This window comes from Nocardia wallacei (assembly GCF_014466955.1).
GTDB lineage: Bacteria > Actinomycetota > Actinomycetes > Mycobacteriales > Mycobacteriaceae > Nocardia > Nocardia wallacei.
In genome coordinates, this window is sequence record NZ_AP023396.1 from 1,021,203 (window position 1) to 1,134,886 (window position 113,684).

Below are 113,684 nucleotides of genomic sequence, written 5' to 3' on the forward strand. Positions count from 1 at the left end.
CCAACATCAGGCCGAGCGAGATGCCTGCCGGCCGTGGCACATTCATCTCACGGTCGGGCGCGACGCTGGTCCAAACGGCATGGAGCCCAACGCAATGACCGGGGTGGTTCGCTCGCCGCGAGTCGTCGCGCTGCGCATGCCCGCGTCAGCAGTAGACAACCGCGCGGGCCGGATGGCAGGCTATCGTCGACTAGGGTCGCCGGTCGGCGCCGAACGTCGAGGTGAGAGGGGGAGGTGGACAAGACTGTCGACACCGCGTGTGAACAGTCCATGCGGTCGATTGCCGTACTCGATCGGGCCGCTTCGGCTTGCGAGAGCGTGACATTCGGAACCGGGGACGTCCCTTGTGCGTCCAACTTTGATGTAGGGAACTAGCCACCGTCACCGCGTGCCGCGGCGACCACATGAAGGAGCCATCCTATGGCATTCAACGCCAGTTCAGACCAGATAAGGACTTTCGTCAACAGCATGAAGGAAAAGCACCAGTTGATCATCACAGAGGTCAACGGTGCGCGTGCGGCCGCCGAGAGATTGGACGGTTCGTCGTTCAAAGGCGGCGCCGGCGCCGCATTCCAGGCGAGTTTCGCCCGCTTCCTGGAGGCTGCGACCAAAATGAACGACTCGCTTCTGCTGAACGCCGAGAACCTGGAGCAGGTCAAGAACAAGTTCGGCACAGTCGAAGAGGAGCAGCTGGGCAACCTGCAGCAGACTGGCGGCTTGCTCGACTTCAAGGCCTGACGCGCCTGCGACCACGTCACACGGCCCGGCCCACAACCTTTGAGGAGAAACAATGAGTGACTTTGGCGAACTCTCGTACGACTTCGGTGCCATCGACGACGGTGGCAGCGACATGAACGTGCGTGCTCAGTCGATCACCGCACATCTGGGGGATATGGAGAGGGAATTCCAGAACTTCATCAATGTGGCTTTCGGTGGTCAGGGCGCCGAGGCGTTCAACCAAGTTCAGACGAACTGGACCATGCAGTCGAACGAACTGATCGCGGCGCTGGGGCAGCTCAGTGTGCGTACCCTGGCGGCTGGCGAGGCCATGCAGGGCGCCGACGTCCTGGCCGCGAAGATCATCGCGGGCTGACACCGCACTGATTCGACAGCGACCGCCTGTGGCCGCACTCCTGGAAAGGAGTGCGGCCACAGTGCTTTTCGCCGAGGGCTACCAGCTGCTGTTGGCGAACAGAGCGTATTGCGCTGCGGCACGCTGCTGCGCATCCAGCAACTGTGAACTCGATACCTTGCCCACGAATCGGTCGTAACGCACCGTGCAGTTGTAGTTGCGTGCCGTGAACGACGAGGGTTGGAAGCCGACATTCTCCGAGCAGAACGTGTCCGGCATTTTCGGTGGTGAATCGACCAGGCGTTTACTCTTGCCCCGAAGGTAATCGGAGAGCGCCGCAGCGGATGCAAAATCTCGCGTACGCCACGCCACGGCGGCGTTGTTGTCGCTGGAGATTCCGTTCTGCACCACCCCGATCGCATCGACCCCGGTCTTCCGGAATATTTCCCGGGTAGCTTTCTTGTCGTCGACGAAATGTAGATACGCCCGGTCGGACAACCACATCTCCCCAGGTATTCCCACACCGAAGAGATCATTGGGGTGGAATGTCTTTCGAAAGATCCCGAACGGGTCGAACGGCAGGTGTAGCAGATCTCGTTTGGACACCGGCGGCAGTGTGTCGAGGAGTGGTAGTTGAGCGTCGTACACGCGCTCGGCGAGCGCGGCCAGATCGGATACCTCGCTGCGCGGCGTGCGGACGAAGATGCTCAGCACGTAAGAACCGCGCGCCATCCGCGTACCCATGGTTCTGATCCCGGGCCGCCAGTGCGACAGTGCCTTCGGATATTTGTTCAGTGCTACGGGTTGATTCTGATCCTTGGCGATGTCGAAATCCGCCGCTTCGAATTCCTGGGCGGCAGCGGCCGCCGCCTCGTCACTCGGAAATTGAAAGACCGAGATATTCACCGCGGTATCGCCTTCGACCGGACCGTTCTCGCTCCGGTCGCTGTTGGCGGTCTGCATGCCGTACAGCATGTCGTGCCTGGTCAGAACCGGCACGAAGTTCTCGGCGAATTTGATGCTTGTCGCGTCGGCGGGCGACAGCACCGGCGCAGCGCCGCCGTAGTCGAGTTTCGCGTCGATATCGGGGCCAGGCGCGATGACATCGGCCAGGCGCATGATCGCGATTTGTTTGCCATTCGTCAGATTGGGAGTGTAGTCGTACCTCAGTTCGGCGGGGTCGGTGTTGTAACTGCCGGTATCGAGGGTCCGTACATCTATCTCCGCAGGCTGCACTTTACCCGGGACAGTGCCGCAGGCGGCCGCTAGGAGCGACATCGCCGATGTGATAACGAGAGTCGCCAGTTTCTTCTTCATATGATTGCGCCTATTTGCTGGTGGCGAGAATGGCATACTGAGCCGACAGTCGCTGTTGGACATCCTGTAGTTGATTCGAGGCGACGGAGGCCATGAAGCGGCCGTAGTGCAGGTGGCACGTATACCGCAGATACCCCAGGCTCGGTCCCTTGTACTCGAAGCATCGTGCGTTCGGCAGCCCGACGGGAGTAGGCGCGTGGCGGAGGAACCTGGTGGACTGCGTGTTCTCCTCGAACAGCCGCCGGGCGGCGGTGGCGTCCTTCGTGCGAAACAGGTCGGCGCCATCGAGGGCCACCAGGTCTACCCCGGCCTGCGCGTAGTGTCGTCGCGACTCCTCCACATCTTCGGCGAATTGCAGCGCGCCGTGCACGTCGTAGGCACCGGGAATGTTCGTGAATCCATCACCCTCGGGCCGCCGCAATGAGCGGCTTCGCATGTTCTCGCGGTCGACGGGGATGGTCATCAGTTTGTCGGGCGGTGTCGGAACGAATTTCTCCAACGTCGGCAGCGTTGCCGCGATCGCCTTTTCGGTCACGGTGGCCAGTGGCCGGAAATCGGAAACTCCGAGTATTCGATTCTCGTGATGCTGAGCAATGGTTACGATGACGAACTTGCCGCTCGCCAGCCACGAGACCAGAGTTTGCCGAGTCGGCTGCCGCCGTGCCACCGCTTCGGGATACTTGTCGAGGGACGTGGGCTCCGCGTCCTCGTCGTAGAATCCGGCCTTGGACAGCTCGGTGGCGGCGGACCGGGCGGAGCTGTCGTCCGGAAAGATGAGGACCGAATTGACCAGCTCGTACGAGAGCGCCTGCTTTTTGTCGGAGCTCGCCGAGGTCGAGAACCCCGCGACGAAATTCGGCGCCGCCGTATTGAACTGCTTCTCGTCGAGCCATCGGAACATCGGGCTCAGGTGATACGCGTCGCTCACTTCCAGAAATGCGTGAACCAGGCCGGGCTCCCCGTATCGCAGCGCGGGATCGATCTCGATGGGCAACGGCAGGACGCCAGCGAGCCGTTCGGCCTCCATGAACCGGGCGACGGGCATTCCGCTCGGTGCGTCGAGTTTCCGAGGTGTGGTCGCATAGGGTCCCACGTCGAGCTTCGTGATGTCCACAGGCGGATCCGCCGTGGGCGCGGCCGACTGTTCCGAGCCACATGCCGTCGTGACAGCGGCCGTCAAACACACCGCGAGCAGGCCCTTGACGGTCCTGTGCATCGGTCCCTCCCCCTTCGAATTTGCTACTTGATCCGGTTCTGGAGCACCGGGAGCAGCTTGTCCAGCAATGTCTTCTCCGAGTTCGGAGTCCAATTCCGGATGGCTGAAACCACTGCGGGCTCGTCGATCGGCACCACGGTGGCCTTCGATCCGGAGATTTCATACGGCAGGCCGATGAGGCCCCCACCACCAGCTTTGTCGTCACTGCGTACGGTCAATATGTAGCTGTCCGCGGGCGCGTTCAGCCGCGGATAATTGGCCGGGGCCGGACGGGGTGAAGGCTCGTCACCGTTGCCGATGTAGCCCAGGTTGTACACGAAGCCCAGGCCCTCCAAGAACTTCGTCTGCGACGATCCGCCGAGGTAGATCCCGAAGTCTCGGTTGCTCGTCACGTCCACCATCGTCACCGTCTTCCCTTCGAACCCCGGGTTGGCCGCCCTGGCCTGCTCGACCGAGGTGATCGGGGCTGCGGCGGTGGCGGTGGTCGAGGTGGTCGGCGTAGTCCCGCCCCCACTTTGCGTGGCCCAGATGCCGATTCCCGCCGCCAGCGCGACCGCTACTGCCGCGCCGCCCGCACCGAGTAGCCACTTCTTGCGGGGGTTCGGGGGTGGGGTGAGGGTGGAGAAGTCGGTGTGGTGGGGGGCGGAGGTGGTGATTCGAGGGTCGGTGCGGGGTGCTCGGGTGTCGGGAACCTGGATGGGGTAGGTGGGGGAGGTGTTGGTGTGGATGGGGTTGTGGCCGGGGAGTAGGGAATTCGCGGCGGCGTCGGTGAATTCGCGGCAGCTGTTGAAGCGTTCGGCGGGGTTTTTCGCCATGGCCCGGGCGAAGACGTGGTCGACGGCCGGGGGGAGGTGTGGGTTGACGGCGGTGGCGCGGGGCGGCGGGTCGTAGAGGTGGCCCATCATGACCATCGCCGGTTGTGTTGCGGGGAACGGGTTCTGGCCCGTCAGCAGTTTGTAGAACGCGCACGCCAGGCTGTAGATGTCGCCGCGGTGGTCGACGGCCATGCCCTGCAGTTGTTCCGGCGGGGCGTAGGCGATGGTGGCGACGAAGCTGCCGGTCTGGGTGAGTTCGGTGGCGTCGTCGGTGGATTTGGCGACACCGAAATCGGTGAGCAGCACCCGCTCTTCCTCGTCGCCGCGGGAGAGCAGGAAGTTGGCGGGTTTCACGTCCCGGTGCAGCAGACCGCGGCGGTGCGCGTAGTCCAGGCCCTTGCCGACCTCGGTGACGATGCGCAGGGCGCGCAGCGGCGTCATGGCGTGCGGGTCGCGGGCGAGTTCGGCGGAGGCGTCGGTGCCCTCGACGTACTGCATCGCGATCCACAGCTGGCCGTTCTCCTCGCCGCGGTTGTAGACCGAGACGATGTTCGGATGGTCCAGTCCCGCAGCGAGATTGGCCTCGCGTTCGAAGCGGCCCCGGAACTCGCCGTTACTCGACAGTTCGCCACCGAGGATCTTGATGGCGTCCATCCGCGGCAGGCTCGGATGTTTGGCGAGATAGACGGTGCCCATGCCGCCCGCACCCAGCACACGCTCGATGCGGTATCCACCGACGATAGTGCCGGGACTCATCGCCATCTGTAACAAACTCCTGGTCGCACGGTGGGGCCGATCTCGCTCACGCGGAGCCTACTGCCCGCCGCGGGCACCGGTCGAGTCACGGCTGCCACTGGCTGTTGGCGAGCAGCGCGTATTGGGCGGCCGCGCGCTGCTGGGCGTCGAGCAGTTGGGCGGCGTTCAGAAAGCTCACGTACTGGCGGTAGGCGACGATGCAGGTGAAGCGTTTCACCCTGCTCTGCGCCGAGTTGCCGCTGCCGGTCCGGTTCTCCACGCAGGCGGAGTCGGGGACGTTCGGGGGCGGGTCGGCCTTGCGCGTCATGCCGCTGATGACGAGTGGCTCGGTCACGGCCTTCTTCGCCGACGCGGCGTCCTTGGCTCGCGCCAGCAGGGCCGCGTCGGTCATGGCGAACCGGTCGGCGCCGATCGCCTCGAAGGTCTTGCGGGCCTGCGCGCGGTCGGACATGTGGTGCAGCACGCCGCGGCGGCCGTAGATGCCGGGGTAGGCGCCGATTCCGGGCTTGTATACCTCGTCCGGATTCAGCGTCCGGCTCAGGATGTGGTCCTGGTCCCACGGAAGATGCAGCGCCTCTTCGTCCGACACCGGTTTCACCTGGTCCAGCAGCGGCAGCTGGGTATCGAACGCCTTCTCCGTCAGCGCGGTCAGCGCGGCCGGATCCGGTTTGGGAACGGTGACCACGACGCCCACCACGTACGGGCCCTGGGCGACGAACGACCGCGCGGTCGCCACACCCGGTCGCCAATGCGCGTGTGCCTTCGGATATTTCGCGAGGGTCAGCGGCTGGTTGCCCTCCTTGTTGGCGTCGAAGTCGGCGGCGTAGAACTCGTCGGCGGCGCGTTGCGCGGACTCGCCGTCGGGAAACTGCATGACCAGCAGATTGGCCGTGGACGCGTCCGGGGTGCCGCGGGAGACCGTCGGCCAGCCCGAGTCGAGGATGAAGGTGCTGCGGTCGGCGCCTTCGGACTTGAAGCCGTACATCATCTTGTTGCGCTTCGCGATCGCCTCGGCGACGTCCGGGCGCCCCACCAGCGAATCCATCGCGCCGCTGGTGAAACTCTGGGCGTCACTACCGAAGGTCATCCGCGGATCGACGTCCTCCGCGGTGGCGACGTAGTCGGCCAGGCGCATCGCGGCGACGTCGTCCATCTGGAAGAACGCGGGCCGGTAGTCCTCGTAGATATCGACCGGTTCGATCGGATAGGAGCCGACGTCGAGCTTGCGGATGTCGACCTCGCCGGGCAGCGCGGTCCCGGCGAGAGTGGCGTTGCAGCCGCTCAGCGTCGCCACCAGGCCGGCGGTGACCAGGGCGCTCGCGAGCAGCCGGACGCCGGTGCGGCTCAGTCTGGACATCGTGTTCGAGGCGGTCATCCGGCCTTCACCAACATCACGTATTGAGCGGAGATCCGCTGCTGGGCGTCGAGCAGCTGGGCGGCCCAGGTGAATGCGGCGTAGCGCCCCTGGGCGACCGAGCAGTAGTAGCGGACCGCCATCTTCTCTTTGCCGTGGTACTCCCGGCATTTGGCGGCGGGCAGATTCTTCGGGGCGGCCGCCCTGCGGAAGTTGCGCGTGGGATCGCCGAGTTCGTCGCGGACCTTCTGCGCGGCGGCGGCGTCGCGGGCCCGGAACAGCTGTGTGCCGTAGTCGGCGAACCGGTCCACCCCGTTCTCCTCGAAGAGCTGCTTGGACTCCGCCGGGTCGGAGCTGAAATGCAGCGCGGCGTGGGCGTCGTAGACGCCGGGCGGATTCAGCCAGGCCCCGAGCGCGTCCTCCTTGGGCCGGATCAGCGTGCGGCGCAGCATGTCGTCGCGATCGATGGGCTGCGACATGAGTTTGTCGCGCGGGGTCGGGGTGAACTTGGAGATCGCGGGGACGACGGTGTCGAGGCTCTTCTGCAACAGGGTCGTCAGCGCGGGCAGGTCCACCTTCTCCAGCCAGGCCTTGGCCTGATCGTAGATCCAGGTGTAGACCACGAAAGGCCCGGTGGCATACCAGGATCCGATCGACTGGACGGTGGGGTCCCAGTGCGCGTGCACGCCCGGATACTTCGGCAGGGTCACCGGCTGGTTCCGGTTGTTGTATCCGAAGTCGGTGCGCTCCAGCGCCGCCGCGGCGTCGGCGGCCTTCTGCGAATCGGGGAACAGCATGACCGTGTTGGCCAGCTCCATGCCCTGGTTGTACGGGTCGTTGCGGGCGTAGCTGGCGAATCCGCTGACGAAATCGGGGGCGTCCTCGTGAAACCTGCTGGTGTCGATCTTGATGATGTCGCTGAGCAGCGAATACTTGGGATCGACGAACACCAGCGCGGCCATCGGCGCGGGATGCACGAAGGCCGGGTCGACGTCGGAGGGCAGCGGGAGCAGGTTCCCGAACCGCTCGGCCTCGATCATGCGGGCCGCTTCGTCGTTCTTCGGCAGGCCCATGTCGTGCGGTTCCCCGCTGTAGGGCCCCAGATCGAGCTGTCCGATGTCCACGACGGGTTCGGCCGCGACCGCGTCGCCGCCACCCCCGTCCGAGCCGCAGCCGGCTGTCACCAATGAGGCAACCAGCAGTCCGGCCGCCAGGAGTCCCGTGGTCCTCCGCATGTATCCCCTCCGTCGGAACTCGGCCACCTCCACGGGTCACGATGGCCGATGCAGGCGCCGCGGTCGAGCGGTTGACAACATAGCACCTGCCAGGACATGCCGGGCACCATCGTTTTCGGGGCGAAGTGGCGCGCTCACCCGCCGACGGACAGGATGAGCTGGTGAAGTACATCCCGCGCGTGGCCCTGTTGCTGGGGATTCCCGCTCTGCTCTTCCTGGTCCCGTGGTGGCTGCTGGTCCACAGCACCGTGGACGGGCCGCTGTACTGGCTCGGCTCGGCGGTGTTCCTGCTCGGCTTCGTATTCCTGCCCACGGGAATGCTGCTCGGGCACGGGCCCCGGCAATCCGACGCGGCGGTCGTCGTGGGCGACACCCTGCTGGGGGTCGCCTGGGTGCTGTTCACCTGGTCGGTGATCGGCGCGGTGGTGCGGGCGGGTCTGGCCGTCGCGGGGGTGGAAGATCCGGCGCGCTCACGTGGTGTCGCGGTGGGTGTGATCGCGGTCTGTGCGGCGCTGATCGGCTGGGGGGTGGTGGAAGCGCGCCGGGTGCCGCGGGTGCGGACCGTGGAGGTGACCATTCCGCGGCTGGGCCGCGGGCTGGACGGCCTGCGGCTGGTGGTCGTCACCGACACGCACTTCGCCGCGCTGGACCGGCTGCGCTGGTCGCACCGCGTGGTCGAGGTCGTCAACGCGCAACGTCCCGATATCGCCTGTCACGCGGGCGATCTCGCCGACGGCTCGGTGCAGCGGCGGCGCGCGCAGGTGGAGCCGCTCGGCAAGGTCGATGCCGAGCTGGGCCGGTTCTACATCACCGGCAACCACGAGTACTTCGGCGACGCGCCCGGCTGGCTCGAGTACATGACCGGAATCGGCTGGCAGCCGCTGCGCAACAGCCACGAGGTCGTGGAGCGCGACGGGGATCGGCTGGTGATCGCGGGCATCGACGACCCGACGGGCATCGCGCTCGACGGGCACGGCCCGGACCTGCCCGCGGCGCTCGCGGGCGCCGATCCCGAGGTGCCGGTGGTACTACTGGCCCACCAGCCGAAGCAGATCGTGGACGCGGTGAAAGCCGGTGTGGCGCTGCAGATTTCGGGACATACGCACGGCGGGCAGATCTGGCCGTTCCGCTACCTGGTGCGTCTGGACCAGCCGGTGGTCGCGGGCCTGAGCCGCCACGGCGAGCACACCCAGCTCTACACCAGCCGCGGCACCGGGTTCTGGGGTCCGCCGCTGCGCGTGTTCGCACCGAGCGAGATCACGGTGCTGGTGCTGCGCGCGCCCGCTACTGCGGCGTGAGCCGGACGTCGCGCAAGAACTGCTCGCAGGTGCCGGCGATGGACTGCCAACCGTCCGAAGGGTATTGGCAGCCGACGCTGACCTGTAGTCCGGCGTCGACGAGCACATGCCAGCGGACGGTGGTGCCGTCGGGTGGGTACTCCTCGTAGGACAGGCTGGGCCGCCCACCGAAAACGGGGTCGCGTCGCAGGTCGCTGACCGTCCCCGGAGGGCGGCGCTGGATCTGGGCCTCCAGGGTGCGCGAGACGTCCTCGACGGTGGAGCCGGGTGTCAGCGCCTTCTGGGTGATCGTCATCCGTTGCCGCGCACCGTCGCCCGGATTCAGATCCAGCCGGGTGTCGGTGCGGGTGGCTACCCGCCAACCCTCGGGGACCTGCGCCTGCACCCGCCCGAAGGTCTGCGGGGTGGGTCGGCCGCTGGGCGGCACGGCTGCGGTGACCGGAGGCGACGGCGCGGTGCTGGTCCGCGCGGCTGCCGGTGCCGGATCATTCGATGACCGTGTCCCCGCCAGGACCGCCACGCCCACCGCGATGGCGATCGCGACCACCACGACAGCCGCCGCGGCCACCAGCACGGTGCGCCGGGAGCGGGGCGGCTGCGCGGCGTTGGCGTGCGCTCGCAGTGGCGCGTCCCGGTCCGGCAGCGGGGCTGCGAAACTCGGGCGGTGGGCCGCGATCGGCTGTCCGGGGTGCGCCGGGGGATGCGATGCACTCTGGATCAGGTCGGCGCCCGCGACCGGTCGCACATCGACCGGGAAACCGCACTGCCCGGCGATGGCCGCGCGCAATGCCTCCAGCTGTGCGGCGTCCGCGATGCCAACGGCCACAAGGTAATTCGGGGTCTGTCCGGCGAGCAGCCGGGCGACGACCGCGCCGATCGCCTCGGGCGGGTCGGCCAGGCCGACGGTCGGTTCGTGCTCGCAGGCATCGATCCAGGTGTCCGGGCCGGACCGGCCGACCAGGGTTGCCGTGGTGGACAGCGGATTCAGCTCCAGCACCGCGATGCGCTGATGCTGTGCGTTGCTCGCGCCGAGCGACGCGGCGCGCAAGGCCAGCGGCTCCACCGCCACGTCGGCGACCAAGCGGCCGGCGGCCGCCTCCACCGCGGCCCGGCGCCGCCGCCCCCACTCCGAGGGCGCGACCACGGTGAGCCGGTCGCACGGGCCGGGCAGGCGCAGATTGGTCAGCACCGCGCCGAACACCACCGCGAACGCGTCGGCCGCGGTGGGCAGGCTGGGGAAGGCGATCCGGTCCGCCTCGGCCAACCGGACCACCGACACCGCCGGATACTGCGGCCGCAGCGCTTCTCCCACAACGAAACTGGCGTTGTCACTGGCGGGCACGATCGACGGCGGGCCGTTCCAATGGGTGGCCTCGCTGCGCGCCCACAGCCGGGTATCGGTCAGTACGAGTTCGACGGTGGGCATCAGCGCGCCACCGGCCGAGCGGTCCGGGTCACCGACGAGATGCCGCGCGATGTGACAGCGATCGTCACGCCCTCCCCTTCCGTGTGGTTCACGCGGCATCCTACTTCAGCCCGGTGACACGGCAGCGGGAGCGGATCGGGTCAGTAGTTGTTCGCCAGCAGCGCGTAGGCGGCGGCCGTGCGGTACTTGACGTCTGCCTCGGTGTCGGCCACGACGACCTGGACGTATCGGCGGTACGGGATGTAACAGCGGTAGGCGGCCTCGCGCTGCCGGTCGCCTCTGCTGTTGAGTTCCAGGCATTTCGCGCCCGGCACGGTCGAGACGGCGGGCAGCGGATCGTATTGCGCGCCCGAGCCGGTGATCAGGCCGGTGATCAGGCGGGCGCCCGCGTCCGGATCGCGTACGCGCAGTACCGAACTGGTCTCGGCGACGGCCACGGCGTCCAGGCCGGTGTCGTCGACCAGGCGCTGCCGGGCGGACTCGTCGGCGGCGGTGTGCACGAAGGCCGGTGCGCCGAAGACGGCGAATCGGTCGGGGTCGGCCTTCTGGTCGCGGTCGCGGACCACCGCGCGGGCCAGCAGCCGGTCCGGGTCCAGCGGCAGGTCGTCGAGCTCGGTCTGCGGAGTCGGCCGGAACCGGTCCAGCGCGGGCACCTGCGCGTCGAGGGTCTTCTGGACCCAGGCGAGCAGGTCCGGCTCCTCCGGGTGCGGGCGCTCGATGAACAGCGAGATCACGAATTCCCGGTAGGCCATGAAGGTTCCGATGTTGGAGACGCCGGGCCGGTAGTGGATGAAGGCATCCGGGTACTTCGGCAGCGTGAGTTTGCGGTTCACCTCGGGCGCGACACCGAAGTCGGCGTCCTCGAGTTCCCGCGCGGCCAGGGCGGCGGTCTGCGCGTCCGGGAAACGCAGCACCAGATCGGTGATGGCGGTCGCGTCCGGGGCGGGCGCCTGAGCCCGGTCGGCGCCACCGGCCACGTACCCGACCACCATGCCGCGCCGGTCCAGTACCGGCTTGGAGACACCGGCGAGCAGGTGGTTGGTGGCGTTGGTGCTGTCGGGCACCACCCGGCCGCCCGCGCCGATCGTCAAGGACGGATCGATGCGAATGGTCGGGACGACGGCCTGCGACATCCGCATGCCCTCCAGCAGCGCGCCGTCCCCGGCGGAGTGCCGGCCGTAGTCGTGCCGGTCGACGGCGTACGGGCCGACATCGAGGGTGCGGACATCGAGTTCGGCCGCGACGGGCGTGCCCTGCGCGCCGCACCCGGCCAGCAGCGCCGCCAGCGCGACGACCGCGGCGACGATCGGTGCAGTTTTCCTGCGGCCCATGGATCAGCCCCCGTTCCTCCCGGTGCCTCGTTTCAAATTACCGGACCGGGGCCGGGCGGGGGTCCGGTGCGAAGGGTTTGCCTTAACCTGGTGCATGTGGTGAGGACCGCGCGTAGCTACCCCGGAGGCCGATTCCGTTGATGGATCGGCAGGTCGAGGTTGTCACCGGCAGCCACGTGGTGGTCCGGATCGCCGGTGCGGTGCTGCTCGTCGCGCATCGCGAGCCGGGGCGGGTGCGCGCCGATTCGCCGGCGATGCTGGCGGCCGAGGCACTGGCGCAGCTGGTTTCGGAGGCGTCCGAGCAGGCGCCGGGCGGGCCGGGTCGGCTGGTGGCGCGGGAGGCGACGCGCTGGCTGATCCGCGACGCCGAGCAGATCAGTCCGGACCGGCCGTTCGATCTGGGCATTCTGTCGCAGGCGGATACGGGCGGGCTGGCGATCTTCCTGCACGGGGCGGTGACCGCGGTGCTCGCGGGCGCGGGCGGGATCGAGCGGTATCGCGGCGTGGACGCGGCCTTCACGGTGGACCGGGTGGCCGCGCCGCCGGACCGGGCGGCGGCGCTGTTCATCGATGACGACGGCGGGCCGGTACCCGAGCTTCCGGAGCGTGGCATCGGCGCCCTGGTGGAAGGCGTCGCTCAGGCCGACGGCGCGATCGTGTGGTTCGAGAACGAGCGGACGCGGGCGCGGGATCGGGTGCGGCCCGACGCCGGGGCGCACCGGCGAGCGGAGGGGCCGCCGCCCACCTCGCCTATGGCCGCCGAGTCGCGGCCCGCGCCCGAGACGGTTCCGGAAGTCGAAGCGCGGGAACCAGTTTCGGGCGAGGGTGACCTGGCGGCGCGGCTCGCCGAGACGCAGCTCGGTCGCCCGGCGCCGGATCCGCGGGCGGCCGCGACGCCGCCGCACGGCGCGGCCGCCGAGCCGCCCGTGCCCCCGGCGCTGTCGGACCCGGAGCTGGAACGGCGCCTGGAGGCGACCACGCGGGCCACCTCGCTGACGGTGCGGGTGGTCGGATTCAAGTGTGCGCGAGCGCATCCCAGCGATCCGCGGTCGGCGTTCTGCACGGTGTGCGGCATGCCGGTGGATCAGACCCAGCCGCCGTCGGACGTGGTGCGGCCGCCGCTGGGCATGCTGGTGCTCGACGACGGCACGACCTTCCTGCTCGCCTCGGACGCGGTGATCGGGCGCGACCCGGAGAACTCCGACGCCGCCCGCCGCGGACTGATGCCGATGAAGATCGATGACGTCTCCGGCGGCATGTCCCGCGCGCATGCCGAGATCCGCCTGGTGAACTGGGATGTCATGGTCGTGGACCGCGGCTCCACCAACGGCACCCGCGCCCGCCTCCCCGGCTACCACGACTGGATCCGCCTCACCCCCAACCAGCCCATGGCCCTGACCCACGGCGCCGAAATCATGCTCGGCAACCGAGTCCTCCGCCTGGAGCCCGCCGCCCCACCCCCGTTCGGCTAGCGGGGGCGGCGGGCTGGTGTTGCGTTTTCCCTTCGGCTGGTTGTGTTGCGGGCTGGTGTTGCGCTTCCCTTTGGCTAGCTGTGTTGCGGGCTGGTATTGCGCGTTCCGTTCGGCTGGTTGTGTCGGTGGGGTGGTGTTGCGCTCGCTGTTCGTGGGTCAGTGGCCGGTGAAGTGGGGTGGGCGGCGTTCCAGTAGGGCGGTTACGGCCTCGTGGTGGTCGTCGGTCTGATGGGCTATGGCTTGGAGGGCGGCGGAGAGTTCGAGGAGGCTGTCCAGGCTTTGCCATTGGCCTTCGCGGAGTAGCTTCTTGGTCATGCGCAGGACCTGGGGTGGGTTGGCGGCGACGCGGGCGGCCAGGTGGCGGGCGCTGTCGAGGAGATCGTCCGGTTCGACGACCGCCGAGACCAGGCCCCAGTCCAGGGCGGTGGCCGCGTCGATCGCCTCGCCGGTGAACGCCATCTCGCTGGCGCGGGCCATGCCGACGGCACGGGGGAGCAGCCAGGCGCCACCGTCGCCGGGGATGATGCCGACCTTGGCGAAGCTCTCCGCGAAGGTCGCCGTGCGCGCGGCGATTCGCATGTCGCACATCAGGGCCAGATCGCAGCCGGCCCCGATCGCCGGGCCGTTCACCGCGGCGATGGTCGGAATCTCGCAGTGGTACAACGCCTTCGGGATGCGCTGGATACCGTGCCGGTAGCCCTGCCGCAGTTCGGCGGGGGAGCCGCCGAACATCCCGATCCGGTCGCGCATGTGCTTGACGTTGCCGCCGGAGGAGAACGCCGTGCCCGCGCCGGTCAGGATCGCCACTCGCACCGAGGGATCGGCGTTGACCGCGGCGATCGCCGCCTCCAGCGCGTCGACGGTCTCGGCCTCGGAGATCGGGTTGCGGGCCGCCGGGTTGTTGAGGGTCCACAGCACGACGTCGCCGGTGCGTTCGACCAGCACGGGCGGCGTCGACGCGGCATTGGCAAGCTCGCTCACGATCGGTTCTCCTCGGGTGCGATGACGATTCGGACATCCACCGGAACTATGCTCGTTCCCGCGGCGATGACCGGATTGAGGTCCAGTTCCGCGATCTCCGGATGTGCGGCGACCAGCTCACCGACACCGACGAGGAACCGGGCGAGCGCGGCCCGGTCGACCGCCGGCAGGTGCCGGTAGCCGTCGAGCATCCGGGAGGCGACGGTTTCCCGGATCATCTCGTGCGCCTCGAGTTCGGTGAACGGCGCGGCCCGGAAGGTGACATCCGCCAGCGCCTCGACCAGCACCCCGCCGCTGCCGAACGCGACGACGGGTCCGAAGATCGGGTCCCGGGTCGCCCCGACCAGCAACTCCACGCCGGGTGGCGCCATCGGCGTGACGATCATGCCGTCGATCCGCGCGTCCGGGACGGCGCGCCGTACCGAATCCATGATCCCGAGCGTCTGCGCCACGGCGTTCTCCGGCGTCACGTCGAGTCGCACGCCCCCGACCTCGGACTTGTGAATCACCTGCGGCGACACCACTTTCAGCGCGCACGGCAGATCGAAGCCGCGTACCGCGGTGGCGACCTCCTTGGGCGTGGCGGCGTAGGCCCACGGCCCGACGGTCGTTCCCGCGGCGGTGAGCAGGCGACGCGCGGTCGGTTCGTCGAGTACGCCGGACTGCGTGGTCACGGGCGAGGCGGCCGCGGGCAGGGCCAGCGTCGACCGGGCGTCGGCGGTCTCGCGACGCCGCGCGCGCCGATCCAACGCGGCCGTGATCCGCACCGCGTGGTCGATCGAGGAGAGCACGGGCACCCCGGCGGCGCGCAGGATGTCGTGATTGCCGATCGGGTCGCCCGCGTAGCAGCTCTGCACCACCAGCGGTGTGCCGTAAGCCTTCTGCGCGGCGAGCAGGCTGCGGGCGGTGTCGTTCTCGGCGGCTTCCAGCGACCGGTCGAACCGCGCGTGGTAGCCGCCGAACAGACCCACCACGAGGATCAGCCCGACCGCGGGATCGGCCATCATGAGTTCGGCCGCGCGGGCGAAGACGGTCGGGTCGGCATCGGTGGCGCCCGCGACATCGACGGGATCGACCACCGACGCCGCCGGTCCGAGCAGCGTCCGCAGTGCCGCCCGGGTTTCGTCGCTCAGCTCCGCCAGGTCGATGCCGCGCGCGGTGAGCGCGTCCACGGCCAGCGTCGCGTGCCCGCCGCCGTCGCTGAGCACGGCCACCCGGCGGCCCGGCAGCACCGGTGCGGTGGTCGCCAGCGCGCCCGCCACGACGGCCAGTTCGTCGGAGCGTTCCACCAGCTCGACCCCGGCCTGACCCAGCACCGCGGTGGCGACCGCATCCGATCCGGCGACGGAACCGGTGTGCGACAACGCGGTTCGCTGCCCGACCGCCGACCGCCCGCCGCGCAACATCACGACCGGCGCCTCGGGTGTGGTGCGGGCCGCCGCGACGAGAAAGGCGCGCCCGTCCACCAGGCCCTCGCTGTGCACCGCCACCGCGCCGCAGCCCGGCTGGGCGGCGAGTTCGGCGAGGCACTCGTCGTAGCGCACGTCGGACTGATTGCCCAGCCCGACATAGGCGTGCAGACCCGGTCCGCGTGCCGTCCGCACATCGTTGACCAGCGACAGCAGCATGTTTCCGCTCTGGGTGACCACCCCGATCGGACCGTGCGGAATATTCTGCAGCCCAACCAGATTGGCACCGCTGCCGACATTGGCGATGCCGGAGGTGTTCGGCCCGATAACCCGTATCCCGCTCTCGGCGATGGCGGCCGCCAACTCGGCCTCGAGCTCCGTCGCGCCGATCTCCCGGAAACCGTTGGCCAGCACCACCGCACCCGCGATACCGGCGGCCGCGCACTCCCGCAGCACCCGCGGGACGGCGGCGCCGGGCACCGCGATCAGGGCGACATCGATTCCGGGCGGCAGCCGGTCGACGCTCGCGACGGCCTCGAGCCCGCGAATCTCGCTCGCCCGGGGATTGACCGGATACACCGGATGCGCGTACCCGGACTCCTGTAGTGCGCGAATGGCCTGGTAGCCGCGCTTGGCCGGATCGGTGGAGGCGCCCACGATCGCGATGGAGCGCGGATCGAACAGCCGCTGTAGCGCGGTGCGTTCGGTGAGGGTGGTGGAAGGCTGTGTCACCGGCTGCTCACTTTCCCCGGAAGACCGGATCGCGGCGCTGCGCGAACGCCGCGACGCCCTCGGCCCAGTCCTCGGTGTCCATCAGTGCCAGCAACTCGCCCGGCTCGGTATCGAGGGCGGTGTCGAGCGAGTCGTCGCGGCGCAGCGCGGCCTTCATCCGCGCCAGCGCCAGCGGCGCCTTGGAAGCCAGCGAATCGGCGAGTGCCACAGCGGAATCCAGCAACGTCTCGGCGGGCACGGCGGTGTGCGCCAGCCCCCACTCGAAAGCCTGTGTGCCGGTGAACCGTTCGCCCAGGATCAGCAGGTCCGTGGCGCGCCGCAGCCCCACCAGGCGCGGCAGCCGGTGGGTGATACCCCCGCCGACGAAGGTGCCGATGCTCACCTCCGGGAATCCCATGCGCGCCTGCTCGGCGATGACGAGAAAGTCCGCGCTGACCGCCATCTCCGCGCCCGCGCCCAGCGCGTAGCCGTTGACGGCGGCCACGACCGGGGTGGCCATGGTCAGGATCTGGCGGCACACCTGCTGCCCGAGTTGCACGTAGTCTTCCCGCTCGGCGCGGGTGCGGGTGCCCGCGGCGTGTGCCTTCAGATCCGCGCCGACGCAGAACGCGCGCCCCGCGCCGGTCAGGATCACGCAGCGGACCTGCGGATCGTCGTCGGCGGTGACGAGGGCGTCGATCAGGTCGCGGTACAGCTCCGCGCTGACGGCGTTGAGCCGGTCGGGCCGGTTCAGGGTCAGCAACGCGATCCGGTCGCGGCGCGACACCAGCACGGGCGCCGGCTCGGTGGTTGCGGTCATGGCGGTGGTTCTCCTCTCGGGCGGATCAGCGCGCGGCGCCGACCACCGGTGTGGGGGTGAGCGGGATGCCCTGGGCCGGTGCGGCTTTCGAGCGCCTGCCGCGGCCGCGGCGCGAGGTGAGCCACCGGGCCAGCAGCGAGATCGCGAAGTTGGTGGCGATGTACATCACCGCGACCCCGACGTAGATCTGCATCGAATACTGGCTGCCGTAGTACTCGACCAGGGACCGCCCCTGCCGCAGCAGTTCGGCGTATCCGACGATGAACCCCAGCGAGGTGTCCTTGAGCAGGATCACCATCTGGCTCACCAGTACCGGCAGCATGGTCGGAATCGCCTGTGGCAAAAGGATTCTGCCGAGCACGACGGCGCGGTTCAGGCCCATCGCCTCGGCGGCCTCGGTCTGCCCCTTGTCGATGGCCAGGATGCCGCCGCGGAAGATTTCGCACAGCACCGAGGAGTTGTAGGCGACCAGCGCGAGCACCACGATCTGCAGCAGGCTCAATTCCAGTCCGAGACTGGGCAAACCGAGCGCCGCGAACAGCATGAGCAGCAGCAGCGGCACCCCGCGGAAGCCTTCGACCAGGGCGCCGGTGGCCAGCCGGAGCGGTCGGTGCGCCGACAGTCGCCCGACCGCCAGCAGCAGGCCGATCACCAGTGCGATCACCATGGCGAGCGCCGCGGCCTGCAGTGTCGCCCGATAGCCCTGCCAGAGCGCCTGGGGCACACCGGTTTCCGGGTCCAGCAGGATGGCCCAGCGCTTGCGCTCGAGCTGCCCGTGCGATCGCAGCCGCAGTGCGATCGCCACCACCGCGAGTGCGGTGAGGAGTCCGGCGGCGATGGTGATCCGGCGGTATCGGCGCAGTTCGGCCGGGCCGGGCTCGTCGTAGAGGAAGGAGGTGTTCATCGCGCGACCGCCAATCGGTGCTCGAGCCTGCGGAATCCGAACGCGGACCCGAGGGTGATGACCAGGTAGGCCACCGCGATCCACAGCAGCGCCGGGACGACGGCGGCCGGGTCGAGGAAATTGATCCGCTGACCCGACGCCGTCAGCTCCAGCACGCCGAAACCGGCGGCGATGGAGGTGTTCTTGACCAGCGCGATCCACACATTGGCCAGCGGTGGCACCACGGCCCGCACGGCCTGCGGCACGATGATGAACCGCATGTTCTCCAGAAACGACAGGCCCAGTGCCCGAGCCGCTTCGGCCTGCCCACGCCCGACGGTGTTCACGCCCGCGCGCACGGCCTCCGACACGAATGCCGCGGTGTAGCAGCCCAGCGCGACGATCGCGGCCGCCACATAACTCGGAATCGTCAGCCCGAGCTGCGGGAGCACGAAGACGATCAGGAAGAACGCGACGGTCAGCGGTGTGTTGCGGACGGTTTCGACATAGATCGCCCCGGCGCGTTGCAGGAACGGCACCGGCGATATCCGGGCGACACCGACCAGCAGCCCGACGACCGCGGCCAGCGCACCGCCGGCGACACTCAACAGCAGGGTGGTTCCGAACGCCTTCGACAGCAGCGCGGCGTTCTCGGTGAGTACGTGCATGTTCTTGGCCCTCAATAGCTTTCGAGATCCGGTGGCGGTGGCGCCGCGCCGAGGATGCGGCCGGCGGTGCGATCCCAGGCCGCCGACCAGGTGCCGTCGGCGAAGGCGGCGCGCAGCGCGTCGTCGATGAACCGCACGAGATCGCCCCGCCCCTTGGCGATTCCGATGCCGTACGGCTCCGCGGTGAAGGTGCCGGGCACCAGCTCGAAGGCGTCCGGGTCGAGGCTGCGCAGCCCGCCGAGGATGGTGTTGTCGGTGGTCATGGCGACCACCTGGCCGTTCTTCAGCGCCTCGGCGCATTTGCTGTAGGAGTCGAACAGGACGACGTGCGCGCCGGGCACCCGGTTGCGGACGTTGCTGGAGGATGCCGAGCCCTCCACGGCACAGACACCCTTGCCGGTCAGATCGTCGGGCCCGGAGATCTTCGCCGGGTTGCCCTTGCGGACCATGAACGACTGTCCCGCAATGTAATACGGCCCGGCGAAGTCGATGATGTCCTTGCGCTTGTCGGTGACGGTGTAGGTGGCGATGACGGCATCGACGCGGCCCTGCTGCAGGAAAGGTTCTCGGTTCGCGGATACGGTCTCGACCCAGTCGATCCGGTCGGCCGGGATACCCAGCTTGGCGGCGATGAGCTTGCCCATCTCGGCGTCGAAGCCTTCCGGACGTCCGGTGACGGGGTTCTTGAGCCCGAACAGCGGCTGGTCGAACTTGGTTCCGATGGTGATCCTGCCCTCGTCGTGCAGCTTGCGCATGGTCGATCCGGCGGGAAAGTCCACGTCGGTCGCCACCGGCGGGCCGGAATCGGACAGGTTGATCGGCGGCGCGCCGGAATCGCAAGCGGCGGTGAGGGTTACCGCGACGGTGCCGAGCACGGCGGCGGCGAGGCGGGAGAGTCGTCTCATGGCGAACTTCCTGACAGGTGGACTCAGTGCTGGAGGACGCGGGCGAGGAAGTCCTTGGCGCGGTCGCTGCGCGGGGCGGTGAAGAACTCGTCCGGCGTGGCTTGTTCGGCGATCACGCCGTCGGCGAGGAACAGCACGCGGTCGGCGCTGGCGCGCGCGAAACCCATCTCGTGGGTGACGACCACCATCGTCATCCCCTCGCTCGCCAGGTCGCGCATGACATCGAGCACCTCGCTGACCATTTCCGGGTCCAGGGCGCTGGTCGGCTCGTCGAACAGCATCACCTCCGGCTCCATCGCCAGGCCGCGGGCGATGGCGACCCGCTGTTGCTGGCCGCCCGACAGCTGGGGCGGGTACGCATCGGCCTTGTGCGCCAAGCCGACTCGCTCGAGCAGCGCCTTCGCCTTGGTCTCGGCAGCGGCGCGGGACAGCTTGCGGATGCGCGTCGGGGCGAAGGTGATGTTCTGCAGCACGGTCATGTGCGGGAACAAATTGAACGACTGGAACACCATGCCGATGTCGGCCCGCACCCTCTTCAGCGCCGCGCCCGAGGACGGCAGCGGTTCGCCGCGGAAGGTGATGTTGCCGCCGGTGATGGTCTCGAGCCGGTTGATGGTCCGGCACAGCGTCGACTTGCCGGAGCCGGACGGGCCGATCACCACCACGACCTCGCCCTTGGCGATGTCCAGATCGATGTCGCGTAGCACGGTGACGGTGCCGAAGGATTTGGTCACCCCGCGCATCGTGATCAGCGGGGTCGGGGGAGCGTGGCGCGGCGTGGCGGCCGCGTCGGTGGGCGAGGTCGTTGTCATGGGCTGGTCCCGTCGTGATCGGACGTTCGTGTGGGCCAGCTAACAACGTTCCGGCGAGTTATGCAAGTAGATTTGCAGAATTGACCTAATATGCAATTGGAGCTACCAAGCCGGGTGGATGCCTTCCGGCCCGAATCGAGGGAGCGAGGGAGAATGACGCCGTGACGGACCAACGGGCGGACGACGGGCCGCAGACGTTCGACGAGCTGGTCGCCGAGCTCCGGGCGCGGCACGACACGCTGTCGCAGGCGCATCGCAAGCTGTCCGAGCGGGTGATGGCCGACCCGGAGGCGGTCGCGTTCATGACGGTGTCGGAGCTGGCCGCCGCGGTCGGTGTCAACGAGGCGACAGTGGTGCGCTTCGCGAATGCGCTGGGGCTCAAGGGTTATCCGGGGCTGACCCGGCTCTGCCGGGAGCGGTTGCAGGAACAGGCGCAGCTGCTGCGGCGCTTCGACACGCTCGAGCGGCTGCCCGCGGACGGCGGCGGCCTGCTGAATCGCACCCTCGGATTCGACCAGGCGAACATCGCCCGCACCTTCGCGCGGATCGACGACGCGACGTGGGAGCAGGCGGTCGGACACCTGGCCGAGGCGCCGCGAGTGCACGTGATGGGTCTGCGCAAATGCCACGCACCGGCGTACCTGCTGGCCTACCTGCTGGGCATGGTGCGGGAGGAGGTGGCGCTGGTGACCGCGACGGCCGGCGCGCTGACCGACGATCTGCGCCGGGTGCGCGCGGGCGACTGCTTCGTGGCCCTGTCCATCCACCGCTACATGGCCGACACGGTGCGCGGCGCGGCGTGGGCGCGGTCGGTCGGCGCGCATGTCGTCGCGCTCACCGACAATCCGGGGTCGCCGCTGGCGGCCACCGCCGACGAGTGCTTCTTCGTCGACGCCGCGGGCCCGTCGGTGCTGCGATCGATGACCGCGTTCACCTCGCTCGTGCAGGCGCTCACCGCGGGCGTGGCGAAGTCGCACGGCCGCGAGGCGCGCGCCTCACTGCTGCAGGAGGAGCAGTTGCTCAGCGACTTCCACGTCTACACGAAGGATTTCACCGGATAGGGCCGGAGCCGCGCCGGTCCGACGACCGGTGGTGCGGGCGGCGTCCGGCGGGCAATGGCGGTTCCGCGCGCGGCGGCCGGGGCGGAATGGGCAGGGTCTGCGGCTCGTCGGTGATCAGGTAGGGCTCGCCGTGGTGGTGCACCGTGACCGGATCACCGTGCAGCAGCCGGTAAGTCGCGAAGTCGCCGCCGATGTCGACGTGAATTTTCCTGTCGCGCCACATGATTCGGAACGAGAGCCGGTTGAGTTGCGCGGGCAGCCGCGGCGCGAAGGTCAGTTCTCCGCCGCAGTCCCGCATCCCGCCGAAGCCGCCGACACAGCACAGCCAGGTGCCGGCGAGCGAGCCGAGGTGCAGGCCGTGACCGACGTTGTGGTGCAGATCGTGCAGATCGATCAGCGCGGTCTCGGCGAAGTAGTCGAAGGCCAGGTCCGGGTGCCCGACCTCGGCGGCGAGGATCGACTGGGGGCAGGCCGACAGCGAGGAGTCGCGCACGGTCAGGGCGTCGTAGTAGTCGAAGTTGCGGGCCTTCTGCTCGGGATCGAACGCGGTGGGGCACAGGTACATCGCCAGGGTCAGATCCGCCTGCTTGACCACCTGGCGGCGGTACAGGTCGAAGTAGGGGTAGTGCAGCAGCAGCGGATAGTGCTCGATCGGGGTCGCGTCGAAATCCCAGCGCGCGTAGCGGGTGAAGCCGTCGGATTGCTCGTGGACGCCGAGATCCTCGTTGTAGGGCACGAACATTCGGTCGGCGCACTCGGTCCAGGCGGTCAGCTCCGCATCCTCGATGCCCAGTCGCCGGGCGACGTCGGGGCGGCGACGGCACGCCTCGACGGCCGCCCGCAGATTCTGCCGCGCCATCAGATTCGTGTAGGCGTTGTTGTCGCCCAGCGCCGAATACTCGTCGGGTCCGGTCACACCGTCGATGCGGAAGTCGCCCGCCGAATTGTGGTGACCGAGGCTCTCCCACAACCGCGCGGTCTCGACCAGAAGCTCGACGCCGCAGTCGCTTTCGAACTGCTCGTCGCGGGTTGCGGACAGGTAGCGGACGGTGGCGTCGGCGATGTCGGCGTTGACGTGCACGGCCGCGGTGCCGCTGGGCCAATAGCCGGAGCCCTCCTCGCCGTTGATCGACCGCCACGGGAACATCGCACCGGTCTGGCCGAGTTCGCGGGCGCGCTGCCGGGCATGCTCCAGTGTGCTGTGCCGCCAGCGCAGCGCGTCGCCCGCGGCCATCGGGACGGTGTAGGTGAGGACCGGCAGCACGTAGATCTCGGTGTCCCAGAACGCGTGTCCGTCGTAACCGGCACCGGTGAGGCCCTTCGCCGGAATCGCCCGGGTCTCGCCGCGCGCGCCCGCCTGCAGGACGTGGAACAACGCGAACCGGATCGCTTGCTGCAGTTCGGGATCGCCGTCGATCTCGACGTCGGCGGTGTCCCAGAAGTTGTCCAGGTAGGCGCGCTGCCGAGCGCACAGGGTGTCCCAGCCGGTCTCCAGCCCGGCGGCCAGCGCGGCGTCCACCTGAGCGCGCAGGGCGGGCACGGACCGGCGGCTCGACCAGCCGTAGGCGATGTACTTCGTCAGGCGCAGCCGCTGTCCCTTCGGCACGTCGACCGCGATGGTCAACCGGGCCAGATCCTCCTCGGCGTGGATGGCGCAGCGCGGGGTGGCCGGCACCTCGATCTCGTGGTCCATGCCCGCCGCCATCCGCAGGCCGGACCGCCGGGTGTGATGGGCGAGGACCGCCGTGGTCTCGCGCACGGCGCAGAAATCGGCGACCAGCGGACGATCCAGCGCGGCGGCCAGCCGCGGGTCGTTGCCGGGCGGCGCGACCGTCTCGTTGGCCAGCAGGTCGGACTGGACCACCAGGTCGAGGTCGTCGTCGAGCGGTTCCACCTCGTAGCGGATGGCGGCGAGCGCGCGCTCGGCGAACGAGACCAGCCGTTCCGAGCGGATGCGCACCGAGCGGCCGGTCGGCGACGTCCACACCGTGTGCCGCCGCAGGGTGCCGCTGCGGAAGTCCAGTACGCGTTCGTGTTCCACGGCGCGGCCGTAGCGCAGATCGATCGGCTCGTCCTCGACCAGCAGCCGGATGATCTTTCCGTCGGTCACGTTCACCACGGTCTGGCCGTCCTCCGGATAGCCGTATCCGGCTTCGGCATAAGGTAATTGGCGCTTCTCGTAGAAGCCGTTGAGGTAGGTGCCGGGCGTGCCGACCGGCTCGCCCTCCTCGAGCGTGCCGCGTAGACCCAAGTGCCCGTTGGACAGTGCGAAGATGGATTCCATCCGCTCCAGCGCGTCGGGATCCAGTCCGCGGTACCGCAACTGCCACGGGTCGATCTCCACACCGTGCGACTGCGAACTCATCGCGCTCCTTCTCCCTCCGCCCGGTCGGCCGGGGTCAGCTCGGACAGGTCGGTGACCACCAGATCCGCTCCGGCGCGGCGCAATGCGGCGCCGTGCTTGTCGTCGCGCACCCGGTCGACACCCACCACGAAGCCGAATCCACCGGCGCGGGCGGCGGTGACTCCGGCGATGGCGTCTTCGAAAACCGCTGTGCGGGAGGGCGGCTCGTCTAACTCCGCGGCGCCCGCGAGAAATGCGTCGGGCGCCGGTTTGCCGGGCAGGCCCCGCCGCGCGATCTCCCGCCCATCGATCAGCGCATCGACGAACCGCGTGAAATCCGCCGCGGCCAGCACCGCGGTCGCGTTCGCCGAGGAGGTCACCACGCCCACCCGCAGACCGGCCGCGCGCACCGCCGTCAGATATCCGGCCGAGCCGGGGAAGACCCGCACCCCGTCCCGCTCGATGAGCGACAGCAGCAGGCGGTTCTTGTCGTTACCGATCCCGTTCACGGTCGCCAGCCCCGGCGGATCGTCCGGCTTACCCTCCGGCAGCGCCAGGGTGCGCGACTTCAGGAACTCCCGGACACCGTCGGCCCGCGACCGCCCGTCGACGTAGTTCAGGTAGTCCTCCTCGGTGAACGGCCGGAACCGCGCCCCGCACCGCGAGGCCAGCAGCCGGTCGAACACCGACTTCCACGCTCGCCGATGCACCGCCGCCGTATCGGTCAGCACCCCGTCCAGGTCGAACAACACCGCCGAAACGGATTCGGGCAGACCTACACCCACCACGGCCGATCACTCCCGGATGGCCGACCGGGGGCCGGGAGGTGCGCAGGTACGGGTGGCGGTTCGATGCGCGGTAGTAGTCATGTTCGGCGGCTACCCGGTAAATGATCTGCCACACGTCGGCCGGGAGGCGGTAACATGCTCGCCCACTGGCGCTTTCGCCCGCACGGCGGCGAGTGCCGGGCAGACTGTGGCCGCGCGTTCGCGGTGCCGGTTTGCGTCCTGGCGCACCGGGTATCGTGGTCGCTGGACGGGCTGGTCGCGGGCCGGATGGCCCGGGACCAGGTACTGACCGTCCCGATCCTCGCCTCAGCCGGTCGTTGCCACCCGGCCCGGCCGCGGCGCGAACCACGTGCTGTAGAACAGGGCCGCCAGGGCCGCGAACGAGCCGATCAGGGCGATGCCGGACGGTACCGGATACCGTGCCATGGCCTCTGCGGCGTAGCGGGTGCACAGCAGCAGCGCGGCGAACAACGCCACACCCAGCGTCACGACGGTGATCCGGGCCCGGTCCCACCCGCGATCCGGTTCGCGCAGGCCGGATTCGATGGTCAGGCACAGCGTCGCGCCGACGAGCAGGTCGATGCCGTAGTGCGCGCCGAAGCCGAGCGTCGCGGCCAGCGTGCAGACCAGCCAGAACACCCCGCCCCATCGCAGCCAGCGCGGGCCGCCGCGGGAGTGGATGAACAGCGACAGCGCCCACGCGGTGTGCAGCGACGGCATGCAATTGCGCGGGGTGACACCGTCGAAGGGCATCGCTTCGATCGAAGCGGGAAGCGGCGGAACGACATTCGGCCACACATCGGCGAGCGCCATGCCGTGCCCCTCCGGTCCGAACGCCAGCACCGGCCCGACCACCGGGAACACCACATACCAGATCGGCCCGATCAGTCCGATGGTGAGGAACGTGCGCACCAGGTAGTGCCGCGGCCACATCCCACTCGTGACCCCGCGCAACTGCCAGATCGCGACGACGATCGCGGCCACCGGCAGCTCGAAGTACACCCAGTGCAGGACGGCGGGAACCACCGGACCGGCCGCCGCCAGCGCCTGTCCGGCCAGCCACGACGGGTTGCCGAGGGCGCGGTCGGCCTGCTGCACGAAGGGATCGAGCACCTGCGGTGTCGCCCAGGCGGTGATGTCCAGCCAGATCTCGCTGACCTTGGTGGCGAGGATCAGCAGCGCGCCGAGGCCGATCGTCCGCAGCGCGGTGTGGCGGCGCTCGCCGCTCCAGCGCAGCGCGACGAGCACCGTCAACGCCGTCAGAACCAGTGTCGGGCCGTTGCCGACGGTGAACTTGTGGCCCTCCACCGCGCGCACGAGTACGAACAGCAGATCCACGCCCACGGCCGCCGCCACGGCGATCACACGTTCCCGCCACGCGACGCCGACCAGGGCGAGCAGGAATCCCGCCCACGGCGTCGTCGCCGACTTCGGGGTTCCGGCGTAGTCGCGCAGCAGACTGGTCAGCGGGCCCAGCGCGTGCAGGTGGGCCGCCATGAGCTCGCCGCCCACCAGCACCAGCACCGCCGCGGCGGCCAGCCCCCACAGCACCGCCGGACCGAATCGACGCGCCCGGAGCCGCGTGCTCGCCGATCCGATCGGCGCGGCCGAACTCCCATGCGCGTCGTCGAGAAGCATTCGGACATAGTAAACATCACATGAACAAGGGGTTTCGGCCCTGTAGGGCGCATCACATCGAGCGGGTCGTCACGACTCGAGGATCTCGCCGACACGTGGCTCGGGAGGATCGCGCTCGCGTCCACCGGGCGCGTCGATCCGGACGCTATGGTGACGGCGAGGTATCCGCTGGAACGGGCCGCGCAGGCATCGGAGTCCGATCGGCGGCCCGGCAACCTGAAAACGATGGTCGAGGTGGCGGAGCTATGGAGCTGAATCGGAATACCGTGTCGCGGTTGCCGGTCCTGGGACCGCGGTACGACCGCGGCGAGGTTCGGGCTGGCATCGCGCACTTCGGCGTCGGCGGGTTCCACCGCGCGCACCAGGCCATGTATGTGGACCGGTTGCTGTCGGCGGGCAAGGCGCGCGAGTGGGGCATCTGCGGTATCGGCGTGACACCGGCGGACCGCCGCATGCGCGATGTGCTGCGGACGCAGGACGGTCTGTACACGCTCGTGCTGGCGTATCCGGACGGCACTCGGGAGTCGCGGGTGATCGGTTCGATCATCGATTACCGTTACGCGCCGGACGATCCCGAGGCCGTGCTGGAGATCCTCGCCGATCCCGCGATCCGGATCATCTCGCTGACCATCACCGAGGGCGGCTACAACCTGCGCGACAGCGACGGCGAATTCGACTGCGACGCACCGGCCGTCCGCCGCGACCTCAGCGGGGAGCACCCACCGGCGACCGTATTCGGTTTGGTGACCGCGGCTCTGGCGCGTCGCCGCGAGCGTGGAGTCGCGGCGCCGACGATCGTGTCGTGCGACAACATCGAGGGCAACGGCCGGGTCGCCCGCCGCGCCTTCACGGGATACGCCGAGCGGGTCGATCCCGCACTGGCGCAATGGATCAGCGGCAATGTCGGGTTTCCCAACTCGATGGTGGATCGCATCACCCCGGTCACCACACCCGATGTGATCGAGCGGCTCGAGGCCGACACCGGCCTGCGCGACCAATGGCCCGTGATCGCGGAGCCGTTCGCGGCCTGGGTGCTCGAGGACGACTTCGCCGCGGGCCGCCCGCCGCTGGACCAAGCCGATGTGCAGCTGGTCGACGACGTCTACGCCTACGAGCTGATGAAGCTGCGCCTGCTCAACGCCGGCCACCAATGTCTGTGCTACTTCGCCTATCTCGCGGGCTACCGGTTGGTGCACGAGGCGGCGCAGGATCCGCTGTTCGCCGAATTCCTCGACCAGTACCTGGATTACGAGGCGATGCCGACCCTGCCGCGAGTTCCGGGTCTGACCACGTTCCGCGGCTCGCTGCTCGAACGGTTCGCCAACGCGCACGTGCGCGACACCGTGGCCCGGCTCTGCGCCGACTCGTCCGACCGCATCCCGAAGTGGTTGCTGCCGGTGGTCCGCGACAATCTCGCCGCCGGGCGGACCGTGCGGCTGGCCGCGGCGACCGTGGCGTGCTGGGCCCGCTACGCCGAGGGCGTCGACGAGCAGGGTGCGCCGATCGAGGTCGTGGACCGGCTCGCCGATTCGCTGGTCCCGCTCGCCCGTACGCAGCGCGAGAATCCGACGGCCTTCCTGGAGAATCGCGCGGTGTTCGGGGACCTGATCGACCAGCCGCGTTTCGTCGACGCCTACGTCAGTGCGCTGCGTTCTCTGCATCGCGTCGGTGCCCGCGCGACATTGGAAGCGGTGGTGAAGCCGGAATGACGGTGCGCGGGCACGGCTCAGTAGGCGTCCTCGCCCCGCCCACCCGGGTGCCGGTCCCGCCAGACCCAGAACACCGCACTCGCCAGTAGCGCCCAGGCCGCCAGCACCAGGAAGGGAAACAGGTGCTGGTGACCGGCGAAATAGACCGCGGTGTGCTGGGCATTGACCGAGGCGCCCGGCGGCAGCCAGCGCCCGATGCTGCCGAGCACGGAGGGCAGCAGCGGCCAGGACACCGCGCCGCCCGAGGACGGATTGCCCAGCAACACCATCAGGCCCCAGGTCGGGATCATCGCCCAGCGCCCGAACAGGGTGTTGAACATCGTGAAGATCATCCCGGAGGTGAACATGGTGAGCGCCAGGATGAACCACGACTCCAGCAACGGCAGCCGCAACGCGCCCAGCCACCAGTCCACCACCGCCGCGATGACGAACCCGCCCAGCGCCGAATACGCGGCGGTATAGGCGATCCGTTCCGCCGGATTCAACGCTCGCGCATGCACATTCAGCTGAATGGCGCCGACGAAGCCGATGATCACCGCCGCCAGCGTGATGTAGAAGATGGCGAGCCCGCGCGGGTCACCCGGCTGCAGCGGGTTGATATCGGTGATGGTCACCGGAACCCCCACCTGCCTGCCGACCTGGGACGCCGCACTCGAAATCACCTCGGCCACGGACGAACCCGAAGCACCCGCGACATCGACGGTCACCCGGTCGGCCTGCCGCACGTCCATGATCGCGAACACCCGCTGCGCCTCGACCACGTTCTTCGCCGCGCCCGGATCATCGAACCGGACCACATGCATCGCACCGTTCAACGCCTGATCCATGCCGGCGAGGTAAGCTGCGTCCCGACTCGACGCCGCATGATCGTTCTGCAGCACCGCGACCGGAATCCGGTGCGGAGTCGGATTGGCGAGAATGTAGGTATACGACCCCGCGAACAACCCCGCCGCGGCACCCAGAATGAACACCAGCACCGTCGCGGGCAGGAACGGGGACCGTCGGAACCGGTCCCACCAATCCCGCCACACGGCAACTCGGCCGCTACCCGCCTCACCCTGCGGACGACCTGCGTACTCGGTATCGCTCTCGGGCATATCGACACCCTAGAGTCGCCTCCCGCCGTCCACCGGCAACCTCCCATGTTCGGCCTGGCGGGGGTGGGGGTGGGAGAAATCGGGCATGTAACACTTCCGTGGTGTCTCGACTGCAAGTTGCTGTTCTCGCCTCCCACAACGGGTCGAATCTTCGTGCGCTCCATCAGGCCTCACTCGAGCCCGGCGCCCGCTTCGCCGTAGTCCTGGTGGTCAGCAACAACAGCGGTTCCGGAGCGCTCGCGTATGCCCGTGACGCCGATATCCCGGCCCTACACCTGTCCGACCGCACCCATCCGGGGCAGCTCGACGAGGCGATCCTCTCGGCCCTGACCGACCACTCCGCCGACCTGGTTGTCACCGCCGGCTACATGAAGAAGCTCGGTCCCCGGGTCCGCTCCGCCTACGCCTCCCGAATCATCAACATCCATCCCGCCCTGCTGCCTCGGCACGGCGGAAAAGGCATGTACGGCAAGGCTGTTCACGAATCCGTCCTGGTCGCCGAACACCAACTCCTTCCCACCGTCGTCGAGCGGATCGCCGCCCAGCGTGAGGCACTTGGGGCGGCAGAGCTGAGCGGGAGCGCGGCGATTCGCTGGCAGAATGGCGGAATCTTTTTCCGTCAAGCCAGTCAATGACCGTGCGGAGGCTGTATCCGCGGCCTGCGGTGCGCAGGAGAGGCCCAGGGACACCGGTGTTGTCGCGACGATTGTTCGTGAGCAACCTTGTGTGGTGATGCAGTAGATCGAACAACGCCGCCGCGGCGTGCCCGCGCCGACGACGTTCCCGGGGTGATCGCCTCGACCACGGCCAGCGCGTTGGTGAATCATGCAATTCCGCCTTCTACGTGATTGGGCTGCTGTCTAGGAGTGCCGGGCGAGAACAGCAAGAGCGTCATCGAGATCAGGCACCCGATAGCAAGGACCACGAGCAACAGGTTCGCGTTCGCAGTGGCGGTGTGCGTCGCGAGATGCGCACGATAGCGCAGGTGTATCACCAGATGCGCGACCGACCACACCGCGTACGAGCCCAATCCGCTGCGCACGGCCAGCGGACTCGCGGCCACGGCCGATGCCGCCAGTGGAATGGCCAGCGCCAGATTCATTGCCCCGTAATCGAGCAATAGGTGCGGGTTGTACCGCATGCCGAGATTGACCCAAGACAGGGAAAAGAACCATTCGGGCGCGGCCAGGATCACGACTCCCAAAACGGCGGAGGTGAGGGCGAAGGATAGTAGGCCCCCGCGCGCCATCCGGCCTCGCACGCCCGTCACCGTGACACCCGCTCACGCAGAAACTCCTCGAATGTGACTGTGCCTCGGCAATTATCGGGTACGAGATTCCAACCCTCCACGTAGCCATCTGCGATCCAGCCCGGCAGGTGTGGCGAGAGAATCGGCCGTCGCCGATGCACGACCGAGCGGTAGATTGCCGCCAGCTCGCGCTGAGGTTCCCCCGCCGAGCCAGCCATCCATAGAACGTCGACGACGCGATGCCCAGCACCCGCAATACGAGCTCGACCGAGTGCTGCGGGTGATCTTTCACGAACCGCACGATCACCTCCGGGTCTGGCCGGGCTCCGACGCGAAATACGCACTCGCATCACGCAATACGGCGTTCACGCGTTCGAGTTCAGCGACCCGCTTGCGTAGTTGCTTGTTCTCTTCGGCCATGTCGGTCGTCGGCCGATCGCTACGCTCGCCGGCGTCCGCTTCGGCCTGGCGGATCCAGTTCCGCAGAGCCTCGTGATGCACCCCCAGCTGCGCGGCCAGCTTCCGGATCGTCGGCTTGGGATCCGCATCCCGATACAACCTGACCGCCCGAGCCCTCAACTCGTCCGGATACTTCTTCGGTGCTGCCACTGATGAACTCCTTCCGGCCCCTATCGGACCACGTCAGAGCTCTCCGTGAAAGCGGGGGAACCTCACGCCGAGCCGGTATGTGCCTGATTCGCTGTTCCAATCTGGAGTCGTTCCCGTAGATCTTCCTTGCTTTCGAGTGGCATGATCAACTGGTACGCGTGGATGGGGAGCATGCATGGCACCGTCGGGTTCGGGACCAACGGATGAGCAACAGGCAGCTGTCGTGGCGTTCACCCGCGGTGACGACCTGGTGCTCCAGGCCGGTGCTGGCACCGGGAAGACGACCACGCTCCGGCTGCTAGCTGGCAGCACCGACCGGCGTGGTCTCTATATAGCTTTCAACAGGGCTGTCGCCGAGGAAGCCCGTCGCCGCTTTCCTCGAAACATTGCATGCCGGACTGCCCACTCCCTGGCGTATCAGGCGGTCGGGCGGCGATTCAAGGCGCGGTTGAATGCCCCGCGTGTTCCGTCGTGGAAGACGGGTATGGCGCTGGGGGTTCAGTATCCGGTGATGATCGGAGGCCGGCGGGTCAGCGAGCGCGCCCAGTCGTATCTCACCGTGCGTACGGTGCAGAGGTTCTGCTACTCCGCCGACGATGTCATAGGACCTCATCACGTGCCCCGGACTCGCGGGCTGGAGACTCCGGAAGGGCATGGTCGGCTCGCGGACGTGATCTTGCCCTTTGCCCATAAGGCGTGGGCTGACGTGCAGAATCCGGACGCTGGGGATGTCAGATTCGATCACGATCACTATCTGAAGATGTGGGCACTGGCCAAGCCGCAACTGGATTATGAGTTTCTTCTCCTCGACGAGGCGCAGGACACCAATCCTGTTGTGGACCAGGTCTTCAACGCCCAGCGCGGTGCTGCGCAGTTGGTCATGGTTGGTGACTCGGCGCAGGCCATCTATGGGTGGCGTGGCGCCCAGGATGTCATGTCCGGCTTTGACGGCATGCAGCTCGGACTCACGCAGTCCTTCCGTTTCGGGCCAGCTGTCGCCGAGGAAGCCAACCGATGGCTGACCGTCGTCGACGCCCCGATCCGGCTGACCGGAAACGACCAGATCTCCACCGAGATAGGCGAGGTCGAGCACCCGGACGCTGTACTTTGCCGCACGAATGTGGGAGCCATGCTTGAGGTGATGGACCAGCTCGCGGTAGGCAAGAAGGTCGCTCTTGTCGGGGGCGGCGACACGTTGCGGTCTCTCGCTCTGGCAGCGCGCGACCTGCAGGCTGGGCGCAACACCAACCATCCGGAGCTGTTCTTGTTCAGCACCTGGACCGAGTTGCAGGACTACGCAGCGAACGACCCGTCCGGACACGATCTGGCTCCGCTGGTGGAGCTGATCGATGACCACGGCATCGACGTCATTCTCGACTCCGTATCCCGCCTCAGTGGCGAGAGTGACGCGCAGGTGACGGTCTCGACCGCACACAAGGCCAAGGGTAGGGAATGGGATACCGTACGTATCGCCGACGACTTTCCTGAACCCGAGAACGAGGACGGATCTCGTCCCGCGTCCATCGCGGACACCGATGCGCGGTTGGCGTACGTCGCGGTCACTCGCGCGCGACGTGTCCTCGACCTCGGCGGCCTGGAATGGATCCGGCGCCACCCCGACGGGGTCCCTCAGCCGGTACGGCCTCCGATACCGGAAGTGCTTCCAGGAGAAGATCGCTCGTTCGGCTCTGGCTTGTTCGTCGACCTCGTACCCTCATCCTGCTGGTTCACCAACGTGCGGTCCTGCGTCGACCGCCGGGATTGGCAGAGACTGCGGCGGATGGTCAATGCTCGCGCCAACCATCAGTGCGAGGTCTGCGGCCGAGGCAAGGACAGATCAGTCGGGCGACTGCTGGAAGCTCACGAACGATGGTCCTACGACGACCACACCAGAGTGCAGAGCCTGCGGCGAATCATCCTGCTCTGCACCGATTGTCACCTGACCACACACTACGGTTTCGCTCAGATCAACGGCCTCGAATCCGAGGCGCTTCACCACTTGATACACGTAACCGGCATGGCCGCAGGACAAGCGCGTAGGCACGTTGCTGAGGCATTTAGACTGTGGGAGAAGCGATCACGGCACACCTGGACGCTCGACCTGAGTATTCTCACCGAAACGGGGGTTGCGGTGATGAAACCACCAGATGCTGACCAAAGGGCCCAGGTCGCCCTTGAAGAGATCGAAAGCAACTACGGCGCAACAGGTTCAGTGAGGGGCAGCGCTCGATGACCGACTGGCGGCCCACCCGTCGCGTATCGATGGAGGAGATCGAAGGCGCACGATCGCCTGCCGGGGGATGGTCTCGGGCCCAGCTCGCCGAGTGGGGGGTGCCGTGGCCGCCGCCCCCGGGATGGAAGAAGTCACTGGCGGCGGATTCCGGTCCGGGAAGCGTGGTAACCCAGCCGACGACCCCTACCGATAGTGGAGCTGGTACACGGGCATCCGTGGTCGAGATCTACACCGACGGTGCGTGTTCGGGAAATCCCGGGCCCGGAGGTTGGGGGTCGGTGCTGCGATGGGGCGGTCACATCCGCGAGATCAGCGGCGGCGAGCCGCACACGACGAACAACCGGATGGAACTCATGGCCGCCATCCGATCCTTGGAGCGGCTGACCCGCACGTCGGAAGTGCGCATTCATACCGACAGCACCTACGTGCGCGACGGCATAACCGAGTGGCTTCCTCGGTGGATCGCCAACGGCTGGCAGACACGCCGAAAGTCGCCGGTGAAGAACGAGGATCTGTGGCGGCGTCTAGCCGACGCTGCCGGTCAGCATCGGGTGACCTGGGAATGGGTGAAAGGGCACGCCGGCCATCCCGACAACGAACGCGCAGACCAGCTCGCCCGGGCGGCGGCCAGGCAGGTCCAGACCACACAGCCAACACCACCTGAAGCCGCGGCACCGGAGCCGGAATCGCTCACCGCTGAGGGCATGCTCGACTTCGACTCCACGCCAACAACTCTCGAAAGTACGGAGCCTCCACTGTGCCTCCATGAGTTGCGTGTCGGCGAATGCGACCTCTGCCGCCCCCGGCGGCCTGGGGTCCTCCCTCACGGCTGGAGGACGGAAGGAGGGACCGTCTATCACAATGACCGAACCTGCGACTGGCTGCGCAAGGGGCAACGCGATGCCGTCCGGAAGGGCAAGAATCTGCGCGAGGTCGTCGCCGTCGCGTGGGCGACCGTGAACCCTTCCGAGATCCAGCCCTGCGATTATTGCTGCACGTCGGAGTGGCTGCGCAGCCACCGAAGAGAGTAGCAGCCACGAGGGAGTGCGACTGCCTCGTTCGGACTTCGGCGTCGTGAGCACCGCGCCGGGTTGCGTCGGTCGAAGATCCTGCGATCAGTGCGTCTGGCACTCCGACGACTTCCAAGGCGGGATCCTTCTGCGGAGTGGTTCGACGGCCGTGCCTCAAACCGCACCCCCGACGAATTCGCTGCTGATCCCATGAGTCGTCTTCCAAGATCGCATCGGAGCGATCGGCATCCACAAGGTGCCGCGGGTCGAGTGGGCTTGCCCGATGGGCCAATCCTCGTTCCTCTGCGGAGCTGTAGCCAGGTCCGCAAGCTCGCCAACCTCAAATGCGTACTGTCAGTACGTACCTGATCAAGTTGCCACTCAGGGATCGGAGGCGCGGATGCCGATCAGCAGGTGTATGCAGCTAGAAGGCATCATGGTGGCCAGAAACGTCGACGACGACTATGACAGTCTCGCTGTTCAGTTGACAGACGACATCTGGCGCTATCCGTCGCGCGCTGCCAGGCTGATCTCATCAGCACGACGCCGCACCGACGCCTCGAGGGGACCATGCGTAACTCCAAGCGACCCATCCAACGCCGGCCCGAACGTCCGTCCACCGCGCTCGGGCTCGTCGGCACTGTCATCGACGCGGTCATCGATGGTCGGCTGGACTGGGTTAAGACTGCCCGTCTGCTGATCATTGTTGTCGCAGTGATCACCGTCGCCGCGGTGGCGCCAGTCGTAGTGCCGCTATGGTTGACGCGGTGAACTCTGCGGCGGCCGTACATCTCGGCAGGAGGATGACAGCGCACGAGCTAGCCGAAGCAATCGGCGTCGACACTGCGACGATCAGCAATTGGCATCGGCGAAACGTCGGATTTCCCAGCGGCCAAACCAAAGGTCGTACACGCACCTATGCGGTAGGTGAGTTGCTCCCCTGGCTCGATACGCGCAAGATTCCGAAGCGACAGTGCCAGCCTTCCGACCGACCTGGGGGAACCTACGGTGACCGACTGAGGCGCTCGTTGTCGGCCACGGCGTCCGAGGTCGTATTGCGCGCTGGTGCCGGGTTGGAACCGGGGGCGATGAGACAATTGAGCACGTTGTTTACCAGGTATTTTCCCGATGCGGAACGGTCTGATGCCCTCGACGCTGCACTTCTGCTGACCTTCACCTGGATTACCGCACCCGACGAGTGGACGGTGATCGAGTCGGCAGCTGGACGCGCCGACATAATCGCTCTCCAGATCGATCAAGTGTTCCGTCGGCTCGCGATAGATAACACAGCGTATGAGGTGATTAACCGGTTGAGTTCGGCGAACAGCGATTCGTTGATGCGGCTGGTCGGCTTCTGCGGTGGCCTCGGGGTTCAAGGATTCGAAGCGATCCTGACCTGGATCGCTCGAGACTTTGCTACAACGGCCAAGACTTATCGGACACCGCACGAGGTTTCGGAACTCATGGGGGCTTGTGCTGTGACAGCGGCGGCGCCGGTGAGGTCGGTGGCCGACCTGTACAGCAGGCATGGCGAACTCGTCCTGGCGGTGCCGACCGCGGCCGGCGCGAAGCCGCCAGTGGTGCACGCAACAACCAACGATGTCGACGCGGCGCGGCGAACCCGTATGCATATGGTCGTCCGCGGTCGGACAGGGACAGTTGAGGTGGCGCGCGGCGGCCCGCCGTGGCTCCGTCAGCGAACCGAAGTCTTCGACGCTGTGGTGATCAACCCGCCGTTCAAAGAATACTTGGGGACCGCCGCAACACGGGTCCGCTGGAAGTACGGGAGTCCGCCACCGGACAACACCAACCTGGCTTGGGTGCAGACGGCGCTGAACGCAACCTCTGCGCACGGACGGGCCGTAGTACTGATGCCCCTCTCCGAAGCCGACGGTCACATCGGGAGGAATGGCAACGACCCCCGCAAAGGACTGGTCGACAGTGGCGCACTCCGGGCTATTATTCGATTGTCGGGCGATCTATTCCCGGCTACGGCCGGCGAAACCACCGTGTGGGTACTGGAGCATCCACGTACCGATCGCACCGACCATACGATCACCTTCGTCGATGCGACTCGGCTCAAGCATAAGAAGAGCGAACGGTTTCGGCCACATCTGGTCGGGACAGCGGCGATTGCCGACATGATTCGGACGCCCGGCAGTCTCGCACCGAGCGAGACCAGAGAGTTAAGCGTCGAAGTTGGGAACAGCAGGGCCACTGGCCGGGTGGTGGCAGTGCCGGTACATGAGGTTGCGGCGCGCGGATATCTGCTCACACCGCACACTTATATCGGGCGGGTGGTCGAGAGGGGTGACGTACATCTGGAGCTGATCCAACGTGACTCCGACGCCGCAGCGAATGCTCGGAGGCGGCTGATCGAGCTACCACTTGGATCGATGACGACGGGACTTAGGGAACTCGACGTCACCGGCATGCCGCCGGGTTGGAAGACAGTGCGCCTAGGCGATGTCTGCGACATCAAAGTTGGGCCGTCCAACCTGAAGAACTCTCACATCACCGCTGGTGAGGACGCCGTGGTTCCGGTACTGCGGCCACGTAATCTCGATCCGCGTCGGATCGACATCGATAGGGTGGACCGGACCACGCACGCAGTGGCGCAACGGTTCGCCACTTCGCGGGTGCAGGTAGATGACCTTCTGCTCGTTCGAGTCGGCCAGGTGCAAACGGCAGCCATCGTCGGTCCAGAGCACAGCGGCTGTTTGATCGACTCCAATCTCACTCGGCTGCGAACGGACCCAGACACGATCGCGCCACGATTTCTGCTGGAGTTCCTGCTACGCGATACAAGTGTCGACCAGATTCGAGCTACCGCCACGGTCACAGTGGCTCCATCGATGAGCAGGGGCAAGCTCGCCGACTTCCGCATCGCGCTGCCACCCCTCGCGGAACAGGTCGCGATAGTGGACACTCTGGCGGAACATGAGCACCGGATAGCGGCACTGCGAGAAGCAACGCTGGCGGAGGAAAAGCTGCGAGGTTCACTGGCCGAGGGGCTAATGACAGGTTCGATCGGGTTGGTGGAATGAGAGCTATGCACCGATCACCGCGAGCGGCAATGACGCCACATTCGGAGCCGGAAGATCACCCAGCGAGTCTTGGATCACCCCGAAATCGCTGTACTACGACTCTCCTTGCCCAACCTATTCATTGAGAGCACCGCTGAACCCGAGACCCGACCCCCGACCATCCGCAACGAGCCAAAATCTGGCCGCCCCGCACGCGCGTTTGGTACGGGCGCTATCGATTGTTAGGTGCACGGGCGCCGTCATTACGACCGCCCTTGATGAGGGCTGCAGCCCTTAGCTTCGCGGGATTGGTTGTATCGCAAGAGATTTCAACATCCACGGATCAAGCGAAGAAGCTTGCGATGAGTTCATCCGGCACTCCGACGACCTCTAGGCGCGATTCATCTCCGGGGTGGTTGGGCTCGCGCTCCTCGAACCGCATCCCGACGAATTCTCGGCTGAATCCCACAAGCCGTCCACGGTAATAGGCGTCGAAAAGTCCGGCTTCCTCGACTTGCAGTAACGGCCGCGGATCGAGCGGTCCCCACTCACCGTCGGAGCCGACTACTCGTGCACCGATCATCGCGTGAGTGTGCCGATCCGGCCGCCCGAGTCCGTCCGCGAAGTGTTCGAACTGCGCCCAAAGCAGCCCGGTGGTATCGATCTGCCGGACGCCATTGACGCCACGTCGCGTGTATGTGTACTCGTGCTCGACATACTCCATGGTGGCTGTAACCGCTGCGGCATGAGCGCGATCGAGATTTGCGCCGTCGGTATCGCGGTCGGCCAATCCCCACACAATCGACCAGGATCGAGGAGGGGAGAAGACGAGCTCATAGGCTGCGACCGTGCCGGTAGGTGTCTGCCGAAACCCTTCCAGCGCTGCCCACGGGCTCACCTCCCGATGTGCCAATCCTCGTTCTTTCGCCAGCAAGCCGCGGAACGTGCCCTCGGCCGACGGATCCATGCAGCGCTCGAAGACGGACGTGGTTGCGGTGGAAATGGTGTTGAACATTCGGATCGATCCCCCTCGATCGCCGTCCCGGTGATCTCCCGGGATAGCCTTCTGCAACGGACGATTTCGTACAGCATCGGCAAGCATACGGCGGCCATGGTTCAAGAGCATCTGCGTTCAGGGCAGTGTCTTGAAACCCGTTCGATGCATAATCGAACTCCCGCGTCGCCGGAACTCGGATCGACCGCTCGGTGGATCCGCGATGGGATGCTCGCTGGATACTCCGAGTTCATGCGACTGAACGATATTGATCATCCGTGGAGTCGGCGGTGGGCCGTCCCCAATGAATGAGACCATTCGGTATTAGAGTCCTGTTTGGCCCGGTGAGGGCCGAGAAGGGACACTGAGAGACATGGCAGGACGCAAGCGGCATTCCGCGGAGGACATCGTGCGGAAGCTGCGCCGTGCCGACGAGCTGACCGCCGCTGGTAAGACCGGTGAAGAGGTTGCCGCCGAGATTGGGGTGTCGACGGCGACGTTGTACAACTGGCGCCGCCAGTACGGTGGCGTGGACACCGACGCCGCCAAGGAGCTCAAGGAGTTGCGGGAGCAGAATGCCCGCCTGAAGCGGTTGCTGGCGGATGCGGAGCTGGAGAAGGACGCGCTGCGGGAGATCGCCCGGGGAAAATTCTGAGCCCAGCAGCCAAGTGCCGGGCCGTGGACATGCTCCGGGAGATGAAGAGCATGTCGGAACGGTTCGCGTGCAAGGTCGTTGGGCTGAATCGGTCGACGTATCGGCGGCTGCCGATCAAGCACACCCCGATCGATCCGGACGCCGGTTTGCGGGCCTGGCTGCGCTCGTATGCAGTGAAGAATCAGGGGCACGGGTTCCGTCGTGCCTGGGCGGCGTTGCGGTTCGACGAGGGTGCAGGAGTCAACATCGAGAAGGTCCACCGTCTCTGGCGCGAGGAGGGCCTGCAGGTCCGCGAACACCATCCCCGCAAACGGGCCGGGGTTTCCTCGGTCCCGACGGTCGCCGCTGATGCACCAAAAGTGGTGTGGGCATTGGACTTCCAGTTCGACTCCACGGTCGACGGTCGGGCGGTGAAGATCGCGTCGATGATCGACGAACACACCCGCGAATCCCTGCTGCACGTGGTGGAACGGTCGATCACCGCCGACCGGCTCGTCGCGGAGCTGGACAAGGTGTTCGCTGCGGCTGGCGGTCCACCGAGGGTGCTGCGGATGGATAACGGTCCTGAGATGATTTCCCATGCCCTGCAACGGTTCTGCGCCGACCAGGTCGGGATCTCCTACATTCCACCGGGCACGCCCTGGAACAACGGCTTCGTCGAATCGTTCAACCGGCGGCTACGGACCGAGTGCCTCAACCGCAACCACTGGACCACCCTGCTCGAGGCCCGGGTGGTGATCGGCGATTTCAAGGCCGACCACAATATGCGGCACCGGCATTCGGCGCTGGGCTACCTGACGCCGGCCGAGTACGCTGCGGCCTGCACCCACACCCACCATCCAGTGGTCTGCGGGATCAACTGAACACGGAACGAAATCACCTGGCTCTATTCCCGGGTGGTCTCGTCATCGGGGACCGCTCAGCAACACCGACCTTCTTCGAACGGTTGTTGCGATGTCGCCCACCTCGACGTGACCCTACTTCTTTGCGGTGGGATTGGATTGCTTGGCGCGACTGCGACGGGATTGCGGAGTGTCAGAAGTTGAGTCGCCGACCGGCTCACTTGCGGTCAACGCGGGTGCCGCGACGGAACTATCGGAAGTTGATCGGTGACGTCTGTGCCACCCTCGTGGACGTGATTGATTCGACCGTCCACGGGCAAATAGTCCAGGGTTATCTGCAGGCGTTCGGCCACCCCGAGGTCACCCGTGAGCAGCTGCAACAGCTGTTGGACGCCGTCTCGGGATTCCTCGACACCGTCACGGCTCGCGACGGCGAATTCGCACCAAGAGGTGGCTGGGCGCCACACGCGACCGCCGACGCCCTGCAACTGGAGCGTGCGCTCGAACTGGCGCTGGCCGAACGCGACAGAGACGACCGAGCGCGAGCTCGGCACCGCGAAGCTCGCGACAGAATCGTCGCCGCTGTGCTCGCGATGCGCACCTTCGGACTGATCATGCCTCACCTCATCCAGACCGAAATATCGATCGGCACAACAGCTCTCAATGAAGGGTTCGAGGTCTACGTCGATGGCACAATCCGCCCATCAGCCGATCCGGACGCTGACATCTGCTCCGACCACCGGGAACACCGACGATCCGAACTCGAACGACAAATGACCGCCGCAGTCGCCACCCGTACAACACTGCTCGACAGCACGGCGGACGCGCTGCGCAAGCACCTCGATCTTCGACCGGAGAACACCGAAACATCCTGGGTGATAGACGAACTCACCCACCACGACCCACACACCGACTTCGTCGCGCAGTTCGCCGAGGCCGTTCCGCTACTACCCGATTGCGATCTGAAACACCTGCTCGCCAGGCTCGTCGACGGCACTCGGCAGGCTCGGGAGAGGACGAACAACCAGCAGTGAGGCGAAGCGTGATACCGACCGATCACGGCTTCGGTCCCATCACATACGGCTCGAGGGCTTGCCGAACCTGTTCCGGGGTCGGTTTGCCCCAGGCAGTGCTGCGGCGCAGCGGGTCAAGAGTCGTTCTTTCTATCGCGCAGAGCTCTTCGACGGTGCCGTTTCTTACGTCCCACGGAAACACCTCGCCATACACGTCGACTTGGGTGACCAGCCGAGCAGTCCGCGCCTCGTGGACGAAAATCCTCACCTTCCCGCTCACAAACCTCATCGTCGACGATCGTCCAGGGCAATCGAGTCTGCGAATAAGGTCACCATCCGATGGCCCAGTGGCACACGCGACCAACTGCACGGACCGGACGTCCGTCGGGTTCCACACTGCCGGATCAGCGTGATCATCGATCCTGCCTGCCAGTCCAATCGTCTCGGGATGACCGAGATCCGCGTAGAAATCGTCCTGCCAGAATCGGACTGGACGCGGACCACTGTCAGACAGGCCAGCAGTTCGCGAGTTGCCCTGGGTTGACTCACACACCGAATCGGCCTTGCTCGCACTCGGATCCAACGCATTCCTGACGCAGCTCACCAGGATCCCGCCGCCGACCAAGACCAGCATCAAGGGAAGGAAGATCAGCGGCCACATGTGCCGACGCTCTGTTTTACGAACTGGTACGGACGGCCGGCGCACCAGCCTCCGCGGAGCCTGCCGAGCCTTGGGGATGACGGTCCGCGCCGCTCCTCGCGCGGACAGTGCCTTTTCCAGCGTCGCACCGAATTCACCGCAACTCACATAGCGGTCAGCGGGATGCTTTGCCATCGCTCGCGCAACGATCGCGTCCAACCATCCGAGCTGTGGGCGGTACTCGCTGACCAGCGGTACGCGCGCGCTGAGGTGCCCCGCAATCACCGCTGATGCACTCTCCGCTTGGAATGGCGCACGCCCGGTGAGCATGTGGAACACCGTGCACGCCAGCGAGTATTGATCCGATCTCGCGCCGACCGTACGACCCTCCAACTGCTCCGGCGCCGCATAGTTGAACGTGGCCAGAACCGACCCAGGGACGGTGAGCTGAGTGGACAGGTCAGCGGCGCCAGCGATTCCGAAATCGGTGAGGTATGCGCGCCCTGACTGCGCCTGCAGCAGGATATTCGCCGGATTGACGTCCCGGTGAACTACGCCCACGTTGTGCGCATAGTCGAGAGCCCCGGCGATCTCGCTCACGATCCGAACAGCATCCCGTGTGTCCATCCCGTACCGACCGATGCAGCCTCGAACATCCGACCCGTCGATGTACTGCATTGCGATCCATAGCCGCCCGCCCAAAACCCCCGTGCCATAGACGGCCACGACATTCGGATGGTCCAGACGCGCGGCCAGCCTGGCCTCGCGCTCGAACCGGCGTCGCAGCTCGCCGTCGGCCATCAGGCGCTGATGCAGGAGTTTCAGGGAAACCTTGCGGCCCAATCGATCGTCGCGGGCCCGATAGACCGATCCCATGCCACCGCTGCCGAGGCACCGCTCGATGACGAACCCGGCGATCACGGTCCCGGATGCCAGCACCTCGGCCAATCTGCCTCCCCACCGACTCGACTGTGCAGCAAGGATAAGGCCAGCTGCGGCCATCCGGAGATCAAACACCGCCCGCCGAGTGCTTGAGCCATACCGTCCGCGCCCCTGTGCTCGCAAAGCTCATGTACGGCCAGCAACGAGGAGTCCAAGGTCGAGCTTCAACTGGTAGCCTCTTCGGGCAGGACTCTGCGGAAGGGGGAATGGTGACGAAGCCCGGTATCGACTTCGGCCAGGCCGAGATTCAAGCGTTCAATAACGCGATTGCCGCAGGCGAGGTTCATTACGACGAGTCTGCGGCCAAGCAGGCTGCTCAACTTTATCAGACGGCGATTGAACGACTGATCGAGATGCGGTCTAAACTCTATACACTGACCGACAGGACGGGTTTCGGGGGTTTTCCAACCGGCCATGAGCTGCAGCAAGGATTTTCAAATAAGGCGCGAGATGGAGTTGACGTCATTACCCAGCTTATCGATGGCGCAATGCGACTGCAGGAAAGCTACTTACGAGCTGGCGGATTGATCGAGGAAGCAGATCAAACGAATGGTGTCAGACTCAAGATGCTGACTGAACATGGAGGGACGGTGATTTCCAATAATGAGTAGGGCAACGTTTCTGACATCTTCTCTTCTCCTGACCGTGATGCTTTCCGCGGCATGCACATCCCGGGATGACAGCGACGGACCCGGAACAACCACCAGCACCGCCGCGAAACCAAGTATCTCCGTAAGCGTGAATCCTGCACCGGAACAGGATCCGGCTGGCAGCAAACCGGTTGCCTACGACCCATGTCTCGAAATTGGTGACGAGACGATCGCGAAAGCGGGGTTCGATCCCGCTACCCGAGAGCGCAGCGATCAGGTTCACACCGGCTATGCCTTCATAGGTTGCACATTCGAGCGAAAAGAACAGGTGGGAGGGGTGAGTCGCAGAGTGGGCTCTCTGACGATCTCATCGACTAATATCTCTCTTGATCAGTTTCGCAAACGCGAAGGCTCTGCGGCGCGTGAAATAAAGATAAACGGCAAAGAGGCGATCACGTACGGTATGGCCGCCGCCGAGGCGTGCAATGTCGTGACCAATGGCCCTGATGGCGCCATTGATGTTCAGGTGGATAGTGCCGCTGCTCTGTCGAATTGGCGCGGTTGCGACCATGTTCAAGAGATCGCCAGCACCATTGATGCTGTTGTTTCGGAAAAGTAGTTTCACCGGTTCTGCGTGAATCTATCAACGCGGCCAATTGCGCCACATTCGTTCAGTATCCAGAGTCGTCCTACCTATTTTGGCCAACCCGGTGAGAATGACTCGATCTTTGGGGGATCGTCGGGCGTACGTTCGGGTTTAGGTGGCTCATTTCCGCCCCAGCGAGATGTCGCCCATGGAAGGCAGAGATCTCGATAGTTATCGAGATTATACTGGTAGTTGACAAAGGGGAATCGGGTAAAGACGTCCCGACTAGGTCGAGCATCTCTTCCCGCTGGACCAGGTATCTGTGGTCCGGGCGGAACCTTGACAGGATTATCGGACTTCGGTTCGATCCGCACAGGCCCGCCTACGTCTACGGCGATTGCTTCCAGTGTTTGCTTCCTGTTGCCGGGCTCGGGAAGCGGATACTTACCGTCGATCTTCTTTGCTGTCGAGGTCATATCTTTACAGACGACAGTAGTGGCGATTCCGTTAGGGCGCACTAATGGGACGATATGAAGATAAGCAGTTCCGACACCTTCGTACATAGGATGCGGTCTATCGGCGTCATAATTGTTGTTTTCCTCACTTCTTTCACGCCACCCCGGGTACGTGTAATCGATGCTCAGAAACTCTGCGATGGTATTGCTTTCGATCGCAGCTCGTACGCTCTGAGATTCGGCGGATTCAAGATCCACGCCTTCTTCTGCCGACCATCGGAATGAAATTGCCCACGAGGGTGTTTCGTTACTTCTCTCGTGATGCTGTGCCGGTGTCTGGTCGGCACAGGAGGCTATCGCCGACAACGTACAGAGCATGAGTGCTGGTATCGTTTTCTTGCTGGCGAATGACATCAATGGCCTTTCAGTACCGTACTCTTGTACTCATCGGGCGACTTCGTATAATCACCAATGTTCACCCGATTCTCGGTAGTGGATCCCCTGAATGCGGTGACATCGATACCTGAACCCTTGAGCCAGGAATCTGAGGCCGACCTAAAAGCCAGGCTTCGTTGAAAGCTATCTTCAGTTCCCGAAGTTCCAATGATGTCCTCGTAGCGTCTCAGGCGGCCATCTTCAAGCCATTCAGACGGAAATCCCGTTGCGCCGTTCGGCGTATTTTGAAAATAGTTTGGATTTTCTGAAGAAACGGCGTTTATCATAGCATAGTAGCGTTGCGCCATGAGGTCGTCCTGTACAATCCGCTGCTGAGCCTCAGGTATGCTTTTGTATTCCGGCTTGATCTCGTCGGATATGATTTTGCCTGCCGAATCGAGGCAGATTTCGGCAAGCGGGTTGGTCTTCGCGCCAACAGCGGTAGACAGACCACCAGCAGCGACGTCAATAGCAAGCTTCTTGCGGCCTGCTGATTCCTCTGCGGCTTCTTTGTCATCCAGTCCTCGATCGAATGCCTCAGCCCGCAGGCCTTGCTCCTGATAGGCCATCAGGCGCCCTGCGGCTTCCGCGTATTGATTGCGATCGTTGGACGGCTGATCCGATAGTAATGCGTATTGCGCTGCATACTCGTTGGTCCGGGATATCATTGCGCCATTCCATGCGCCTGACGACACTTGATCGGTGTTGAACAATGTCGACAGTCGCACAGCCTGTAGATCGCGATCCTCATCCCGGCCGTCGCGGAGGTGAAAGTCGGGAGTGGGATGCCCTGGTGCACCGGCGATGTTGTCGATGTAAGGGATCATCGCCCCGGTTAGTTGCCGAGTGAGCCCGGGATTGACCTGCCCGAGAGACTCGTTGTCGTGGCCGGGGATGTTCATCAGGGTCTCGAACGGCCCCATCAGGCCATTCTTACCGTCTGCGTCCGAGGTCAGGATGTTGGCGAGCCCCGAGGCTGCACGCCCGGCGAGCTGGGATTGTTCTGGAGTGACCGCTGGTTGCCCATCGATTGCGGGGTGCGGTACTGCGTCTTCTCCGATCCAGTTGAACAGTTGAGGAGGTTGTTTGCCGTCGGAGTCTTCCCAGTCGAACTGCAGCAGCGGTGTGATGACCTTCTTCGGGTCGTAGCCCTTCTCCAGCGGAGGTGATCCGGGGTCAGTTTCGCCGGTGAGCAGTTGTGTGGTCGCTTCGTGGTTGCGGCTGGAGATCTCCAGGTAGTTGCGCATGACGCCTTCGGTGGCATCCTTGTCTGGCGCACCCGGCACACTCGGTGTGCCAAAGTCGCCGGTGCCGATTCCGAGACTGGCCGACTGTCGGGTGAGTTCGCGGGCGAACTCGGTACCAGGTTCATAACCCGGGTTGGACTGTGCGATCAGTTCCCCAAGGCGCTGGCTGTCTTGATAGAAGCGGTGTTGCACGGTCACTTCGTTCTCGGGGCCGGGGAAGCGGGTGGCGTTGGCGTCGGGACCATTGACTCGGGTGGAGACGAGTTGACGGACGTCCTCGGGGAGCTGCTGATATCCGCCGGGCGACTGGAGCGATCCGTCGGGGTTGCGGCCGGTGCCGATCTTTTCGTTGGACACGACCGTCAGGCCGTTGGCGAGGGCGTCTCGTCGACCGGCGGCGAGCGGGTTGCCTGCCTGTTCTTGGTCTTTGAGGTGGTCGCTGAGCGCCAGCAAGCCGTCCTTGCCAGCGGATTGGTAGAACTCGCGGTAGTACTGCTGGGTGGAGGCCGGGACGGTGGAGACGTCCTTGCCTTCGGCCAGGGCTTGCAGGTCTTGTTCGGTGAGCATGCCTTGTGGCAGGTGGCCGGCGATCTCGTCGAGCTTGGCCTTGTCGACACTGCCGTCCGGGTTGGTGATGGCGTCGTGAACCGCTTTGCCGTCTTCGGCGCCGAGTTTGCCGGTGTCGGCAGCGGTGACGGGGGCGTCGATGCTGTTGCCGATCAGGTCACCGCGGGTGCGGACCTGCTCGGCAGCGGTGGTGATGGCGGTGGACATCTCGCTGACGGCGCCGGACAGGCCGTAGTAGGCGGCGTTGATCATTCCCTGGTGGTGGTCGACTCGTTCCTTGACCTTCTGCAGGTCCTCACGGCTGATGTTGCCGCGGAGAACGGCCTGCTTGGTCTGGACCTCCCAGCGGTCACTGACTTGAAGCGGCAGAGGCGACCCGGCATCGTTCTCGGCGTCGGCGACCTTGCCGAGCAAGATCCGCCGCTCGTTGGCGAGACGGGACTCAGCGCTCCGCAGTGCGGCGGTGACGCTCCGGATCTCTTCGGCGAGCTTGCGGCCTTCGGTATTCTCCTCGCTGAACCTGTCGTAGGCGGCGTCGCGGGTGGCACCGGCCCAGTTCGTTCCGGTGAATTGGCCGACCATCCGGCCGAGCTGAGTTTCGTAGGTGCCTATAGCAGTGTCCAGCTCCGCCGCCCAGGCGGCCAGCTTGCTGGTGTCCCACTTCTCGAGTTCGCTGCGCGTGGGCATTACTGGCCGCCTTGCCCGTGGTAGTTCATGGAGTCGAGCACTTGTTTGAACTGTTCATCGGTGGTCGCGATCAGATTCGACGCGGCATTCACTTTGCTCGACAGGGTTCGGATGCGCTGGGCGACGCGTAGCCATGCGCCTTCGGTGAACTCGCCGGCCTGTGCGCACACTGCCCCGAGTGTGCAGCCGGGTAGCGCAGCACCGATCTGATCCCCGGTCGCGCGGACATTGATGTTGTCGATTTGGGCAGCGACGTCGTCCAATGTCGCAGTCAGCTTGTTCAGCTCGTCGGTATCGGCTTTGAGCATGCCGTGCGGTCCCCCCTTCAGGTCGTACAGGCTGATCCGGCGCGATGCCATCACGTCGTTTTCGGACGTGATTGTGCCAGTTCGACCGGTTCGGCGGCGCCTCTGGCTGGACATGCGTCTGTGTTAACCTCGCCAGATCAGGCATACGATGCTGTGACCGGTGACTGCCGGGATCATTCAGGGGGCGGCAGTGGGCGGACAAGACGATCCGCAGGTACCGGGGCCGGGAACGACCCCTCCGATGAAAGACATCTTCTCCCAGATCCAGGACGCCGCAGTCCAGGCCAGCATTCAGCCGTTCGCCCAGAAGCTGGGCGCTTCCGAACAACGAGTCCGCCAGATCGATGGCAAGCTCGGCGAACTGGGAGCCGGGACCGATCCCGCGTACACCAGCAGCGACGACCACTTCCAGGGGATGTCGCATCAAGCCTTGTACGACGCGGTGAACGGTGTCGGCGGGCTGGACCCGAAGGGTCTGCAGACGATGCGGCAGACCTGGTTCGAATGCGCCAGCGAACTGGAGAACCTGTCGTCGTTCACGCTCAGCCTCGGGATGAACAACATCTTCGGACACGGGCTGTGGAAGGGCGTCGCCGCGGATGCCGCACAGGCCGCCTCCGAACGGTATATGCGCGTGGCGAACCAGATCGGTCAGGTCTTCGAATCGGTCGCCATGCGCATGGACGGCATGGCGTGGACGGCCGAGGCAGTACGCAAAGCCGTTCAGCCGCCACCGAACTCGGTGACACTCACCCCGAACTCCGACAATCCCGGCCAGGCAGTGTTGCCGTTGCTGCCGAATCCGCAGGCCATGGATCAAGCCGAAGTCGAGCGGGAGAAGGCGCGGCAGGACGCAATCCGTGCACTCGACAGCATCTACACCCCGTCGTTCCCCCCGTCCGGTGCGAATGTGCCTGCGTACCTGGATGTTCCGAAAATCGCCGGTGTCGGCGACGGAAACCCGTCGGCCGGCGGTTGGAATAGCGGCACCGGTGCCGGTGGGAGCGAGGGGCTTTCGGCGACCGGTCCCGAGCCGGTGGCTGCTCCGAGTGCCGAACCACCCGGCGCCGGGCCGCAGGACGCCTCGCCGGCCGCGACTAACCCCGCTGGGGTCGGCGTGCCGCAGGGGCTGCTGCCCACCGGCACTGGCACCGAACCCGCGGCGACGACGGCCGCGGGCATGGGGCCGGGTGCGGGAGGTTCGAGTAGCCCGGGCGCTACAGGATCCGGTGGTCCCGGAGGTGGGTACGGCGGATCGGGGCCATCCGTGGCTTCACCGGGAGGACTTGGGGCCTCCCGGCCGGGCATGCCCGCGTTCGGCATGCCCGGCGGCGCATTCGCTGCCGAGACGGGAGCGGGTGCCGCAGGCCGCGGAGCAGCGGCCGCGGCGAAGCCCGGGACACCCATGGGCGGGATACCGCACGGCGCACATGGCCGCGGTGATGACAAGGACGACGAGCGCGAGCACCGCACGCCCGACTATCTCAAGGGCATCCAGCCGGACTGGGAGCAAGGCCTGCAGGCACCGAGCGGAATCATCGACGCAGACTCGGCACCGAGGTTCGACGCTGCCGACGACAGGTACATCCCCCCGCAGACATTCGCACCGACCGTCGACCGCACCGGGCAGCCACCGACAAACATCGACCCGTTCCGCGTGCCTCCCGTTCCCGCTGCTTCGGATCCAGTTGTCCACCAACCCGTCCCGCCGACGACACCGACACCGGGCAATGCCGCCGGCGCTCAGAGAGCTCCGATCAGCCACGGCGCCACCGACTATCGCGGCACCGACACATTCTCCGCCGTAGCCGACACCTCCGCCGAACCAGCAGCTCCGCCAGCCGCTGCTGCGAACCCTGCACCACATGCGGTGGCCGACGACGCTTTCCGTTGGCCGCAACACCACGAGCACCAGCGGCAAGCAGACGATGACCCGGTCAGCGAACTCGGGCCAGCCGGCGAAGGTGATACGGCCGAAGACAGTGACCCAGGTGAATACATCTTCATATCCGGTGCCGGGCCGATGATGGACGACGATCCCGGCGAGGGCGCCCGCCAGTGAAAACCCGCACGTCCTGGACTTTCACCCCGGACGAGTTCGCATTCGTCTGGCGATCGGAAACCGGGCTGGACGGCGACTACCCCCACCCGATCAACATCATCGAAACACCAACCACCGCAACCGAATACGCAATGCTGCGCGCCGAAATCAGCGCTCGCTACCCACACAACGGGGACCCCGACCTGACCGGACCACTCCGCGTGCTGGCCAACCCCGACCTGCGCATCATCTGCAACGGGTGGTTCCACGATTCCACCCGGCGGATCCGCTCCCACGCCGCCGCAGCTGGCGACCTTGGTGTAGTCCTGTACCAGAAAGCCGGTCCCACAGCCGATTTCGGCGCAGACCTCAAACTTGTCGTCACTAAACGACAGCAACTCGGCAGACACATCGCCGCCACGATGCCATCTACTCCGGCAGGAACAGCCGGTCCGATGTCCGGCTATACCCCACGCGTACGTGGCGATGAACCCCCCAGTTCATGGCTCCGAAACGACGCCGGCCAACGCCCCGTCGAGGAACGCATCCGTATGCTGCTCCGCCTCCCACGGACAACCCAGGGCTACTTGCGCATCGACCGCTACCTGAACCACCCGCGGCAATATCCATCCGCCTACGTCAGCTGGATCGACATCAGCGATAAGACTCGTGCCGGTGGCCGCTACCTCGTCGACGTCACCGACAACGACACGGTCATAACACCCGCGTCCACCGAGGTCATCGCCCGCGAACTACACCAGAGAGCGGACCTCGGACAGAGCTGAAATCAGCTCCTGCCGCGTAGATTTCAGCGATCACGCGGCCGGTCAACTCGTCTCCAACCACCAAATGCCGATGAAGACCAGCACGAGACCGGAGAGGAACAAGCTTCCAGCCTTCGACAGGTACCCAGCGTCGCTGGGCTCGTTAGCGTCCGGGTTCTCGTACTTCCAGGCTTCAGTCTTCCGCCAGATCGTCCGCGGAAAGGCCAAGCTGACAAAGCCGAGCAGGATGAACACCGCCCCCAGGATGATCATGAACCACGACACGGACCCATGCTATGGATGCCGACGCGAGACGTCTACAACCAGGGCGAAGACACCTCGGGCCTTCCGAGTTCACACCAGATCACGGTACGCCCGCTCGCACAATGCTGTCCGCAGCGGACGCTGATGCGTTCCACGTAGTCGCTGATCAACCGGCCGGATTCGGCGATGATTGCTGCGTTTTCCGGCGAGTCGTGTAATTCCACGACCAGCCGCGCCGCCGATTCGGCTCGCAGTCGCAGTGTCATACGGGTCGGGTACTCCAGCTCTCGGTCTTCCACGGCGGCGACGAACGCCTTGGTGAGATCATGGACGGCGCGTTCGGCATCAGCCAACACATCGCTCCATGCCCAGCGAACCAGGGTGTTGCGCACGAACATTCCAGCCACCCAAACGGCTGAGAACTGTGCGGACAAGTCGAGGCGATCGGTTCCCGCACCGGGCAGCGTCCCCGGCGGCGGCAACCCCCGGCTGGAGCCAACCCTGGTGGCGATGTGGGCGGCGACTTTGGTCAGCTGGCCCGCGAGCTGCGCCTTCTCGCGGTCGCTGAGTGGGTGCGTGGCGGCGTCGAGCGCCGCGTGTTCGCACGCGCCGATATGGCGGATCTCCGCGAGCAGGTCAGTCGTGCGTGCCGGGCTGCTCATTGCCGTGCTCCTGCTCGTTCGAATCATCTTGGGACGGGTGGAAACTAAGGTTCGGCAGCTTCCGAATACCGGCGCTGATCTCGAAGGACAGATCGGTGTAGGCGACGGCGAGCTGTGCAAGTCGCTGCCAGAGAAGGTGGCGGTACGGTTCGGTCGTGTCCGCATCGAGGGACGTCTGAGCATCGAGGTAGTACTGGGCGAACCTTTCCACGACCATGCCCACCGACTCGGTGTGTAGGTAGGCCGCCCCCACCGGTTGCGGCATATGCGTCGACACCCAACGGTCGATCTCGTGCACCAAACCCGAACGTGCACTGTCGATGTCGACCGACTCTCCGGCGAGGGCGGTGCGAAGGGTGGTGTGGAGCACGGCCAGTTCGCGGGCGGCGTGCAGGACTGGGTGTTCCGGCAGCACGATGCCGGTGCAGGCGTCGAGGAGCTGATCTTTCGAGGGCAGTGGAACGTCTCCGGCGTCATGTCCAGCACACCAGCAGCGCAGTTCCTGATGAGACTGTCCTACGACGACGTGCCGAACGTCCACACGGTGCCGCAGCTGATGGCGAGCTTCGACCATTGGAGCGACCGCGCCGGATTCTTCGACCTGTTCAACCTCGACACCCCTGGCGACCGCTGGACCGGCACAGTCACAAAGACCTACGAGGACGGCATACAACGCCAGCTCTACATCGCCGCCCGCGCCCGCGGCTCCGGCCCCAATCGCATCGTGCGCGCCATCGTCTGCGACATCACCGGCGCCCACACGCCGGAGGTACCCGACCTCTGCTCGATCGCGGTACGGCACCTTCCGATACCGCCCGGCCACGCCTTCGGCCTGGTCGACCTGAAGACCGGGTTCGTCCACGAATGGCTCGCCGACGAACGCAGTCCCCTCGTGGGCTGGCGACACCACAACCCCGACTTCGACCAGAACGGTCGACTGGTCGTCGCCACCACGGTCTTCGACCTCGCGGCCGGCAGACGCCGCACCGCCGAGACCTTGGTACCTCTTCGGTTCGACTCCGGCGACGACTGGATACCGGTACACGCCAACTGGACTCGCATCAGCGACGGCCTACGCCCCCAAGCGCTCATCGACGTCACCACACCGTCTCCGATTCCGCCGCTGGCCGTACGCAAATGCCGGATGTGCCAAGATATTTCGAGGCTCGCAGCCAATCGCGGCATCAGCAGAACCTGATAGCGCGACCCAGCACCCACCGCACGGCCACCGACCCTGGCCTAGATGTACTGACCACGGACGTTGGTGACGGCGTGGCGAGCTGACATGGCGAAGACCTCCGAGTGAAGTGAGAGCTGTCTAGGAACTCATTCACTGCCGGAGGTCTTCGTGTCCCACCGTAATGCCCCGCTCTCGGAGTTGGGCCGGTTACGTCTTGCTCGTTGTGTCGTCGAGGACGGCTGGCCGTTGCGGCGGGCCGCGGAAAGATTCCAGGTCTGCCACACCACCGCCAAACGGTGGGCAGACCGCTACCGGGTCGACGGCGCGACCGCGATGGCCGATCGATCCAGCTGCCCGCATCGCAGCCCGGCGCGGACCCCGACCCGCACCGAACGCCGCATCATCAAGGTCCGGGTCCTGCGCCGGTGGGGGCCGGCCCGCATCGCCTACCTGCTCGGATTGAATCCCTCGACAGTGCACCGGGTTCTGCGACGCTACCGGCTGAGCAGGTTGAGTTGGCTCGACCGCGCTACCAGCACACCGGTGCGCCGCTACGAACACGACCGCCCTGGTGATCTGATCCATGTCGATGTCAAGAAACTCGGCAAGATCCCCGACGGCGGCGGCCATCGCAAACTCGGTCGCAGCGTGGGGCGGCGAAACTGGCAGGCCCACAAACCCACCGCCGAACGCAACGGCTACGGCAACCCCCGCCACGGCTACCACTATCTGCATACCGCGCTCGATGATCATTCCCGGCTGGCCTACAGCGAGATCCTGGCCGATGAACGCAAAGACACCGCTGCCGCATTCTGGACCCGCGCTGCCGCATGGTTCGCCGTCAACGGCATCAGGATCCGAAAAGTGTTGACTGACAACGGATCCTGCTATCGATCCCGCACCTTCGCCGAGGCCCTCGGGCCGGTCGTTCATAAACGCACTCGTCCCTACTGCCCTCAAACCAATGGCAAGGTTGAGCGGTTCCATCGCACCCTGGCTGACGAATGGGCCTACGCCCGGCTCTACCGCAGCGACTCCGAACGATGCACAGCCTTCACGACCTGGCTACACACCTACAATCACCACCGCGGCCACACCGCACTCGCAGGCCACCCGCCAGCCAGCCGCGTTGCGAACCTCTCAGGTCAGTACACCTAGATCAGCGAGTACGGATCGAGTTCAGAATCGCGGCGGCGTGATCAACAAACAACAGGTGACCGGCCCCCTCAACGACTACGACTTCACAAATCGGGAGGTCATCAGCAAGGCGCCGGGCATCCTTAACTGGCACGTTGCCATCGACACCGCCATGCCAAACAGTCACGGGCACAGCAATATCGGTGAGATCAAACCCCCAGGGGCGCGCGAACAGCATCTGCAGATCCACCGCCACTCCTCGACCCCCCTGAGTAAACGCCGTACTGATGTTGGCTTCGATCTTCGCCAGCAATTCCCTATCATCGGCCAGACGACTGCGGTCGGCCGGCGCCACCTTGGCGATCAACGCAGCAAGACCACCCGGCTTACGCACCGCCGCGGCCATGCGCGCCGCAATCGGACGTGCCAGAAACGGAAACCGACGCAACACCTCCAGACCGCTGCTCCACTTACCGCCTTTGACCTCGCGGACTCGCGGTGCGGGCGAGCTGACCACGACCACGTCGGTCACCCGATCGGGCAGACGGCATGCGCAGGCCAGCGCGTACGGGCCGCCGCCGGACACCCCAAGCACCGCGAACTGGTCCAGCTCGAACCGATCCGCCACCACGGCCACCGTGTCGGCCCACTCGAACACTCGCCGACGTGCTGCGAACGAGGACGCTCCTATTCCTGGGCGATCGATCGCGATGACGCGCAATTCGACTGCTGCAGCCGCGTCGTCGAAGGCCACCGCCTCCACATGTGAGCCGGGCAGACCGTGGCAGTACAACACCGGGGTGCCCGCTGGATCTCCGTATTCGGCAACGCTCACGACACCGTGTGGCAGCGTGATCGTGCGTGGTGGGGTTGCAGTCACGTGAGCAGGATAATTGCGACAGGGCGGGCCGCAGCCGATCCCCGAGTACCTCGGCCAGGCGAACGAAATCCACACGCATGTTCGAAGCGTCGTCACGTGTCAGTCCCTCGAGATAGGTTGCAGCACATGCGTTTTAACGACCACCGCTACATAACAGTCGACACATTGGCCGGCCCGGGCGCACCGGATGGAGTGGTCATCCGATCAGATCTGCTGCCGCCAAGTACACACGGTTCGAACATTCGCGGCATCGTGGACCGGGCGATTTGGGATGCTCTGCGGATCCCTGTATGTACCGCCGCCGACAACCGGTGCGAGATCTGCGGCGAACAGGCCGTCCGCAATGGGCGGCCGGCCCGACCGGACTGTCACGAAAAGTGGGTGTTCGACACCGGATCCGACCGTCCGGTCCAGCGGCTCAAGCGTTTGATCGCCTTGTGCCCCGGCTGTCACCAGGTCCAGCACTCCGGGCTCGCTCGGGTGAAAAGAGCCGAGCATGAGGTTGTTGCCCGACTTTGCCGACTCAACAACTGGACCCAAGACCAGGCCGCGGACGACCTGGATCGTTCGAGTGCTCGGTGCCGGTACCTCGATCGGTTCGAGTGGGATCTGGACCTGTCGGTGCTCCGCGGTCAGCTTGTTGTCCGCAGGTATCAGAATCTGTACATCCCAGCTGCCGATCGCGCCCGGCTTGGCAACTCGTTCTTCGGGCTCCCGCCGCGCGGCGCCGCAGGTCACTTTTGATTCGCTAATCGCTCACCAGACGCAGCAATGATGATCTTGTTCAAGGTTGCTCTTGAGTTCTAGGGCGTGCTCGATGCTGGCTCATTCGGCGCCCAGCCCATCGAACGGCTGTGCTCATCCACGAGCAGGCAAGACTCATCGAATGCGTAAGCCCCACTGTGCATTTCGCCGGAACCGACCCGACGCAGCTGGTCGAAGCGACGAATCTGCTCACCACACCGCTGGCGCCGGACGTCTGTGCCGGCGTTGCCCGGCTGGTCGAACGTGATCACCGCTACCAGCCTGAGCGGTCCCCGATGACGAGACCACCCGGGAATAGAGCCAGGTGATTTCGTTCCGTGTTCAGTTGATCCCGCAGACCACTGGATGGTGGGTGTGGGTGCAGGCCGCAGCGTACTCGGCCGGCGTCAGGTAGCCCAGCGCCGAATGCCGGTGCCGCATATTGTGGTCGGCCTTGAAATCGCCGATCACCACCCGGGCCTCGAGCAGGGTGGTCCAGTGGTTGCGGTTGAGGCACTCGGTCCGTAGCCGCCGGTTGAACGATTCGACGAAGCCGTTGTTCCAGGGCGTGCCCGGTGGAATGTAGGAGATCCCGACCTGGTCGGCGCAGAACCGTTGCAGGGCATGGGAAATCATCTCAGGACCGTTATCCATCCGCAGCACCCTCGGTGGACCGCCAGCCGCAGCGAACACCTTGTCCAGCTCCGCGACGAGCCGGTCGGCGGTGATCGACCGTTCCACCACGTGCAGCAGGGATTCGCGGGTGTGTTCGTCGATCATCGACGCGATCTTCACCGCCCGACCGTCGACCGTGGAGTCGAACTGGAAGTCCAATGCCCACACCACTTTTGGTGCATCAGCGGCGACCGTCGGGACCGAGGAAACCCCGGCCCGTTTGCGGGGATGGTGTTCGCGGACCTGCAGGCCCTCCTCGCGCCAGAGACGGTGGACCTTCTCGATGTTGACTCCTGCACCCTCGTCGAACCGCAACGCCGCCCAGGCACGACGGAACCCGTGCCCCTGATTCTTCACTGCATACGAGCGCAGCCAGGCCCGCAAACCGGCGTCCGGATCGATCGGGGTGTGCTTGATCGGCAGCCGCCGATACGTCGACCGATTCAGCCCAACGACCTTGCACGCGAACCGTTCCGACATGCTCTTCATCTCCCGGAGCATGTCCACGGCCCGGCACTTGGCTGCTGGGCTCAGAATTTTCCCCGGGCGATCTCCCGCAGCGCGTCCTTCTCCAGCTCCGCATCCGCCAGCAACCGCTTCAGGCGGGCATTCTGCTCCCGCAACTCCTTGAGCTCCTTGGCGGCGTCGGTGTCCACGCCACCGTACTGGCGGCGCCAGTTGTACAACGTCGCCGTCGACACCCCAATCTCGGCGGCAACCTCTTCACCGGTCTTACCAGCGGCGGTCAGCTCGTCGGCACGGCGCAGCTTCCGCACGATGTCCTCCGCGGAATGCCGCTTGCGTCCTGCCATGTCTCTCAGTGTCCCTTCTCGGCCCTCACCGGGCCAAACAGGACTCTAATACCGAATGGTCTCATTCATTGGGGACGGCCCATTGCCCCACCTGCGGCGGTCGCTTTGATGAAGGAGAGCCGCTGGATGAAGAAGACGACTGCCCGTGATCTCGTGATCAGTGCTCGTGATGCCGCCGTGCTCTATCTGCGCGTCTCCAGCAAGCGGCAGATGAACACTGCCGTCGACCTTGATCCCGACGGGCTCTCGATCCACACCCAGCGCGAGCGCAGGATGGCCAAGGCGGACTCTCTCAACGCCGATGTGATCGAGGAGTTCATCGAGCCGGGCAAGTCCGCCAAGAACGTCATCGACCGTGACGAGTTCCAACGAATGATCGCGTACCTGCACGCGCACCCTGAGGTCAAGTACGTCATCGTCTACATGCGGTCACGTGCCTTCCGCAACCAGTTCGACGCCGCCATCGTTCAGGTGCAGCTTCAGAAGATGGGTGTCCGACTCGTCTCGGTCAAGGAAGACTTCGGTGAAGGACCCTATGCCCAGGCCATGGAGGGCATGCTCGACATCATGAACGGCCTGCAGAACACCCTGCAGGGCCTCGACATCCAAGACAAGATGCTCCAGAAGGCGATCAACGGCGGCACCAACGGCTTCGCCAAGCTCGGCTACCTCAACGTCGAAGCCGAGTTCGACGGCAAGAAGTTCAACACGATCGAAGTCGACCCTGTCCGCGGTCCGCTCGTTCAGCAGGCGTGGAAGCTATACGCCACAGGCGATTACACCCTCGAACGCCTCGAGGCCACGATGGCAGACATGGGTCTCACCAGCCGCGCCCGCGGCAAACTGCCTGAACGGCCCGTCGACTTCAAACAGTTCCACCGTATGTTCGCCGACGTCTACTATCTCGGCTACGTCGTCTATAAGTGCGACATCTACCCTGGCCGCCACGAACCTCTCGTAGACCAAGAGCTGTTCGATCGCGTACAGGATGTTCGCAACAAGCGCAGTCGCCCAGGCCAGCGAGACCGCGTTCTCCAGCACTACCTCAAAGGCGACCTCTTCTGCCGCCGCTGCCGTGAGAACGAGCGCACCTCACGTCTCATCTACACCGAGGCGAAGAGCCACACCGGCCGCTGGTATGGGTACTTCCTGTGCCGCAGTCGTCAGGACGGCGTCTGCGATCTACCGTACCTGCCGGCAGCGCTGGTCGGGCAGGCCATCGTCGACCACTACGCCACGCTTCGCCTTCCCGCCGACTTCACAACCGAGGTCAACGCCATGCTCGACGCGGCACTGGCCGACGAACAGGGCACGACCCGCGCCATGCACAGCAGCCTCAAGAAGCGCCTCGCCGAACTCGATGGACAAGAGGAACGCCTACTCGACCTGGCAGCTGACGGAGCGATCCCACAGGCGAAGATCAAAGCTCGGCTCCGGCGGATCCAAGCCGACCGAGTGACCGCTGAAGCAGGGCTTACCAGCACCAGCGCTGAGCTCAGTGTCGGCGCCCAGGCCCTGCGGGAGGCGCTCGACATCCTGTCCGATCCGCACGCGATGTACCACGATGCCTGCGACGACACCCGCCGACTGATGAACCAAACCTTCTACGACCGGTTCTACGTCGATGAGGACGCGACCATCATCAGCAGCCTCAACCGGCCCTTCGACGATCTGCACGAGGCGGTCAGGGTTCGCGCGCAGCGCAGCAAACCGCACGTCACGGCTACTACTCCAGCCACCAGGAACGCGATCAAGAGAGGAGTTCAACACACCCAAGAAACACGAAGTCCCTCACTCGCCCGGATCTACTCGGTCCCGGGTTCGAGTAAGGGACATATGGTGGAGCTAAGGGGAATCGAACCCCTGACCTTCTCGATGCGAACGAGACGCGCTACCAACTGCGCCATAGCCCCGTGTGGGTCGTTGCCGAACCACGCTGGAGAACTTTAGCAGGTTGGGGTGGGGGTGGCCGAATCGGCTGGTCAGGGGTGGGATGTTGGGGGTGGGGCAGGGGGATTGTGGGTGCTGTCGGAGGGGGTTTGCGGCACGGTGGGTGAGAGCTGTGTCACTCGGGGCTGCTCTCGGTGGCCGTTGGTGTGCATCGTACATGTAGTGTGCATGATGCACATTGGAACGCAGGGCGGTGAGGAGAGCCGGCGTGCAGAAGACAGGAACTGCCAGACATCCGGGGGCGATCCTGGGTGTGATGGCCTTTGCCGGCATTGTGGCGTCGTTGACGCAGACGTTGGTGGTGCCGCTGCTCGGGCAGATGCCGCAGCTGCTGCACACCAGCGCGTCGAACGCCACGTGGGTGGTGACCGCGAGTCTGCTGGCCGGTGCCGTGACCACGCCGGTGGCGGGACGGCTGGGCGATCTGCTGGGCAAGCGCCGTGTTCTGCTGGCCTCCGTGGTGCCGCTGGTGGTCGGGTCGGTGATCTGTGCGGTGGCCTCGTCGCTGTGGCCGATGATCATCGGGCGTGTGCTGCAGGGAATGTGCGTGGGGTTGATTCCCGTGGGCATCGCGGCGCTGCGTGATCTGCTGCCGCCGGAGCGGCTCGGCTCGGGCATCGCGCTGATCAGCTCGTCGCTGGGGATCGGGGGTGCGCTCGGGCTGCCGCTGGCGGCCGCGGTCATCGAGTACAGCAACTGGCGGGTGCTGTTCTGGGGCGTTGCCGTGCTGGCCGCGTTGGTGGGCTTGCTGATCTTCACGGTCATTCCCGCAACTCCGCCCAACACCGCGCGGGGACGCTTCGACTTCCTGGGCGCGATCGGGCTGGGCGCCGCGCTGATCTGCCTGCTGCTCGCCATCTCCAAGGGCGCGTCGTGGGGCTGGACCAGCGGCCTCACCATCGGATTGTTCGCCGCCGCGGTCGTGGTGTTGTTGCTGTGGGGACTGTGGGAACTTCGTAGCCGCGATCCGCTGGTCGATCTGCGCGTCACCGCGCGGCCGCAGGTGCTGTTGACCAATGCCGCCTCGATCGTGGTCGGCATGGCGATGTACGCGCAGTCGCTGATCGTGCCGCAGCTGTTGCAGTTGCCGGAGTCGACGGGGTACGGCCTGGGCCAGTCGATGATGGCGATGGGGTTGTGGATGGCGCCCGCCGGTTTGATGATGATGGCCGTCTCGCCGTTCGGGGCGCGATTGTCGGCGCTGAGCGGGCCCAAGATCACGCTGATCGTCGGCTGCATCATCATCGCCGCCGGGTACGGGTCGTCGATGGGGCTGATGGGTACCACCTGGGGACTGCTGGTGGTCACGCTGATCATCAACGTCGGTGTGGGTTTCGCCTACGGCGCCATGCCCGCGCTGGTGATGGGGGCGGTGCCGCAGTCGGAGACCGCGGCGGCCAACAGCTTCAACACCTTGATGCGCTCGATCGGTACGTCCACGGCGGCCGCGGTGGTCGGTGCGGTGCTGGCGCAGATGAGTGTCACCCTGGCCGGACATTCCATTCCGACAGAGAACGGATTCCGCGCCGGGCTTCTGATCGGGTGCGGTGTCGCCGCGGCGGGTGCGGTGGTCGCACTCTTCATTCCGGCCCGGCGGTCGGAGAGGGCCGCCCCGGCCCCGGCCGGTCCGCGGCACGCCTTGGACGACGACCGGGAGCTGGTGCACGCGGCGGTCGGCGCGCTCGATCCCGCCGGTGGGGCGGACGCGATGCGGCAAAGCGGCGGCGGCGCAACGCAATACGACGGCGTGGCCGCAGGACAACCGAACGGCGTGGCCGCGCGCCACGGCACCGCGGGCTCCCCTGCCGTCAGTGGCCCGGTGCTCTACGGCCGCATGCTGGACTCGCGCGGTGTCGCGGTGGCGGGTGCGACGCTGACCCTCATCTCGTCCTCCGGTCAGCAGCTGGGCCGGGCTCAGTCCCGCGCCGACGGGTATTACGAGCTGAGCGCGCCGGCGGCCGGCTCGTATGTGCTCATCGCCTCCGCCGAGGGCCGCCGTCCCGATGCCTCCACCGTGACCCTCGCCGACCGCCCGGTGTCCTGTGACGTGACGCTGGCCGCGATGGCCGGTCTGGCGGGCACGGTGGCGCGGGCGGGTGACAACGCTCCGGTCGCCGAGGCGCAGGTCTCGGCGCTCGACCTGCGCGGTGAGGTGCTGGCCTCCGCGGTGACCGATCCCGAGGGCCGGTTCGGGCTGACCGAGCTGCCCGAAGGCGAATTCACGGTCGCGGTGAGCGCGCTCGGTTTCCATCCGACGGCTCTCGCGGTGCGGGTGGCCGGTAGTGGCGTCACTTCGCTGGACGTGCTGCTGCGGCCCGGCATCCGGCTGCACGGCGTGGTGCGCGTGCACGACGGCCGCCCGATCGAGGACGCCCGGGTGACCCTGGCCGACGCGCGGGGCAACGTGGTCGACACGATGACGACCGGACCGGACGGTTCCTACAGCTTCGGCAACCTGGACGAGGGCAGCTACACCGTCGTCGCCACGGGGTACGGGCCGACGACCACGCGGGTGAGTGTCCGCGGCGGCGATCTCGACGACGTCGATCTGGAGCTGGGGCACGGCTCGCCGGAGCGGTCGGCCGTGGCCGTCGCCGAGCGCAACGGCTACTCCGGCGAGGCCCGGGACAATTGACCGGCGGGCGCCCGCTCGCCGGGTGCGGGCACTACCGGCGCGCCGCTGAAATCGCTTGCGTGAGAACGCTTTTCAGCATCTCCGGGGTGAGCCTGCCGGTGAAGGTGTTGCGCTGGCTGACATGGTAGGAGCCGAACAGCTCGAGCGGTGCCCGCCCCGGCCGGGCCGCCGCGATCGGGTATCGGACCCCGTGCCCGAACTTCAGCCGGGGCACCTCCCAGCCCGCTGCGCTGAGTGCGGGCAGCAGGGCCTGCCAGCCCCACGCGCCCAGCGCCACGATCGCCCGCAGCGTGGGCGCGAGCAGTTCGAGTTCGGTGACGAGCCAGTGGCGGCAGCGATCGCGTTCGTCCGGCGTGGGTTTGTTTTCGGGGGGAGCGCAGTGCACGGGTGCGGTGACCCGCGTGTCGAGCAGTCGCAGTCCGTCGCCGAGGTGGGTGGCGGTCGGCTGCGTGGCGAGCCCGACGGCGTGCATCGCGGCGAAGAGCACGTCGCCGCTGCGGTCGCCGGTGAACATGCGCCCGGTGCGGTTGCCGCCGTGCGCGGCGGGCGCCAGTCCGACCAGCAGCAGCCGCGCGTCGGCGGGCCCGAACCCGGGTACCGGCCTGCCCCAATAGGTTTCGTCGCGGAAGGCGGCGCGCTTGTCGCGCGCGACCTGTTCACGCCACGCGACGAGCCGCGGGCAGGCGCGGCAGTCGGCCAGCGCCGCGTCCATCTCGGGCAGCGTGCGGTACATCCTGCGCACTCAATCACGCCGGGTGAGCCCCGCGCCGGGCGGGGTGGAATCGTCGACATGCCAGGTGAGCGCTCATGTCCGCCGGGAGAGTCGTGTCGCCGATCTCTCAGCGGGCGGGTTGATAGCATGACCTTCCTGGCCGGACGGCATGCGCCGCAGCCACCCGTTGCGCGCTGCCCACTCGATCACCTCGAGAGAGTTTTCATCCATGCAGTTTGAGATCGTCGAGCGGGACGAGACGTGGGTCGCCGGGCTGCCGGTGCGCAGTCCCAAACGGGCGCTCGGCGAACTGCGTGACCGGGATCTGGAAGCGGCCTGGGCCGCGGTGCTGCATCAGGACCTCGGCGGGCCGCTGGCCTCGGCGTACACCGACTACTCACCCGAGTTGAACACCTTCAACACCCAGATCGTCGGATACGAGTGCAAGTCCTTCGACGAGGTCACGCGCGGCCACATCGTCGCGCGGCTGCCCCGGGGCACCTATGCTCGGTTCTCCTCGGTCGGCAATTTCCCGCAGATCATGACCGATCTGTGGACCCAGATCGCCTACGCCGAGGAACACAAGCAGATCAAACGGACCTACACGGGGGACTTCGAGTGCTATCCGCACGCCTACAAGATCGATCTGTATCTGGCGGTCGAGGCCCAGTCATGAGCTATTCGATCGTGGTGCGGGACGAGGCGCTCTACGGCGGCCTGGTGGTGCCGCGGGTGCGCCCGAGTTTCAAGGTGAGCAACAGCGAACTGATCGAATTCCTCCGCGACCGGCTGCGCGACCGCGAGGGCGCCGACCATCCGCTGTACACGGTCTACGTGCCGGACCCGGCCGGCAACTACAACGTCCTGGTCAGCTACGACTACCCGGACGTGGACGCGCTGCCGGTCGGCGATGTGCTGATCAAGGTGCCCAAGGGCGTGTACGCCCGCTTCGAGCCCAACGGCGATTACCACGATCCGGTCGAGGACGTGTGGGCTCAGGTCGACGACGCGACCGCGTCCGCCGAGATCACCCGCGCCTACCGCGAGGAGATCGAGATCTGGCGCGGTCCGGCCGAAGTGGAGCTGCTGATCTCCATCCTCGTCTAGTTAGCCGGGCAGTAGCCTCGTGGGTACCGACTGGTCTTTCTGTTCTGTCCAGTTATCGACTACATGTCCCTGACCTGGGCCGATTTCGGACTCTCCGCTCGGGTTTCGGAAGATTTGCCAGACGTCTGGTCAATTCCCGCCCGATGACGGATACTGCCTAGGCGGCCACCCCCGGGTTGCGGACAGTGTTCGGTACCCGACGGGAGGGTCCGGGTAGTCGCGCGAGACCGCGCAGCAACGGAGTAGGGACTGTATGACTGTCGAAGCCAGCGCGGTCGGCACGACGGCAGCCGTCGACGCGCGAGCGCACGACGGCCTGCGGCGCACGCCGATTCGGTGGGATACTCGGACATACGAGGAAAATGCTGGAAAGTTGCGAAGAGCGCTGGACCGGAGATGCGGCGGCGGTATGGATTTTGCGAACGACTTCTCGTCGCGTTGCGGTGAACTCGCCGCGATTTCATCGGAATACGCCTATACACTAGCGTCACTTCAGGGCGGATTCATCGACCTGCCGGGGGTGCCTGGACAACTGAGTAAGGCGTTGGTACTTCGTCCGAGCCACGCGCCGGGCCCGATCGCCGGTGACGGTCGGCCGCAGGCGCGAGGCGCGGATACCCGCGGATAGCACGATCGGAGACAAGGTGCCTCGGCGAACGCTCGACTCACTGGTGACGCAGGTTGCCGCGGAGTTGATGGGGGTCGATGCCACGACGATGGTGGCGGCGACCGAACGCGTGCTGGCCAAGCTGGTCGAGTATTTCGATGTGGACTTCAGTTTCGTCCGGCACACCGACCGGGAGCGCCGCGCGACGGTGCTGGTCGCCGAATGGCCCCGCCGCCCCGCGGTGCCGGATCCCGATCCGCTCGAGGTCGTCTACTTCGAACAGGCCGATTCGGTGTTCCGGGCGATGGAGTACGCGACCGAGCCGATGATCGTCCGCCCCATACCGGAATTCGCCGATTACCAGGAGACGATTCGCCGGTCCTCGGGCATCTCGGGGGTGACCTCGGCGACCGTGCCGCTGATGTCGCGCGGCGAGCCGACCGGCCTGCTCGGGTTCATGAAACTGGGGGACCGGGAGTGGAGCACCCGGGAAATCAATGTGCTCAAGGCCATTGCCGCATTGCTGGGCCAATTACAGGCCCGGGTGGTGGCCGAGGAGCGTTTACGCTACATCGCGCTGCACGACGATCTGACCGGGCTGGCGAATCGGCGGGCATTGCTGGAACACATGGAGGAACGGTTGCGTCCGGGCAGCCCGGGACCGGTGGCCGCATTCTTCCTCGATCTGGATCGGTTGAAGGCGCTCAACGACTTTCTCGGTCATACGGCCGGAGATAATTTCATTCGGACCCTTTCCACTCGGTTGCAGGAACATCTGGATCCCAACGACATGATCGCCCGGCTCGGCGGTGACGAGTTCGTGATCGTGCCCGCGAAGCCGATGGACGCGGTCGCCGCGGAATTGGAGGCGACCCGGATTCACCAGTTGATCATCCGGCGGGTGTCGGTCGGCGGCGAATCGGTCAGCCGGGGTGCGAGCGTCGGTGTGGCATTGGGCATTCCGGGCGATACCACCGTCGCCGATGTGTTGCGGCGAGCCGACCACGCGCTGTTGTCGGCGAAATCCGGTGGTGGCGACGGGGTAGCCGTGTTCACCGACGCGATGCGCGCGCAATTCGAATTGCAGGACGATGTCGAGCTGAATTTGCGCGGCGCGGTATCCGACGGTTCGCTGCTGCTGCACTATCAGCCCGAGGTGGACCTGCGGACCGGCCGGATCGTCGCGCTCGAGGCGCTGGTGCGCTGGCAGCATCCCACGCGCGGACTGCTGCCGCCGGGGGCGTTCGTCGGGGTGGCCGAGGCGACCAACCTGGCGGGCGAGTTGGGCCGGTGGGTGATCCGGTCGGCGTGCGCGCAGTTCGCGCAGTGGCGGCAGGCCGGGCTGGCGTCCAATGTCGTCATCCGGATCAACGTGTCGCCGGTGCAGCTGGTGAGCCTGGATTTCGTGGAGCGCGTCGAGGACGAATTGCGGCGCTTCGGCATCGACGGCAGTTCGGTGTGCCTGGAGATCACCGAGCATGTCGTGGTGCAGGATCTGGCCCGTACCCAGGTGACATTGCGCGGGCTCAAGCGGATGGGGGTGCAGATCGCCATCGATGATTTCGGTACCGGGTACAGCTCGCTGTCGCATCTGAAGGCGCTGCCGGTGGACGCGGTCAAGATCGATCGCGGCTTCGTGCAGCGCCTGGGCGTCAGCACCGATGATTTGGCGATCGTGAAATCTATTGTGGGCCTTGCGGGTTCGTTCGGCCTGGGGGTTGTCGGCGAGGGGGTGGAGACCGCCGTCGCGGCGCGCACCCTGGTGGGCCTCGGTTGTTATCGCGCGCAGGGCTTTCTGATCGCGCGGCCGATGCCGGCGGCGGAGGTCGAGACGCATCTGGCGCTCGGTCGCATTCCGCTCGATCTCGAGCTGCCCCGGGTCTCCCGGGGAGTGAATCGCATCTGAATCAGCCGTCCGGGTGAGCGCGGGCGGATCCGTCGCACGGCCGGTGGTCTGCGATGCTGTGCGGCATGAACGGCAACGATTGGCTCCTCGTGGAGACACTCGGTCCCGGGTTGGAGCCGACCGTCGTTGCCGAGGGCGGCCGGGCGCGGGAGTGGACCAGTGGGTCCAGGGCGCGGCGCCGGTTCGGGCCCGCGGCGGCCGAGCTGCTCGCCGAGCTGGTGCGACGCGCCCGCCGCGACGACGCCCCATCCGAGGTCCACGGCACCGCGGCGGGCGTGCGCGGGATCGCGGTGCCGATTCGCTGCGCGTTCGGCGCGGTGCACGGCGTGCAGGTCTGGATCGGCGCGAACGGGGATCGGCCGCCGCCGCGCCGCCCGGTCGCCGCGTGGGACTGGATGTCGGAAACCGAACTGGCACACCATGGTCCGGGTCTGGAGGAACTGGTCTTCGCCCGGGCGACCGCGGCGGCGCGGTCGGTGCGGACACCGCCGGAGGTGTTCGGCCGGATGGTGCGCTTCGACGGCCGGACGGACTATCTGGCGGTGGTGGCGGGGACCGATCCGGCCGCGCGCTGGCAGGGCGAGGCCGATTTTCTCGGTGACGACGGGCGGGTGCGCGGCATCCGCATGGTGGTGCGCGTGCACCGGCTCGGCCGGCATGTCACGCGAGCGCTGGTCTACGACGTCACGGATCTGCGGCCGCCGCAACCCGCCGCGGACCTGGCGATGACGAGAGCCGTCGCGCGGGCGGCCGAGGTCGGCATCGCCTTCGTCGAATTGGAGATGGGCCTGGTCTACGAGTGGACCAACGAGCCACCGGCCCCGCTGCACCGCTGGCTGACCGAGCGGCCGGTGCTGCATCCGGACGATCTCGAGGTCTACCGGGCGGCGTGCCGGGCGATTCTCGCCGGTGCGGACATCCGTGAACTCATCGTGCGGGTGCGTTTCGCCGATACGGACTGGATCGAGGTGCGGGCGGAGTTGTCCCGGTTGGGTGATCAGCCCACGCACGGGCTGATCCGGGTGGCGCCCAGGTCGGATTAGTACTGCAACGGCGCTCAGCACACCCCTCGTTGTCCGCGCAGGATCTCGGCCGGAGCCGAGGCGGTACGCGGACGATCCCGCGGCGGATCCACCGTGTGGATTCCGGCTGAAAGCGCGCCGGAACGACGGGAGTGCCGTGGCAGTATCCGGCCGGCGGCGGGTTCTCCCATCCTTCTGCCCGGGTTCATCTTCCGTTGGCCTGCCCGGTTCGGGGCCCGGCGACGATCGGCGCGTGCGCATCGTGCAATTGGCCAACTTCTACGGGCCGCGTTCGGGCGGGCTGCGCACCGCCCTGCACCACCTGGGTGCGGGATACGTGGCCGCCGGGCACGAGGTGGTGCTGGTCGTGCCCGGCCCGCGGTGGGGTGAGGAGACGCTCGGAACGGGCGTGCGGCGGATCACCGTTCCCGCCGTGGCGATTCCGTGGACCGGAGGCTACCGGGCCGCCGACCCGCGGCGGGTGGCCGACGTGCTGACCGGGCTGCGACCCGACGCGCTCGAGGTGTCGGACCGGTTGACGCTGCGCGGATTCGGGCGCTGGGCGCGGCGGCGTGATATCGCGGGCGTGATGATCTCGCACGAGCGGCTGGACCGGTTGCTCGGTCAGGTGCTGCCCGGTCCGCTGGCGCGCCGCGCCGCCGACGCGGCCAACCGGCGTTCCGCCGAAGATTACGACATCGTGGTCTGCACAACGGAATTCGCGCAGGCGGAGTTCGAGCGCATCGCCGTGCCGAACGTGGCCCTGGTGCCGCTGGGCGTGGACCTGGAGACGTTCAGTCCATCGCGGCACGACGGTGCGCTGCGGCGGCGGTTCGGCGCGCGGCACCTGCTGGTGCACTGCGGGCGGCTGTCGGTGGAGAAGCGGGTGGACCGCAGCATCGAGGCCGTCGACACACTGCGCCGGGAGGGCATGGACGCGCGACTGGTGGTGGCGGGCGACGGTCCGCGACGGGAGTCGTTGCAGCGGCGGGCCCGCGCGGTGGCGCCGCTGCCCGACGGGCGCCCGGCCGTGCATTTCACCGGGTTCATCGCCGACCGGAACCGGCTGGCCACGCTGCTCGCGAGTTCGGACGTGTCGCTGGCGCCGGGCCCGCACGAGACCTTCGGCCTGGCCGCGCTGGAGGCGCTGGCGGCGGGCACGCCCGTGGTCGCCAGCCGGTCCTCCGCGCTGGCCGACATCGTCACCGAGGACTGCGGCGCGGTGGCCGACGACGATCCCGCCTCCTTCGCGCAGGCGGTCACCGACGTGCTCGCGCTTCCGCCCGGCGATCGACGCCGCGCCGCGCGCCACCGGGCCGAGCAGTTCACCTGGCCGGCCGCGGTGGCGGGGATGCTGGAGGTGCTCGGCGGCCGCTGACGGGCGCGCCCGGGAGCGGCGGCGCAACGGGGCGTCGAACCGGAAACGGGGGCAGCCCGTATGCTCTCGGCAGCACAGGAAAACGTCAGGCGCCGGGAACGGGGATCCCGCGGAGGGTTCGGCGCCGCCCCTACCGAGCATCCGAGGAAACCGCGTGCGCGATCGCTTGAAGTCCGTGAGTGGCAAGAAGACTCTGGTCACCGGCGCGGCCAGCGGGATCGGGCGGGCCACCGCGATCGCCGCGGCCCGGTCCGGCGCCGAACTGGTGCTGACCGATATCGATGCCACGGGGCTGGCCGGGACCGTCGAGGCGATCGGCCGCGAGGGCGGCAAGGTGTTGTTCTCACGTGCCCTCGACATCAGCGACTACGAAGCGGTCACCGCATTCGCCGACGCGGTGCACGCCGCGCACGGCGGCCTCGATGTGGTGATGAACGTCGCGGGCGTGTCGGCGTGGGGCACCGTGGAGAACCTCGAGCACCGGCACTGGCGGACCATGGTCGACGTCAATCTGATGGGCCCGATCCATGTGATCGAGAACTTCGTCCCGCGGATGGTGCGCGACGGGCGCGGCGGCGCGTTGGTCAACGTGTCCTCGGCCGCGGGACTGCTGGCGTTCCCGTGGCACGCCGCCTACAGCGCCAGCAAGTTCGGGTTGCGCGGCGTGTCGGAGGTGCTGCGGTTCGACCTGGCGCGGCACGGCATCACCGTGCACCTGGTGGTGCCGGGCGCGGTGAACACACATCTGGTGCAGACGGTCGAGATCGCCGGGGTCGACCGCGACGATCCGCGAGTGCAGCGCTACGTCAAGCGATTCCAGCGCCACGCCACCCCGCCCGAGCGGGTGGCCACGCAGATCCTGCGCGGTATCGAGAAGAACCGCTTCATGATCCACACCTCGTTCGACGTCCGCTTCGGCTATTGGTGGGCGCGCAAGTTCGCGCTGCCCTACGAGTTCGCGATGCGCCGCGCCAACGACCTGTTCGACAGTTTCCTGAAGCGGGGTTAGCAGGCGGCCGAGTCGGCTTCGGCTGTCTCGTAGGCGTTTTCGCAGCCCTCGCCGTCGGGGGACGCCTCGCAGTTGAGGTTGACGTCCAGGACGCGGGCGCCGGGGCCCTCGTCGCCGAGCTTGTCGTGGAAGTTGACGATGCGGCAGCTGGCGAGCGAGAGACAGCCGCAGCCGATGCAGCCGGTGAGGCTGTCGCGCAGGCGGGTCAGCTGCTCGATGCGCTGGTCGAGGTCGACTCGCCAGATGGTGGACAGCCGCTCCCAGTCCTTGCGGTTGGGGGTGCGGCCCTCGGGGAGGGTGCCCAGGGCCTTGCGGATCTCGCTGAGCGGGATGCCGACGCGCTGGGAGATGCGGATGAAGGCCACCCGGCGCAGCGTCTCGCGCGAGTATCGGCGCTGGTTACCGCTGGTGCGACGGCTGGTGATGAGGCCCTCGCGCTCGTAGAAGTGCAGCGCCGACACCGCGACCCCGCTGCGTTCGGACAATTGGCCCGGGGTGAGTTCCTTGGTGTTCCAGGTCGTCTGCTGCATACCTGAACAATACTTCAGGTAAAGGGCGCGGCGCGGCCGTTTGGAAGTAACTTGCGGCGTGTCGCCATCATTCCCCGTGTGCCGTCCGGGTCGCGCGGGCGGGTCGATCTCGGTGGCGCACACCCAGCGAATTCCGTGCCAAGGCGGCAGCGGATGACTACGGTCGGGTTATGGAAACAGAGGCTGTGCCGTCGGCGCGACCGTTTTCCGTGACAAGCGAGGTCGGGACGCTGCGCACGGTGCTGCTGCACCGGCCCGGCGCGGAACTGCGCCGGCTCACCCCGCGCAACAACGATCAGCTGCTGTTCGACGCCATCCCGTGGGTGGAGCGCGCCCAGCAGGAACACGACACCTTCGCCGGGCTGCTGGCCGGGCGCGGCGTCGAGGTGTTGCTGCTGCGGAACCTGCTGGTCGAGACGCTGGCGCGGAGCGGGCCCGGCCGCAGCATGGGCATCACGGCCGCGGTGGACGCGCGGCGTATCGGTTACGCGCTGGCCGAGGAACTGAAGTCGTACCTGTTCGGCGTGTCCGACGCCGAGGAGCTGGCGGCGGTGCTGATGTCGGGGATGACCTTCGACGAGCTGCCGTTCGATCCGGGCACGTCGCTGGTGCGCCGCATGCATCACGGCACCGACTTCGTCATCGATCCGCTGCCGAATCTGTTGTTCACGCGCGACTCCTCGTTCTGGGTGGGGCCGAAGGTGGCGATCACTTCCCTGGCCCTGCCCGCCCGCGCGCGCGAGACCTCGCTGACCGATCTGGTCTACGCCTTCCATCCGCGCTTTCTCGGCGTGCGGCGGGCCTACGAGTCGCACACCGCGCCGATGGAGGGCGGCGACGTGCTGCTGCTGGCGCCCGGTGTGGTGGCGATCGGGGTGGGCGAGCGCACCTCCCCGGCCGGCGCGGAAGCGTTGGCGCGCAGCCTGTTCGAGGACAATCTCGCGCACACCGTGCTGGTGGTGCCGATCGCGCAGAACCGCGCGACCATGCACCTGGACACGGTCTGCACCATGGTCGACACCGACGCCGTCGTGATGTACCCGGCGGTGCAGGATTCGCTGTGCGCCTTCACCATCGGCAAACGCGACGACGGCACGGTGGAGATGCGCGGGCCGGACCCGTTTCTCCCCGCGGCGGCCGAGGCGATGGGCATTCCCAAACTCCGGGTCATCGACACCGGCCTGGACGGCGTCACCGCCGAACGGGAACAGTGGGACGACGGGAACAACACGCTGGCCCTGGCGCCCGGCGTGGTCGTCGCCTACGAACGCAACGAGAACACCAACGCGCGGCTGGCGGACGCGGGTATCGAGGTGCTGACCATTCCCGGATCCGAACTCGGCTCCGGGCGAGGTGGTCCACGCTGCCTGTCCTGCCCGTTGGCGCGGGACGAAGTGTGAGGCGCGATGCTGGACATTCCGGTCGACCATCATTCGACGGTCCCCCCGTACGAGCAGTTACGGCAGGGCATCATCGCCCGGGTGCGGTCCGGTGAGCTGACGGCGGGGACCAAGATCCCCACCGTGCGCGCGCTGGCCGGACACCTCGGGCTCGCCCCGAACACCGTGGCGCGCGCGTATCGCGAACTGGAACAGGACGGCGTGCTCGAGACCCGCGGGCGGCTCGGCTCGTTCATCGCCTCGTCCGGCGATCCGACCCGGGATCTGGCCGGGCGGGCCGCCACCGAATACGTGGCGGTGATCCGGCGGCTGGGGCTCGATGACGAGGCGGCGGTGAGCTATGTGCGAGCCGCGTTGAGCGAGTAGCTATTTCCAGCTCGGCAGCCAGAGATGGTCGTGCCAGTTGCCGACCGTGATCGGCAGCGCGGTCAGGATCGGCCACAGCCAGATGAAGTTGGCCACCACCACACCGAGATACAGGCACACCAGCAGCAGGCTCAGCCGCCGGTGTTCGGTCCAGCGCTCGAAGCGGTCGCCGACGCGTGCGAACGGCGCGGGGCCGAGGATGTCACCCAGCACCAGGGCGATGCCCATGACCAGGAACGGCGCCATCGGCACGGCGTAGAAGTAGTACATCTGCCGGTCCAGGGTCGCGAACCAGGGCAGCAGGCCCGCGCCGTAGCCGACCAGGACGGTGGCGTAACGCCAGTCGCGGCGGGTGGCGGTGCGCCAGACGGCCCAGGCCAGCATGGGCAGCGACACCCACCACAGCGCCGGGGTGCCGATCAGCATGACCGCTTTCACGCACACCGACTGGCCGCAGCCGGTGACGCCGCTGTCGGCGTAGTAGTAGAGCATCGGCCGCAGACCCATCGGCCACGACCACGGCTTGGACTCCCAGGGGTGGTGATTGCCCGCCGAATTGGTCAGGCTCTCATGGAATTTCAGTGATTCGGCCTGGTTGTGCCACAGCGAGCGGAGCGCGTCCGGTATCCAGGACCAGGTGCCGCCCGCGCCGATGGCATTGCCGACCGAATAGCGGTCGTAGCCGTCCTCGCTGGCGAACCAGCCCCAGTAGGCGGCCAGGTAGACCAGCAGCGGCACCACCACCAGCGAGGCCAGGGCGGGGCCGATGTCGCGGACGGCGGTTCCGACCCACGGGCGCGCGACCTTGTACGCGCGGCGGGCCGCGACGTCGAAACACACCGACATCAGACCGAACGCGGCGACGAAGTACATGCCCGACCACTTGGTGCCGCAGCTCAGCCCGAGCAGCAGGCCCGCGCCGAAGCGCCACCAGCGCACGCCCAGCCGGGGGCCGAAGGCGCTCAGCGCGATGCGTCCCTCGGCATCGGCTCGCGCCATGCGCTCGCGGACCTGATCGCGGTCCACGATCAGGCAACCGAAGGCGGCGGTGACGAACAGGGCCTGGAAGATGTCGAGCATGCCGATGCGGGAGGAGACGAAGGTCAGGCCGTCGGCGATCAGCAGCAGTCCGGCGATGGCGCCGATCAGGGTGGAGCGGGTCATGCGCCGGGTGATCCGGATGACCAGCAGTACCAGCAGCGAGCCGAACACCGCCGCCGAGAACCGCCAGCCCCAGCTGGTGTAGCCGAACAGCAGCTCGCCCAGCGCGATCATCTGCTTGCCCACCGGCGGATGTACCACCAGCCCGTAGGCCGGATTGTCCTCGACCCAGCCGCCGGTCACCAGCTGCCAGGCCTGCGGCGCGTAGTGCTTCTCATCGAAGACGGGGGTGCCGGCGTCGGTGGGATAGTTCAGGTTCAGGAAGCGGGTCACCACGGCGATCGCGGTGAGCACGAGCGTGACGACCCAGCCGCGCACCCGATCGGTCGGGCCGAAATCGGGAGTGGGGCGCAGCGGCGCCGGGCTGGACGAGGCCGAGCCCGCGCCGATCGCCGGACGCGCGTCGGTCAGCTGGGTCACGCGTCGATCGTATGCGGTGCACGTCCGCCCCCCTCGCAGCGGTGAGCCGAGGGCGGTTGGGTGGGAGTGTGGGTCGGGGGTGAGGGCGGTTGGGGAGGAGGGCCTACTGGGGCGAGGATGGTTGGTCAGGAGTGGAGGCGGGCGGCGAGGACGGCGTCGTAGAGTTCGCGGCGGGAGGTGTTCGTGGCCGAGGCGACCTGGGCGCAGGCGTCCTTCAGGCGTAGGCCGTCGGCGACCAGGTCCTCCACCTCGTCGACGAGGTCGGCCGGGTGTGCCGAAACCGATTGGGCCCCTTCGACAACCACCGTGATCTCGCCGCGGGCCCCGTCGATCGCCCAGGTCGCCAGCTCGTCGAGGGAGCCGCGGACGACCTGCTCGTAGGTCTTGGTCAGCTCGCGGCAGACGGCGGCGCGGCGGGTGGGGCCGAGCACCTCGACGGCATCGGCGAGACAGTCGGCCAGGCGGTGCGGCGCCTCGAAGAACACGACGGCCCGCGGCTCGGTCACCAACGTGCGCAGCCACTGCTTGCGCCGACCCGACTTACGCGGCGCGAAGCCGTCGAAGCAGAACCGCTCCATCGGCAATCCGGACAGCGCCAACGCCGTCGTCACCGCGGACGGACCTGGCAGGCAGGTCACCGGCAGCTCGCGTTCGACGCACGCCGCGACCATCCGATAGCCCGGATCGCTCACCGACGGCATACCCGCGTCGGTCACCAGCAGCACGGTGCTTCCGGCCTCGATCTCGGCCAGCAACTGGGGAATCCGGGCGGTCTCGACGTGATCGTAGAAACTCACCACCCGCCCGGCGATCTCCACTCCGAGCGCCTTGGCCAGCGCTCGCGTGCGCCGGGTGTCCTCGGCGGCGACCACCGTCGCGGTACCGAGCGCCTCGCGCAACCGCTGTGAGGCGTCCCCCGGGTCGCCCATCGGCGTCGCCGCCAGCACCAGGCGACCGGCCCGCCCACTCGTCGCACTCCCGTCCGGGGACTCCGCCGCCATGTCGTCGGCGGTCAGGACTTGGGCTCGACGTACTTCGGGAAGACCGGTTCCGGCGGGGGCAGCGGCAATCCCGGTTCGATCGGGGTGGCCAGGTCGGCGAAGGTGCGGCCGGTCTGGGCCAGCTGGTCGAGAATGCGTCCGGCCGAACCCGGGATGACCGGCTGCACCAGGATCGACACGATGCGCAGCACCTCGAGGGTCACATACAGCACGGTGCCCTCGCGCGCGGTGTCGCCCGCCTTCGCCAGCGCCCACGGCTGCTGTGCGGAGAAGTACCGGTTCGTCTCGCCGAGCGTGAGCCAGATCGCCTCCAGCGCCAGATGCATCTGCTGCTGGTCGAATTCGGCGCGGGCGCGCTCCAGCAGGCCGTTCGCCCGGTCCAGCAGGGCGCGGTCGTCGTCGGTGAATTCGCCGGGAGTCGGTACGGCCGAAGCGAAGTCGCGCGCCACCATCTTCAGGCTGCGCTGCACCAGGTTGCCGTACTCGTTGGCCAGATCGGTGTTGATGCGGCCGACGATCGCCTCGTGGCTGTAGGAACCGTCCTGGCCGTAGGAGATCTCGCGCAGCAGGAAGAAGCGCACCGCGTCCAGACCGTAGGTCTCCACCAGCGCCGTCGGGTCGACCACATTGCCGACCGACTTGGACATCTTCTCGCCCTTGTTGGTCAGAAAGCCGTGCACGAAAACGCGTTTCGGCAACTCGACCCCGGCCGAGAGCAGGAACGCCGGCCAGTACACGGTGTGGAAACGGGTGATGTCCTTACCGATGATGTGCACGTCGGCGGGCCAGAAGCGTTGGAACGCAGTCGATTCGGTGTTCGGGAAGCCGACGCCGGTGAGGTAGTTGGTGAGCGCGTCCACCCACACGTACATCACGTGATCGGAATGGTCCGGCACCGGCACCCCCCAGTCGAAGGTGGTGCGCGAGATGGACAGATCGCGCAGCCCGGCCTTCACATAACTGACGATCTCGTTGCGGCGGGTGGCGGGCAGGATGAACTCGGGATGCCGCTCGTACAGGTCGAGCAGCGCGTCCTGGTACTTCGAGAGCCGGAAGAAGTAGTTCGACTCCTCGGTCCACTCCACCGGCGTGCCGGTCTCGGTGGCGACCCGGGTGCCGTCCGCGCGGACGGTGGTCTCCTCCTCGGTGTAGAAGGCCTCGTCGCGCACCGAGTACCAGCCCGAGTAGGTGTCGAGGTAGATGTCGCCGTTGTCGCGCATCCGCTCCCAGATGGCGATGCTGGCGGCGACGTGGTCCTCGTCGGTGGTGCGGATGAACCGGTCGTAGGAGATGTCGAGGGCCTTGTCCAGCTGCTCGAACACGTCGGAGTTACGGGAGGCGTACTCCTGCACCGGGACGTTCGCGGCCCGCGCCGACTGCTGCACCTTCTGACCGTGTTCGTCGGTGCCGGTCATGAAGAACACGTCGTAGCCGTCGAGGCGCTTGAACCGCGCGAGGGCGTCGGCCGAGATGTACTCGTAGGCGTGGCCGATGTGCGGCGCACCGTTCGGGTAGGCGATGGCCGTGGTGATGTAGAAGGCGGGGCGTTCGCTCATGATGTGACTACTGTAATCGGCGTGCCCGTGACCGTTCGCGCGAATATCCCCGGTGATCATGCCTAGCAAACGACCCGCACCCGAACCGCCCGAACCGCTGTCCCCGCTGGTGGACGCGCACACCCATATGGACGCCTGCGGCGCCACCGACGCCGAATCGGTTGCGGCCCTGCTGGATCGCGCGGCGGCGGTCGGTGTCGGCCGGGTGGTCACCGTCGCCGACGACCTGGCCGCCGCGCGCTTCGCCGTGCGGGCGGCGCACTGGGACCAGCGCGTGTACGCGGCCGTCGCGCTGCACCCGACCCGCGCGAACGCGCTGGACGACGCGGCGCGGACGGAACTGGAGAAGCTGGCCGGCGACCCGCGCGTGGTCGCCGTCGGCGAGACCGGCCTGGACTACTACTGGCCCGGAAAACTCGACGGCTGCGCGACGGTCGAGGAGCAGGTCGAGGGCTTCCGCTGGCACATCGACCTCGCGAAACGCCTCGGCAAACCGCTGATGATCCACAACCGCGAGGCCGATCACGACCTGCTGGCCGTGCTGCTCGACGAGGGCGCGCCGGAGACGGTGATCTTCCACTGCTTCTCCTCCGACACGAACATGGCGCTGGCCTGCGTCGCGGAGGGATATGTACTGAGCTTCTCCGGCACCGTGAGCTTCAAGAACGCGCACGAACTGCGGGAGGCCGCCACGGTCGTGCCGGACGAGCAGATCCTGGTCGAGACCGACGCGCCGTTCCTGACCCCGCATCCGTTCCGCGGCGCGCCCAACGAGCCGTACTGCCTGCCCTACACCGTGCGGGCGCTGGCCGAGGCCCGTGACCAGGACCCGGTCGAACTCGCGAAGGTCACCACGGCCAACGCCATGCGGGTCTACGGGATGTACTTCTAGCGCTCCGCCGTATGCCCCGGACCAGGGGATGTATGCGTTCGAGGTGCGAACTGTGGGGCAGTTCACTACGATGACGCGGGTCGTTATCTACCTGCTCTCTCGATATCGACTCGTGATGTGGAAAACCCCTGTTCCACGGCTCGTGGTTGTCAGGGCCTGACCCCCTCGTTATCGTATTGTGACCATGCCGGACTTTCGGATGCCCGCTCTGGAGCGGATCAACTCCTCACGCTCGCCGCTGTTGTACACGGCGATCGCGGCGATGCTGATCACGCTGATCGTGGGTGCGGCATTGGCGATCGTGAACAAGAAGACGGTCACCATCGTCATCGACGGCCAGCGGACCAGCCTCACCACCATGTCCGGGGACGTGCGCGGGGTACTCAAGGCCGCCGGATTCGTCCTCACCAACCGCGACCTGGTCTCGCCGTCGGCCGACGAGATCGTGCTCGACGGCGCTACCGTCACGTTGAACCGGGCCCGGCAGGTCGCGCTGACCCTCGACGGGCGCCCGCAGAAGGTGTGGACCACCGCGGCCACCGTCGCCGACGCGCTGCAGCAGCTGAACATTCCCTCCGACGTGTTCGTCTCGCCCGCGCGGCCGACGCCGCTGCCGCTGCAGGGAGCCGCGCTGGCGGTCACCAGCCCGCGCACCGTGCTGCTCGCCGACAACGGCGAAGCGCCCGGTTATGTGCGGATGGCCGCGCCGACGGTCGGGGAACTGCTACAGGTGCAGGGTGTGCCGCTGGCGAACCAGGATTCGGTCGAGCCGCCCGCCGCGACGCCGCTGCGGGACGGCATGAAGATCACCGTCACGCGTAAGCGGGTGGAGAACCGGGTGGAGCGGGTGGCGCTGGATCCGACCGAGGACGTCATCGAGGATCCTGAGCTGAATATGAGCCGGACCGTTATCGAGAATCCGGGTAAGCCGGGGGTGCAGGATGTGACGTTCGCGGTGTCGATCGTCAATGGGCAGGAGGCGAGTAAGGATCCGATCAGTAACACCGTGATCGTTCCCGCTCAGCCCAAGACGGTTCGGAAGGGGGCCAAGCCGGGGACCGAGGTGCCGCCGGTGCGCGACGGAGCGGTGTGGGATGCGTTGGCGCAGTGCGAGTCTCATGGGAACTGGGCTATCAATACGGGGAACGGGTTCTATGGGGGGATTCAGTTCGATCAGAACACGTGGGAGCGGCAGGGGGGGACTCGGTATGCGCCTCGGGCCGATTTGGCTACCAGGGAGGAGCAGATCGCTATTGCGGAGGTGACGCGGGCTCGGCAGGGGTGGGGGGCTTGGCCGGCTTGTACTAGTCGGTTGGGGATTAGTTAGGGGAGTGGGGGTGTGGGGTTTGTGGGTGTGAGCTGGGAGTGTGGGCACGAGGTGTGAGGTGGGGATGTGGGTGGGGGTAGGTTGAAAGTGATGCGTTATGGGGGTGATAGCTGTATTTTTGGCCTCCGCTTCGCTCCGGCGGGTTTTCGGCGCCCTGTGGCTCGGTTTTCGGGTACCGCTGCTGGCTCCTTCGTCGCGGACGCAGCGGTACCCGAAAACCGAGCCGCGCCGAAAACCTTTGGGGTTGGCGGGCTATGGGATGTTTTTGGCGGAGGGGGTTGCGTGCGGGTGGGAAGAGTTGCGTGCGGGGATTGTGTGGGGTGGGTGTCACGCGTGAGGGGGTTGCGTGGGTGGGTATCGCGCGCGAGGGGGTTGCGTGGGTGGGTGTCGCGCATGGGGGGATTGCGTGAGGTAGGTATCGCGTGCGAGGGGGTTGCGTGGGTAGGTATCGCGCGTGAGGGGATTGCGTGAGGGTGGGTGTCGCGCGCGAGGGGGGTTGCGTGGGTGGGTGTCGCGCGCGAACGGATTGCATGGGTAGGTATCGCGCGCGAAGGGTTGCGTGGGGTGGTGGTGCGCTGGGTGGGTGCTACATGAGGGCGCCGCCGTCTACTCGGATTTCGCTTCCCGTTATGTAGCGGCCGTCTTCTGAGGCGACCATGGCTACTGCGCCTGCTACGTCTTCCGGGTGGCCCAGGGCGCCGCCGTTCAGCCAGCCGGTCAGGCGGGAGAAGAGGCTCCAGTCTGCGTCGGGGGGTGTTTCCAGGTTTGTTGTGATGCCTGTGGTTATGCCGCCGGGGACGATATTTACCGCGCGCAGGCCCTGTTTGGCGTATTCGAGGGCTATTGCGTGAGTCATCGCGTTGACGCCGCCTTTGGAGGCCGAGTACGCGGCCATGTAGGGGTGGGCGCCGAAGGCTGAGGTGGAGGAGAAGTTCACTACTACCGGGTGGTTTCCCTGTAGGAGGGTCGGGATGGCGGCTTGGACCATCAGGAAGGTTCCCGTCAGGTTCACTCCGATCACCTGGTTCCACGCTTCGAACGGCATGTCGTGGGTGTGGGCCGTGCGCATGATTCCGGCCGCGTTCACCAGGACGTCCAGGCCGCCCAGGTATTCCACGGCGGTGCTGACGGCGGTGCGCACCGAGTCGGGACTCGACACGTCGACCTGGACGGTTTCCAGGCGGGAGCTGTGCTCGGTCGCGGCCTCGGCGGTTTCCTTCAGGCCCGCTTCGGCGATGTCGGCGGCCACCAGCTCGGCGCCCTCGGCCAGCAGGCGCAGGGCGACGCCCCGGCCGATGCCCGATCCGGCTCCGGTGACCAGCACCCGTCGTCCGTCGTATCTGCGCTGCATTGCGTGCGTCCTTTCGAACAGGGGAGAGCTCGTGCCACCGGTTCGTTGTTCCGGTACCCGAGAAAACTAGAACGAGTACTAGTTTGCGTCAATGTGGCACCCCGGTGCGGGCGCGGCCTCGGTGTCGAGGGTGGGGCTTGGTAGGTTGTCCGGCGTGTCCGAACCCGCCTTCGTCGCTCGTGGTCAGGCCGATCTGCTCGGGCCCGCCGAGGTTCGGGAGCTGGCGGAGCGGCTGGGGGTGCGGCCGACCAAGCAGCTCGGTCAGAACTTCGTGCACGACGCGAACACGGTGCGGCGGATCGTCGGCGCGGCGGGGGTGGGGCGCGAGGATGTGGTGCTCGAGGTCGGGCCGGGGCTCGGATCGCTGACGCTGGCGCTGCTGGACGTGGTGGACCGAGTCGTGGCGGTGGAGATCGACCCGGTACTGGCGCAACAACTTCCGGATACGGTGGCCGATCGCGCGGGACGGCTGGCCGAGCGGCTGCAGGTGATCGAGGCGGATGCGCTGCGCGTCACCGGTGCGGATCTGCCCGCCGCTCCGACCGCGCTGGTGGCGAACCTGCCCTACAACGTGGCCGTCCCCGTGCTGCTCCACCTGCTGGCCGAATTGCCCGGCCTCGCAACGGCTCTGGTGATGGTGCAGGCCGAGGTGGCGGACCGGCTGTCGGCCGAGCCGGGCTCGCGCATCTACGGGGTGCCCAGTGTGAAGGCGGGTTTCTTCGGGACCGTCCGGCGCGCGGGAGCCGTTGGGCGCCAAGTCTTCTGGCCGGTGCCGCAGGTCGAATCGGGGCTGGTGCGCGTCGAGCGCTACGCCGAGCCGCCGTGGCCCCAGGACGCCGCCTTCCGCAGGCGCGTCTTCGCCGTGGTCGACGCCGCGTTCGCCCAGCGCCGCAAGACCTTACGCGCGGCCCTGGCGAACTGGGCGGGCTCCCCGTCCGCCGCCGAGCGACGCCTGACCGCCGCCGGTATCGATCCCACGGCGCGCGGCGAAACCCTCGACACCGCCGCCTTCGTCCGGCTCGCCGAGCAATCCTGACCGGACCGGCCGGTCAGCCCGCCGGAGTGAAGGTGAGGCCCGCGACCACGGTGTCCGCGTCCGTCCCGTCGTGCTCGGCGCGGGTGGTGACGGTCAGCTGGGCCAGGTAGGGCGTGGTGTCGCTGTCGATGAGGGTGTAGCGGTTGTAGGCCCAGAGTGTCAGTGGGGCAATGGCATACGTGCCGGTGATGGCGGCCGAGGGATAGCCGCCGAAACGTCCGATGTGGGTGTCGCGCTCCTCCCACTCCGGCAGGCGGCGGGCGTCGGTGAAGCCGCAGGCGAGCAGGGTTTCGGCATCGACGGGACGGGACAGCCGCACCATCAGCACCACCGCGTTGTCGGCCCAGCCGTCCTCGGGCGCCTGCGCCCAGACGCCGTAGGTGCCCGCGAAGCTCTCCGGGGGCATCTGCTGCCAGCCCTCCGGAACTCCGATCGACACCACCGGGGCGCCCTCCGCGCCGGGCGCGACCGGCTCGGCCGCGATCTCGGCGGCGGCCAGGTACTCGGCGATGGTGAGCAGCTGTTCGGGTCCGGTGGGGGCTGTCACGGGTGTCCTCTCGGCGCGGTACGGACGTGATCGCTGCGAGTCTGCCATGCGGGGTGGGCGGGGCACGGGCGAAGGGCCGCCCGGGAATTCCGGACGGCCCTTCGGGCCGGTCAGTGGAACGAGCGCAGCCGCAGGCTGTTGCTCACCACGAAGACGCTCGACAGAGCCATGGCGGCCCCGGCGAGCATCGGGTTCAGCAACCCCGCCGCGGCCAGCGGAATGGCCGCCACGTTGTAGCCGAACGCCCAGAACAGGTTTCCCTTGATGGTCCGCAGCGTGGCCCGGGACAGCCGGATGGCCGTCGCCACGGTCCGCAGATCACCGCGTACCAGCGTGATGTCCCCGGCCTCGATGGCGACATCGGTGCCGGTGCCCATGGCCAGGCCCAGATCGGCCCGGGCGAGGGCGGCCGCGTCGTTGACGCCGTCGCCGACCATCGCGACCACCTTGCCCTCGCGCTGCAGCCGCTCCACCACCGCCAGCTTGTCGCTGGGCAGCACCTCCGCGATCACCTCGTCGATACCGACCTGATCGGCGACGGTGCGCGCCGCGGCGGCGTTGTCACCGGTCAGCAGGACCGGGGTGAGGCCGAGGGCTCGCAGGTCCGAGATCGCCTCGGCGCTGGTGGCTTTGATCGCGTCGGCGATCACCAGCACGCCGCGGGCGACGCCGTCCCACGCCACCGCGACGGCGGTGTGCCCGGCCCGCTCGGCCGCCGCCTTCGCCTCGGCCAGCCGGTCGGGCAGGGTGACCGACCAGTCCGCGAGCAGCTCGGCGCGCCCGATGACCACCGCGCGCCCGCCGACCAGGCCCTGCACGCCCTTGCCGCCGTGGCTCACGAACTGCTCGACCGGGTCGATCGACAGCCCGCGTTCCTTGGCGCCGGTGACGACCGCCCGCGCGACCGGATGCTCGGAGCCGTGCTCCACCGCCGCGGCCACGGCCAGCAACTCGTCGGGCTCGGTGCCGTCGGCCGCGATCGTCTCGGCCAGCGTCATCCGGCCGGTGGTGACGGTGCCGGTCTTGTCCAGCACGACGGTGTCGATGCGCCGGGTCGACTCCAGCACCTGCGGGCCCTTGATCAGGATGCCCAGCTGGGCGCCGCGCCCGGTGCCGACCAGCAGCGCGGTCGGCGTGGCCAGGCCCAGCGCGCACGGGCAGGCGATGATCAGCACCGCCACCGCCGCGCCGAAGGCGGTGCTCACCGCGGCCCCGGCGCCGAGCCAGAAGCCCAGCGCCGCCACCGCGATCGCGATGACGATCGGCACGAACACCCCGGCCACCCGGTCGGCCAGCCGCTGCACCTGCGCCTTGCCGGTCTGCGCGTCCTCCACCAGCCGCGCCATCTGCGCCAGTTGCGTGTCGGCGCCGACGCGGGTGGCCCGCACGGTCAGCATGCCGCCCGCGTTCACGGTGGCGCCGACGACCTGATCGCCCGGCCCCACCTCGACCGGTACCGGCTCACCGGTCAGCATGCTCATGTCGAGTGCCGAACTGCCTTGCACCACAACGCCGTCGGTGGCGATCTTGGCGCCCGGCCGGACCAAAAATTCCTCGCCGACGCGCAAATCCGCTACGGGAACGAGGGTTTCGACGCCGTCGCGCAGCACCGAGACGTCCTTGGCACCCAGCTCGAGCAGCGCCCGCAGCGCCGACCCGGCCTTCTCCTTGGATCGCGTCTCGAAGTACCGGCCCGCCAGAATGGCCGTGATCAGTACCGCCGCCACCTCGAAGTACAGCGCCGAGGACGAATCGCCACGCGAAATACTCAGGCTGAACGGGTGTTTCATGCCAGGCATGCCCGCGTCGCCGAAGAACAGCGCGTAAACCGACCATCCGAAGGCGGCGATCGAACCCAGCGAGATCAGCGTGTCCATGGTCGCGGCGCCGTGCCGGGCGTTGACCCAGGCCGCGCGATGGAACTGCCAGCCGCCCCACACCACGATGGGTGCGGCGAGGGTCAGCGAGAGCCACTGCCAGTTGTCGAACTGCAGTGCCGGGACCATGGCCATGGCGGTGACCGGAATCGCCAACGCCAGGCTGACCAGGAGCCGGTGCCGCAGTGGTGCGGTGGCCGCCGGCGCCGAATCCGCCTCGGGCGTTTCGGTTCGCGGCGGTTCGGGGCTGTGCACGGCGGCGGTGTATCCGGTGTCGACCACCTTGGCGATCAGGTCGTCGGTGGTGACCGAGGGCGGGTAGCTCACCTTCGCCTTCTCGGTGGCGTAGTTCACCGAGGCGGTGACGCCGTCGATCCGGTTGAGCTTCTTCTCGATTCGCGCCGCGCAGGAGGCGCACGTCATGCCGCCGATATCCAGTTCGATCGACCGCGCGGTGGCGGGGGCGCTCATGGGTGACCTCCTTCGTGGTGTCCGGCGTCGCTGTCCGGCGCGGTTGTCGTTGCCGCGGTGGTGAATTCGGCGGTGTGCACCGCGCCGTCGTGCTGGAAATCCAGGTACAGGCGGTACGCCCCGGCGCTGGGGGCCTGCGCGTGGAAGGCCACATCCGGCCCGGCGGGTGTGCGGCCGACCTCACCCTGCGGGTGTACGTGCAGGTAGGACAGGTCGGAGGCGCGCAGCGCCACCAGATGTCCATAGGCGCCCAGGTAGGGCTGCAGGTCGGTGACCGGCTTGCCGTCCCGGGTCACCGTGAAGTGTAGTGCGCCGCCCGCGGTGGTCAGATCGCCGCCGAGGGTGACGTGGTAGCCGTCCACGTCGGCGGTTCGAGCCGGCGGTGGCAGCGGCCGGTCCGCGCCCTCGCCCGCCACGGTGACGGTGCGGCTCAGCGTGAGGTCCGGCCCACCGGCGGGGGAGAAGTCGGTGAACACCCGGTAGGTGCCGGGTTCGGCCCACTTCCAATCGATGGACCAGGTGCCGTCTGCTGCCCGCGCCGGATGCACGTGCCGGAACTGCCGGGCGTCGGACCGGACCACGATCAGGTGCAGGTCCTTCTCGTGCAGCGGCGTGTACGCCGTGACCGGTGCGCCGTCCTCGCCCACGATGCGGAATCGCAGTACGCCGGGCTCGTTCGGCGTGCCGGGAGCCGCGATCTCGGTGAGAGTGTAGCCCTGCTCGCTGCTCCGCAATCCGTTGCTCATGGTCTCGTGCCCGGGGGCCGGCCCGGCCGGGTCGCCCACCAGGGCGCCGATGCCGAGCGCGGCCCCGAACAACACGACCAGCCCGCCACCGAAGGCGGCGAACCGCAGTCTGTCGTTCATCAGCTCGCCACCTGATATCCCGCCTCGTCGACGGCGGCGGCGACATCGGCGGCGGCGAGCGGCGCGGCCGACTCCACCTGCACGCGGCCGCTCGCCAGGTCGACATCGACGCTGGTGACCCCGTCGATCTTGCCGATCTCCTGTCGCACCGACGCCACGCAGTGGCCGCAGGTCATTCCGGTGACGGTGTAGGTGCTGGTCGCCATGATCGACTCCTTCGTTCTCATCCTATACGGTGCGGGGGTATCCCCTGACGCCTTCGAACATACCCCCCATGGGTACCTAGCGCAAGTGATTCGGCGGATCCGATCGTGTCGGCGGCCGCAGCGGCCGCACTTGTCCGTGCCGCGCATTACGCTTGGGGCTCGTGCTTGCTGTTGTGCCCAGTCCCGTCGTCGTGCGGGCGCCCTCGAAGGTGAATCTGCACCTCGGGGTGGGTGATCTGCGTGCCGACGGGTACCACGAGCTGACCACCGTATTCCAGGCCCTGTCGCTGAGCGACGACGTGGAGATCGCGCCCGCGGCCTCGCTGACCGTCCGGGTGAGCGGCGAGGGCGCCGCCGACGTGCCGACCGATCGGACGAATCTGGTGTCGAAGGCCGCGGTGCGGCTGGCACACCAGGCCGGGCGGGCGCCGCTGGTGGAGATCTCGATCCGCAAGGGCATCCCGGTGGCGGGCGGCATGGCCGGCGGCAGCGCCGACGCCGCGGCCGCGCTGGTCGGCCTGAACGAGCTCTGGGACCTGGGCCTGTCGCGCGACGAACTCGCCGCCGTCGGCGCCGAACTTGGCAGTGACGTGCCGTTCGCCCTGTACGGCGGCACCGCGCTGGGCCGCGGTAGGGGCGAGAAACTGCTACCGGTGTTGTCCCGCAACAGTTTTCACTGGGTGCTGGCACTGGCCAAAGGTGGCCTGTCCACCCCGGGCGTGTACCGGGAGCTGGACCGGCTGCGGGAGCAGGGCGTCCCACCGCGGCTCGGTGAACCGCAGCAGTTGATGCAGGCGCTGGCCTCCGGCGACCCCGAGTTGCTCGCGCCGCTGCTCGGCAACGACCTGCAGGCGGCGGCGCTGTCGCTGAAACCGGAGCTGCGCCGCACGCTACGCGCCGGGGTCACCGCGGGGGCGCTGGCGGGTATCGTGTCCGGATCCGGCCCCACCTGCGCCTTCCTGTGCGAGAGCGAGGAGGCGGCGGTGTCGGTCGCCGCGGAGCTGTCGGGCGCGGGTGTCAGCCGTAGCGTCCGCACCGCCACCGGCCCGGTCCCGGGCGCCCGCGTGATCGCGGACGACCACTCCTGACCACGCCGGTCGAGTCGGCCGCGCGGGGCGCGTTTCGGCCGATCGGTACGCTGGCTCGGGCAATCATCGGCTTCGCACCGCGGCACGCAGAAGGATTCATGGCCAACCTGATCAATCTCGAGCAAGTCCGCAAGAGCTTCGGCATCAAGCCCCTGCTGGACAACGTCTCCCTCGGCGTGCAGGAGAGCGAGCGCATCGGGGTCGTTGGGCTCAACGGCGGCGGCAAGACCACGCTGCTGGAGGTGCTGACCGGGATCGAGGAGCCCGACGGCGGCCGGGTGAGCCGGCGCGGCGGGCTGCGCATGGCGGTGGTGACGCAGCGCGGCGTGCTGCCCGCGGGCGCCACGGTCGGTGAGGTGGTGCTGGCCGGGCTGGCCGCCGATGCCCGCACCGACGGCGTGGCCGAGCACGAGTGGGCCGCGAACCCGCGCATCCGCAGCGTGCTGGAGGGCATCGGCATCGCCGGGCTGGGCATGGACACCCCCGTGGCGAACCTCTCCGGTGGCGAGCGCCGCCGGGTGGCGCTGGCCGCCGCCCTGGTCCGCGAACTGGACCTGCTCGTACTGGACGAGCCCACCAACCACCTCGACGTCGAGGGCGTGCAGTGGCTGGCCGAGCATCTGCTGTCGCGGCGCAGCGCGCTGGTCGTGGTCACCCACGATCGCTGGTTCCTCGACACCGTCGCCGAGCGCACCTGGGAGGTGGTGGGCGGCAAGGTGGAGAGCTACGAGGGCGGCTACAACGACTGGATCTTCGCCCGCGCCGAACGCGCCCGCCAGGCCGACGCGGCCGAGGATCGCCGCCGCAACCTGGCCCGCAAGGAGCTGGCCTGGCTGCGCCGGGGCCCGCAGGCCCGCACCTCGAAACCGCGCTACCGGGTGGAGGCCGCCGAGGCGCTGATCGCCGACGTGCCGCCGCCGCGCGACACCGTGCAGCTGGCCTCCTTCGCGCGCAAGCGACTCGGCCGTGTCGTGGTCGAGTTGGAGGACGTCACCCTGGCCACCCCCGACGGGCGCGAGCTGGTGCGCGATCTGACCTGGCGGCTGGCGCCCGGCGAACGGGTCGGCCTGGTCGGCGTCAACGGCTCCGGCAAGACCACGCTGCTGCGCGCGCTGGCCGGAGACTCGGACCTGGTCTCCGGTAAGCGGATTCAGGGCCAGACCGTCCGAATCGGCTGGCTTCGCCAGGAACTCGACGACCTGCCCACGAATATGCGGGTGCTGGAAGCGGTTTCCGACGTCGCCGAGCGGACCGTGCTGGGCGACCGCGAGATCACCGCGAGCCAGCTCGCCGAACGGCTCGGCTTCACCCCCGCCAAGCAGCGCACCCCCGTCGGCGACCTGTCCGGCGGTGAGCGCCGCCGCCTGCAGCTGACCCGCATTCTGATGAGCGAGCCGAACGTGCTGCTGCTCGACGAGCCCACCAACGACCTCGACATCGATACCCTGCAGCAGCTCGAGGACCTGCTCGACGGCTGGCCCGGCACGCTGGTGGTGATCAGCCACGACCGCTACCTGATCGAGCGCATCTGCGACTCCACCTGGGCGCTGTTCGGGGACGGCAGACTCACCAACCTGCCCGGCGGCATCGAGGAGTACCTGCGTAAACGGGTGGCGCTGCGCGAAGCCACCCGCAAACCGGCGGCGAGCGGACCGGCGAATACCGCCGCCCCCGCGACGGATTCGGCCGCCTACCGCGCGGCGCGCAAGGAGTTCGGCCGCCTCGAACGCGCCCTGGAGAAGCTCACCGAACGTGAGCAGCAGCTGCACGCCGCCCTGGCCGAGTCGGCCACCGATCCCGACCGGCTGGTGAGTCTCGGGGCGGAACTCAAACAGGTGCGGGCGGAGAAGGAGACCACCGAGGAGCGCTGGCTGGAGCTGGCCGACGAGGTCGGCTGACCGCTTACAGCGCCTGATCCAGCGGCGGAACCGGCAGGCAGGTGCGGACGAACTCGGTGCCGAATCCGGTGAGCGCGATGCTGCGATAGATGACCTTGGTGCCGAACCCGGTGCGCTTGAGCAGGCGGCGCACCTCGGGCTGGGACTCCAGCAGCTGGTAGCGGGCCGGGTTGTCGAGCGGGTCGCGGGTCGATTCGATCAGGCCCAGCCGCCGCAGATTGGTGAGGTAGGAGCCGACCCGGTCGGCGAAGCGCAGGGCGGCGTCCTCGCCGATCATGTTGAGGCCCGGCTCGATTCGCTGCGCGCCCGGGCTCAACGGGCGGCCGGTGCGAATGTCGAGGGCGGGCTGGGGGCCGTCGAGGTAGAGGAAGCGCAGGATGCGCGCCTCGTCGGGGGCGAGTTCGGTCAGCATGCGCGCGAAGGCCGGGTGGTCGCCCTCCTCGTCGTGCACGCTCGCCGACATCCGCAGCAACTCGGCGCCGCGCTCGCGCAGGCTCGGCGCGGACCCGATGCCGGGGTGGTCGCCGGGCGCGGGGATGCCGAGCGCCCGCCGCACCGAATCCCGTACCTGCTCACCGGCTTCGGTCAAGACCTCGCGCGGCTGTCGGCCCGCCATACTGCCGCGCACGACGGTATCGGCCACCCCGACCGCGGTGCCCACGCCCCAGGCGGCCGCCTCCGTCACCGCCGAGAACGCCACTCGGACCACGCCGGTCGCCGCGCGCACCGGGGATTGTCCTCGCGCGGTGGCGGATTCGTCGCGCACGGCCAGTTCCGCGGCCGGCCGCCGCACGAGTTCGGAAGTGTGCTCGGCGCTTTCGCCGGGATCCGGTTCGGTCACACCCATCGCGTCGCTATCTCCGTTCCGAAGATCAGAAGATGAGCGTAACCGGCGAACAGCCCGAGCACACCGCCGTGCACGAACAAAAGCCACTCGTCCTGTTTGATGGCGGAGCGCAACATATCGACGAAATCCGGTGGCGGAAGCGCCGCCATCTGCTTGGCGATGTACTGGCTGACATTCTTGCTCTGCTGCGCGTTGAACGCCGGGTCCGCGAACGCTGCGGGCGCGAGGTTCTTGCCCGCGTCGGCGAAGCGGTCCCGCAGCGTCTCGTAGTCGCGGTTGCCGATCATGAATTTCAGCGCCCCGCGCGCCGGTCCCAGCGCCCGGTCGGTGGCCGGGCGCAGCGTGTCCTCCAGCACCTGCAGGGTGCGGTCGGAGCGCGGGCCGTTGAGCAGCTCGTCACCGACATTGGCGACGGTGATCACCTGGCTCGCCACCAGCTCGGCGTAACCCTGGGTGATCTCCGGCTGCCGCTTGATCAGCAGGCCCTGCCGCCACGGGCACCACCACTTCGGGTAGGCCGGTTCGAAGATCAGGTTGATGCCGATCCAGTTCACCACCCAGCCGATGACCACGCCGCCGATCGGCAGCACGAACAGCGCCGGCCAGTGCGTCAGGTGCAGGATCGCGACCAGCACCGCGCCCATCGGCGCGCCGAAGTAGAAGCCGAAGTTCTGCATGAACCGCAGCTCCTTGGCACCGAGCACCTGGAAGACCATGTTGAGCAGATGCGGGCGGGACTGGAAGTACCGGATCACCATCGACTTGACGTCGAGCAGCTGCTCGATGTTGTTGCCGAGCTCGTCGGTGAGTTCACGCAGGATGTCGGGCAGCTGCTGGCGCACCCGCTCGTGCACCATCTCCCGCACCTGGGCGGGCAGGTTGTACCAGAGCTGCGGATGTTCGCGGGTCGCTATCTCCTCCACGATGTCGCGGATCTGCTCGTCGGCGATGGCGGTGAGATGTTCGGCCAGCGCGTCGGGTTCCAGTTCACGGTAGAAGTCGGCGACGCTGCCGAGCTTGGCCAGGCCCTTGTCCACGGCGATGGACGCCATCTTGTCGGCCCGCGAGGGGACGATGCCCTGCCAGCCCATCCGGCCGTCGAACTGCAGCAGCGGCAGCACCTGAATGCGTTTGGGCAGGTAGGGGAACAACCAGCGCAGTCCGGGCACCCCGACGCCGTGGAAGCGCACCGGCTTGAACAGCATCAGCACGCCGGTCCAGTTGGTGATGTAGCCGATGACGCCGGTGAACAGGGGGATCGTGATCAGTTCCGCCAGAATGGTCGGGTGGATATGGAAAATGCTGTCTAGCACGAGACCCTCCTGCCGACCCCGAAACCGGTGACGCCGCCCCGTCGGCACCTCAACGTACCCCGTCGGCTGCGGCGACCTTACTGTGGATTCAGGAATCGAGTCCACTTCCGGTGTTGTGCTGGTCCACAAGGTAGCGGGGTGGGAGACTTCGGTCACAACGGTCGGCCGGAATGTCGCATCGGACATGGGCGCCCGGAAGAATGACGACCACCACAGCATCGGCAGACAGCGTGAGCGAAGCCCGCTCACCCAGGCGACATTCGGAGAAGGACGTGGCAAACGACAGGACCGGACGGGACGTGGTCCGCCCCGGTTCCCGTGCCGTGGAACGCAGCTCTGAGGTTGAGCAGCGGCAGATCAGCAACGAGGCCCGGATGATTCGCGGGGTCTTCCGCGCGGCCGGGCTGGCCGCCGGAACCGCCGTGCGCGGCGGGCAGTGGGCGGTCGGCACCACCTACGAGGTGACCAAGGAGATCACCCAGGCCGCGCTGAACGGCGAGTCGTCCGCCGACATCGCCGAGCGCGCCGGGGCGGCGCTGCAATCGGTGGCGCGCAATATCCTCGGCGTCACCGAGGGCTCGGTGCGCGAGATCGTCAGCTACGTCCCGACCGGCAACGGCCACGCCCAGCAGGCGATTCCCGGTGGTTACGTCCGCTCGTCGAGCCTCGACGACCTGCGCCGTCGCGGCGACGCGCTGCTGGCCCGCTCGGCGGACGTGTACTTCACCGAGGACGTGCATCCCGCCTACGACCGCATCCTCGACCAGATCGCCCCCGACGAGGCCCGCATCCTGCGGTTCATGGCGCTCAACGGCCCGCAGCCGGCGGTCGACGTGCGCACCAACAGACCACTCGGTATCGGTTCCGAGCTGGTGGCCGGCGATCTGACCTCGGTGCCCGAACAGGCCGGCGTGCGCTACCCGGACCGGGCCCGGCTGTACCTGATCAACCTGAACCGGCTCGGCCTGCTGGTGACCTCCGACGACCCGGTGGTACTGAGCCGCTACATGGTGCTCGAGGTGCAGCCGGTCGTGGAGGCCGCGCTCGGGCAGGCGGGGCGGGTGCCGAAGATTGTGCGAAAGAGCCTGCGACTGACCGAGTTCGGTGAGGACTTCTGCCGCACCTGCTTCTCCATCAACGGCTCGTAACGCGGCTGATAGCAATCCGATACAGATTTCCCGATCCGCGAAGATTCGCCGCTTCCGGTGGGATTGTGGAGTTATGGACCCCGATGCCGTCTCCGCGATCAGCCGGCTGAAGTTCCGGTACCTGCGGGCACTCGACACCAAGTCCTGGGACGACTTCGCCGACACCATGGTCCCGGAGGCGACCGCGACCTACAGCGAGTACCTGCAGTTCGAATCGCGCGACGCGTTCCTGGCATTCATGCGCAACACGCTCGGCCCGCACGTGATCACCGAACACCGCTGCGACCACCCCGAGATCGACATCGACGGCGACACCGCGACCGGCACCTGGTACCTCGCCGACACCGTGCTCATTCCCGGCCACAACATGCTGCTGCGCGGGGCGGCGTTCTACAACGACCGATACGTCAAGTGCGACGACGGCGCCTGGCGCATCGCCCACACCGGTTACGAACGCACCTACGAGGTGGTGCTGTCCATGTCGGATCTGCCCAGTCTGCGCCTGACGTCGAGCCGCTGGGGTGTCGTCGCCCAGGAGCCGGGGATGGCGTCGGACTCCGGCAACCAGCCTCCCGACGCCGCCGAAACCATGGGGTGAGGCGCTCAGTCCGCGGTCGCGACCAGCGGCTCGAGGGTCAGTTTCGGCATTTCCTTCTGGATGTACTGCAGCCGCCACTTATCGCTGAACAGCGCGAGGATCGCGCCGTCGGTGCGGGTGAAGACCTCCACCCCGCGCTGCCGGTCCAGCTCCGGCGCCGACTCGGCGTCGGTGCGGCGGGCCAGCTGGTACGGCAGGTGGTCGAGGTGGGTCTCGACGTTGAATTCCGCCTGCATACGGGCGGTGACCACCTCGAACTGCATCGGGCCGACCGCGGCCAGCACCGGCGAGGCGTCGCCGCGGGTGTCGTTGCGCAGCACCTGCACCACACCCTCGGAATCCAGTTGGTCGATGGCCTTGCGGAACTGCTTGTATTTCCCGGCGCTCTGCGCGCGCAGCGTGGCGAAATGCTCCGGCGCGAACGAGGGGATCGGCGGGAACTGCACCTTCTTGCCCACGTACAGGGTGTGGCCCGGGGCCAGCGCGGTCGCGTTCACCAGGCCGACCACATCCCCCGGATAGGCGGTGTCGACGGTGGCGCGCTCGCGGCCGAAGACGGTCAGCGCGTATTTGGTCGCGAAGGGCTTGCCGGTCTGCGCGTGGGTGACCACCATGCCGCGCTCGAACTCGCCGGACACGATGCGCATGAACGCCAGCCGGTCGCGGTGCGCGGCGTCCATGCCGGCCTGCACCTTGAACACGACCGCGCTGAACGGGTCGGCGGGAGTGCGCGGCGTGCCGTCGACGTCGGCGCGCGGGCCGGGCGGGGGCGCCAGCTCGACCAGGGTGTCCAGCAGTTGGCGCACACCGAAGTTCAGCATCGCCGAGGCGTAGATGACCGGCGAGGTCTGGCCCGCCAGGAACAGCTCCTGGTCGTGGTCCTGGCCGGTGGCCGACAGCAGTTCGCTCTCCTCGGCCGCGGTCGCCCACACCTCGGCCTCGCGCTCGGCCGCCTGCTCCGGGGTGTAGGACTCCTCGGGCGCGATGGTGGCGCCGCCCGCGGTGCGGGTGAAGTGGACGTATTCGGTGGCCGCGCCGTCCTCGCCGCGGCGCAGCAGGCCGCGGAAGTCCCCGGCGATGCCGACCGGCAGGAACAGGGGAGTGGGCGTCAGGCCGATGCGCTCGCTGATCTCGTCGAGCAACTCCAGCGGGGCGCGGCCCGGCCGGTCCCATTTGTTGATGACGGTGATGACCGGGATGCCGCGGTGGCGGCAGACCTGAAACAGCTTGAGCGTCTGCGGTTCCAGGCCCTTGGCGGCGTCGATGAGCATGACGGCGGCGTCGACGGCGGTGAGCACCCGGTAGGTGTCCTCGGAGAAGTCCGAGTGGCCGGGGGTGTCGACCAGATTGATCACGCACCCGCCGTATTCGAACTGCAGCGCGGTCGAGCTGACCGAGATGCCGCGCGCCTTCTCCATCTCCATCCAGTCCGAGACCGTCGAGCGGCGCCCGGCCTTGCCGTGGATGGCACCGGCCTCGGCGATCACCTTGGCGTGCAGCGCCAGGGCCTCGGTGAGGGTGGATTTACCGGCGTCGGGGTGCGAGATCACCGCGAATGTGCGCCGCCGCGCCACCTCTTCGGCCAGCCCGGGCGCGGTCGCGCCGGCAGTCGGGGAATTCACGGGGGAGTGCTCCTCTTCGCGGGACAGGCAACCGCTCCAGGGTACTCGACCGCCCGATCGGCGGACCGTACCGGCCGGCCGGGGCGCGGTGCGAGAGACCGCGGTGGTGCGTGTTATTCTCGTCGGGTTGTCTCGGCGAGGGTGAGGCACTTGTGCTCACCGTGATCGACGTGGCCCGGCTTCCGGTCGTCCTCGTTCGGTCTTCGCCCGACGAGCAGACCCTCGGTCAAGGTCCAGCCCCTGACCGCAGCATGCAGACCGCCCGGAGAGCCGTAGGAGTTCATCAGTCATGTCCGACGCCAGCCTTCTCGAAGCCACCGTCCGCACCGAGTTCGGCAAGGGCGCCGCCCGCCGCACCCGCCGTGCCGGTCACGTGCCCGCCGTGCTGTACGGCCACGGTGAGGCCCCCAAGCACCTCTCGGTCGACGCCCACGCCTTCGCCGCGATCCTGCGCGAGCACGGCACCAACGCGGTGCTGAACCTCGAGATCGAGGGCAAGAAGCAACTCGCGCTGACCAAATCCGTTGTGGTGCACCCGATCCGGCGCTACATCGAGCACGCCGACCTGCTGATCGTCAAGCGCGGCGAGAAGGTCGTGGCCGACGTGCACGTCGTGCTCTCCGGTGACGCCGCCCCGGGCACCCTGGTCACCCAGGACGCCACCACCATCGCCGTCGAGGCCGACGCCCTGAACATCCCCGAGGAGATCGAGGTCTCCATCGAGGGCGCCGAGGCCGGCACCCAGATCACCGCCGGTCAGATCACGCTGCCGAAGGGCGCTACCCTGGCCGCCGACCCGGAGACCCTGCTCGTCAACGTCATCACCGCGCCGGCCGCCGAGGCCACCGAGGCGGAGGGTGCGGCCGAGGAGTCCGCCGAGGGCGAGAACGCCGAATAAGTCCGCAGCCAACCGTTTTCGATGACCGAATCGAGTGCCGGGCCGCCACCGCCCGCGCTGGTGGTCGGCCTGGGGAATCCCGGGCCGGAATACGAGCGCACCCGGCACAATGTCGGTTTCCTGGTCGCCGACGTGCTCGCGGGGCGCGTCGGCGGCCGGTTCACCGTGCACAAGAAGTCCGGGGCGGACCTGCTCGAGGCCCGGCTGAACGGGCGAAAGGTGTTGCTGGCCAAGCCCCGCACGTACATGAACATCTCCGGCCGCCCGGTCGCGTCGCTGGCGCGGTTCTTCTCGGTTCCGGCCGCCGAGGTGATCGTCGTGCACGACGAGCTGGATCTGCCGTTCGGCGCCATCCGGCTCAAGCGCGGCGGCGGCGAGGGCGGGCACAACGGGCTGCGCTCGGTGTCGAGCGCGTTGACCACCAAGGACTACCTGCGGGTGCGGTTCGGCATCGGCCGACCGCCGGGCCGCCAGGACCCCGCCGACTTCGTGCTCAAGCAGTTCTCGTCGGTGGAGCGCAAGGAGGTTCCGGTCCTGGTGGAACAGGCCGCCGATGCCGTGGAACTGCTCCTGAGCGTCGGGCTGGAACCGGCGCAGAACCAATTGCACTGAGCTATTCGCTCGTTCGGGTGAGGGTCGCCGTGGCGGTGCGGCGCAGCTTTCCCGAGGAGGTCTTGGGCAGGGCGCCCGGACCCAGCACGGTCACGCTGCGGGGCCGCACGCCGACCTCGGCGAAGACCGCGTGCGCGATATCGCGTTCGATGCGGTGGACCTCGGCGGCGTTCTGGTGGTCGTTGCTCTCCACCACCACGGCGAAGCTCTCGCGATGCTGCCCCGCGTCGAGCCGGACCGCGACCGCGTTGCCGGGCCGCACCCCGCGCACGCGCAGCGCGGCGCGCTCGATGTCGGTCGGGAAGATGTTGCGACCGCCCATGATGATGACGTCCTTGATGCGGCCGCACACGACGATCAGGCCCTCCTCGGTGAAGTAGCCGATGTCGCCGGTGTCCAGCCAGCCCTCGGCGTCCCGGGCGGGCCGGAAGCCGTCGACCGTGACGTAACCGGAGGTCACCGCGGGCCCGCGTACCTCGAGCACCCCGACCGAGCGGATCGGCAGCGGCGTGCGCTCGTTGTCGACCACGCGGCCCTCCAGTCCGTCGACCAGGTAGCCCAGCGTCGGCAGCCGCCGCACGGCGCCGTGATGCGTGCGCGGATCCTGCACCGGCACCGCCTTTCCCAGCGCCTCCAGCAGATCGGCGTCGACGACATCGAGCACCATGCCGTGGCCGGGGTCCGGGATCGACACGGCCAGTGTGGTTTCCGCCATCCCGTACACCGGAGTGATCGCCATCGGGTTGAGCCCGAACCGTTTTCCCGCCGCCGCGAGGGCCTCGATGGTGTCGGGGTCGACCGGTTCCGCGCCGTTCCACATGTAGCGCACGCTGCTGAGGTCCACCGCGCCGTCGTCGGCCTGGCGTAGGCGGCGCGAGAGCAGGGCGTAGGCGAAATTGGGTGCGGCCGTGACGGTTCCGCGATACTTCGTGATCAGCTCGGCCCACAGCAGCGGGCGGTGCAGAAAGTCCAGCGGCGTCACGCACACCACCTCGGCGCCGAATTGCATGGGCACGCTGAGGAATCCGACCATGCCCATGTCGTGGAACAGCGGCAGCCAGCTGACCATCACATCGTGGTCGAGCTGGAATTTCACCCGGTCGAACATGGCGTAGGCGTTGGCGAGGAAGTTGCCGTGCGTGATCCGGACCGCCTTCGGCGACCCGGTCGACCCCGAGGTCAGCTGCTGCAGCGCGATATCGCTCTCGGCGGTCGGCAGCGGATCGGTGTCCGGCCCGCCGGGCAGGTCGGCGATGCGCACCACGGTGATGCCGCGTTCGGCGAGCAGCGGCGCGGCCGCCTCGAACGGCGCGCCCAGCACCACGGCGCGGGCCTCGATCATGCCCAGTACGGTCTCGGTGTCGTGCGCCCACTGCGCCAGGTCGGTGCGCGGCGTCGGCTGGTGCAGCATCGTGATCGAGGCGCCGCGCATCCAGACCGCCTGGCAGGCCGGGGCGATATCGGCCGGGCGACCGGCCAGCACCCCGACGGCGTCACCGTGCCCTAGACCGGCGGCGGCCAGGCCACCGGCCATGCGGCGCGCGGTCCGGTGTATCTCGCCCCAGGTCTGCCGGCGCGGCGCCGCCGGCTCCCCGGTGACCAGCCCGCGCGTGGACTCGCGCGCGGTCGCGTACATCTCGTCGGTGAAGCGGCTCACGATCGACTCCTTCACGAAGTCGGACACGGGACGCGGAGCCGAGCGAGAGCGTGGGCGGTTCTCGCTCGCCTCCACACCCTCGGACTACGGATCCCGTGCCGACGGGGTTCATTCGGACGCACTGGATTCGCGCTCAGTGCCCGGCGGCCAGCGCGGCGACGGCGTCGGCGAAACGGTCCAGTTCGGGGGTGGTGACGAAGCAGTGCGGGGAGGCGCGCACCACGGCGTCGAGCCCACGGGCGGTCATGTCGAGCAGGGTGGAGCCGCGATGGCTGACCGTAACCGTGATGTCCTGTTCGCCCAGGCGATCGCGGACCTCGTGGGGGTGCAGCCCGTCTACGGTGAACGAGACGATCCCGCTGTGCCGCATCCCGAGATCGCGCACGGTGACGCCGGTGATCTGCGGCAGCGTCTTGCGCAGGTACGCCGCGTTGGCGGCGATCGCGTCGTAGACCCGGTCGGGACCGAGCTCGAGCAGGTAGCGCACCGCGGCGCCGAGACCGAGACGGGCCGCGACGTCGTGCTCCCAGAATTCGAAACGGGTGGCATCGGGCGCCAGCCGGTACTCCCGCGGGCCGGTCCACTGCGCACTGTGCAGGTCCAGGCGGCCGGGCTCCATGGCGGCGGCCAATTCCGGTCGCACGTAGAGGAATCCGGTGCCGCGCGGGCCGCGCAGCCATTTGCGTCCGGTGGCCGACAGGGCATCGACGCCGAGCGCGGCGACATCGAGGGGCAGCTGGCCCGCCGACTGACAGGCGTCCAGCAGCACGATCGCGCCCGCCTCGCGCACCACCCGGGCGGCCTCGGCGACCGGGTTCACCAGACCGCCGTTGGTGGGCGCGTGCAGCAGCGACACCAGCTTCACGCGCTCGTCGACCGACCCGGCCAGCGCGTCGACATCGATCTGCCCGGTCGGATCGGTGGGGATGGCCTCGACCACGGCGCCGGTGGCGCGGGCGCGCTGCAGCGCGGCGATGGCGTTGCTGGCGTAGTCCGCGCCGGAGACCAGGATCCGGTCACCGGGGGCCAGCGGGATCGAGTAGAAGAAGTCGGCCCAGGACCGGGTCGCGCTGTCGCTCAGCGCGATTCCCGCCGGGTCGGCGTTGATCAGCGTGCCGATGGCCGACCGCACCGCGGCCAGGTCGGCCAGCCGCTCGTTGGCCGCGCGGTAGCCGCCGATCTCGGCCTCCCGGCGCAGGTGGCCGATCACCGTGTCCACCACGACCCGCGGCGGCAGGGAGGAGCCGGCGCTGTCGAGGAAGACCGGCGACGGACCGGAGAGGTCGTCGTAGGCGGCGATGTCGGCGCGGAGGCGAGTCTGATCCAGCACCTCATCGACGATAGAAGCGATTTCCTTCGAGTACGCATCTACCCTGGTAGATCGGCCTTGTCGCGCGCGTGTCATCAATTCTTCAGAAATCTTGTCGGTCACCACCGTTACTCTGGGTCGGGTCGGCGGAAGGCAGCGGTCCGGTCTTTCGTTACACAGCTAAGCGGAGGATTGGCAATGGCTATCACGGCAGTACGGACCCCGATCGGCGCAGGCCCGGGCCTCTCTTCGCGAGCCGCGGCCGAGGCGTACATCGGCGGCGTCTGCTTCAAACAGGGCCCACCGGCGCTCATCGGCGCCGAACTGGAGTGGCTCACCGTGCAGGGTGAACCTTCGACGCCGCAAGCGCGGCCGGAACTGCCGGAACTCGCGGCGGCGCTGGGGCCGTACGCACCGCGGTCCGTCGCCGCCGAATCCCCCGCCCTGCCGCTGCCCGGGGGCAGCAGGGTCACCGTCGAACCCGGTGGACAGATCGAACTTTCCAGCGCCCCGTTTCCGGGGGCGACCGAATTGTGTGAGCGCCTGCGCGCCGACGCGCGACTGTTGGAGAAGCTGCTCCACACCCGGTCCATTCGCATTCTCGCCGCGGCCGCCGATGCCACCCGCCTTCCGGCGCGGGTGCTGCAATTGCCGCGCTACCAGGCCATGGAGCGCAGTTTCGAGGGTATCGGCCCGTTCGGCAAGCTCATGATGTGCAACACCGCGGCGACCCAGGTGAGCGTCGACGCCGGTGCCGATCCGGCCGAGATAGCCGCCCGCTGGACCGCCCTGTACGCCGTGGGCCCGGCCCTGCTCGCCGCCTTCGCCTGTTCGCCCGATCTCCACGGTGCCCCCGCCGGCGCGTGGGCGTCCCAGCGCATGCGGGCCTGGCTGCGGCTCGACCACGCCCGTACCCGCCCGTCGGTGCGGCACTGGGCCGATCCGGTGACCGACTACGCCCGCTGGGTGCTGGACGTCCCGCTGCTGTGCGTCCGGTCCGACGGCGTCGGCGACTGGGCCGCACCACCGGGCGCCACCTTCGCCGACTGGCTGTGCGGCGCGCTCGACGACGAGATCGGCCGTCCACCGGAGGCGGCCGATCTCGACTATCACCTGACCACCATGTTCCCGCCCGTGCGGGCCTCGGGACATCTGGAGGTCCGCTACCTCGACGCGCAGCCCGGCGACTCGTGGAGCGTACCGGTCCACGCGCTGGAGTCGCTCATGTCCACGCCCGCCGTCGTCGCCGAGGCCACCCGGGTGGCCGCGCCCGTGGCCGATCAATGGCTGGAGGCGGCCCGCAGCGGTCTGGCCGATCCGCAGATCCGTTCGGCGGCAGTGCAATTGCTCGATCTGGCCGCGTCACACGCGACGACACCGGCGGCCGCCGCCGAACTGCAGGAGGCCGTCCACCGATGTCGCGACGGCCGCATGCCCACCGCATGATCCCGCCGGGCACCCCCGTACTCTCACCGCTCGACGATTTCGGAGAACACTCATGACCGTTCATCTCACCGGGACCGATCGCGCCGGCACCGAGCGCCTGCGCGAGCAGATCGCCGAGGTGCTGGTGCGAGCGCGGGCCAGGACCGCGGCGCTCACCGACTGCGTCGACGAGGCGGAGCTGGTGGCGCAGCATTCGCGGCTGATGAGTCCGCTGGTCTGGGACCTCGCGCACATCGGCAACCAGGAGGAGCTGTGGCTGGTGCGCGATGTCGGCGGCCGCGAGCCGGTGCGGTCCGACATCGACCACCTCTACGACGCGTTCCAGCACCCCCGCGCCGACCGCCCCGCGCTGCCGCTGCTGACGGCCGAGGAGGCCCGCGGCTACGTCGGCGAGGTCCGGTCGAAGGTGTGGGATGTGCTGTCCGGCAGCACCTTACGCGGCGCGCGGCTGGTCGACGGCGGCTTCGCGTTCGGCATGATCGCCCAGCACGAGCAGCAGCACGACGAGACCATGCTGGCCACTCACCAGCTGCGCACGGGCCCGGCGGCACTGCGGGCGGAGCCCGCGCCCACGTCCCGCGTGCCGGTATCGGGTGAAGTGATCGTTCCCGCGGGCGAATTCACGATGGGTACCTCGACCGATCCGTGGGCGCTGGACAACGAGCGGCCCGCCCACCGCGTGCATGTCCCGGCCTTCGCCATCGACGCCGCACCGGTGACCAACGCGCAGTACCAGCGGTTCATCGACGACGGCGGCTACCAGCGGCCGGAATTGTGGTCCGAGCGCGGTTGGGCGCACCGCACCGAGGCCGGGCTGGTCGCGCCGCAGTTCTGGGAGCGCGATGGCGGAAACTCGTGGTGGCGGCGCGTTTTCGGGACCATGGAGCCGGTGCGCCCGCAGCAGCCGGTGGTGCACGTGTGCTGGTTCGAGGCCGAGGCCTACGCCAACTGGGCCGGTAAGCGCCTGCCCACCGAGGCCGAATGGGAGAAGGCGGCCCGCTTCGACCCGGCCACCGGGCTGACCCGCCGCTATCCCTGGGGGGATGCCGATCCCACCGCGGCCACGGCGAATCTCGGCCAGCGCCATCTGGAACCGGCCGAGGTGGGGGCGTATCCGGCGGGCGCGTCCCCGGCCGGTGTGCACCAGCTGATCGGTGACGTCTGGGAGTGGACCGCTTCGGGTTTCGAGGCGTACCCCGGGTTCGAGGCCTTCCCGTATCGGGAGTACTCGGAGGTGTTCTTCGGCGGCGACTACAAGATGCTGCGCGGTGGGTCGTTCGGCACCGACCCGGTCGCCTGCCGCGGCACCTTCCGCAACTGGGACCACCCGATCCGCCGCCAGATCTTCTCCGGCTTCCGCCTGGCCCGCGATCTGCGCCCGGACGAACGCTGATGTGCCGTCATCTCGGCTACCTCGGCCCACCGGCCCCCGTCGGCGAGTTGCTCACGCGCGGAGGCCATTCCCTGCGCACCCAGTCATGGCAGCCGCGCGAGATGCGCGGCGGCGGCACCATCAACGCCGACGGCTTCGGCGTCGCGTGGTGGGTGCCCGTGGTCGAGTCGCTGGGTTCGGAACCGACCCGCGGCACGCATGCGCGAGTGCCCGTGCCGGACGCAGGCCGCACGGCGGGCGGCGTGGGCGGGGCCGGTAAAGCGCCCGGGACCGACGAGATGCGCCGGGCCGGTGAAGTGCGCGGAGTGCACGAGGTGGGCGAGGTGCGCGGGGCGGGCGGCGTGGGCGGGCTAGACGAGGCGCGCGGGGCGGGCGAGGTTCGAATGGCGGGCGGGATCGGCGGGCGGTCTCCGGTTACGTTGGTGGCCAGTCGTTATCGCAATCCCGCGCCGATCTGGACCGACCCGGCGGTGGACGAGGTGCTGCCACAGTTGCGGTCGACGGCGGTGGTGGCGGCGGTGCGGTCCGCGACGGTGGGGATGCCCGTGGAGCGCTCGGCCTGCGCCCCGTTCACCCGCGGCCGCTGGGCGTTCAGCCACAACGGGGTGGTCCAGGACTGGCAGCGGGTGCTGACCGAGGTGGCCGCGGAGCTGGGCGTCACCACCCTGCTGGCGGCCGAGTCGCAGACCGATGCCGCCCTGCTCTGGGTGATCCTGCACGATCTGCTCGAAAAGCTCGCCGAGGCAGCGGAATACGACCGCATGCCGATCGAGCCGGACGGCGGCGCGGCGCCCGCCGCGAACGGTTACGCCATCGCCGAAACCCCCGAGTCGTGGACCCTCATCGCCGACGACTGGCCGGAGCGAGCCGCCGTCCCGGGCCGCGCGCTGCGGCTGCTGGTCTCGGCGGTCCTGGCCCGCGCGCCGCACGCCCGGCTGAACCTGCTGCTGAGCGACGGCGAAACCCTGTGGGCCACCACCGTCTACCACTCCCTGTCGGCCCTGGTCACCGACACATCGGTGGCGCTGTCCTCCGAACCCTACGACGACGATCCGCGCTGGCAGGCCATCGCGGACGGGCAGCTGGTGACGGCCCGGCCCGGCCACCTGTCCGTCGTCCCCCTCGCATCCGCCGAATCCGAAAGGGCGCCTTCATGACCGCACCGACGCTGGAGATCCACCTCACCGACGACGACCTCACCGCGGCGCTGCGGTCGGATGCCCGGCTCGGCCTCACCTCGACCCCGAAGACCTTGCCGCCCAAGTGGTTCTACGACGCCCGGGGCAGCGAACTGTTCGAGGCGATCACCGCGCTGCCGGAGTACTACCCGACACGGACCGAGCGGGCGCTGCTGGAGCAGGTGGTCGGTGAGATCGCCCGGATCGCGCAGGCCGAGGTGCTGGTCGAGCTGGGGGCGGGCTCGGCGGCCAAGACCAGGCTGCTGCTGTCGGCGCTGAGCGCCGAGGGCCCGTTGAAAACGTATGTCCCGCAGGATGTCTCGGTGTCCGCGCTGCGCGACGCCGCCCAGCAGCTGGTGACGGAGTTCCCGGGCCTGGCGGTGCACGGGGTGGTCAGCGACTTCACCGACACCCTGCACAACCTGCCGCGCGGCGGCCGCCGCATGATCGCCTTCCTGGGCGGCACCATCGGCAATCTGGTCCCCGCCGAGCGGGCCGAATTCCTGTCCGGCGTCCACGAGGTGCTGGAGCCGGGGGAACAACTGCTGCTCGGCGCGGGCTTGGTGATCGACCCGGCCGTACTGGTGCCCGCCTACGACGACGCCGCGGGCGTCACCGCCGAATTCAACCGAAATGTGCTGTACGTCCTGAACTCTCGCCTGCACGCCGACTTCGATCCGGAGAGCTTCCGGCACGTGGCGGTGTGGGACGCGGCGAACGAATGGATCGAGATGCGCCTGGAGGCCACCCGGGCGATGACGGCCACCGTCGCCGATCTGGGTCTCACGGTGCGCTTCGACGAGGGCGAGCAGATGCGTACGGAGATCTCCGCCAAGTTCCGTGTCGAGGGCCTCACCGCTGAACTGGCGGTCGGCGGCTTCGACACCGAGCAGGTGTGGACCGATCCGCGCGACCGTTTCGCGCTGGTGCTGGCCGCCCGCCGCTGACCGGAAGGTCAGCGGCGCGGCGGCGCCTCGGTCTCGCCGCCGACGACCGCGCCCAGCCACTCGATGAGCGGCCGCATGGTCTCCCAGGACTTGCGAATCTCCTTGGCGGCGCGGGGCGTCGGCAGCCAGTCGGGCGCGCCGAACTCCTTGCTCACCAGCAGGGACTTGTGCCGGAGCAGGTCGATGCGCGGATGATCGGCGGCATAGCCCTTCGGGCGGGTCTTCAGTTGTTCACCGCCCGTAGGGAATCCGGCCTTCGCCAGCCGGGCGAGAATCCGCTCCAGCTCGGCTCCGCGCACCTCGTCGTCGATCGTGGCGCGCAGCCGTGCGAGCTGGGCGGGGGAGGCGGCGTATATCCCACCGGCCACGAACAGCCCCGGTGCGCCGATCTGGACGTACCAGCCGGTGCCGGACGCCACGTGGACGATCGCACCCTGATGATCCTTGTAGGGCGTCTTGTTCTTGGAGAACCGCACATCCCGGTAGGGCCGGAAGACCTTCGCGGCGCCGAAGTCGGATTCCAGCTCGGCCATGAGCGCGGTCATCGGCTGCTTCACCGACTGTTCGTAGACGTGCTTGTTGGCGGTCCAGAACGTCTTCGAATTGTCGGCCTCGAGGTCTTCGTAGAAGTCCAGGCCCGCGAACGGGAATCCCGCGAACTCGCTCATGCTCGTGCGAGCAGGCTAGGCCGAGCCGTTGAACAGGCCGGTGACCGAGCCGTTCTCGAACACCTCGCGGATGGTGCGGGCCAGCAGCGGGGCGATCGACAGCACCGTCAGCGTCGGGAACTTCTTGTCCTCGGTGATCGGCAGTGTGTTGGTGACGATCACCTCGCGGGCGCCGCAGGACGCCAGCCGCTCGGCGGCCGGGTTGGACAGCACGCCGTGGGTGGCGGCGATGACCACGTCACCGGCGCCGGCCTCGCGCAGCACCCGCACGGCTTCGGCGATGGTGCCGCCGGTGTCGATCATGTCGTCGATCAGGATGCAGGTACGGCCGTCCACGTCACCGACCGGGCGGTGCGATTTGACCTGGTTGGGCACCAACGGGTCACGAGTCTTGTGGATGAACGCCACCGGGGCGCCGCCCAGCGAGTCGGCCCACTTCTCGGCGACCTTCACGCGGCCCGCGTCGGGGGAGACGACGGTGACGTTGTCCGTGCTGTAGTGGTTGCGCACGTACTCCGACAGCTGCACCAGCGCGTGCATGTGGTCGACCGGACCGTCGAAGAAGCCCTGGATCTGATCGGTGTGCAGGTCGACGGTGATGATCCGGTCCGCGCCGGCGGTCTTGAGCAGGTCGGCGACCAGCCGGGCGGAGATCGGCTCGCGGCCGCGGTGCTTCTTGTCCTGCCGGGCGTAGGGGTAGAACGGCAGCACCGAGGTGATCCGCTTGGCCGACCCGCGCTTGAGCGCGTCGAGCATGATGAGGTGCTCCATCAACCACTCGTTGAGCGGTGCCGGGAAGCCCTGCATCACGAACGCGTCCGAACCGCGCACGGATTCCTCGAACCGAACGAAGATCTCTCCGTTGGCGAAGTCGCGAGCAGTTTGCGGAGTGATCGGAACGTCGAGTTCCTTCGCCACCTGCTCGGACAACTCGGGGTGAGCGCGCCCCGAGAACAGCATCAGGTTCTTCTGATTATCGGTCGAGAACGCGGTCACTCTCTGTTGCCATCCTTTTGCTCGATTGCCTGACTCGCCCTGTCGCCGGCCGCGATCGCGTCGGCTGCGGCCTGCGCCGCAGCGGTCCCGGGACGTTTCCGCTGCACCCAGCCCTCGATATTGCGCTGTGCTCCGCCCGAGACGGCCAATGCCCCCGGCGGAACGTTTCTCCGCAGCACAGTACCTGCCGCCGAATAGGCGCCGTCGCCCACCGTCACCGGGGCTATGAACATCGTGTCACTACCGGTGCGCACATGGGAACCCACGACCGTGTGGTGCTTGTTCACCCCGTCGTAGTTGACGAAGACACTGGACGCGCCGATGTTGCTGTGCTCGCCGATGGTGGCGTCGCCGACGTAGGTCAGGTGCGGCACCTTGGAGTGCGCGCCGATGGTGGCGTTCTTGGTCTCGACGAAAGCTCCGAGCTTGCCGGACACCCCGACGATCGTGCCCGGCCGCAGGTACGCGAACGGGCCGATGGCCGCGCCGGGTCCGATGGTCGCGCCGGACCCGTGCGTGCGGACGACCGTGGCGCCCTCGCCGACCACCACGTCGGTGAGGGTGGAGTCGGGGCCGATCTCGGCGTCCTCGCCGACGACCGTATTGCCGAGCAACTGCACGCCCGGCCGCAGCACCGCGTCGCGGCCGATCCGGACACCGGCGTCGACCCAGGTCGTGGCCGGATCGATGACGGTGACCCCGGCCCGCATGTGGCGTTCGAGAATGTAGCGATTGAAGATGCGGGCGGCCGCGGCCATCTGCACCCGGTCGTTGACGCCGGTGACCTTGGCGGCGTCCACCAGCCGCGCGCCGTGCACCGGGTGCCCGCCCTCGCGCGCGAGTTTCAGCACATCGGTCAGGTACAGCTCGTGCTGGGCGTTGGCGGTGGTGAGGCGGCCGATCATGGCGCGCAGCACGGCCGCGTCGAAAACGTAGACGCCGGAGTTGACCTCGGTGAGCGCGGCCTGCTCGGGCGTCGCGTCGGCGTGTTCGACGATCTCGAGCATGTGGCCGTCGGCGTCGCGGACGATGCGGCCGTAGCCGTTCGGGTCCTCGGGCTCGAAGGTCAGCACCGTCACCGCCGAGCGCTGCGGATAGCTGCGGTGCTCGGCCAGCAGCGCCGACAGCGTGTCACCGTCGAGCAGCGGCACGTCGGCGGAGGTGACCAGCAGATCGCCGGCGAAGTCGGCGGGCAGCGCCGACAGCGCGCACCGCACCGCGTGCCCGGTGCCCAGCTGCTGCTCCTGCACCGCGGGGGTGATCTCGCGGCCCAGTTCGGCCGCAACGGAATTCATCGCGGCGCCGACCTGATCGCGGTCGTGCCCGATCACGGTGATGAGGTAGGCGGGGTCGATCTCGTTCGCCGCATGCAGCGCGTGCGCGAGCATGCTGCGGCCGGCCAGCGAATGCAAAACCTTCGGAGTCTTCGACCGCATTCGAGTTCCGGCACCGGCTGCGAGAACGACGACGGCGGTCTGCTGTGGCATGGATCTCCCTCGGCTGCCTGTCATCGTGGGCTGCTGTCCCTTGGTCACTTCCGTCCTCGGTCACCGCGGGCACTGCCGATCGACCTTAGGGCATCGTGCCGGCCGACCGCGGTCACCGCGCCCCCGAGCTCCGCCGCCAGGACTCGAACCTGGACTAACTGAACCAAAATCAGTGGTGCTGCCATTACACTACGGCGGATTGTCGCACCGGCGGATTCCATCACATCCGCCGCCACGTCACGGCACGCGGGACTGATCCTCGCATGCCGACGCCCAAAGAGCCACCTTGGGAGATGCAACAAGATCTCCCGGGGCTGCCGCGCGCGGGAGCCATGCTGTCTGAGAGAGTTGTCGGTGCAAGTCGCGACGGGATTCGTAGGGAGGCGGCGGGATCGATGTCTTCGAATGAGGCGAGCCGGACGCCGCGGCCCCGCATGACCGGAACCCAGCGGCGGCAGCAGCTCATCGAGATCGGCCGCGCGCTGTTCGCCGAGCGCGGGTACGACGCCACCTCCATCGAGGAGATCGCGCAGCGTGCCCAGGTGTCCAAACCCGTTGTGTACGAACACTTCGGCGGCAAGGAGGGGCTGTACGCGGTGGTCGTCGACCGGGAGATGTCGACGCTGCTCGACATGATCACCTCCTCGCTGACCCAGAACCGCTCGCGGGTGCGGCTGGAACAGGTGGCACTGGCGTTGCTGACCTACATGGAGGAGCGCACCGACGGCTTCCGCATCCTGATGCGCGATCAGCCCGTATCGGCGGCCGAGGGCACCTACTCCAGCCTGCTCAACGAGGCGGTCAATCAGGTGGCGCACATTCTCGGCGGCGATTTCGAGCGGCGCGGCTTCGACACCAGCCTGTCCACGATGTACGCGCAGGCGCTGGTCGGAATGGTCGCGACGGCCGCGACATGGTGGTTGGACGAGCGGCAGCCCTCGAAGGAGGTGGTCGCCGCGCATCTGGTGAACCTGTGCTGGAACGGGCTCACCCACCTGGAGGCGGACCCGCAGCTGGCCTCCGAATGGCCGAGCGGGACAGCGCCGTAGCCGCGCGACGCGCCGAACGGCGTTGTCCGGCAGGAATAACTGGACGGTTAACCCAAAATTAGCGAAGGAGGCTGGTCCGAATGCTCGATTCCGCTGACCCGGGCCTGTCGGGTGGTACGGTTCACCCATCCTTCGAGTGCTGTTCGAGCTGTGATGTCGGTCAACTTCGGGATGTCGGTCTACTTCAGGATGGCTGGTTTGATGACAGGCGGATCTGATGGCTAGGCAAGCGCGTGCGGAGATCACTCGCGATTCCGTCCTTGCGGGCGCGGCCGATGTCTTCCTGCGGCTGGGTTATGCGAACGCGAGCCTGAGCGAGATCATCGCACAGTCCAATGTGACCAAGGGCGCCTTGTACTTTCACTTCGGCTCCAAGGAGGAGCTGGCGCGCGCCGTGGTCGATCAGGGCAACGAGCGGCTGGTGAGCGCATGCCAAGGGTTCTTCGACCCCCGGGTGCCGGCGCTCGAGGCCTGTATCGGCATCACCTACGTGGTCGCCGATCTCACCATGAACGACCCGATGGTGGGAGCCATGCTCAAACTCACCCACCAGATCGGCGACTACCGCGGCGCGAGCGGCGAGAACATCGCCAAGACCTGGGGCGAGACGCACCAGTTGCTGGCCGAGCGCGCGATCGCACAGGGCGACCTGCTGCCCGACCTGGACCCGGAAACCATCGGCCTGCTGCTGCAGGAGATGTCCTCCGGCGTCCACATCACCGCGGTGGGCACCGACTCGATCGACCAGATGGCCACCCGCATGGAACGCGTCTGGTACTTCCTGCTCCCCTCGATCGTCCCGGAGGAGAAGGTGGCGTACTTCCGCGAGTTCGCGGCCCGGCGATTACGCCGCTACGTGCCGTGATTTCGGTTGTGACTAGACTCGGTTGGCCGCCCTGATTCGCTTCCTCTGTGCCAGGAGTCTGTCTCATGCCCACCCATCGCCCACCTCTTGCGGGACTGGCCGCGGTGGCCGGTACCGATGCCGCGTTGTCGCAGGTCCGCAGCCTGATCGGGCGATCGCCCGTGCAGCTGGTGGCGCCGTCGGCGGTGCGGCCGTTCGTGGCGGAGACCATCGCGCGGCAGCGGCCGCTGGTGGTGGTGACCGCGACGGGGCGCGAGGCCGACGATCTCACCGGTGAACTCGCCGAGATTCTCGGTGACGGCGTGGCGCTGTTCCCCTCGTGGGAGACGCTGCCGCACGAGCGGCTCTCGCCGAGCGCCGACACGGTCGGCCGCCGGTTGCAGGTGCTGCGCCGGCTGGCGCACCCGGAGGACCCGGTCTATCCGGAGCCGCTGCGGGTGGTCGTCACGACGGTGCGCTCGCTGGTACAGCCGATGGCCGGGGGTCTCGGCGACATCGAGCCGATCGTGCTGCGCGCGGGCATCGAGCACGACTTCGACGAACTGACCACGCGCCTGGTCGAATTCGCGTACGAACGGGTCGACATGGTCGGCAAGCGCGGTGAGTTCGCCGTGCGCGGCGGCATTCTCGACATCTTCCCGCCGACCGCCGACCACCCGGTGCGCGTGGAGTTCTGGGGTGACGAGGTCACCGAGCTGCGCCCGTTCTCGGTGGCCGACCAGCGCTCGCTGCCCGAGGTCGACGTGGATGTCGTTGTGGCGCAGCCCTGCCGGGAACTGCTGCTGACCAGCGACCTGCGGGTGCGCGCGGCCGAGGTGGCCGCCGCGAACCCGGCCGACGCCGCACTGGTCGAGATGCTGACCAAGCTGGCCGAGGGCATCCCGGTGGAGGGCATGGAAGCGCTGCTGCCGGCGCTGCGGCCCGGCGATCTGCAATTGCTCACCGACGTGCTGCCCGCGGAAACCCATGTGCTGCTGTGCGATCCGGAGAAGATCCGCACCCGTGCCGCCGACCTGGTCCGCACCGGGCAGGAATTCCTCGAGGCGTCGTGGACGGCCGCGTCGTTCGGCGGCGCGGCGCCGCTGGGCGCGCACGGACTCGATCTGGCCGCCTCGGCCTACCGCGGTCTGGATGTCGTGCACGCGAGTGCCGACGCGCGCGGCCTGCCCTGGTGGACGCTGAGCCCGCTGGCCTCCGACGACCCCGCCGAGGTCACACTGCCGGTGCTGGCGGCACCGGCGGCACGCGGCTCGGAGGAGTTGGTGGCGACGGTCTTCGCGTCGCTGCGCGCGCACGTGTCGACCGGTGGTCGCGCGGTCGTGGTGGTCGCGGGGCACGGTACGGCGCAACGCATCCGGGAGCGACTCGCCGATGCGGAGGTCCCCGCCGCGCCCATGGATCCGGGCGCCGAGCCCGTGCCGGGTGTGGTCGGCGTGCTGTGCGGCTCGCTGCACGACGGCGTCGTGTTCGAGGACGCGAAACTGGTCGTCATCGCCGAGTCCGATCTGACCGGCAACCGGGTCACCGCGCCCGGCGAGGGCAAGAAGCTGCCCGCGCGGCGGCGCAACCAGGTCGACCCGCTGGCGCTGTCCGCCGGTGATCTGGTGGTGCACGACCAGCACGGCATCGGCCGGTTCGTGGAGATGATCGAGCGCACCGTCGGCGGCGCGCGCCGGGAATACCTGGTGATCGAGTACGCGCCCGGCAAGCGGGGCCAGCCCGGGGACCGGCTGTTCGTGCCGATGGACTCGCTCGATCAGCTGTCGCGCTACGTCGGCGGCGAGATGCCGGGCCTGTCCAAGCTCGGCGGCTCGGACTGGGCGAATACGAAACGCAAGGCGCGCAAGGCCGTTCGCGAGATCGCCACCGAACTGGTGCAGCTGTACGCGGCCCGGCAGGCGGCCCCGGGCCACGCCTTCGGGCCCGACACGCCGTGGCAGCAGGAGATGGAGGACGCCTTCGCGTTCACCGAGACCGTCGATCAGCTCACCGCCATCGCCGAGGTCAAGTCCGATATGGAGAAGCCCGTCCCGATGGACCGCGTGATCTGCGGCGACGTCGGCTACGGCAAGACCGAGATCGCGGTGCGCGCGGCGTTCAAGGCGGTGCAGGACGGCAAGCAGGTCGCGGTCCTGGTGCCCACGACGCTGCTCGCCCAGCAGCATCTGCAGACGTTCATGGAGCGGGTCGCGGGCTTCCCGGTGACGGTGAAGGGGTTGTCCCGGTTCACCGATCCGGCCGAATCGCGGCAGGTGCTGGACGGCATGGCCGCCGGTGATGTCGACATCGTCGTGGGCACGCACCGCCTGCTGCAGACCGGCATCCGGTGGAAGGAACTGGGTCTGGTTATCATCGACGAGGAACAGCGTTTCGGCGTGGAGCACAAGGAGCACATCAAGGCCCTGCGTACCCACGTCGACGTGCTGACCATGTCGGCCACCCCGATCCCGCGCACCCTGGAGATGAGCCTGGCCGGTATCCGCGAGATGTCGACCATCCTCACCCCGCCCGAGGAGCGCCACCCGGTGCTCACCTACGTCGGCTCCTACAACGACAAGCAGGTCGCCGCGGCCATCCGCCGCGAGTTGCTGCGCGACGGTCAGGTGTTCTACGTGCACAACCGGGTGTCGTCGATCGACAAGGCGGCCAAGCGGATTCGCGATCTGGTCCCGGAGGCGCGGGTGGTGGTCGCGCACGGCCAGATGAACGAGGACACGCTGGAGAAGACCGTGCAGGGCTTCTGGGAGCGCGAATACGACGTGCTGGTGTGCACCACGATCATCGAGACCGGGCTGGACATCTCCAACGCCAACACCCTGATCGTGGAACGCGCCGACGCACTGGGACTTTCGCAGCTGCACCAGTTGCGTGGCCGGGTGGGGCGCAGTCGTGAGCGCGGCTACGCCTACTTCCTCTATCCGCCGGACAAGCCGCTCACCGAGACGGCCTACGACCGGCTGGCGACCATCTCGCAGAACTCCGACCTGGGCGCCGGTATGGCCGTGGCGATGAAGGACCTCGAGATTCGCGGCGCCGGAAACGTCTTGGGGGCCGAGCAGTCCGGGCATGTCGCGGGTGTCGGCTTCGACCTGTATGTGCGGCTGGTCGGCGAGGCTGTGGAGGCGTATCGGGCGGCCGCGGACGGGCGGCCGATCACCACCGAGGAAGAGGTCAAGGAGGTGCGGATCGACCTGCCGGTGGACGCGCACATCCCGCCAGACTACATCGCCAGCGACCGGTTGCGGCTGGAGGCATACCGCAAACTCGCTGCCGCGCAGGACGATTCGGCGCTGGCGGGCGTGGTGGAAGAACTCGTCGACCGGTACGGCCCGCTGCCGGTGGAGGTCGGGCGGCTGGTGTCGGTGGCCAAGTTGCGCCTGCTGTGCCGCGAGTACGGGCTCACCGAGGTGGGGGTCAGCGGCACCACGCTGAAGCTGTCGCCGCTGCAGCTGCCCGACTCGAAACAGTTGCGGCTCAAGCGGTTGTACCCGAACGCCACCTACCGGCCCACCACCTCGATCGTGCAGCTGCCGCTGCCGCGGGTGGAGGACAGCGTCGGCGCGGCCCGGGTGCGCGACGTGCAGCTGTTGCAGTTCATCGCCGATCTGCTGCTGGCGCTGCACGGAAAGCCGCAGGGCACAGTCGATCTGCGGGTCGCGGCCGAGGTGTCGGCGGCGCGATGAGTGCGGCCGATCCCACCGCGGCGGACTGCGCGCGGATGGCGCACGGCCTCGCCGCGGCCGTCGACGTGATGGACCGGCTGTGGAGTTTCGGCGGCTGGGAGGTCACCCAGACCCACGACTCGCTGCGGCCGTATCTGCTGGAGGAGACCTACGAGCTGCTCGACGCCATCCAGCACGGCGATGTCGAGACCATCAAGGAGGAACTCGGCGATCTGCTGCTGCAGGTGCTGTTCCATTCCCGGATCGCCGAGGCGGCAGGCGAATTCACCGTCGAGGACGTGGCGGCGGCGCTGGTGGACAAGCTGGTCCACCGCAGCCCGCACCTGCTCGACGACGCGGCGGAGTTCGGTGACAGCGTCGAGGACAAGATCGCCGCGCAGGAAAAGGCATGGGAGGAAAGGAAATCCGCGGAGAAGGCCCGCCGTTCCTGCCTCGACGGCATCGCCCTGGCCCAGCCCGCCCTCGCCCTGGCCGAGAAGATCCGCTCCCGCAGCCTCAAGGCAGGTCTCCCCGAAGACCTCATCCCCACCACCCTCCGGGTAATCCACCTGGGCGGCCCCGACAGCGCCGAAGAGCGCCTCCGCAAGGCAACCCTGTCCTTCGCCACCCGAATCCGCGCCGCCGAAGACGCCGCCGAGCAAGCACGCGGCCACCGCGCCCCCCTCACCCCCACCGACTGGCGCAGGTACTGGCCGAGCTGACCCCGCATCCCGGCAAAAGCACGCCGGAAGTAGGGCTGGTGCCCGCCCGGGAAGTAGCAACAGCCAGCGCTCGGCGCTCCCGATCAATAGCCCGATGACCTGCGGCTATGTACTCGCCGACGTCGAGTTGCCGATCAAGTGGCCGCGTCGGTCAGCTCAGGATCTATCTGTTGAAGCATGATGTTCAACCAGTCGGTACCCCGGTGGTCTGGTGGCATCGCTGCGAGGCCCTGAGTGGCTTCCTCCACTCCATCAGCGACGTGGCCCATGCACGACAGCACCAGCCCTCTCTGTACCGCCAGGAACCCAGCGGTGTACCAATACCCACCCGGCGGTAGTTCGTCGCTCTCCGAAGGATCTGACGCGATCGCCTTAGCGGCTGCTCTGTTCTCGCCCCTTCGCGCCAGTAGCTCACCGCGCCAATAGAGATCGAACGTTCGCAGTGCCGGGTGTACGCCGTCCTCGGCAAGCGTTGCGTCGGCAAGGTCGAGTGCCTTCGCCAGGTCTCCGGTGTGCCGAGCGGTAAGCGAACGGAACGACAACGCGTGCGCTCGCTGGGGTCCGTCCTGCGCCAGCTCGGCTGCGTCGGCAAGAACTTTGTCGGCAATTGCTCGTTGACCCGTTGCGTGCTCGAGCCAGCCGCGGTACCGCGTGACTTCAGACGCTAATCCGTTGTCCAAACCTCTTGCGAGAGTGTCGATTCCGCGCACCACAGGCAGAACGGGAGCCGCGCCTATCCGGTCCTCCAGGTGCCGGGTGCGTTCCAAGATGACAGCCACATCGGCAGCACCGGTGCCGTCCGGATCGGTGGCTATAGCGCTGAGCCTGCCCGCTACCGGATCATCACCGAGCGCACGGCGATACGCCGCGGCGACACCTTCGGGCACGGGGCGTTGCCCGTTCTCTATCTGTGACAGATACGCCGGTGAGTAGTGGGTTTTCTCAGCCATACGACGCAGACCGATACCCGCCACGGTGCGGAGTTCACGCAGCAGTGTTCCGGTCACGTCCGAATCTGCGAACACGTGCAAACACGCTAGTACTCCGAAGTCACCTGCGGGTCACGGATGCTCGTTACTGGCTTCGCAGAGGGGTTGTAGCCAATTGACCCACCCCGGCCCGGCTCCCTCTCTGCGGACGTTTCCGACACGATCACGACAAGGGGACGGGAGTACAAACGATGCGTTTTCGACCGACCGCGCTGGGATGGGTGGAGCCCGAGGTGTCCGACGCGCTGATGTGGGATCGCGCGCAAGTGCAGTGCTTGGCGCGCTCGCTCGGGTACGTGATCATCTGGCCTGAGCCGTCGCTCATCCCGCTGGCGGATCAGGTGCGCGCCGCTGACGTGGACGCGGTGATCACTCCGTCGCCGCAACACCTGAGTCCGCTCGCGCTGAATGGGGTGTTGTACTTCGCTGAGATCGAAACCATCTCTCCGCGAATGAGTTTCGGCCGATGGTCGTTGATTCGAGAGGGGGTGTTCGCATGAGGTGGCGAGGATACAACCGCGGCAGCACCGTGGGGGAGATTCGAGACCGGATACGCCGCGAACAGTCGCCGGTCGGATGGACGCACGACGCACCTGTCGAGCCGCTCTCGGTCGATCGAGCGCACACGATCATGCAGCAGCACCGAGAATGCCGGGCCAACGACTGCCCGCGAAAGCGTGCAGCGTTCCGGACGCTGGTCGAAGTTGGACGGATCAAGCCCGACTCGGGTCGGACTCGGTAGGCTCCGCACACCGGTACAGCCGACGCGAGGGGAAGCAATGAGCGACGAACAAATCGGTTTCGATATCGAATTCGATGACAAGACACAAGCGTTCTTGGAGTGGGTCAAGCCGGAGCACATGGAGTCCGGAATACGGAAATTCCTCGGGGAGACGCTCGGCGGTGTCGCGGATTACGACTCTGACGCCTGGTGGAAGCAACCGACATTGGAACGTGTCATGAATGTTGCGAAAGAGCGGTTAGGTAACCGCGCCGGATTCTACAGCGAAGAGAACCGCGAAGTAGCCGACCAGTTCGTGAGATTTCTTGGCGAGTGCTATGTACGTCGAGCCGGGATGGAATGGACGAATCGGCCCGACTGGTCCGGGCCGCTGTACCCGGAGTTCGGCCCCGGAGTGAAGCACGGTGATGATGTACGTCGAGTGGCCCTGATTGCCGAGGACTTGGTAGATGACAAGTTCGGTGGTCCGAGTTCGATCGAGTACAACATCTCCGACGCCGTGAAACTCCACGCAAGCTAACCCACTACACACCAAAATGCACTTACGGGGGTGGGTACAGCCGTGCCCGATGAATATGACGCCGTACGGCGCGACCTGAGCAACTATGAGCGCGGCCTGTACTTCGAACTCGGGCGGGCGCATCTTCGCGGGGAGACGCCCGAACGTGGTTGGGTACGGCAGTTCTCGATACCTACCGATCGCGGCCCCCGGATACTCGACAACGCCAAAACCCAGGGTAAAGGTGTTAGGAGTATCGAACGAAAATCGGGGCGGGTTGATGCAAGAACACTCGAGCAATTGAAGCGCGAACGGCTCGGGCTGGAGTCAGGGCAGATCTCGCAGAGTGGATG

At 67.6% G+C, this 113,684-nt stretch carries 100 protein-coding genes, 2 tRNA genes and 4 pseudogenes (2 of these 106 cut by a window edge); 53 read left to right on the forward strand and 53 right to left on the reverse strand.

Going from position 1 to position 113,684, the window contains the following annotated elements; translation table 11 throughout:
• From eccCa to NWFMUON74_RS04670, 3 genes are all read left to right on the forward strand, one after another.
• Positions 1–98: the 3' portion of a type VII secretion protein EccCa gene (gene eccCa / locus NWFMUON74_RS04660; protein WP_187686752.1), read on the forward strand. The gene continues 3,940 nt to the left of window position 1, outside the view; the window shows 98 of its 4,038 coding nt (coding positions 3,941–4,038); the start codon falls outside the window, past its left edge; it ends in the stop codon at positions 96–98.
• A gap of 322 nt (positions 99–420) precedes the next feature.
• Positions 421–738, forward strand: a complete 318-nt coding sequence (locus tag NWFMUON74_RS04665) for a WXG100 family type VII secretion target (RefSeq protein WP_187686753.1) — start codon at positions 421–423, stop codon at positions 736–738.
• 52 nt (positions 739–790) lie between these two features.
• Positions 791–1,093 carry a WXG100 family type VII secretion target gene (locus tag NWFMUON74_RS04670; RefSeq protein ID WP_187686754.1) on the forward strand — a complete coding sequence of 101 codons (303 nt, stop codon included), beginning with the start codon at positions 791–793 and terminating at the stop codon, positions 1,091–1,093.
• 78 nt (positions 1,094–1,171) lie between these two features.
• On the opposite strand, the gene NWFMUON74_RS04675 is transcribed toward NWFMUON74_RS04670, so the two are convergent.
• The 5 genes from NWFMUON74_RS04675 to NWFMUON74_RS04695 all read right to left on the reverse strand — a co-directional run bounded on the left by NWFMUON74_RS04675 (position 1,172) and on the right by NWFMUON74_RS04695 (position 7,765).
• Complete coding sequence (locus NWFMUON74_RS04675) at positions 1,172–2,389, reverse strand: DUF7373 family lipoprotein (protein ID WP_187686755.1); 1,218 nt, start codon at positions 2,387–2,389, stop codon at positions 1,172–1,174.
• 10 nt (positions 2,390–2,399) lie between these two features.
• Positions 2,400–3,698: a DUF7373 family lipoprotein gene (locus NWFMUON74_RS04680; RefSeq protein ID WP_232111287.1), complete on the reverse strand. Its 1,299-nt coding sequence runs from the start codon at positions 3,696–3,698 to the stop codon at positions 2,400–2,402.
• On the reverse strand, positions 3,629–5,182 hold the full coding sequence (locus NWFMUON74_RS04685) for a serine/threonine-protein kinase (RefSeq protein WP_187686757.1): 1,554 nt from the start codon (positions 5,180–5,182) through the stop codon (positions 3,629–3,631). The genes NWFMUON74_RS04680 and NWFMUON74_RS04685 overlap by 70 nt, the downstream gene beginning before the upstream one ends.
• 79 nt (positions 5,183–5,261) lie before the next feature.
• Entirely contained in the window at positions 5,262–6,551 is a 1,290-nt protein-coding gene (locus NWFMUON74_RS04690) for a DUF7373 family lipoprotein (RefSeq protein WP_187686758.1), read from the reverse strand.
• Entirely contained in the window at positions 6,548–7,765 is a 1,218-nt protein-coding gene (locus tag NWFMUON74_RS04695; RefSeq protein WP_187686759.1) for a DUF7373 family lipoprotein, read from the reverse strand. Before NWFMUON74_RS04695 ends, NWFMUON74_RS04690 begins: the two co-directional genes overlap by 4 nt.
• A gap of 161 nt (positions 7,766–7,926) precedes the next feature.
• Between NWFMUON74_RS04695 and NWFMUON74_RS04700 the strand changes: the two genes are divergently transcribed.
• The gene (locus NWFMUON74_RS04700) at positions 7,927–9,063 is read left to right on the forward strand and encodes a metallophosphoesterase (protein ID WP_197986969.1); all 1,137 of its coding nucleotides are present in this window, start codon (positions 7,927–7,929) and stop codon (positions 9,061–9,063) included.
• Here the strand turns inward: NWFMUON74_RS04700 and NWFMUON74_RS04705 are convergent.
• Together NWFMUON74_RS04705 and NWFMUON74_RS04710 are read right to left on the reverse strand one after the other, a co-directional pair.
• The gene (locus NWFMUON74_RS04705) at positions 9,050–10,489 is read right to left on the reverse strand and encodes a type VII secretion-associated protein (RefSeq protein ID WP_187686760.1); all 1,440 of its coding nucleotides are present in this window, start codon (positions 10,487–10,489) and stop codon (positions 9,050–9,052) included. The two genes, NWFMUON74_RS04700 and NWFMUON74_RS04705, sit on opposite strands and share 14 nt — an antisense overlap.
• Before the next feature lie 140 nt (positions 10,490–10,629).
• A complete protein-coding gene (locus tag NWFMUON74_RS04710) occupies positions 10,630–11,820 on the reverse strand; it encodes a DUF7373 family lipoprotein (RefSeq protein WP_187686761.1) in 1,191 nt (396 codons plus the stop codon).
• A 140-nt stretch (positions 11,821–11,960) separates the two neighbouring features.
• Here NWFMUON74_RS04710 and NWFMUON74_RS04715 point away from each other — a divergent pair, with 140 nt between their 5' ends.
• Positions 11,961–13,292 carry an FHA domain-containing protein gene (locus NWFMUON74_RS04715; RefSeq protein WP_187686762.1) on the forward strand — a complete coding sequence of 444 codons (1,332 nt, stop codon included), beginning with the start codon at positions 11,961–11,963 and terminating at the stop codon, positions 13,290–13,292.
• 156 nt (positions 13,293–13,448) lie between these two features.
• On the opposite strand, the gene NWFMUON74_RS04720 is transcribed toward NWFMUON74_RS04715, so the two are convergent.
• The 7 genes from NWFMUON74_RS04720 to NWFMUON74_RS04750 are packed head-to-tail and all read right to left on the reverse strand — an operon-like array spanning position 13,449 to position 20,481.
• Positions 13,449–14,273, reverse strand: coding sequence for a crotonase/enoyl-CoA hydratase family protein (locus NWFMUON74_RS04720; RefSeq protein ID WP_232110840.1), 825 nt, complete (start codon positions 14,271–14,273; stop codon positions 13,449–13,451).
• Positions 14,270–16,414 carry an acetate--CoA ligase family protein gene (locus NWFMUON74_RS04725; RefSeq protein ID WP_187686763.1) on the reverse strand — a complete coding sequence of 715 codons (2,145 nt, stop codon included), beginning with the start codon at positions 16,412–16,414 and terminating at the stop codon, positions 14,270–14,272. Before NWFMUON74_RS04725 ends, NWFMUON74_RS04720 begins: the two co-directional genes overlap by 4 nt.
• Positions 16,415–16,421: 7 nt before the next feature.
• Positions 16,422–17,213 (reverse strand): enoyl-CoA hydratase/isomerase family protein, encoded by a 792-nt coding sequence (locus NWFMUON74_RS04730; protein WP_187686764.1) that lies wholly within the window; start codon positions 17,211–17,213, stop codon positions 16,422–16,424.
• 25 nt (positions 17,214–17,238) lie between these two features.
• Positions 17,239–18,117: an amino acid ABC transporter permease gene (locus tag NWFMUON74_RS04735; RefSeq protein ID WP_187686765.1), complete on the reverse strand. Its 879-nt coding sequence runs from the start codon at positions 18,115–18,117 to the stop codon at positions 17,239–17,241.
• Entirely contained in the window at positions 18,114–18,764 is a 651-nt protein-coding gene (locus NWFMUON74_RS04740) for an amino acid ABC transporter permease (protein ID WP_187686766.1), read from the reverse strand. Before NWFMUON74_RS04740 ends, NWFMUON74_RS04735 begins: the two co-directional genes overlap by 4 nt.
• A gap of 11 nt (positions 18,765–18,775) precedes the next feature.
• A complete protein-coding gene (locus tag NWFMUON74_RS04745; RefSeq protein WP_187686767.1) occupies positions 18,776–19,669 on the reverse strand; it encodes a glutamate ABC transporter substrate-binding protein in 894 nt (297 codons plus the stop codon).
• Positions 19,670–19,692: 23 nt separating this feature from the next.
• Complete coding sequence (locus NWFMUON74_RS04750; protein WP_269475318.1) at positions 19,693–20,481, reverse strand: amino acid ABC transporter ATP-binding protein; 789 nt, start codon at positions 20,479–20,481, stop codon at positions 19,693–19,695.
• Between the two features lie 161 nt (positions 20,482–20,642).
• Here NWFMUON74_RS04750 and NWFMUON74_RS04755 point away from each other — a divergent pair, with 161 nt between their 5' ends.
• Positions 20,643–21,542: a MurR/RpiR family transcriptional regulator gene (locus NWFMUON74_RS04755; protein ID WP_197986970.1), complete on the forward strand. Its 900-nt coding sequence runs from the start codon at positions 20,643–20,645 to the stop codon at positions 21,540–21,542.
• Here NWFMUON74_RS04755 and NWFMUON74_RS04760 read toward each other — a convergent pair.
• The 3 genes from NWFMUON74_RS04760 to NWFMUON74_RS04770 all read right to left on the reverse strand — a co-directional run bounded on the left by NWFMUON74_RS04760 (position 21,532) and on the right by NWFMUON74_RS04770 (position 26,312).
• Positions 21,532–23,907, reverse strand: a complete 2,376-nt coding sequence (locus NWFMUON74_RS04760) for a glycoside hydrolase family 65 protein (protein WP_187686768.1) — start codon at positions 23,905–23,907, stop codon at positions 21,532–21,534. The two genes, NWFMUON74_RS04755 and NWFMUON74_RS04760, sit on opposite strands and share 11 nt — an antisense overlap.
• Positions 23,904–24,671 carry an HAD family hydrolase gene (locus NWFMUON74_RS04765; RefSeq protein WP_232110841.1) on the reverse strand — a complete coding sequence of 256 codons (768 nt, stop codon included), beginning with the start codon at positions 24,669–24,671 and terminating at the stop codon, positions 23,904–23,906. Before NWFMUON74_RS04765 ends, NWFMUON74_RS04760 begins: the two co-directional genes overlap by 4 nt.
• A gap of 309 nt (positions 24,672–24,980) precedes the next feature.
• On the reverse strand, positions 24,981–26,312 hold the full coding sequence (locus NWFMUON74_RS04770; RefSeq protein ID WP_187686769.1) for a phosphatase PAP2 family protein: 1,332 nt from the start codon (positions 26,310–26,312) through the stop codon (positions 24,981–24,983).
• Between the two features lie 245 nt (positions 26,313–26,557).
• Here NWFMUON74_RS04770 and NWFMUON74_RS04775 point away from each other — a divergent pair, with 245 nt between their 5' ends.
• Positions 26,558–28,021: a mannitol dehydrogenase family protein gene (locus tag NWFMUON74_RS04775; RefSeq protein ID WP_187686770.1), complete on the forward strand. Its 1,464-nt coding sequence runs from the start codon at positions 26,558–26,560 to the stop codon at positions 28,019–28,021.
• A gap of 17 nt (positions 28,022–28,038) precedes the next feature.
• Here the strand turns inward: NWFMUON74_RS04775 and NWFMUON74_RS04780 are convergent, their stop codons facing one another.
• Entirely contained in the window at positions 28,039–29,118 is a 1,080-nt protein-coding gene (locus tag NWFMUON74_RS04780) for an ABC transporter permease (protein WP_232110842.1), read from the reverse strand.
• Positions 29,119–29,219: 101 nt separating this feature from the next.
• Here NWFMUON74_RS04780 and NWFMUON74_RS04785 point away from each other — a divergent pair, with 101 nt between their 5' ends.
• Complete coding sequence (locus NWFMUON74_RS04785; protein ID WP_187686771.1) at positions 29,220–29,753, forward strand: formyltransferase family protein; 534 nt, start codon at positions 29,220–29,222, stop codon at positions 29,751–29,753.
• A gap of 188 nt (positions 29,754–29,941) precedes the next feature.
• Here the strand turns inward: NWFMUON74_RS04785 and NWFMUON74_RS04790 are convergent, their stop codons facing one another.
• A complete protein-coding gene (locus NWFMUON74_RS04790; protein WP_187686772.1) occupies positions 29,942–30,313 on the reverse strand; it encodes a hypothetical protein in 372 nt (123 codons plus the stop codon).
• Positions 30,314–30,670: 357 nt separating this feature from the next.
• A complete protein-coding gene (locus NWFMUON74_RS04795) occupies positions 30,671–30,976 on the reverse strand; it encodes a transposase (protein WP_187683280.1) in 306 nt (101 codons plus the stop codon).
• A gap of 175 nt (positions 30,977–31,151) precedes the next feature.
• Here NWFMUON74_RS04795 and NWFMUON74_RS04800 point away from each other — a divergent pair, with 175 nt between their 5' ends.
• From NWFMUON74_RS04800 to NWFMUON74_RS04815, 4 genes and pseudogenes are all read left to right on the forward strand, one after another.
• On the forward strand, positions 31,152–33,209 hold the full coding sequence (locus NWFMUON74_RS04800) for a UvrD-helicase domain-containing protein (protein ID WP_187686773.1): 2,058 nt from the start codon (positions 31,152–31,154) through the stop codon (positions 33,207–33,209).
• A gap of 161 nt (positions 33,210–33,370) precedes the next feature.
• A pseudogene (rnhA, locus tag NWFMUON74_RS35840) lies at positions 33,371–33,847 on the forward strand (ribonuclease HI); the annotation flags it as partial.
• A 942-nt stretch (positions 33,848–34,789) separates the two neighbouring features.
• Positions 34,790–34,990, forward strand: coding sequence for a hypothetical protein (locus NWFMUON74_RS04810; RefSeq protein ID WP_187686774.1), 201 nt, complete (start codon positions 34,790–34,792; stop codon positions 34,988–34,990).
• Between the two features lie 326 nt (positions 34,991–35,316).
• The gene (locus NWFMUON74_RS04815; RefSeq protein WP_187686776.1) at positions 35,317–37,266 is read left to right on the forward strand and encodes an N-6 DNA methylase; all 1,950 of its coding nucleotides are present in this window, start codon (positions 35,317–35,319) and stop codon (positions 37,264–37,266) included.
• A gap of 322 nt (positions 37,267–37,588) precedes the next feature.
• Here the strand turns inward: NWFMUON74_RS04815 and mobF are convergent, their stop codons facing one another.
• A complete protein-coding gene (gene mobF / locus NWFMUON74_RS04820; RefSeq protein WP_187686777.1) occupies positions 37,589–38,260 on the reverse strand; it encodes a MobF family relaxase in 672 nt (223 codons plus the stop codon).
• A gap of 352 nt (positions 38,261–38,612) precedes the next feature.
• On the opposite strand from mobF, the gene NWFMUON74_RS04825 reads away from it, so the two are divergent.
• A protein-coding gene (locus tag NWFMUON74_RS04825; protein WP_187686778.1) for an IS3 family transposase occupies positions 38,613–39,757 on the forward strand; the annotation gives its coding sequence in 2 pieces (ribosomal slippage) (positions 38,613–38,889 and positions 38,889–39,757; 1,146 coding nt in all).
• A 122-nt stretch (positions 39,758–39,879) separates the two neighbouring features.
• A complete protein-coding gene (locus NWFMUON74_RS04830; RefSeq protein ID WP_232110843.1) occupies positions 39,880–40,770 on the forward strand; it encodes a hypothetical protein in 891 nt (296 codons plus the stop codon).
• Positions 40,771–40,792: 22 nt separating this feature from the next.
• Here NWFMUON74_RS04830 and NWFMUON74_RS04835 read toward each other — a convergent pair whose 3' ends face one another.
• On the reverse strand, positions 40,793–42,328 hold the full coding sequence (locus NWFMUON74_RS04835; protein WP_232111102.1) for a serine/threonine-protein kinase: 1,536 nt from the start codon (positions 42,326–42,328) through the stop codon (positions 40,793–40,795).
• Positions 42,329–42,537: 209 nt separating this feature from the next.
• On the opposite strand from NWFMUON74_RS04835, the gene NWFMUON74_RS04840 reads away from it, so the two are divergent.
• Together NWFMUON74_RS04840 and NWFMUON74_RS04845 are read left to right on the forward strand one after the other, a co-directional pair.
• Positions 42,538–42,942 (forward strand): hypothetical protein, encoded by a 405-nt coding sequence (locus tag NWFMUON74_RS04840; protein ID WP_187686781.1) that lies wholly within the window; start codon positions 42,538–42,540, stop codon positions 42,940–42,942.
• A 37-nt stretch (positions 42,943–42,979) separates the two neighbouring features.
• Positions 42,980–43,540 (forward strand): DUF3558 family protein, encoded by a 561-nt coding sequence (locus tag NWFMUON74_RS04845; RefSeq protein ID WP_232111103.1) that lies wholly within the window; start codon positions 42,980–42,982, stop codon positions 43,538–43,540.
• A gap of 835 nt (positions 43,541–44,375) precedes the next feature.
• On the opposite strand, the gene NWFMUON74_RS04850 is transcribed toward NWFMUON74_RS04845, so the two are convergent.
• Both NWFMUON74_RS04850 and NWFMUON74_RS04855 read right to left on the reverse strand, forming a co-directional pair.
• Positions 44,376–46,898 carry a TPR repeat domain-containing protein gene (locus NWFMUON74_RS04850; RefSeq protein WP_187686783.1) on the reverse strand — a complete coding sequence of 841 codons (2,523 nt, stop codon included), beginning with the start codon at positions 46,896–46,898 and terminating at the stop codon, positions 44,376–44,378.
• Entirely contained in the window at positions 46,898–47,320 is a 423-nt protein-coding gene (locus NWFMUON74_RS04855) for a hypothetical protein (RefSeq protein WP_187686784.1), read from the reverse strand. The genes NWFMUON74_RS04850 and NWFMUON74_RS04855 overlap by 1 nt, the downstream gene beginning before the upstream one ends.
• A 127-nt stretch (positions 47,321–47,447) precedes the next feature.
• Between NWFMUON74_RS04855 and NWFMUON74_RS04860 the strand changes: the two genes are divergently transcribed.
• Together NWFMUON74_RS04860 and NWFMUON74_RS04865 are read left to right on the forward strand one after the other, a co-directional pair.
• A complete protein-coding gene (locus tag NWFMUON74_RS04860) occupies positions 47,448–49,268 on the forward strand; it encodes a hypothetical protein (RefSeq protein WP_187686785.1) in 1,821 nt (606 codons plus the stop codon).
• Positions 49,265–50,032: an ESX secretion-associated protein EspG gene (locus NWFMUON74_RS04865; RefSeq protein WP_187686786.1), complete on the forward strand. Its 768-nt coding sequence runs from the start codon at positions 49,265–49,267 to the stop codon at positions 50,030–50,032. Before NWFMUON74_RS04860 ends, NWFMUON74_RS04865 begins: the two co-directional genes overlap by 4 nt.
• A 42-nt stretch (positions 50,033–50,074) precedes the next feature.
• Here the strand turns inward: NWFMUON74_RS04865 and NWFMUON74_RS04870 are convergent, their stop codons facing one another.
• The 3 genes from NWFMUON74_RS04870 to NWFMUON74_RS04880 are packed head-to-tail and all read right to left on the reverse strand — an operon-like array spanning position 50,075 to position 51,235.
• The gene (locus NWFMUON74_RS04870; RefSeq protein ID WP_187686787.1) at positions 50,075–50,296 is read right to left on the reverse strand and encodes a DUF6199 family natural product biosynthesis protein; all 222 of its coding nucleotides are present in this window, start codon (positions 50,294–50,296) and stop codon (positions 50,075–50,077) included.
• A gap of 32 nt (positions 50,297–50,328) precedes the next feature.
• Positions 50,329–50,937: a hypothetical protein gene (locus NWFMUON74_RS04875; protein ID WP_187686788.1), complete on the reverse strand. Its 609-nt coding sequence runs from the start codon at positions 50,935–50,937 to the stop codon at positions 50,329–50,331.
• Positions 50,912–51,235, reverse strand: coding sequence for a hypothetical protein (locus NWFMUON74_RS04880; RefSeq protein ID WP_187686789.1), 324 nt, complete (start codon positions 51,233–51,235; stop codon positions 50,912–50,914). The genes NWFMUON74_RS04875 and NWFMUON74_RS04880 overlap by 26 nt, the downstream gene beginning before the upstream one ends.
• Here NWFMUON74_RS04880 and NWFMUON74_RS04885 point away from each other — a divergent pair.
• On the forward strand, positions 51,230–52,135 hold the full coding sequence (locus NWFMUON74_RS04885) for a hypothetical protein (RefSeq protein ID WP_187686790.1): 906 nt from the start codon (positions 51,230–51,232) through the stop codon (positions 52,133–52,135). The two genes, NWFMUON74_RS04880 and NWFMUON74_RS04885, sit on opposite strands and share 6 nt — an antisense overlap.
• A 150-nt stretch (positions 52,136–52,285) precedes the next feature.
• Positions 52,286–53,275, forward strand: coding sequence for an IS481 family transposase (locus tag NWFMUON74_RS04890; RefSeq protein ID WP_187686791.1), 990 nt, complete (start codon positions 52,286–52,288; stop codon positions 53,273–53,275).
• A 1-nt stretch (position 53,276) separates the two neighbouring features.
• Here the strand turns inward: NWFMUON74_RS04890 and NWFMUON74_RS04895 are convergent, their stop codons facing one another.
• Positions 53,277–54,134, reverse strand: coding sequence for an alpha/beta fold hydrolase (locus NWFMUON74_RS04895; protein WP_187686792.1), 858 nt, complete (start codon positions 54,132–54,134; stop codon positions 53,277–53,279).
• 126 nt (positions 54,135–54,260) lie between these two features.
• Between NWFMUON74_RS04895 and NWFMUON74_RS04900 the strand changes: the two genes are divergently transcribed.
• Positions 54,261–54,878, forward strand: coding sequence for a hypothetical protein (locus tag NWFMUON74_RS04900; protein ID WP_187686793.1), 618 nt, complete (start codon positions 54,261–54,263; stop codon positions 54,876–54,878).
• Between the two features lie 59 nt (positions 54,879–54,937).
• Here the strand turns inward: NWFMUON74_RS04900 and NWFMUON74_RS04905 are convergent, their stop codons facing one another.
• Together NWFMUON74_RS04905 and NWFMUON74_RS04910 are read right to left on the reverse strand one after the other, a co-directional pair.
• Positions 54,938–55,150, reverse strand: coding sequence for a hypothetical protein (locus NWFMUON74_RS04905; RefSeq protein ID WP_187686794.1), 213 nt, complete (start codon positions 55,148–55,150; stop codon positions 54,938–54,940).
• 70 nt (positions 55,151–55,220) lie between these two features.
• Positions 55,221–56,365 (reverse strand): IS3 family transposase gene (locus NWFMUON74_RS04910; protein ID WP_187686778.1). Its coding sequence is split into 2 segments (ribosomal slippage): positions 55,221–56,089 and positions 56,089–56,365, totalling 1,146 coding nucleotides; the frame shifts between segments, so codons are not numbered across the junction.
• Positions 56,366–56,575: 210 nt separating this feature from the next.
• On the opposite strand from NWFMUON74_RS04910, the pseudogene NWFMUON74_RS36700 reads away from it, so the two are divergent.
• Positions 56,576–57,310: pseudogene (locus NWFMUON74_RS36700) on the forward strand (recombinase family protein); the annotation flags it as partial.
• A gap of 237 nt (positions 57,311–57,547) precedes the next feature.
• On the opposite strand, the gene NWFMUON74_RS35855 reads toward NWFMUON74_RS36700, so the two are convergent.
• The 3 genes from NWFMUON74_RS35855 to NWFMUON74_RS04920 all read right to left on the reverse strand — a co-directional run bounded on the left by NWFMUON74_RS35855 (position 57,548) and on the right by NWFMUON74_RS04920 (position 58,278).
• A complete protein-coding gene (locus tag NWFMUON74_RS35855) occupies positions 57,548–57,733 on the reverse strand; it encodes a hypothetical protein (RefSeq protein ID WP_232110845.1) in 186 nt (61 codons plus the stop codon).
• Between the two features lie 9 nt (positions 57,734–57,742).
• Positions 57,743–58,141 (reverse strand): hypothetical protein, encoded by a 399-nt coding sequence (locus NWFMUON74_RS35860; protein WP_232110846.1) that lies wholly within the window; start codon positions 58,139–58,141, stop codon positions 57,743–57,745.
• A 61-nt stretch (positions 58,142–58,202) separates the two neighbouring features.
• Positions 58,203–58,278 (reverse strand) — tRNA-Ala (locus tag NWFMUON74_RS04920).
• Positions 58,279–58,523: 245 nt separating this feature from the next.
• Here NWFMUON74_RS04920 and NWFMUON74_RS35865 point away from each other — a divergent pair.
• Positions 58,524–59,930: pseudogene (locus NWFMUON74_RS35865) on the forward strand (MFS transporter); the annotation flags it as partial.
• A gap of 219 nt (positions 59,931–60,149) precedes the next feature.
• The gene (locus NWFMUON74_RS35870) at positions 60,150–60,950 is read left to right on the forward strand and encodes an MSCRAMM family protein (RefSeq protein WP_232111104.1); all 801 of its coding nucleotides are present in this window, start codon (positions 60,150–60,152) and stop codon (positions 60,948–60,950) included.
• Positions 60,951–60,981: 31 nt separating this feature from the next.
• Here NWFMUON74_RS35870 and NWFMUON74_RS04930 read toward each other — a convergent pair whose 3' ends face one another.
• On the reverse strand, positions 60,982–61,683 hold the full coding sequence (locus NWFMUON74_RS04930; RefSeq protein ID WP_187686795.1) for a uracil-DNA glycosylase: 702 nt from the start codon (positions 61,681–61,683) through the stop codon (positions 60,982–60,984).
• Between the two features lie 208 nt (positions 61,684–61,891).
• Between NWFMUON74_RS04930 and NWFMUON74_RS04935 the strand changes: the two genes are divergently transcribed.
• From NWFMUON74_RS04935 to NWFMUON74_RS04960, 6 genes are all read left to right on the forward strand, one after another.
• Positions 61,892–62,338 (forward strand): GyrI-like domain-containing protein, encoded by a 447-nt coding sequence (locus NWFMUON74_RS04935; protein WP_187686796.1) that lies wholly within the window; start codon positions 61,892–61,894, stop codon positions 62,336–62,338.
• Positions 62,335–62,769: an effector binding domain-containing protein gene (locus NWFMUON74_RS04940; protein WP_187686797.1), complete on the forward strand. Its 435-nt coding sequence runs from the start codon at positions 62,335–62,337 to the stop codon at positions 62,767–62,769. The genes NWFMUON74_RS04935 and NWFMUON74_RS04940 overlap by 4 nt, the downstream gene beginning before the upstream one ends.
• 695 nt (positions 62,770–63,464) lie before the next feature.
• Entirely contained in the window at positions 63,465–65,282 is a 1,818-nt protein-coding gene (locus NWFMUON74_RS04945; protein WP_187688933.1) for a putative bifunctional diguanylate cyclase/phosphodiesterase, read from the forward strand.
• 65 nt (positions 65,283–65,347) lie between these two features.
• Positions 65,348–66,325, forward strand: coding sequence for a GAF domain-containing protein (locus NWFMUON74_RS04950; protein WP_187686798.1), 978 nt, complete (start codon positions 65,348–65,350; stop codon positions 66,323–66,325).
• 232 nt (positions 66,326–66,557) lie between these two features.
• The gene (locus tag NWFMUON74_RS04955) at positions 66,558–67,682 is read left to right on the forward strand and encodes a glycosyltransferase (RefSeq protein ID WP_187686799.1); all 1,125 of its coding nucleotides are present in this window, start codon (positions 66,558–66,560) and stop codon (positions 67,680–67,682) included.
• 154 nt (positions 67,683–67,836) lie between these two features.
• On the forward strand, positions 67,837–68,691 hold the full coding sequence (locus NWFMUON74_RS04960) for an SDR family oxidoreductase (protein WP_187686800.1): 855 nt from the start codon (positions 67,837–67,839) through the stop codon (positions 68,689–68,691).
• Here NWFMUON74_RS04960 and soxR read toward each other — a convergent pair.
• Positions 68,688–69,221: a redox-sensitive transcriptional activator SoxR gene (gene soxR, locus NWFMUON74_RS04965; protein WP_187686801.1), complete on the reverse strand. Its 534-nt coding sequence runs from the start codon at positions 69,219–69,221 to the stop codon at positions 68,688–68,690. The two genes, NWFMUON74_RS04960 and soxR, sit on opposite strands and share 4 nt — an antisense overlap.
• Before the next feature lie 170 nt (positions 69,222–69,391).
• Between soxR and NWFMUON74_RS04970 the strand changes: the two genes are divergently transcribed.
• Both NWFMUON74_RS04970 and NWFMUON74_RS04975 read left to right on the forward strand, forming a co-directional pair.
• On the forward strand, positions 69,392–70,621 hold the full coding sequence (locus NWFMUON74_RS04970) for an arginine deiminase (protein ID WP_187686802.1): 1,230 nt from the start codon (positions 69,392–69,394) through the stop codon (positions 70,619–70,621).
• 6 nt (positions 70,622–70,627) lie between these two features.
• Positions 70,628–70,987 carry a GntR family transcriptional regulator gene (locus NWFMUON74_RS04975; protein WP_187686803.1) on the forward strand — a complete coding sequence of 120 codons (360 nt, stop codon included), beginning with the start codon at positions 70,628–70,630 and terminating at the stop codon, positions 70,985–70,987.
• Here the strand turns inward: NWFMUON74_RS04975 and NWFMUON74_RS04980 are convergent, their stop codons facing one another.
• From NWFMUON74_RS04980 to metG, 3 genes are all read right to left on the reverse strand, one after another.
• On the reverse strand, positions 70,988–72,568 hold the full coding sequence (locus NWFMUON74_RS04980; RefSeq protein WP_187686804.1) for a dolichyl-phosphate-mannose--protein mannosyltransferase: 1,581 nt from the start codon (positions 72,566–72,568) through the stop codon (positions 70,988–70,990).
• A gap of 125 nt (positions 72,569–72,693) precedes the next feature.
• On the reverse strand, positions 72,694–73,569 hold the full coding sequence (rsmI, locus tag NWFMUON74_RS04985; protein ID WP_187686805.1) for a 16S rRNA (cytidine(1402)-2'-O)-methyltransferase: 876 nt from the start codon (positions 73,567–73,569) through the stop codon (positions 72,694–72,696).
• A gap of 11 nt (positions 73,570–73,580) precedes the next feature.
• Positions 73,581–75,125: a methionine--tRNA ligase gene (metG, locus tag NWFMUON74_RS04990; protein ID WP_187686806.1), complete on the reverse strand. Its 1,545-nt coding sequence runs from the start codon at positions 75,123–75,125 to the stop codon at positions 73,581–73,583.
• 58 nt (positions 75,126–75,183) lie between these two features.
• Between metG and NWFMUON74_RS04995 the strand changes: the two genes are divergently transcribed.
• Positions 75,184–76,017, forward strand: coding sequence for a TatD family hydrolase (locus tag NWFMUON74_RS04995; RefSeq protein WP_187686807.1), 834 nt, complete (start codon positions 75,184–75,186; stop codon positions 76,015–76,017).
• A 199-nt stretch (positions 76,018–76,216) separates the two neighbouring features.
• Positions 76,217–77,344: a resuscitation-promoting factor gene (locus tag NWFMUON74_RS05000; protein WP_187688934.1), complete on the forward strand. Its 1,128-nt coding sequence runs from the start codon at positions 76,217–76,219 to the stop codon at positions 77,342–77,344.
• Positions 77,345–77,930: 586 nt separating this feature from the next.
• Here the strand turns inward: NWFMUON74_RS05000 and NWFMUON74_RS05005 are convergent.
• The gene (locus NWFMUON74_RS05005) at positions 77,931–78,695 is read right to left on the reverse strand and encodes an SDR family NAD(P)-dependent oxidoreductase (RefSeq protein ID WP_187686808.1); all 765 of its coding nucleotides are present in this window, start codon (positions 78,693–78,695) and stop codon (positions 77,931–77,933) included.
• Between the two features lie 154 nt (positions 78,696–78,849).
• Here NWFMUON74_RS05005 and rsmA point away from each other — a divergent pair, with 154 nt between their 5' ends.
• On the forward strand, positions 78,850–79,731 hold the full coding sequence (gene rsmA, locus NWFMUON74_RS05010; RefSeq protein ID WP_232110847.1) for a 16S rRNA (adenine(1518)-N(6)/adenine(1519)-N(6))-dimethyltransferase RsmA: 882 nt from the start codon (positions 78,850–78,852) through the stop codon (positions 79,729–79,731).
• A 13-nt stretch (positions 79,732–79,744) separates the two neighbouring features.
• Here rsmA and NWFMUON74_RS05015 read toward each other — a convergent pair whose 3' ends face one another.
• The 4 genes from NWFMUON74_RS05015 to NWFMUON74_RS05030 form a co-directional block, all read right to left on the reverse strand.
• Positions 79,745–80,278 (reverse strand): LpqN/LpqT family lipoprotein, encoded by a 534-nt coding sequence (locus tag NWFMUON74_RS05015; RefSeq protein ID WP_187686810.1) that lies wholly within the window; start codon positions 80,276–80,278, stop codon positions 79,745–79,747.
• A gap of 110 nt (positions 80,279–80,388) precedes the next feature.
• On the reverse strand, positions 80,389–82,626 hold the full coding sequence (locus NWFMUON74_RS05020) for a heavy metal translocating P-type ATPase (RefSeq protein WP_187686811.1): 2,238 nt from the start codon (positions 82,624–82,626) through the stop codon (positions 80,389–80,391).
• Positions 82,623–83,492, reverse strand: coding sequence for a hypothetical protein (locus NWFMUON74_RS05025; protein WP_187686812.1), 870 nt, complete (start codon positions 83,490–83,492; stop codon positions 82,623–82,625). The genes NWFMUON74_RS05020 and NWFMUON74_RS05025 overlap by 4 nt, the downstream gene beginning before the upstream one ends.
• Complete coding sequence (locus tag NWFMUON74_RS05030) at positions 83,492–83,698, reverse strand: heavy-metal-associated domain-containing protein (RefSeq protein ID WP_187686813.1); 207 nt, start codon at positions 83,696–83,698, stop codon at positions 83,492–83,494. The genes NWFMUON74_RS05025 and NWFMUON74_RS05030 overlap by 1 nt, the downstream gene beginning before the upstream one ends.
• A gap of 161 nt (positions 83,699–83,859) precedes the next feature.
• Here NWFMUON74_RS05030 and NWFMUON74_RS05035 point away from each other — a divergent pair, with 161 nt between their 5' ends.
• Both NWFMUON74_RS05035 and NWFMUON74_RS05040 read left to right on the forward strand, forming a co-directional pair.
• Complete coding sequence (locus tag NWFMUON74_RS05035) at positions 83,860–84,786, forward strand: 4-(cytidine 5'-diphospho)-2-C-methyl-D-erythritol kinase (protein ID WP_187686814.1); 927 nt, start codon at positions 83,860–83,862, stop codon at positions 84,784–84,786.
• A gap of 98 nt (positions 84,787–84,884) precedes the next feature.
• Positions 84,885–86,684 carry an ABC-F family ATP-binding cassette domain-containing protein gene (locus tag NWFMUON74_RS05040; protein WP_187686815.1) on the forward strand — a complete coding sequence of 600 codons (1,800 nt, stop codon included), beginning with the start codon at positions 84,885–84,887 and terminating at the stop codon, positions 86,682–86,684.
• A gap of 4 nt (positions 86,685–86,688) precedes the next feature.
• Here NWFMUON74_RS05040 and NWFMUON74_RS05045 read toward each other — a convergent pair whose 3' ends face one another.
• Together NWFMUON74_RS05045 and NWFMUON74_RS05050 are read right to left on the reverse strand one after the other, a co-directional pair.
• Positions 86,689–87,531 carry an Abi-alpha family protein gene (locus tag NWFMUON74_RS05045; RefSeq protein ID WP_187686816.1) on the reverse strand — a complete coding sequence of 281 codons (843 nt, stop codon included), beginning with the start codon at positions 87,529–87,531 and terminating at the stop codon, positions 86,689–86,691.
• Complete coding sequence (locus tag NWFMUON74_RS05050; RefSeq protein WP_187686817.1) at positions 87,522–88,844, reverse strand: DUF445 domain-containing protein; 1,323 nt, start codon at positions 88,842–88,844, stop codon at positions 87,522–87,524. The genes NWFMUON74_RS05045 and NWFMUON74_RS05050 overlap by 10 nt, the downstream gene beginning before the upstream one ends.
• A gap of 272 nt (positions 88,845–89,116) precedes the next feature.
• On the opposite strand from NWFMUON74_RS05050, the gene NWFMUON74_RS35875 reads away from it, so the two are divergent.
• Complete coding sequence (locus tag NWFMUON74_RS35875; RefSeq protein WP_232110848.1) at positions 89,117–89,992, forward strand: Abi-alpha family protein; 876 nt, start codon at positions 89,117–89,119, stop codon at positions 89,990–89,992.
• Positions 89,993–90,065: 73 nt separating this feature from the next.
• Positions 90,066–90,590 carry a nuclear transport factor 2 family protein gene (locus NWFMUON74_RS05060; protein ID WP_187686818.1) on the forward strand — a complete coding sequence of 175 codons (525 nt, stop codon included), beginning with the start codon at positions 90,066–90,068 and terminating at the stop codon, positions 90,588–90,590.
• A 5-nt stretch (positions 90,591–90,595) separates the two neighbouring features.
• Here the strand turns inward: NWFMUON74_RS05060 and NWFMUON74_RS05065 are convergent, their stop codons facing one another.
• Positions 90,596–92,212 (reverse strand): peptide chain release factor 3, encoded by a 1,617-nt coding sequence (locus tag NWFMUON74_RS05065; RefSeq protein WP_187686819.1) that lies wholly within the window; start codon positions 92,210–92,212, stop codon positions 90,596–90,598.
• A gap of 289 nt (positions 92,213–92,501) precedes the next feature.
• Between NWFMUON74_RS05065 and NWFMUON74_RS05070 the strand changes: the two genes are divergently transcribed.
• Positions 92,502–93,110, forward strand: coding sequence for a 50S ribosomal protein L25/general stress protein Ctc (locus NWFMUON74_RS05070; protein WP_187686820.1), 609 nt, complete (start codon positions 92,502–92,504; stop codon positions 93,108–93,110).
• A gap of 21 nt (positions 93,111–93,131) precedes the next feature.
• A complete protein-coding gene (gene pth, locus NWFMUON74_RS05075; RefSeq protein WP_187686821.1) occupies positions 93,132–93,722 on the forward strand; it encodes an aminoacyl-tRNA hydrolase in 591 nt (196 codons plus the stop codon).
• 1 nt (position 93,723) lies between these two features.
• Here the strand turns inward: pth and NWFMUON74_RS05080 are convergent, their stop codons facing one another.
• Together NWFMUON74_RS05080 and NWFMUON74_RS05085 are read right to left on the reverse strand one after the other, a co-directional pair.
• Positions 93,724–95,379, reverse strand: a complete 1,656-nt coding sequence (locus NWFMUON74_RS05080; RefSeq protein ID WP_187686822.1) for a fatty acyl-AMP ligase — start codon at positions 95,377–95,379, stop codon at positions 93,724–93,726.
• A 133-nt stretch (positions 95,380–95,512) separates the two neighbouring features.
• Positions 95,513–96,709 (reverse strand): aminotransferase class V-fold PLP-dependent enzyme, encoded by a 1,197-nt coding sequence (locus NWFMUON74_RS05085; protein WP_425300518.1) that lies wholly within the window; start codon positions 96,707–96,709, stop codon positions 95,513–95,515.
• A 177-nt stretch (positions 96,710–96,886) separates the two neighbouring features.
• On the opposite strand from NWFMUON74_RS05085, the gene egtA reads away from it, so the two are divergent.
• The 5 genes and pseudogenes from egtA to egtD all read left to right on the forward strand — a co-directional run bounded on the left by egtA (position 96,887) and on the right by egtD (position 101,652).
• Entirely contained in the window at positions 96,887–98,134 is a 1,248-nt protein-coding gene (gene egtA / locus NWFMUON74_RS05090; RefSeq protein ID WP_187686823.1) for an ergothioneine biosynthesis glutamate--cysteine ligase EgtA, read from the forward strand.
• Positions 98,135–98,186: 52 nt separating this feature from the next.
• The gene (gene egtB / locus NWFMUON74_RS05095) at positions 98,187–99,527 is read left to right on the forward strand and encodes an ergothioneine biosynthesis protein EgtB (protein ID WP_187686824.1); all 1,341 of its coding nucleotides are present in this window, start codon (positions 98,187–98,189) and stop codon (positions 99,525–99,527) included.
• Positions 99,527–99,679, forward strand: a pseudogene (locus tag NWFMUON74_RS05100) (ergothioneine biosynthesis protein EgtC); the annotation flags it as partial. The gene egtB and the pseudogene NWFMUON74_RS05100, both read left to right, overlap by 1 nt.
• 126 nt (positions 99,680–99,805) lie before the next feature.
• Positions 99,806–100,684, forward strand: coding sequence for a class II glutamine amidotransferase domain-containing protein (locus NWFMUON74_RS05105; protein WP_187688937.1), 879 nt, complete (start codon positions 99,806–99,808; stop codon positions 100,682–100,684).
• On the forward strand, positions 100,681–101,652 hold the full coding sequence (gene egtD, locus NWFMUON74_RS05110) for an L-histidine N(alpha)-methyltransferase (RefSeq protein ID WP_187686825.1): 972 nt from the start codon (positions 100,681–100,683) through the stop codon (positions 101,650–101,652). Before NWFMUON74_RS05105 ends, egtD begins: the two co-directional genes overlap by 4 nt.
• A gap of 8 nt (positions 101,653–101,660) precedes the next feature.
• Here egtD and NWFMUON74_RS05115 read toward each other — a convergent pair whose 3' ends face one another.
• The 4 genes from NWFMUON74_RS05115 to NWFMUON74_RS05130 form a co-directional block, all read right to left on the reverse strand.
• Positions 101,661–102,320, reverse strand: a complete 660-nt coding sequence (locus NWFMUON74_RS05115; RefSeq protein ID WP_187686826.1) for a DUF2461 domain-containing protein — start codon at positions 102,318–102,320, stop codon at positions 101,661–101,663.
• Between the two features lie 15 nt (positions 102,321–102,335).
• Positions 102,336–103,316 carry a ribose-phosphate diphosphokinase gene (locus tag NWFMUON74_RS05120; protein WP_187686827.1) on the reverse strand — a complete coding sequence of 327 codons (981 nt, stop codon included), beginning with the start codon at positions 103,314–103,316 and terminating at the stop codon, positions 102,336–102,338.
• Entirely contained in the window at positions 103,313–104,803 is a 1,491-nt protein-coding gene (glmU, locus tag NWFMUON74_RS05125) for a bifunctional UDP-N-acetylglucosamine diphosphorylase/glucosamine-1-phosphate N-acetyltransferase GlmU (RefSeq protein ID WP_187686828.1), read from the reverse strand. The genes NWFMUON74_RS05120 and glmU overlap by 4 nt, the downstream gene beginning before the upstream one ends.
• Before the next feature lie 128 nt (positions 104,804–104,931).
• Positions 104,932–105,002, reverse strand: a tRNA-Gln gene (locus NWFMUON74_RS05130).
• Positions 105,003–105,237: 235 nt separating this feature from the next.
• Between NWFMUON74_RS05130 and NWFMUON74_RS05135 the strand changes: the two genes are divergently transcribed.
• From NWFMUON74_RS05135 to NWFMUON74_RS05150, 4 genes are all read left to right on the forward strand, one after another.
• Positions 105,238–105,852 carry a TetR/AcrR family transcriptional regulator gene (locus NWFMUON74_RS05135; RefSeq protein WP_187688938.1) on the forward strand — a complete coding sequence of 205 codons (615 nt, stop codon included), beginning with the start codon at positions 105,238–105,240 and terminating at the stop codon, positions 105,850–105,852.
• A gap of 217 nt (positions 105,853–106,069) precedes the next feature.
• The gene (locus tag NWFMUON74_RS05140; protein WP_187686829.1) at positions 106,070–106,717 is read left to right on the forward strand and encodes a TetR/AcrR family transcriptional regulator; all 648 of its coding nucleotides are present in this window, start codon (positions 106,070–106,072) and stop codon (positions 106,715–106,717) included.
• Positions 106,718–106,782: 65 nt separating this feature from the next.
• Positions 106,783–110,400 carry a transcription-repair coupling factor gene (gene mfd, locus NWFMUON74_RS05145; protein ID WP_187686830.1) on the forward strand — a complete coding sequence of 1,206 codons (3,618 nt, stop codon included), beginning with the start codon at positions 106,783–106,785 and terminating at the stop codon, positions 110,398–110,400.
• Positions 110,397–111,101 (forward strand): nucleoside triphosphate pyrophosphohydrolase, encoded by a 705-nt coding sequence (locus NWFMUON74_RS05150; RefSeq protein ID WP_187686831.1) that lies wholly within the window; start codon positions 110,397–110,399, stop codon positions 111,099–111,101. The genes mfd and NWFMUON74_RS05150 overlap by 4 nt, the downstream gene beginning before the upstream one ends.
• Positions 111,102–111,235: 134 nt before the next feature.
• On the opposite strand, the gene NWFMUON74_RS05155 is transcribed toward NWFMUON74_RS05150, so the two are convergent.
• Entirely contained in the window at positions 111,236–112,126 is an 891-nt protein-coding gene (locus NWFMUON74_RS05155; protein WP_232110849.1) for a helix-turn-helix domain-containing protein, read from the reverse strand.
• A 197-nt stretch (positions 112,127–112,323) separates the two neighbouring features.
• On the opposite strand from NWFMUON74_RS05155, the gene NWFMUON74_RS05160 reads away from it, so the two are divergent.
• The 3 genes from NWFMUON74_RS05160 to NWFMUON74_RS05170 all read left to right on the forward strand — a co-directional run.
• Positions 112,324–112,590: a hypothetical protein gene (locus tag NWFMUON74_RS05160; protein ID WP_232110850.1), complete on the forward strand. Its 267-nt coding sequence runs from the start codon at positions 112,324–112,326 to the stop codon at positions 112,588–112,590.
• A 279-nt stretch (positions 112,591–112,869) separates the two neighbouring features.
• Positions 112,870–113,352 carry a hypothetical protein gene (locus NWFMUON74_RS05165; RefSeq protein ID WP_187686833.1) on the forward strand — a complete coding sequence of 161 codons (483 nt, stop codon included), beginning with the start codon at positions 112,870–112,872 and terminating at the stop codon, positions 113,350–113,352.
• Between the two features lie 30 nt (positions 113,353–113,382).
• Positions 113,383–113,684, forward strand: the 5' portion of a protein-coding gene (locus NWFMUON74_RS05170; RefSeq protein ID WP_187686834.1) for a hypothetical protein. It continues 124 nt past the right edge of the window; 302 of the gene's 426 nt are visible here — the first part of the coding sequence; its start codon is at positions 113,383–113,385; its stop codon lies off the right edge, out of view.

What these genes read in the sequence shown, in the direction of transcription:
- NWFMUON74_RS04665 (WP_187686753.1), top strand. Translation starts at nt 421, where the DNA reads ATGGCATTCAACGCCAGTTCAGACCAGATAAGGACTTTCGTCAACAGC.
- NWFMUON74_RS04670 (WP_187686754.1), top strand. Translation starts at nt 791, where the DNA reads ATGAGTGACTTTGGCGAACTCTCGTACGACTTCGGTGCCATCGACGAC.
- NWFMUON74_RS04675 (WP_187686755.1), bottom strand. Translation starts at nt 2,389, where the DNA reads ATGAAGAAGAAACTGGCGACTCTCGTTATCACATCGGCGATGTCGCTC.
- NWFMUON74_RS04685 (WP_187686757.1), bottom strand. Translation starts at nt 5,182, where the DNA reads ATGGCGATGAGTCCCGGCACTATCGTCGGTGGATACCGCATCGAGCGT.
- NWFMUON74_RS04690 (WP_187686758.1), bottom strand. Translation starts at nt 6,551, where the DNA reads ATGACCGCCTCGAACACGATGTCCAGACTGAGCCGCACCGGCGTCCGG.
- NWFMUON74_RS04695 (WP_187686759.1), bottom strand. Translation starts at nt 7,765, where the DNA reads ATGCGGAGGACCACGGGACTCCTGGCGGCCGGACTGCTGGTTGCCTCA.
- NWFMUON74_RS04705 (WP_187686760.1), bottom strand. Translation starts at nt 10,489, where the DNA reads ATGCCCACCGTCGAACTCGTACTGACCGATACCCGGCTGTGGGCGCGC.
- NWFMUON74_RS04710 (WP_187686761.1), bottom strand. Translation starts at nt 11,820, where the DNA reads ATGGGCCGCAGGAAAACTGCACCGATCGTCGCCGCGGTCGTCGCGCTG.
- NWFMUON74_RS04715 (WP_187686762.1), top strand. Translation starts at nt 11,961, where the DNA reads ATGGATCGGCAGGTCGAGGTTGTCACCGGCAGCCACGTGGTGGTCCGG.
- NWFMUON74_RS04730 (WP_187686764.1), bottom strand. Translation starts at nt 17,213, where the DNA reads ATGACCGCAACCACCGAGCCGGCGCCCGTGCTGGTGTCGCGCCGCGAC.
- NWFMUON74_RS04735 (WP_187686765.1), bottom strand. Translation starts at nt 18,117, where the DNA reads ATGAACACCTCCTTCCTCTACGACGAGCCCGGCCCGGCCGAACTGCGC.
- NWFMUON74_RS04740 (WP_187686766.1), bottom strand. Translation starts at nt 18,764, where the DNA reads ATGCACGTACTCACCGAGAACGCCGCGCTGCTGTCGAAGGCGTTCGGA.
- NWFMUON74_RS04745 (WP_187686767.1), bottom strand. Translation starts at nt 19,669, where the DNA reads ATGAGACGACTCTCCCGCCTCGCCGCCGCCGTGCTCGGCACCGTCGCG.
- NWFMUON74_RS04750 (WP_269475318.1), bottom strand. Translation starts at nt 20,481, where the DNA reads ATGACAACGACCTCGCCCACCGACGCGGCCGCCACGCCGCGCCACGCT.
- NWFMUON74_RS04760 (WP_187686768.1), bottom strand. Translation starts at nt 23,907, where the DNA reads ATGAGTTCGCAGTCGCACGGTGTGGAGATCGACCCGTGGCAGTTGCGG.
- NWFMUON74_RS04770 (WP_187686769.1), bottom strand. Translation starts at nt 26,312, where the DNA reads ATGCTTCTCGACGACGCGCATGGGAGTTCGGCCGCGCCGATCGGATCG.
- NWFMUON74_RS04775 (WP_187686770.1), top strand. Translation starts at nt 26,558, where the DNA reads ATGGAGCTGAATCGGAATACCGTGTCGCGGTTGCCGGTCCTGGGACCG.
- NWFMUON74_RS04780 (WP_232110842.1), bottom strand. Translation starts at nt 29,118, where the DNA reads ATGCCCGAGAGCGATACCGAGTACGCAGGTCGTCCGCAGGGTGAGGCG.
- NWFMUON74_RS04800 (WP_187686773.1), top strand. Translation starts at nt 31,152, where the DNA reads ATGGCACCGTCGGGTTCGGGACCAACGGATGAGCAACAGGCAGCTGTC.
- NWFMUON74_RS04810 (WP_187686774.1), top strand. Translation starts at nt 34,790, where the DNA reads ATGCGTAACTCCAAGCGACCCATCCAACGCCGGCCCGAACGTCCGTCC.
- mobF (WP_187686777.1), bottom strand. Translation starts at nt 38,260, where the DNA reads ATGTTCAACACCATTTCCACCGCAACCACGTCCGTCTTCGAGCGCTGC.
- NWFMUON74_RS04840 (WP_187686781.1), top strand. Translation starts at nt 42,538, where the DNA reads ATGGTGACGAAGCCCGGTATCGACTTCGGCCAGGCCGAGATTCAAGCG.
- NWFMUON74_RS04845 (WP_232111103.1), top strand. Translation starts at nt 42,980, where the DNA reads ATGCTTTCCGCGGCATGCACATCCCGGGATGACAGCGACGGACCCGGA.
- NWFMUON74_RS04850 (WP_187686783.1), bottom strand. Translation starts at nt 46,898, where the DNA reads ATGCCCACGCGCAGCGAACTCGAGAAGTGGGACACCAGCAAGCTGGCC.
- NWFMUON74_RS04855 (WP_187686784.1), bottom strand. Translation starts at nt 47,320, where the DNA reads ATGTCCAGCCAGAGGCGCCGCCGAACCGGTCGAACTGGCACAATCACG.
- NWFMUON74_RS04860 (WP_187686785.1), top strand. Translation starts at nt 47,448, where the DNA reads ATGAAAGACATCTTCTCCCAGATCCAGGACGCCGCAGTCCAGGCCAGC.
- NWFMUON74_RS04875 (WP_187686788.1), bottom strand. Translation starts at nt 50,937, where the DNA reads ATGAGCAGCCCGGCACGCACGACTGACCTGCTCGCGGAGATCCGCCAT.
- NWFMUON74_RS04900 (WP_187686793.1), top strand. Translation starts at nt 54,261, where the DNA reads ATGCGTTTTAACGACCACCGCTACATAACAGTCGACACATTGGCCGGC.
- NWFMUON74_RS35870 (WP_232111104.1), top strand. Translation starts at nt 60,150, where the DNA reads ATGCTGGACTCGCGCGGTGTCGCGGTGGCGGGTGCGACGCTGACCCTC.
- NWFMUON74_RS04930 (WP_187686795.1), bottom strand. Translation starts at nt 61,683, where the DNA reads ATGTACCGCACGCTGCCCGAGATGGACGCGGCGCTGGCCGACTGCCGC.
- NWFMUON74_RS04935 (WP_187686796.1), top strand. Translation starts at nt 61,892, where the DNA reads ATGCAGTTTGAGATCGTCGAGCGGGACGAGACGTGGGTCGCCGGGCTG.
- NWFMUON74_RS04940 (WP_187686797.1), top strand. Translation starts at nt 62,335, where the DNA reads ATGAGCTATTCGATCGTGGTGCGGGACGAGGCGCTCTACGGCGGCCTG.
- NWFMUON74_RS04945 (WP_187688933.1), top strand. Translation starts at nt 63,465, where the DNA reads ATGGGGGTCGATGCCACGACGATGGTGGCGGCGACCGAACGCGTGCTG.
- NWFMUON74_RS04950 (WP_187686798.1), top strand. Translation starts at nt 65,348, where the DNA reads ATGAACGGCAACGATTGGCTCCTCGTGGAGACACTCGGTCCCGGGTTG.
- soxR (WP_187686801.1), bottom strand. Translation starts at nt 69,221, where the DNA reads ATGCAGCAGACGACCTGGAACACCAAGGAACTCACCCCGGGCCAATTG.
- NWFMUON74_RS04970 (WP_187686802.1), top strand. Translation starts at nt 69,392, where the DNA reads ATGGAAACAGAGGCTGTGCCGTCGGCGCGACCGTTTTCCGTGACAAGC.
- NWFMUON74_RS04975 (WP_187686803.1), top strand. Translation starts at nt 70,628, where the DNA reads ATGCTGGACATTCCGGTCGACCATCATTCGACGGTCCCCCCGTACGAG.
- rsmI (WP_187686805.1), bottom strand. Translation starts at nt 73,569, where the DNA reads ATGGCGGCGGAGTCCCCGGACGGGAGTGCGACGAGTGGGCGGGCCGGT.
- metG (WP_187686806.1), bottom strand. Translation starts at nt 75,125, where the DNA reads ATGAGCGAACGCCCCGCCTTCTACATCACCACGGCCATCGCCTACCCG.
- NWFMUON74_RS04995 (WP_187686807.1), top strand. Translation starts at nt 75,184, where the DNA reads ATGCCTAGCAAACGACCCGCACCCGAACCGCCCGAACCGCTGTCCCCG.
- NWFMUON74_RS05000 (WP_187688934.1), top strand. Translation starts at nt 76,217, where the DNA reads ATGCCCGCTCTGGAGCGGATCAACTCCTCACGCTCGCCGCTGTTGTAC.
- NWFMUON74_RS05005 (WP_187686808.1), bottom strand. Translation starts at nt 78,695, where the DNA reads ATGCAGCGCAGATACGACGGACGACGGGTGCTGGTCACCGGAGCCGGA.
- NWFMUON74_RS05020 (WP_187686811.1), bottom strand. Translation starts at nt 82,626, where the DNA reads ATGAGCGCCCCCGCCACCGCGCGGTCGATCGAACTGGATATCGGCGGC.
- NWFMUON74_RS05025 (WP_187686812.1), bottom strand. Translation starts at nt 83,492, where the DNA reads ATGAACGACAGACTGCGGTTCGCCGCCTTCGGTGGCGGGCTGGTCGTG.
- NWFMUON74_RS05030 (WP_187686813.1), bottom strand. Translation starts at nt 83,698, where the DNA reads ATGGCGACCAGCACCTACACCGTCACCGGAATGACCTGCGGCCACTGC.
- NWFMUON74_RS05040 (WP_187686815.1), top strand. Translation starts at nt 84,885, where the DNA reads ATGGCCAACCTGATCAATCTCGAGCAAGTCCGCAAGAGCTTCGGCATC.
- NWFMUON74_RS05045 (WP_187686816.1), bottom strand. Translation starts at nt 87,531, where the DNA reads ATGGGTGTGACCGAACCGGATCCCGGCGAAAGCGCCGAGCACACTTCC.
- NWFMUON74_RS05060 (WP_187686818.1), top strand. Translation starts at nt 90,066, where the DNA reads ATGGACCCCGATGCCGTCTCCGCGATCAGCCGGCTGAAGTTCCGGTAC.
- NWFMUON74_RS05070 (WP_187686820.1), top strand. Translation starts at nt 92,502, where the DNA reads ATGTCCGACGCCAGCCTTCTCGAAGCCACCGTCCGCACCGAGTTCGGC.
- pth (WP_187686821.1), top strand. Translation starts at nt 93,132, where the DNA reads ATGACCGAATCGAGTGCCGGGCCGCCACCGCCCGCGCTGGTGGTCGGC.
- egtA (WP_187686823.1), top strand. Translation starts at nt 96,887, where the DNA reads ATGGCTATCACGGCAGTACGGACCCCGATCGGCGCAGGCCCGGGCCTC.
- egtB (WP_187686824.1), top strand. Translation starts at nt 98,187, where the DNA reads ATGACCGTTCATCTCACCGGGACCGATCGCGCCGGCACCGAGCGCCTG.
- NWFMUON74_RS05105 (WP_187688937.1), top strand. Translation starts at nt 99,806, where the DNA reads ATGCGCCGGGCCGGTGAAGTGCGCGGAGTGCACGAGGTGGGCGAGGTG.
- egtD (WP_187686825.1), top strand. Translation starts at nt 100,681, where the DNA reads ATGACCGCACCGACGCTGGAGATCCACCTCACCGACGACGACCTCACC.
- NWFMUON74_RS05115 (WP_187686826.1), bottom strand. Translation starts at nt 102,320, where the DNA reads ATGAGCGAGTTCGCGGGATTCCCGTTCGCGGGCCTGGACTTCTACGAA.
- glmU (WP_187686828.1), bottom strand. Translation starts at nt 104,803, where the DNA reads ATGCCACAGCAGACCGCCGTCGTCGTTCTCGCAGCCGGTGCCGGAACT.
- NWFMUON74_RS05135 (WP_187688938.1), top strand. Translation starts at nt 105,238, where the DNA reads ATGACCGGAACCCAGCGGCGGCAGCAGCTCATCGAGATCGGCCGCGCG.
- NWFMUON74_RS05140 (WP_187686829.1), top strand. Translation starts at nt 106,070, where the DNA reads ATGGCTAGGCAAGCGCGTGCGGAGATCACTCGCGATTCCGTCCTTGCG.
- mfd (WP_187686830.1), top strand. Translation starts at nt 106,783, where the DNA reads ATGCCCACCCATCGCCCACCTCTTGCGGGACTGGCCGCGGTGGCCGGT.
- NWFMUON74_RS05150 (WP_187686831.1), top strand. Translation starts at nt 110,397, where the DNA reads ATGAGTGCGGCCGATCCCACCGCGGCGGACTGCGCGCGGATGGCGCAC.
- NWFMUON74_RS05165 (WP_187686833.1), top strand. Translation starts at nt 112,870, where the DNA reads ATGAGCGACGAACAAATCGGTTTCGATATCGAATTCGATGACAAGACA.